Here is a 115,343-nt window from a genome sequence, read left to right as displayed (position 1 = left end):
TCCCCAGCTTATGGAGCTCCGGTCGCATAGGCGCCAGTTTGAGGCGCGCCAATTCCTGTCGGCCGATGCCGCCGCAAACGCGCATGAAGCGATCGGCGCGGTTGAACGCAACAAGATGGTCCGCGTCATGCTCTATCCAATCGAGCGCAGAACGGATCGCCTCTCCGTCTGCCTCACGATCGTGCAGGGTGAGAATATGCTGCGCAGCCAGCTTGTCGATATAGCTCATTCCCAGCCCTCCAGTTCTTCGAACCGGGCCGCACAATGCGAGACCGCCTTCAGGACATATTTTCGTACCATGCTCTGACTCACGCCCATTTCCTGCGCGATGTCTTCATAGTCGCGATCTTCGAAACGATAGCGGATGAACGCATATCGGCATTTTTGAGGCAGCTCCTCAAGGATGCGGACGACGAGGGCAAGATCGCTCTTTGCGGCGAGAATCCTGTCCGGTCCGGCCTGATCATCATGAACATTGTCGTTGCTCTCGTCCGATGAGGCCGTGTAAAATCCTGATCGACCGGCACGATTGGTCTTCCGGAGCATATCGATGGCGACGTTGCGGGCCGTCACGAACAGGAGAGCGGGGATATTGTCGGCATGAAGCTGGCCGCCGCATTTCCAAAGCCTGACGAATGTTTCCTGTGCCGCATCCCGGGCTTCGGCATCGGATCCGAGCCGGAGCCGGAGGAAGCGAAGCAGGCGCGCCTCATGTTCCCGATAAATGATCTCGATCTTCGTACGGCGAGCCGTCGATAGATCAATGATCGTGCCACCCTGCCTCAATGATTCCACCCAAGCTGAAGGGCCGTATGCGGTGAGAACGTTCGACGTCCCGTTTTTGTGAATGCCTCATTGCCGTTGCGCCACCGGAGCGATGCATGCGCGCGGCCTCCCGTCTTCCGTCGGCTCACGCTGATGGAAGAGCCCGATCAGCCTATCTGTCGCGCCTGTCCCTCCCAGAACGCCGCGCGCAGATCGCGTTTCAGGATCTTACCGCTCGCGTTGCGGGGCAGAGCGGTCACGAAGCTGTAGCGACGCGGCAGCTTGAACCCGCCCAAATGGGCGCGGCAATAGCTATCCAGTTCGGCTTCGTTCAACTCACATCCCACCTCGGGCACGATGACCGCCATCACCGTTTCGCCCCATTTGTCGTCGGGCACACCGATCACCGAGACTTCCGCGACCTGGGGATGCTGGTGCAGCACCGCTTCCACCTCGGCGGGATAGACATTCTCCCCACCGCTGACGATCATGTCCTTGATACGGTCGCGGATGAACAGATAGCCTTCCTCGTCGAGTGATCCCGCATCGCCGCTATGTAGCCAACCGTCGCGCAATGCCGCCTCGGTGGCTTCCCGCAACCCCCAGTAACCCAGGAAGACCTGCGGTCCCCGGATCAGGATTTCGCCAATCTCGCCAGGCGGGCAGTCCGCGCCATGGCCGTCGACGATACGCAGCTCCGTGCCCGGCAGCGCGCGCCCGGCCGACGAGAGAAGGTCGGGACGGTCGACGAGCGCGCGCGCATGGTCGTCTTCGCTCAGGAAAGTGCCGGCGCAGCTCAATTCGGTCATGCCGAAGCCCTGGAGAAAATCGCATCCGAATATCTTCATCGCCTTGACGAGGACGTGTTCGGCAATCGGGGACGCGCCGTAGAGGATCTGACGCAGATGGGGGAATCGCAGATCCTCGATACCCGGCTCCTTCAGGAGCATCTGGATGATCGTCGGGACGATGAAGGTCCAGGCGATTTCCTCGTCGACCAGCGTTTTCAGCAAAACGGCCGGATCGACGCTCTTGAGGATGACCAGGGTTTCGCCGCCGGAAACGGCACGCAGCGCAAATCCCACGCCCGCGACGTGGAAGAAGGGCAGCAGATGAAGCGAGCGCTGCCCCGGAAAACAATTCCCTATCGCGAAAGAGATCAGGCTGATGTCTGAAAGGATCGAGCGATGGCTGATCATCGCGCCTTTTGGCTTGCCGGTCGTGCCGCTCGTGTACAGTTGCAGGACGGGCGCCTCGTCCGAAAGCGAGGTCCGCGGAATATCGCGCGAGGCGACAGCGAGCAGTTCGTCCAGGGCGAGCCAGCCCGGTCGCGTGGATTGGGAGCAGATCGCGATCGGCGGCTTGCCGCCGGCATTGTCCAGAGCTTCGCCAAAGGCGGGATCGGCGATGACAACCCGCGCCTGCGCGTCGTCGATCATTCCCATCCATTCGCGCGGCGCCAACCGGCAATTGAGCGGCACGCAAACGATTCCGGTTCTGGCGGCCGCATAGATGAGCAGCAATGCATCGATCGCATTGTTCATGATGGTGGCAACGCGCTCGCCAGGCTTGAGGCCAAGGCCGATCAGCATCGACGCCATGCGAAGCGACCTTTCCCTGCCCTGGCCGTAGGTCAGCGCCGTCCCATCGGATTTGGAAAGCACATAGCCGGCACGGCTGCGGGCATGAAAATCAAACGGCTCGTGAAGGAGCATGATATCGCTTCCTGTTCATGGCGCCACGGGGCGCCCACTGCGAAATTATCCAAATTGCGCGCCAAGGCCGCGGCAGGGATCGACCGAGCGAGAGTTACCGATGCGTCAGGCCGGCGCGAACATGGTCCTGTCGGACAATGCGTCACCCCCGCGGATCGAACCAATAGCAAGGCCCGATTGCCGCAATCTCTCCTGGGCATGACCCGACAGCGGACCACGCAGCCGTCTTGCACAGGCAGCATCGTCCGTCCCAGTCCGGCATGCGGCAGGTCGGACAGTGAGGGCGTCGCTGACCTCAGGCCGCCAGCGGCCATCCCTCGAAAAACTCGGGCGGCGCGGCGCCGATGTCCAGCGAGGGAATGCGACGCGCCATCTTGTGCAGCGAAACCCGCCAGCCTTTGGACGTTCGCCGCAGAATGTGGAGATATTCTCCGTTGACCATTCGGCCATCACCGAAATGGGTGATGTAGCGGCTGCGCACCCGTACATGTCCGTCCTTATCCATGCAAACGATCGAGCCCAGGATATGATGATCCGCGACGATGCCATTATCCACGGCGTCCTGGAGCAAGGCGCGATAGACGTCGATCCCGTTCAACCCCTTCGGACCACCAACATAGGTCCAGTCGAACTGCACGTCCTCGGTAAACACATCGTCGAACAAGTCGAACCGCTTGTTGTCGTTGATGAATGCCCAAAGATGAAGCACTTCATTGATTTTGACGATATCGTCGGCCTGCAGAATATCCACCTGGTATCTCCTTGATAGGTCATCCAATGTCATCGATATCGCGTGCATCATCGAAGAACCGGGCAGCTTTGGATTCAGCCCGGATCCACACGATCGCGGTGAAGATTGGAAAGCGCGTCATGGCTCTCCATGTCGAACAGCGACCGGTCGGCGTCGCGCAGCACCCGGCATCCCGTCAGGGTCATGGCCACACGCAGCTCGGCCTTGAGAGCCTGGAGCATGGCGGCGACGCCGCGTTCGCCGCCGGCTGCGAGCGCGAATGCCCAGGCCCGTCCGAGCAGACATCCGTCGGCGCCGGCCGCAAGCGCCTTCACGATATCCAGGCCCGACCGCAGCCCGCCATCGATCAGCACCGGCCCTCGGCCGCCGACCGCTTCCACCACCGCAGGCAATGCCGCGATGCTTGAGGCCACGCCGTCCAGCTGACGCCCTCCATGGTTGGAAACGACCACGCCGTCGGCCCCGGCTTCGAAGGCCGCGACGGCATCTTCCGGGCACAGCACGCCCTTGATCAGGATGCGGCCCGGCCAGCGGGAGCGCACCCAGCTCAAATCGTCCCAATTGGTGCTGCAGTCGAAATTCTCACGGATCCAGCTCCAATAATCGCCAAGACCCTTCTTGCCGGGAATGGCCGCGGCGAAGTTTCCGAAGCCATGCGGGCGGCCGCGCAGATATACGTCCCACAGCCACGCGGGATGCGCCATGCCCTGCCAGGTCTGCCGCGCCAGACCCCGCAGACCCGTATCGTAGAGTCCCGATCGCCCATCGCGATAGCGGATGCCCGGCAGCGGCATATCGACCGTGAATACCAACGTCTGCGCGCCCGCCGCCAGAACGCGATCGATCAGATCCCCCATATAGGCGCGGTCCCGGATCATGTAGAGCTGGAACCAGGGCGTAGTGCCGCTATCGCGCCGAACCTCCTCATAATCGCAGACCGAGACGGCAGACAGGCAGAACGGCACGCCTTCCGCCGCCGCCGCGCGCGCCGCCTGGACCTCTCCCCGCCGCGCATACATGCCCGCAAAGCCGACCGGACCCAGGGCGACGGGAATCGATGCGGGGGTACCAGCGATATCCGCGCACATATCCAGATCGGACATGTCGCGCATGACACGCTGCTTGAGCCGAAGCCGGGCAAGGTCGGCGTGGTTCGCCTGCAAGGTGCGCTCGTCGAAGGCGCCGCTGTCTATATATTCAAAGAGCATGTGCGGCAGCCGCCGACGGGCGGCTGCGCGCTGTTCGTCATATGTTGGCAAGGCCAATCACCGCACTCCCGATATGTCGATCACATTGACCGTCCGCATCGATGCGCAACACGGCGGGATCAGGTCTGCCATAATGCTCCGCCCTCATCCACCTTCTAAGCGAATGATACGGCATTTCGCCCCTTGAGTCCCAGCATGCTGCGGGTTTCGTCCGGCGTCGCGGGCTTGAGGCCAAGCTCGTCGAGAATGGTGACGATCTTGCGCACCTGATCGGCATTGCTTTCCGCCAGCTTGCCGGCCCCGATCCAGAGGGAATCCTCGATACCGACGCGCACGTTTCCGCCCATCGTCGCGGCCATCGTCGCGATCGGCATCTGATTGCGCCCCGCACCCAGGACCGACCAGTAATAATCCTCACCGAACAACCGGTCGGCCGTCCGCTTCATATGATGCACGTCCTCCGGGTGCGGGCCGATACCGCCGAGCAGGCCGAACACGGACTGAATGAGCAGCGGCCCCTTCAAAATCCCGCGATCGAGGAAATGAGCGGCGGTGTAGAGGTGGCCGATATCGTAACATTCGATTTCGAACTTGGTGTCATTGCTGCTGCAGGATTCCAGGATGTACCGGATATCCTTGAACGTGTTTCTGAAGACGCGATCCTCCGAACCTTCCAGATAGGGCCGTTCCCAGTCGTGCTTGAACGTCTTGAAGCGATCCAGCATCGGGTAAAGTCCGAAATTCATCGACCCCATGTTCAGCGACGCCACTTCGGGCTTCAGCTTCAAGACGGGCTGCAATCGCTCTTCGACCAGCATCGTGGGTGCTCCGCCCGTGGTGATGTTCACCACGATGTCGGATTCCCGCTGGATACGGGGCAGGAACTGGCGAAAGAGATCGACATCCTGGATCGGCTGGCCAGTTTCCGGATTGCGCACGTGAAGATGCACGACCGATGCGCCAGCCGCTGCCGCCCCCAAGGCTTCGTTGCAGATCTGGTCGGGCGTCACCGGCAAATAGGGCGACATGGAAGGCGTATGGATCGATCCGGTCACCGCGCAGGTGACGATGACATTTTTTTGCTTGGCAGCCATGTTTATCTGTCCGTTACTTGATGGCGAGGGGATTGATCGGGGATCCGACCGCACCGGTTATGGGCAGCGCGGGCGCGCAGAACATGAATTCATAAACGCCGTCCTCCGAACAATCCTGGGAAAGCTCGCGAAGGTTGAATATCTCGCCCATGCTGATCCCGATCATCGGGATGACGATCCAGTGCCAGGGCTGGTTGATCGCCTTGCTGTCCGCGCTTTCGTTCGGGCGGACCTCGCAGCCCCAGGTATCGGTGCAGATCGCCGCGATTTCGTTGCGATGAATCCATTCGGCGGTTTCGAACCGCAAACCGGGGGCGTCGCCGCCGGCATAGCCGCCCCAATCGCCGCGGTCGACACAGCGCTCCATATGGCCCGTCCGGACCACGACATAATCTCCGCGCCGGATTTCCACTCCTTGCGCGGCAGCGCATTCGTCGAGTTCCGCGGCGCTGATGCCATAGCCGTCGTCCAGATATCCACCCTTCATCCGGGCGACGTCGAGCAGCACGCCGCGTCCGACCATGCGGTCGCGCGTCTTGTCGATGCCGTTTTTCTTGGCGCCGGTGGAATCCACCAGCCTGGCATCATAGCCGTTCCACATCTTTTCGTCGAAGAAGACGTGGCCGAGCGCGTCCCATTGCGTTCCGCATTGAAGCGGCATCGTCACCATGTCGTCGGCATAGCGGATCCCGTTCCAGTCCTGATTGCCGGCCACCGCGTCCGTGCCGGTCTGTAACATCGTGTGGATGGGATTGAACCGGTTGCCCCAGCCCTTTTGCGGTCCCTGGAAATTGAAATCCATGCCCATGGAAATCACGCGGCCTTTGCGAACCAACGCCGCGGCAGCGCGAACCTCTTCCTCACCGACGAAATTGAGCGTGCCGATTTCGTCATCGGACCCCCAACGATCCCAATTGCGAACCTTGTCGGCCATGATATCGAGATCCGCACGGGTCAAAGTGCGTTCCAGCTTGGGCGCCGGTATGATCTGTATCTGAGCGCCCGTACTCGCCATATCCATCCTACTTCCTCTTCCTTAACCCATCGCGCTTCCCGCCGACGCCCAATGGCATCGGCGCGGGCGCACAATCCTCAAGAATGATCCAGCGCCACATTGGACAGTCGGATCGGGCCGTGGGCGGCGTGCATGTCAGCAGCACGCACGCGCTCTGGTTTGATCCACCCGGTCCTGCGCAAGGATTTTCTTCTCAGCACTTATCTCTCGCCCTCCCCCGCAGGGCCAATCTCAATCCGAGATGGGGAAAATCGCGAGATTGGAAGCTGACGTGCCCCCTCCCGGGATGCGAGGTAGGGTCGAAGATCAGGAGAGGCAGATGGCACAGACTCGGGATTCGTTCTTCATCAACAACCAGTGGGTTCCGCCTGCCAGCGACCGGCGCTTCGCCCTTATCAATGCATCCACGTCGGAGGAGATCGGAACGGTTCCCGAAGGGACAGAGGCCGACATGGACGCCGCGGTCGCCGCGGCGCGCAAGGCGTTTGCCACGTCCGGATGGTCGGACGCGGCACCCGCCGACCGAGCGGTCGTCATGGAACGGTTCATGGGAGCGCTGGCAAAGCGAAGCGAAGAAATCGCCAGGACGGTGAGCATTCAAAACGGCATGCCGCTGTCGACCAGCCGACCGCTCGAGGGCGGCTTCTCCGTCGGGCTCGTACAATATTATGCCGAACTTGCGCGGTCGATGGGGCAGCCCGATGTGCGCCCGTCCCAGATGGGGAAGGAAACATTGGTCGAGCGCACCCCAATAGGCGTGGTTGCCGCGATCATCCCATGGAACTTCCCCGTGACGCTGGCGCTCAGCAAGATCGCGCCTGCCATGGCTGCAGGCTGCACGATGGTTATCAAACCGTCGCCAGGGACTGTGCTCGACAGCTACGTCCTTGCCGAAGCTGCGCTGGAGGCGGGCGTGCCGGCCGGCGTGCTCAACTGGGTCGCCGCCGAGCGCGATGCGGGCGCCTATCTGATCGGCCATCCCGGGATCGACAAGGTCGCCTTCACAGGATCGACCGCCGCCGGGCGCAGCATAGCCAGAAGCTGCGGCGAATTGCTGCGCCCGGTCACGCTCGAACTGGGAGGAAAATCGGCCGCCATCGTGCTCGACGACGCGGATGTCGGCGCATTCATCGAGGGCGTGCCCTTCGCCTCTATGCTCAATAACGGCCAGACCTGCTTCAATGGAACGCGCGTGCTTGCTCCCAAGAGCCGGTACGCCGAGGTGGTCGACGCGCTGGCCGACTTCGCCGCTTCGCTGGTGGTCGGCGATGCCCTCGATCCCGCCACGCAGTTGGGTCCGATGGCGTCCTCCGACCATCGCGATCGGGTGGAGAGCTACATCGCCATCGGCAAGGACGAGGCACGCCTGATTTCGGGAGGAGGCCGCCCGAAGGACACAAATCGCGGCTGGTTCGTCGAACCGACGATCTTTGCCGACGTCGAGAATTCGGCACATATTGCCCGGGAGGAGATTTTCGGCCCGGTCCTTGCCGTGATTTCCTATGACGGCGAAGACGAGGCCATCCGCATCGCCAACGACAGTCCATTCGGACTGGGCGGCTCCGTGTGGAGTTCGGACAGCGCGCATGCCACGGACGTGGCACGCAAGGTTGCGACCGGCACCGTCGGCGTCAACGGATATCTGCCGTCGATCGGATCACCTTTCGGCGGCATCAAGGCGAGCGGCATGGGGCGCGAATTCGGCCCCGAAGCTATCAACGCCTATCAGAACACCAAATCCATTTACGTCATGGGATGATGTTGATCTATAATATCTTTTGCAAAGGAAGTAATAATGAAGATTGCTAGGATCAGTTGGTCGGGACGGGAATTGTGGGCCGAGTTTGCCGACGGCGTCGCCTACGAAACCGGGGGGCCAAATGGCAGCCAAGCGCGCGGCGCCGAACTCGGTCCGATCGACCAGGCCAAGCTGCTCGCGCCCATGGAACCCCACAACAAGATCGTCGCTCTGATGGGCAACTGGTCGGGCCGCAACGGGCGAGAGGGATCCGGCCTGTGGATCAAGCCGAACAATTGCGTCATTCCCACCGGGGCGAATATTCGCTGGCCCAAGGCGCTAAAGGAAGAACATGCACCTTCATTCGAGGCGGAACTGGCGGTCATCATCGGCAAGACGGCCAAGGACGTGTCAGTGGAAGATGCGAAGAACTATATTTTCGGCTTCACCATCACCAATGACGTGACCGCTTTTGGCGTGCTGAAGGAAGACACCGTCGCGGCGCAAACCTTCCGCTTCAAAATCTATGACGACTTCATGCCAATGGGTCCCTGGATCGAGACCGATTTCGACCCCAAGGGCCGGGAAATTCGCGGAATCGTGAATGGCGAGACCAAGCAGAAGGCGAACTTCGACAACATGGCGTTCGATATCTACGAAACGCTTTCCTGGGCCAGTAGCGTCATGACGCTGAACGTGGGCGACGTCATCAGCATGGGCACGCCGCCCGGATTTGTCGAGATGGCGCGCGGCGATGTCGTCCGCTGTGAGATCGACGGCATCGGAGCGATCGAGAACCGGCTGGTTTGATCACCGGGTCGAGGCCCGCAGACGAGCATCCGAAGGGCGGGGCCGCGGTGATCCGTCGTCCCGCCGGATGTTGAACTCGGTAGGATCGATAGGGGATGGGAGGAACGCGCTCGACATCTTGCTGAGTTGTTTTCAGGCAACATGCTTCATATAAGCAACCTGCTCCCTTGGCCCACCGCCGACGGAGCAACGCCCCGATTGGCAGGCTCAAGATCCGTTCTGACCGATACGGAGTTAGCAAAAGGTGCAGTGATGTCGGAAGTTGAAGCGGACCAACCATCGATGAGAGCAGACGCTCAGCGGAACCGGGAGTCCATCCTCAAGGCCGCGCGTACGATGGTGGGGAAGCATGGAACCGAAGCGTCATTGCGCGGCATAGCTCGGGACGCGGGCGTCGGGCTTGGCACACTCTATCGCCATTTCCCGAACAGGGACGAACTTCTCCAGGAAATCCTGCGAAGCAATTTCGACGAATTGGCGGAGAAAGCCCGGATCTTGGTTTCCAGCGAAAATCCGCTGGAGGCTCTGGAAAACTGGATGGACGAAGTGGCGGCGAGCACGTCCGAATTTCAGGGGCTTGCCGCATCCATGATCGAGAAAAGAATGGACCCCCAATCGCCTCTTCACGCTTCCTGTTCATCGCTGAAACAATCCGGCGACGCGCTGGTGCGGCGCGCTCAACAGGCGAAACGACTACGCGCCGATATCGACGGAGCGGACATCATTTCACTAGTCTCCGCCATTGCCTGGCTCGCCGACCTGGAAGGGCTGAAGCCCACTCGGCGAAAGCGCTTGCTGAACTTGCTCATGGAGGGTCTGAAAGAATAACAGCCCAGGACAGGGCGAAGATCAATTTCCTGGATCGCACCGAATGCGGCGCTGCGCTTATCGTGCGAGAGGGATGCGGTTTCTTCGCATGGAAGACATGAACGCCCCGCCAGATGCCGAATGCGCATCATGTTTCGCGCGCGGTAACCACGAGGCACCACCACCCCTTGCCTGAACGTTCCGATCTCTTGGGAAACCGTTTAGATATGCACGATTTTATCGCTGTCCCGGATGGCCTGATCGATCGCCTGCGCGCGATTGTCGGCGCGCGCGCGGTTCTGACCGGCAATGCCCGCACGCGGCGCTTTGCGACAGGCTACCGCGTCGGCGGGGGCAAGGTGCTCGCGGTCGTGAGGCCACGCACCCTGGTGGAGTTGTGGCAAACGCTTAAGGCGTGCGTCGAAGCGGGCGTCATCGTCATCATGCAGTCGGCGAATACCGGCCTGACAGGAGGATCGACACCGAACGGCTCCTATGATCGCAGCGTCGTTCTCATCAACAGCCTGCGGATCAAGGGCGTCCATCCGATCGATGCCGGACGACAGGTGGTGTGCCTGCCGGGGACGACTCTCTACCAGTTGGAGGCCATCCTCGAGCCGCTCGGCCGCGAGCCGCATTCCGTGATCGGCTCGTCCTGTATCGGCGCCTCGGTGTTCGGCGGCATCTGCAACAATAGTGGCGGATCGCTCATTCAGCGTGGCCCTGCCTATACCGAGTTCGCGCTCTATGCCCGGCTCGACGAGCGCGGGGAACTTCAACTGGTCAATCATCTCGGCATCGCTCTTGGCGACGACCCGGAAGAGGTTCTTCGCCGTGTCGAAAACGGGACATTCGACGAAAAAGATATCGAGCATGATGCAGCGCGGCGTGCATCGGACCATGCCTATTGCGACCATGTCCGCAAAGTCGACGAAGCGACGCCCGCCCGCTTCAATGCCGATCCGAGCCGGCTCTACGAAGCGTCGGGCAGCGCCGGCAAGATCGCATTGCTCGCAGTCCGGCTCGACACATTCGCCAGGCAGACCGCGACCACCACATTCTACATTGGCACGAACAGCATCGCAGATCTCGCCGGTCTAAGACGGGACATTTTGCGGGACTTCAGCGCCCTTCCCATCGCCGGCGAATATATGCATCGCGAAGCGTTCGACATCGCCGCCCGTTACGGCAAGGACACGGTCATCGCGATCGAGCGACTGGGAACCGACCGGCTGCCATCGCTGTTCGCACTCAAGGCGTGGATCGACGAGGTCGCACGAAAGGCGCCGCTGTTGCCACGCCACCTTGCCGATCATCTGATGCAGGCGTGCGGAGCGCTGTTCGGCAACCACCTTCCTGAACGAATGTGGGATTATCGCGACCGTTACGCGCATCATCTGATCCTGAAGATGGGCGCCGAAGGAAACGCGGAGGCCCGCGCCTATCTCACGGATCGCTACCCGAACGCCGATGGCGACTTTTTCGAATGTTCGCAAACCGAGGCGGCGAAAGCCTTCCTGCATCGTTTCGCTGTGGCCGGGGCAGCAGTCCGCTACCGCGCAGTTCATCATCGGGAAGTTGAGGACATCGTCGCCATCGATGTGGCGCTGCGCCGCAACGATAGCGACTGGTTCGAAACGCTCCCCGAAGCAATAGACCAGCACATGATCAAGAAGCTCTATTACGGACATTTCTTCTGCCATGTCTTCCACCAGGACTATATCGTGGCAAAAGGCGTCGATCCGGTCGCTCTGGAGCATCGAATGCTCGAAATCCTAGATGCGCGCGGGGCGGAATATCCCGCCGAGCATAATGTTGGCCATCTTTACAGAGCGAAGACGTCGCTGGTGGAACATTATCGGGCACTCGACCCATGCAACAGCTTCAATCCGGGGATCGGTGGCACGGCGCGCGGCGCACATTGGCACGACGGAGACGCCCATGATGCCATGCAGGAATCCGCGCACGCGCCTCTCACTGCGGTATGAGACGGCGACCAATAGAGATCCCTATCAGGGCATCCAATCGGACGGGATCATCGAACTCGCGCGCGTCCCGCGGCGCGCCGCCCCAGATCGCGGATTTCACCAACTGTTGTGCAAAATGCCGCGCATCCATCGGGCCGCCGATGCCAGCCATGGCTTATCAATATCGGCAGCCATCAGCAGCACCGTGGCATGGCTTGCGCCATCCACTTCCAGCATTTCCACGCCGACGCCCTTCGAGCGCGCCACCATCGCGAACTTTTCCGCCTGCACCATCAGATGCGGCAGATCCTGCGACCCGTAGGTGATGAAGAACGGCGGCACATGGTCGCCGATCTGGAAGACGGGACTGGCATGCACTTCGGCGAAAGCGCCCGGCGGCCCAAGGAAGCGCGGCCGCACCGAAGATCCTGACCCCGGCGTGAAATCGTAGGTGCACGATATCGGCAGGCAACCCTTGATGACGTCTTCGGGCAGCCCTCGGGACGTTTGCCAATCGGCCCGTGCGGCCAGGAGGCTCGCCAGGTGGCCGCCCGCCGAATGTCCCCCGATGAACAAAGCGTCGCGATCGTAACCATGCGTTTCCGCAAGGTTCCAGACCAATGTCACGGCGTCGGCGACGTCGTCGAAATTGGCAGGGAAGACATGCTTCGGCGCCAGCCTGTAGCTGCTGCTGACCAATGTGAAGCCTGCGGCGTTGAGCGGCGGGGCGAGGAAAGCCATCTCTTCCTTGTAACCGTTGGTCCAGCCGCCGCCGTGCAGGAAAAGAAGGACGGGACCGCCCCGCCGCGCGCAAGGATAGACAGTAAGTGACTGGCTCGGATCGTCGCCATATATATGCTCATGACCTTCGATGCCTTGTGCAAGCGTCATCAGCCGCTCATGCAGAGCCCTCGCCACGTCGGGGACCGGCTCTTGCGGCGGATAGGCATCTATGCGCATCGTTTCGGGCGTTCTTTTCCGGATATTCGCTTGTCCGGGCCGTCTGGCTCGGCGGCAAGCATGTGGCGCGATCAGAGCGTGCGGTCGACGATCGGATCATGCACGGTGCCCAGCCAGTCGCCCAGTTGCGATGGGTCACCCTGCACCCGCATCTCGCCGCTGCCCAGATAGGTGCCGATCGCCTCGTGATAGGCCGGGTCGGCACTATAGAGGGTATTCAGCCGGTGCGCGGCGGACGACGTGATCTCGATGAGGATGTCGGCTTGTTCGTCCAGTCCCACCCCGGCCCGGAATGTCGGCTTGCCGCTCACGATATCGAAGCGGAGACCCTGAACCAGCCCGTCCGCCAGTGCGACGCCATCGATGTAGCGCTCCACCACCGAAATCGTCAGATCCGGCGGCAGGCCGGCGCCAGCGGCCGCTTCGCGCATGTGGCCGCCCACCATCTCGAACCAGGCGGGTGTCCCGTGGGGCAGCTTTACCAGTGTCGTCATAATGTCGTCCTCTTGTCCGATGCCCGTACGGCGATCATCCGGCCGGATCAGCCCGCCGCGTATTTCTTGTCGAGTTGCTGGATACGCTCGAAATATTCGACCAGGTTCGGCGGGGACGCATCCTGGTCGATCTCGCGGAAAATGGTGCCGACCGTGACCGCCAGCTTGCCCTGGTCCGGCCATCGGGCAAATTCTCCCAGCGCAATGTCCTGCGCCGTGGCCCATGCATCCATGCCCGCTGCGTGGCGCTTACGCGCCTCTTGATCGACGAATGTCAGATAATCGCGCATCTTCCGGACGCCCGCCTTGTCCGTCAACGGGCCGTGACCCGGAACGATCGTGTCAACGTCCAGAGCCATGATGCGATCGCACGCCTTGATCCAGCCGCTTACCGGCCCGGTCCAGGTGATCGGCGTGACGCCCACCGATATCACATCGCCGGCAAATACAACCCGGTCGACGGGCGAATGCACGATGATGTCTCCCGGGGTACTCGCCGGGCCGACCGGAATCAAATGAACGTCCTTCTTGCCGACCTTGAGCGTGATCTCGCTGGAAAATGTCCGGTCGGGCCCGCTTGGCGTCAAACCTTCGAAATCGAATGCCGCAAATTTGTCGATGAACCATTGCCCTAGCTCGCCCATGCCGGGCGCGGCGCCCAGAAGCTTGCCGATCTGCTGCGGGCCGTTATCGGTCGCCATTTCCTGCGCCGCTGCCGCCGACGCATAGCTGGTAGCCGCCTTCAAAAGGCCATTACCCCACGTGTGGTTGCTGGTTTCGTTGGTGTTGACGAGCGTTGCGATCCGGTCGGCGCCAAAGCCCGTCGCGGTCCGCATCGCGTCCAGCATCTCGCCGGTAAGGCGCTCGTCCACCAGCGTATCGACAAGCAACGCCTCATCGCCATCGGTGATGAGACCAGCATTGCTATAGTTCCACGTCCCCGGGGGCGCTATCCAGGCCCAGGTCCCACCGCCAAGGTCGCGCAGGCTCTTGGAAAACAGCGTTGTCGGCATCTCATACTCCCATCGGGACCAGGGCATTGCGGGGTGAGCGGGCTTGCGCGACTTCGGCCTGCGCCCGTCCGAAGCCCGCTCCACCGGTTCAGAACGCTTCGTCGAAGGCGTTCATCATCGCCTTCCAGGACCGCGCATCCGCCTTTTTATCGTAGGCGATGCCTGGATGGCCCATGTCACCGGCGTTCGGATTGGTGAAGCTGTGCTTGGCGCCGCCATAGACGAACGACTGCCAGTCCACCTCCGCCGCGCGCATTTCCTCCTCGAAGGCCGCGCGTTGCGCTGCGTCGACGATGGGATCGTCGGCACCGGTCAAGGCCAGGATCTTCGCCTTCACCGCACCCTTTGCGGCGGGCATCCCGGTCACGAGATTGGCGTGAAGGCCGACGGCGAGCTTCAGGTCGATACCCTCGCGCGCCAGTTCAAATGCCAATGCCCCGCCCATGCAATAGCCGATGACGGCGACATTGGCGCTATCCACCTCCGGTTGTGCCAGCAGGACGTCCAGCCCGGCCTTGCCGATCGCGCGGAAGCGGGGCGAGTCTCCGAACAATTCGCCGGCCCGCGACATCAACTGATCCATCGGCAGGGGCTTCCCGCCGCCATGGAAATCCAGCGCAAAAGCGGCATAGCCCAGGCCCGCGAGCCGTTTCGCGACATCGCGTGTCGTGTCGCTCAGGCCCGTCCCTTCGTGGCAAACCAGAACGGCCTTGTGCCGACCGCCCCCTTCAGGCGCGTAAAAGCTCCCAATCATCTCCCGGCCATCGGCCTGGTAGGAAAGTTCGCGCGTAGTCATAGCCATCAAATCCTCTCTTTGCGCCACATCATTGAACTGCTGCGGTGATATCTTCGAAAAGGCCGGCGTCCTGACCTACCAAAGCCAATGCCGTCAGCGGAACGTCGGACACAGCCGGCGCCTCCGCTGATGGATATGCCGCGATTATTTTCTGATTTCTATTCCTTCCAGACGGCCCGCCGCTCGCCAATCTTCCAGGATTTTATTGAAAGCATTGGAGCCGGGCGCATAATAATCGCCCGAGAAGGTTGCGATCGACTCTTTAAACTGACCTTCATTATTATAATATCCGGGCGTGCAACTCTCCAGGAACTTGTCGTTGTAACCGGCGTGGGAGCGAATTTCCCTGACCCACGCATCTTCGCCTTCTTCGGTAGCTTCGACAACGGCCTCGGGCCCGGCTTTTTGGGTTTCGGCAAGAATGTAGGAAACCTGCTTCGCCACCTCATCGACGATGGCGCAATAGTTCCACGATCCGCCCACTTGCGTAAGCCCGACAACAAAGAAATTCGGGAAATTATGCACGGAATGGCCATGAAGGGTTCGTATGCCCTTGCCCCAATGGTCGTACAGATCCAGGCCGTTCTTGCCATAGGCTTCGAACCCGTACCGCCTGCGGTACGTGCCGCTTACCTCGAAGCCGGTAGCGTAGATGATGCAATCGACCTCATATTCCTTACCGTTGGCGATCAAGGCATTTTTCGTGATGCGCTCGACGCCGCGTGAGGCGCTGACGTCCACGAGCGTGACGTTGGGCCGGTTGAAAGTCGGGAGATAATTGTCGTTGAAGCATGGCCGCTTGCAGAATTGAGCGTACCAGGGCTTCAACGCCTCGGCCGTCTCGGGATCGTGGACGAGTTCGTCCACACGCGCCCGGATTTCGTTCATCTTCTCGAAGTCCGCGATCTCAAGCCGGTCCTGACGCTCCCCCAGATCATCCTTGCTGGCCTGTTCGACCGCGCCGACTGCATGAACGATAGGAACCCGGCGGAATATGTCGGTCCAACCGTCATTGACGAGATCGACCTCGAAGGGTTCCCCCCGAACAACGGTATTGAAATTATCGCTGCGTTCCCGCTTCCAGCCCGGCTTCAATGATTTCACCCATTCGGGGTCCGTCGGCTTATTGCCGCGCACATCGACCGACGATGGCGTGCGCTGAAACACATAGAGATGCTTGGCCCATTCACCCAGATAGGGAACGGCCTGGACCGCCGTCGCCCCTGTGCCGATGATGGCCACCTTCTTGTCGGCCAGCTTGGTCAGGTTGCCGCTATGATCGCCGCCGGTATAGTCGAAATCCCAGCGGCTGGTGTGGAAACTGTGGCCCTCGAAATCGTCGAATCCCGGGATATTGGGCAGCCTCAGCCGCGAAAATGGACCGATGGCGCAGATGAAGAAGCGCGCCTTAATCTTGTCTCCGCGATTGGTGCTGACGATCCAGCGCTTGCTCGGTTCATCCCAGCGGACTTCCGTGACCCGCGTCTGGAAGACCGCCTTGTCATAAAGATCATATTGCTTGGCGATACGCTGAGCATGCTCGTACATCTCGGGCGCGTAGGAATATTTCTCCTTGGGCATGTAACCGGTTTCTTCAAGCAGCGGAATGTAGACATAGCTTTCGATGTCGCACTGCGCGCCGGGATAGCGATTCCAATACCAAGTGCCACCGAAGTCAGACCCGTCTTCGATGATGCGGATGTCCTTAACACCCGCCTCCGTCAACCGTACCGATGTCAGCAGACCGGTCCAGCCACCACCTAGAACGACGACTTCCACCTCATCGGTAAGCGGCGCGCGCTCCTTGGTTTCCGGCGCAAAGGGATCAAGCGTGATGTATCGATCATGATCGCCCACCGGCGCCATATATTGCGCTTCGCCATCTTTACGCATGCGCTTGTCGCGCTCGGCGTTATATTTGGCGCGAAGGGCGACCGTGTCTATGGTGCCCACCTTATCATCAGACATATTCCCAGATCTCCGTCTCTAAGCTTGAGCTTGAATGTCGCGTCACTTGTGGAAGCCGTCCCTCGCTGAGAGCCAGCGGGCCTAGGCGACCGCGATGCTCGGCCGAACCATTTTCATTGTCCCAGCCCGCATCGCGCTGCGCTCCCGTGGGTGACGGCATGGGGCAACCAAGCTGTGTCTCGACAATACGGAGCAGTGCTCCGTTTGTCAAGCTGCATATATGTCTCCGGGTGCGTTGGCATGCATGCGACGGCGCTTGTGCCGAACCTGTTTCGGCGGGTCAGTGGCGTCGCAAACCGCTTCGTGGTTGCGCTGTTGCGCAACCACGACCGCGGATCGTACAAAGATATTTCTCCCCAGGTCATCAGACCTAGAACTTATACCCGATGGTGAAATCGACCGTTCGCGGCGCTTCCAGATATCCCGAGATTGCGCCACCCGCGAGCGGCGACCCCGCATAGCCGTTGATCACTTTCACCTTGTTGCCAAGATTCTTGGCATTGAGGCTCGCATAGAGATGCCCGTCACCAGCGTCGAAATTGAGCGACAGGTTGAAGCGCGTGCGCGCCTTAACCGCGCCGACCGGATCGGTATTATATTGCGTGATGTAAAGCTTGCTTGTGTACACCGCCTCGCCGCGCAAGGTGAAGTCGCCCATGCCTGAAGACAGGGTGTAAGCCGCCCCCAGACGACCGGACAGACGCGGCGCCTGCGGCAACGAATTACCCTTCAGATTGAAGGCGGGCTGCCCATCCGCATCGGTCGTGACGCCGTCGCCGCCCGGCCGCAACTGATCGAAGGCGACGTATTTCGAATATTCCGTATGCAACCAGGACCCGTTCAGATCGAACTGCAATGCCTGCGTCGGCTTGGCGATGACTTCCGCTTCCAGGCCGTAGATTTTCGCAGCCGCCGCATTTTCGAGAACGGTCTGCGTCGGCCTGGTATTATAGACCTGCACATCCTTGTAATTATAATAGAAGCCGGCCAGATTGGCGCGCAGACGCCCGTCCAGCAACGTGCTCTTGATGCCGACTTCGAAGTCGTCGAGCTTCTCGGGCTTCACGGCATCCTGCACGACGCCGAAATTATAGGTGCCGCTCTTGAAGCCCTTCGTGTACGACGCATAGAACAGCGTCTGCGGCGTGATCTGGAAATCGATGCCCACTTTCGGCGTGAAAGCCTTCCATGTATGCTTCGGGTCGCACGGGACACCGCTGCCCGCATAACCGATCGTCGGAAGACCGGCTCCGCATTGAATGGCGAGCGTGGCGGGCAAGGTTCCCATGGAAGAAAGATCAAACGGCGAGAACAAATCGACCACATTCTGGTTGATCGTCGATTTTGTCTCTATGCTGTAGCGACCGCCCAGCGTGACGCTCAATTGATCGGTGAACTTGCGCGTATATTGCCCGAAAATCGCGTAGGCGTCCGTCTTGATCTGGGAGCCGGTATAGAGACCCTGCGTGTTGTAGATGGTGGCCGGGGTCGGGGCGCCGAACAGCGGAAGGAAGACGTTGCTGAAACCGCTCGTCAACGATCCGTCATCCTTTTCATGGAAATAATAGCCGCCGACGATCCAGTGCGCGCTGTCTCCCTCGCCGATGATCTGCAATTCCTGGCTGAACTGGGTGGCATCGTCGGCAACCTTGGACGGTGAGATCAGCGATGCACTTGTCAGGTCGACATCGCCCAAGGATGCCGACTTCGAACTCCGGTAGCCGGTAATCGAGCGCAGGCTAATGGACCCCAGATCCAGATTGATAGTGGAACTCAGACCCCAGAAGGTGCTGTCGCTGGTGGGATCATATTCCTGGGAAATATTGCGAAGCTTGGTCGGAGCCGCGCCGGGAACGAAACCGGCGAGGAAAGCGGGAGGAACGGCGCCCCACAGCGGGCCGCCTGAGATGGTGCCCTGAAAATGGATCCCGGGATGCGTCTTCGACCGATAATAATCGGCAGCCAGGAGAATGGTGAGATCCTCCGTCGGCAGGATCTTCACCTTGCCGCGGATCGCCCGTTCCCGGTTGTCGTCGATCTTCCTGCCGGTCGCCTCATTCACGCCATAACCGTCGTGATAGTCCCAGCGCCCCGCGATGCGGACCTGAACCTTCTCTGAGAGCGGTCCACCGACGGCCCCCTCAACGGCGAGATGGTCATAGTTGCCGTAATTTAGCTGAGCATAGCCCGAAAGATGGGCGGTCGGATCGGCCGTGATGATGTTGATCGAGCCGCCGGTGGCATTGCGCCCGTAAAGCGTGCCCTGCGCACCGCGAAGCACTTCGACCCGCTCGATGTCGTAAAAGCCGCTGAGCGCCGTCGCGGGGCGGCCATAATAGATGCCGTCCGTATGGAACGCGATCGGGTTTTCCACGCCGAAATTGAGCGCATTGAGGGTGATGCCGCGTAGCGTCACGCCAGGCACGCCGAAGAATTTACCCAGTTGGAGACCCGGCACGCTCTGGGTGAGAGCCGCCACACTCGAGATGCCCGCGCTGCGCAAATTCTCGCCGCCAATGGCGGTGATCGCGATCGGCGTCCTTTGCACGGACTCAGAGCGCTTCTGCGCCGTAACGATGATATCGCCGATAGCCAGATCGGCGGCTTGCTGGCCCTCCGACGCCACAGAGGCGCTGCCCTGCTCGGCAGGGATGGCGTTCTGGGCATGAGCCTGCGGCGCCAGGAGCGCCCCTACCGCGATACCGTACATCCATGGCGCGACACGCTGCGCGATCTGCCGGGACGGATATCTATTGTCCTTGTTGCTCATCATTCCTCCACCTCCCCTATTTGCCCCCGCCTGCTTTGGCTCGCGGGTTTCGACCTATCCTTTCTAAGCCGCACGGGTTGCGGATTCCAATCTCACCTTAGCATCACCCTCATCTTGAGGGCGTGGCGAAGGGCGAGGATAATCGCCCAGAAGTCGCCGACATCGGGGGGCTTGGAGCGCTGCAGCGCACCTCGTTCCGAAGGATGCGCAGATTCTGCCGCCATCGCTCTCGTCGCCTGGTGGACCAAATGAGTCCCCACCCTAAAGTCAGTCACCCTCAAAATCATCGGTAACAGGCGTCAACAGACGCCGGTTCGCAAAGAAGGCGTCCACATTTTCGATGAGTTGGTTGCTCATCGCATGGCGAGCACTCGCCGTCGCGCTGCCTTGATGCGGCTGCAGCACGACATTGTCGAGCGCGGTCAACGCCTCCGGGACATGCGGTTCATTTTCGAACACGTCGAGCGCGGCAGCGCCAAGCCGACCGGTTTCGAGCAGTTCGATCATTGCCTGCTCATCGACGATGTTGCCCCGCGCCACGTTGACGAAGGTGCCCTGCGGTCCAAGCGCACTCAGCACCTCACGCGAAATCAGGCCGTGCGTAGATTCGCCGCCGGGGCAGCAAGCGATCAATATCGTGCAGGCGTCAGCCATGCTCAGCAGATCCGGCCAGAACCGATAGTTCGCGTCAGCTTTGCGGTTACGTCCATGATAGGACACTTCCATTTCGCATGCGACGCAACGACGGGCGAGCGCCGATCCGATCCTGCCGAGCCCCAAAATGCCGACCCGAGCCCCGCGAAGCGATCCCGTGAGCGGCATGCGTCTGTTCGACCATTGCCCGCTGCGGACGAAATCATGACCTACGCAAATTCGGCGTACTGCGGCGATCAACAGGCCAAGCGCGAGATCGGCGACATCTTCCGCCAGGACACCCGGCGTGTTGGTCACCTGGATACCGCGCGCGCGGCAAGCATCCAGGGCGACGGTATCAGCACTGCTGCCAAGGCTTGCGATGAGCTTCAGTGCCGGCAGTCGATCGAGCTCGCTTTCGGTTACACCTTCAACACCGTTGGTCACAAGTACCTGGCATGCCGCCAATCCTCGATGGATGCCGTCGCAGGCCGGCGGCATACGCAGCACGCCGTACCGATCATCAAGCACGGCGAAGGTGCGCGCATCGATCTCGCCCAGCAATGCTACCCGCGCAAGCATATGGCACCGTGATCGATCGACCCGGAAAAATCGTCGCGGGATGCCGCGCTGCGACCTGTTCCGGCAAGAACGTCACATCCGATGAGCAGGGCGTCGTCCGTTCCGATCGTTTGCCAGAAATCGGATTTGGAATGGATCGCCATCTGAGCCCCACTGTCTGCTCGCCAGAACGCGCCATTGCTGCGCGCCGCGACTTTTATAGCGCCCTCGATCGGATCGGGATCAATGCGGATTCCAGATCAGGCCAATCCCCGTTGGCGATTGGACATCATGGGCGATGCCGTCTGCGAACAGCACGGGGGCCGCTGATTCGCTTGTGCAACCGGCGTAAACTGCTGACAAAAACAGCACGCCGACCCACTCGGTTATATGACAGGCCGATCTTCCAAGGCGTGCACGATGTCGCGATCACCTGCAAGATCGAGCACCATGCTGCGGAACCGCCGGCCGGCGGCGGAGAGAGGACGCTCGCGAGAATTGCTGACCGTCCAGCTATAGGAAGTTTGCTTCAGCGGCGAACAGGTAAAGGCTTCACTTTGCTGGATTTCCTGGATCGCGCTGGATGGAAGGGCCGTATAGCCCAGCCCGTTACGCACGAGATCGATCAGCAGCGGAATGGAGTTCACGTCCATGACGACATCAAGCGACAGATTAAGACGTTGCGCCGCATTGTCGATCAAAAGGCGCATGCTGTTCGGACGGCTTGTCAGGATGAGCGGTAGCTTGGCGAAGGTACGCATATCGATGGCCTGCCCGTTCAGCTCTGATCCCGCGGCTCCAAGCGCGTAGACCTGGTCCCGCTGGAATGGATAGGATTCCAGGACCGTTTCCGGTTCCAGAATGCCGAATATCGCCACATCGACATGGCCACTGAGCAACCATTCGCGCAGTTCGATGCTGGTGCTGACCCAGATCGTGAGTGCAACGTCGGGATGGGCCTTGCGATATTCGGCAAGCAAACGCGTCGCGATAGCCCGCATGGACGGAGGCAGACCGATGGCCAGTTCGCCCCTGGGGAGGTCGGCTTTCGCAACCAGTTCCTCACGGGTCTGTCGAAACTGCCGCAGGAGCGAATCCACGCGCTGAGCTAGAATTTCGCCGGCCGGAGTAAGTTGTACGCCGCGACCGCTACGCTCGAACAAGGCAACGCCAAGGTCCGCTTCGAGTTGCTGAACATGGCGGCTAAGCGCCGACTGGGCGATGTGCAGATGTGCTGCAGCCCGGTTGAAGCCACCATGGTGGGTCACTTGCTGGAATATCTCCAGATGGCGCATGCTCAGGCCAACTCTCATCTCGAATCCCATACAACGACAAGAACCGTTCCGTTTTTAGCATGATGCAACTTTCCCGTCATGCTCCTTCAGGATCGCTCCAATCCATCTTTTCGGATTTGTTCCAATACTAGGGCTCCGCCAGAGTCATCATCAAAATCGACTTGTGACATGGGTCAGCATAAGGGCAGCGAAATGCGGATGGATCGCATCAACATCGTTCCTTTCCGGGGGAAGACGCCGAGGATCGACCCTACCGCGTGGATCGCTCCGGGCTGCCATATCATCGGGGATGTCGAGATCGGCCCGGACGCCAGCATCTGGTATAATTGCGTCCTGCGAGGGGACTCCAATTGCATCCGGGTCGGCGCGCGATCGAACATCCAGGATGGCAGCGTCATCCATTGCGACGCGGCCGATGGCGCCAATCCGGGCTATCCCACGGACATCGGCGAAGACGTGCTCGTCGGCCATATGGCGATGGTCCACGGATCCACATTGATGTCCGGGAGCTTCGTCGGGATCGGGGCGATCGTCATGGACGGCAGCGTGATCGAACCGGGCGGCATGCTCGCCGCAGGCGCGATGCTGACCCCCAGCAAGCGCATTGGATCAAACGAGCTGTGGGTCGGACGCCCGGCCAAGCTTCTGCGTGAGATGTCGCAGGCCGAGCTGATCCGCAACCAGTCCGGTGTGCATCACTATGCGCAACTGGCGCGCGAATTTCGTCTTGCCGCCAGCTGATATTACGCGCGTGCGCTGAAGCGTGCGCTATAATGACAGAATAGGCTGCGGTCGGCAAACACGCGCAAATGCAGTGCCGACCACAGCCGAAAACAAAAGCACGACGGGATGGGATTTTACGGATGACGACGGATCGGAAGGAAGGCGACTTTCACAACGGCGGTTCCGGCAGAAGCGCGCGTTGGGTCACGCTGGCGGGATGCTTCCTGTGCTACGGTTTCGATGCCGTCGATTTCATGATCCTCGCGCTCGCTCTCCCGGCGATTGTGGGCGACTTCGGCCTGGGTCTCGGCGAAGCGGGACTGATCGGCACGGCCGGCATGATCGGCGTGGGCCTCAGCAGCCTTCTGCTCGGCTGGTATGCCGACAATTACGGTCGCCGGCCCGCCTTGATCGTCAGTGTCCTGATCTTCGCATTGTTCACCATGGCAATCGCGTTCGCGCGCGGCTGGTGGGACATGATGGTCCTGCGATTGCTGGCCGGCCTGGGTCTGGGCGGGGTGTGGGGGATTGTCTCTGCCTTGGTCAACGAAAGCTGGCCACGGCATTTGCGCGGTCGCGCCAGTGCCTTCGTCCTCAGCGCCTGGCCCGTTGGCTTCATCCTCGCGGCTCTCTTGGCGCACATCCTGCTGCCCGGACATGGATGGAGGGGGCTGTTCCTTTCGGGCGGCCTGGCGCTGGTCGCGGTCGTCTTTGTTGCGGCCGCCGTTCCTGAATCCAGGGTTTGGCAGGAGGAAAGGACGCGACGCCACATCGCCGTCGGCAACCAGGCTGTTTCCTTGAGCGAGATATTTTCTCAGGGCCGGTGGCGCCGCACGTTACTGGCTACATCGATCGCCGCATGCGCTCTGACCGGCTATTGGGGAACGAACACCTGGCTGCCGACCTATCTCGTCAGGGAACGCGGGCTGGATCCGGCCGCAATGACGACATTCCTTATCGTCATGAACATCGGCATGTTCGTCGGCTATCAGTTTTTCGGGTTCGTCGCCGACCGGATGGGCGCCAAGAAGACGATTCTGTTCTGCTTCGCTGCAACAGCCATATTATTGCCGATCTATGCCCAGATCAGGGATTTGACGCTGCTCCTCTGGTTCGGCCCGATCGTTGCCCTCTTCTTTGCCTATTTCGGGATTTTCGGGACGTATTTTTCCGCCCTTTTTCCCGCGCATATCCGATCGACGGGCGCGGGATTCTGCTTCAATGTCGGACGGGGCGTTTCCGCTTTCGCGCCTTTCGTCCTGGGAGAGATCGCCACGTCTTTCAGCCTGTCGACCAGCATCGGGCTGTGCGGCATCTTCTTCCTGCTTGCCGGCCTTCTGATGGCCTTGATGCCTGATCTCGACATGGACGCGCATGAGGCGGCATCGCAGCAGCACACGCCTGTCCTTGCCGAATAAGTGCTTCAGCGCCCCTCGACGACCACACGGCAGCGCTCAGCCGATCTCTGGGCTCGCCTGCGACCTTATTGCAGGGGGCCGGCCGATGGAGGCGCAGGCTTTGCCGACGATGCCCGCGCGCGTTGCGCCTCGGAATCGACGAATATCCGGATGGCTTCCGCCTGTTCCGCTGACAGATATTTCCCCCATCCGATCATGCCGTTGTTCTTCAAAATGCCATCGATCACCACCGCTTTCCATGTCGCGGGGTCCTGCAGCGTCCCGGAGCGGCGCAGATCGGGAATGACATTGCCGGCCATCGCCGGCGGCAGATGGCACCGGCTGCAATAGCGCGCATATATCGCGCTTCCTTCAGCGATCCGCGCGGCCGGCCAGGAAACCGACGACGCGTTGAACGGACCGGCAAGCGGGGGATCGGCCGGAAGCCGCGCCTTGCCGCCCAATTTGAAGGCGACGACGCGGCCGACATGCGGCACATAGCCCGTGGGCGTGAAGAGTTGCGCGCGCGCACCCGAAGAAACGGCGACAAACTGCTCACCGTTCACGGCATAGCTGACCGGCACCGCCATGACGCCGTTGGGCAAATGGTATCGCCAGACCTCGGCGCCGTTATCGGCCCGGACTGCCCGCAAATAACCGATGCCGACTCCTCCCCCCAGGAAGATCAGGCCACCGCGCGTTCCGAGCACGCCGGCGGCATCGCTGACCGGCACGCGCCACGCCGCCTTCTGCGAGCGCGGATCCCAAGCCAGCAATTCATAGGGCGGATTGGGCAATTTTGGCAGCCGCAGCCTGTCGCCGTGCGGAGCGAGATAATCCACCCCGGTATTGGGCACGCCGCCCGCCTCATGTTTGTAACCCGCCTGGCGGCTGAAGATCATGGCATTGTGGTTCACCGTCAGATAAACCAAGCCCTTCGCCGGATCAAACGCCATCGGATGCCAGGTGTGAGCACCAAAGGCAGCCGGCTTCACAACCGATGGTCCGTCAAGATAACGGGCGCCGGGATTTTCGACCGGACGGCCGGTAGCAGTGTCGATCCTGCTCGCCCAGCTGATCCCGTCAACCAGCGCGTCAGCCGAGATCAGTTTCCCGGTGGTGCGGTCGATGGCGTAGAAGAACCCGTTTTTATGCGCCTGGAGCAGCGCCTTGCGGGTCACGCCTTTGAAGGCCAGGTCGGTAAGGATCATCGGCTGAGTCGAATTATAGTCCCAGCTCTCGCCGGGGTTCGCCTGATAATGCCAGATATAACGCCCCGTATCGGGATCCAGCGCCAGGATCGATGCAAGGAACAGATTGTCCCCCCGCCCTTCCGAGCGACGCACATGATCCCACGGGTTGCCGTTGCCCGTCCCCACATAGAGCCGATTGAGTTCGGGATCGTAGGATATTGCGTTCCAGGCCGTCCCGCCCCCGCCATATTGCCAATATTTGTTGCCGAACCAGGTCGGCCTGGCCAACTTCTCCAGGACGGCATCGGACGCGGCACCGTCACGCTTTCCCGTCTGCCCCGGCACGGTATAGAAGCGCCACACCAGCTTGCCCGTCTGCGCGTCATAGGCCGTGACGAAGCCGCGCGCGCTGAACTCCGCGCCGCCATTGCCGATGATGACCTTGCCCCGCACCACCCTTGGCGCTCCCGTGATCGTGTAGCTTTTCGCGTTGTCCGCGGTCTGCACGCTCCAGACGGGCTTTCCGGTCTTCGCGTCGAGCGCAATCAGCCGCGCATCGATCGTGCCGACATAGACCTTGCCGTCATAGACGGCAGCGCCGCGATTGACGACGTCGCAACAGGCATAGACGCCCGCCTCGCCAGGCACCTTGGGATCATAAGACCATATCAGCCGGCCCGTCGCCGCATCCAGCGCGAACACCTTGCTCCACGCGCTGGTGACATACATCACGCCATCGACCACCAGCGGTTCGGATTCCTGTCCGCGCGTCGTGTCGAAGTCGAAGGACCAGGCAGGCTTGAGATCCTTGACGCTGTTCAAATTGATCTTGTCGAGTTCCGACCAGTAGCGTCCCGCATATCCGCCCCCGTTCACCAGCCAATTCTGTGGTTCCTTGGCGGCGTCGAGCAGGCGCCGATCGCCAGCCGCAACCTCGTTCCGCGGCGTGCACGCGACGATCATGCCCGCAACCGCGCATAAGGGCATCGCCGCGAGCACCCGTTTCGAAAGGCTTTGACGTACGGTTTTGGAACGGGTGCTCAGCATCTGATGGTCTCCTGGCCCTCTTCCATGACAGGCAAGATCGAGCCTCGATTGAATGCAGCGACGGCAGGCATCACAGCGCGGTATAGCCGCCGTCCACGGCGATGCAGGCGCCAGTCACGAACGAGGCCGCGTCGGACATGAGCCATGCGGCGGTCTCGGCAATCTCTTCGGGCTTGGCGATCCTGTTGATCGGATGTCCGGCTTCGACCATTTCGCGCAGGCCGGGTTGTCCCTTCACGGCCTCCAGAAACAGCGGCGTTTCGGTGGCGCCGGGAGCGATCGCATTCACGCGGATGCCCTTCCCGCTCACTTCGGACGCGGCAGCCCTCGTCACCCCCAGGACGCCATGCTTCGTCGCGACATAGTCGACCGACATCACGACGCCGACAAGGGCGGAAACCGACGCGTTATTGACGATCACGCCGCCGCCATGCGCCAGCATGTAACGAAGCTGATGTTTCACGCACAGGAATATGCCGGTCAGATTGACCGCGAGAGCTCTTTGCCATCGTTCGAGCGCAACGTCGCTCAAGGCGGCAGGCCCCTGGTTGATGCCGGCATTGTTGAAGGCGCCGTGAAGCCCGCCGAAGGTCGATACCGCAAAACCGATCATCGCCTGCACGTCCTCCTCGCAGGTGACGTCGGTCCGTATGAATGCCGCGCGACCGCCTGCAGCTTGGATCTCGGCTACCGCCTTGGCTCCGGCATCCTCACCCAGGTCAGCGATCACCACGCTGGCGCCACGAGCCGCGAACAGTCGCGCGGCCGCCTTGCCGATGCCTGCGGCGCCCCCCGTGACAGTTATCACCCGGTCGTCCAGTCCGGCCCTGTCGAACGCCGCTATCGTCGTCATGCTCCCGCTCTCCGCTCACTTTAATAATGCCCAACGGTCGAAGCGAGCGGTGGCGGGCGCCCCATTTTAGGATGCCCGCCTACAGGCTCCGCTCGCCGATCCTAGAGCAGAATCCGACCCGATTGCATCGGATCGGCTGCTCTAGACCTTTGTTTTGCCGCGTTTTCCGAGTCAGCAGATGATTCTATCTGCTTAGAAAACGCTCTAGAAGTTGAAGCGGCCCTCGATCACGATTTCCCTTGGACGCTCCGGCGTGCCCGCATGGTTGCCGGGTGCCGCCCCGGCGATGTCGTTGGAATATCTGGCGACCAGCTCGTCGGTGAGATTGCGGCCGATGAGCGACAATTTCCACTTGCCGTCTTCCGGGCCTACCGAAACGCCGGCATTCAGCTTCCAATAGGAACTCTGCACGGCAAAGGGGTCGAGATTGTCCTGCAGGAAAAAGCGGGACGAATAAAAGGCGTCGCCATTGAATTCGACCTTGAAGCCATCGGCGACCGGAGCCTCGTAAGTGAACCCCGCATTGCCCTGCCACTTCGGCGCGCGCGGTAATTGACGGCCGCTCAGATTCTGGAAACCGCCCACACAGCCTTGCGCCGGACCAAAGCCCGCGGGGCAGCCGCCCCGAGGGTAGGAGAGGTAATGCGCGTCATTATAGCCGATGCTCCCCCGCAGTTGCAGACCGTCGACGGGGGTCGCGGTCGCCTGGAGTTCGATGCCCTTGACCCGCGATTTGGCGGCATTGCCGACGATGTAGCTGACGGTCGCCTGATCGAACGTACTGACCTGCATGTCCTGGTACAGGGTCGTATAGGCAGCCGCCTGTATCGTGAGACGCCTGTTCAGCAACTGCGCCTTGTAGCCCACTTCGAACCCTTTGGATCGTTCGGGTTTGAAGACGGTATTGGCCAGGGTGAAGACCTTGGTGAGTACCGTGGGATAGGAAAATCCGCCCGACTTGTATCCGGTCTTGTAGGCACCATAGAGCGTCTGATTGGGAGACGGATGCCAGGTCAGCGTCGCTTCCGGCGACCAGTTGGAATTGGTCAGCGAGCGACCGAAGAGATCGCCGGCCGGCCGCAAAGTCGCCGGACCATTGGGATTGACATAGATATTGCCGTCAACGGAATCTCGGGTTTCGCGCGTATAGCGAGCGCCCGCCGCCAGTTCCAGATTGTCGAGAATATTCCACCGAAGCTGACCGAATGCGGAGCGTGACTTTGCGATGAACTTGCTGAAACGGTCGAAGGTATAGTAGCGTCCGGTAGCCGGATCCACCGCACTGCGCGCGAACACGACCGAGCTATTGTTGAACTGGGAAATGCGGTCGGCAAAGCCACCGATGACGAAGTTGACCGGCCCGTCATAGTTACTCGAAAGCCGAAGCTCCTGCGAAATCCCCTTGGAGCGCTCAAAAGCGATAAGATAAAATGCGGGGATGGCGCTGAGGTTCAGCACGAAGGAATTGGCGCTGTCCAGCTTATAATATCCTGTGATCGACGACAGCGACAAGCTGTCGTTGATGTTCCAGTCCATATTGAGCGACGCGACATGGGTCTTGACGTCGGTATAGGGAACACCGCCATTGGCGCCCTTCATGTTGGCGGTGATGAGCGACGGCAGAGCGCTTACGGCCATCTGCCGGTCGAACTTGCAGTCGCTTTGAAGGTCGGTGAAGCCGAGCGCGGTCAGATGGGTCAACCCCCTTCCGCAGAAGGGATCATAATAGGTGGCGACCTGATTGTCGCCGTAGCTATATTTGAGCTTAGCCGTGAAATCGCTTGTTGGCGACCAGACGGCGGTGATGCGTCCGCCCCAATCGCTTCCGTGCGGCAGCCGCTTGTGATCCGCTCCGGGGATAGTGGCGCCGGCGGCGACCCAGGGCGCAAATGCGCAACCAGCGCCCGCGCAAGGGAAGGCTCCGGGCTGCGCGATATTCCTGAGATAGCCCTTCATGAAGCTGTACCGCCCGGCTACCCTTATGCCCAGCGTATCCGTCACCGGTCCCCCGATCGCGCCTTCCACATAGCGTTCATCCGCCACGAATTCATAACCCGCGCGGACGAAGCCGGACAAGGTTTTACCTGGATCGGCGGTGGTCACGGAAATGACCCCCGCGGGCGAATTCTTGCCAAAGAACAGGGCCTGCGGCCCCTTGAGCACTTCGATCTGGGCGAGGTCGAACAACCCCGCCTGGGCGGCGCGGCCGCGGCCGATCATCACATTGTCGACATTCACGAGCACGCTCTGTTGAATGCCTGGATCGGCTGGAGGCGAACCGATGCCGCGGATGGCGAAAAGCCCACCCGCACCGGCCGGCACGGGCTGCAACGTCACGAAGGGCACGATCTCCGCGACGCGTGCGAGACTGGTGATGTTGTTCCGGGTCAGGGTTTCGGGCGACAGGGCCGACACCGCGACCGGCACGTCGATCAGCCTTTCCGCCTTGCGTCGCGCAGTGACCACGATGTCACCACCTCCCAGCTGTTCCGCCTCCGGCAGCGCCCGCTCTTGATCGCCGGCTGGGTCCGCCGCATGCATTTCATCGACCGCAGATGCATGCGCAACCATCGGGCTCGTCAGCAACAGCGCAAAGGCGCTGACCGACGAGGCTAAAATACCGTGCCTGGTCTTCATTGGGTCGTCCCCCTCCTGATGCTCGTCCCACATCTTGCGCGGGGCTGTAGCTGAACAGATGGATAGACGGCTCATTTCGCGCTCACCAATCTCACCTCGGCATAGCCCTCATCTTGGCTGCGGGCGGGCAGGATCGGACAAAAGCTGGTATAGATGCCGCCAGCATTCAGATGTTCGGATCGCTCTTATGATTAGGCCATGCCAATGGCCGGCTCCGCCGGACGCGCGCTGGCAAACAGGGCTTTCTTGACAATCGGAGCACTGCTCCACATGATTCGGATCATCGTTCCGATCAGAAACGCGACATAGGATGAAGGGATATTAATTGATGCCGGAAAATAGGATGAAGGCGGTTCGTCAACATGAATTCGGCGGCCCCGAAGTGCTGCGCTACGAGGACGCTCCAATCCCCGAATTGAAATCGGGCGAGGTGCGCGTCCGCGTCAAGGCCGCCGGGATCAATCCCCCCGACTGGTATCTGCGTGACGGCTACAAAATGCTTCCGCCCGAATGGCGGCCGCCCGTGCCATTTCCCGTCATCCTCGGAACGGACATTTCAGGCGTCGTCGAAGCCGTCGCTTCCGACGTGAAGGACTTCTCCATCGGTGATGAAGTATTCAGCATGGTTCGCTTCCCAAGCTTCGGCGACAGCGCCGCCTATGCGGAATATGTCACGGTGCCGGCAGCGGAAGTTGCCCTCAAGCCTGCGAGTGTCGATCATATCCATGCCGCGGCGGCGCCGATGGCATTGATGACGGCGTGGCAATTTCTGGTCGAACTGGGGCACGATCATCCCAACCCGCTGCAACCCGAAATGCATCGTTCGGTGCCGCTCGATGGCAAGACCGTGCTGGTCAACGGCGCTGCGGGCGGCGTCGGGCATTTCGCTGTCCAGGTTGCGAAACTGAAAGGCGCTCGCGTCATCGCGGTGGCATCGGGCAAACATGAGTCGTTTCTTCGTGCGCTCGGTGCCGACGAGTTCATCGACTACACTAAGACTCCGCCGGAAGATGTTACGCATGATATCGATCTCGTGGTCGATGCCGTCGGCGGCCCTGCCACCGCCCGGTTCCTGCCCACATTGAAGCGCGGCGGTGCCCTGTTCCCAATATTCCCCCTGGGATTTTCAGGTGCCGACGAAGCAGAGAAGCTTGGCGTCACGGTTTCGGCAACGCAGGTGCGCTCGAACGGCCCGCAGCTAGCGGAACTGGGGAAACTGATCGAGGCGGGCACGATTCGCGTCGGCATAGACAGCATCTATCCGCTGGCGGACGCGCAAAAGGCCCATGAGCGCGCCGCTGCCGGACATATCCAGGGCAAGATCGTGCTCACGGTCGGGTAGAAACGGATGCTCGAACGCCGCGCCCATCCCGTGGAAGCGCGATCTCCCGGGTTGGCGCGGCCAACCAGTCGTGGACATATTTTTTCGCGGCGATAGCGCGAAACCGAACGCGACATGGAACGGCAAAGACATATCAGATGCAGGAGTAAGTCAGGATGACAAAGACAGCCGCGTTCGACAAGGTCGGGCTGACGGGGCGAACCGTGGTGATTACCGGTGCCGCCGGGGGCATCGGCAAAGCCACCGCCCGCCTATGCGCCGCGCGTGGCGCCAGCGTGGTGATCGCTGACCTGGACGAGGGTCAGGGCACGGATCTGGTGGCGGAAATCCGAAACGCGGGCGGCGACGCGGCGTTCAAGCGAACAAACGTCACGCATGAGGATGATGTGTTGGCGCTGATCGATTTCGCGGTTTCGACCTTCGGCGGGCTTCATGCCGCCTTCAACAATGCCGGGACGGAAACGGGCCTCACGCCGTTCAACGACTTTCCGCTCGAACAGTGGGAACGCGGGGTCGCGGTCAATCAGACCGGCGTGTTCCTCTGCGTAAAGCATCAGATCGGGCACATGCTGGCGCATGGCGGAGGGGCCATCCTCAACACGTCGTCGGTCTCCGGCGTGGCAGGTTTTCCGATGTCGGTAGACTATGTCGCCGCCAAACATGGCGTCATCGGCATCACCCGCGCGGCCGCCGCCGAGGTGAGCGACAAGGGGATCCGCGTGAATGCGATCGTCCCGGGTGCCACGGAAACGCCGATGTTCCTCAAGCTGGTGGACGGCAATGAGGATATTCGTGCCTTCATCGCGGCGAAACATCCTATCGGCAGGGTCGGACAACCGGCCGAGATCGCGGAAGCTGCCGCATGGCTCTTGTCCGACGCAGCCTCCTTCGTGACGGGCGCTTGCATCACGGTCGACGGCGGTTACACCGCGTTGTGATAACGAAATAAAAGGCTGAGCAAGCAGCAGCCAATTGGAAGAGGAGAGACGCGTCATGATCAAGACGAAGATCGCTATCGCCATAGGTGCTGCGCTGATGGCGGCAACGCCTGCTCTGGCAGAGTATGACGGCGTAATTGCACACATTATCGCCAAGCCCGGCCAGCGTGATGCGCTGATCGAAGCCATGCGTCCGCTGGCCGGAATGAAAGGCTGTATCGACCTCGTCGTCGCCAAGGATCCGAAAAACGCGGATGCGATCTGGTTGACTGAGATATGGCAGTCGAAGCAACTCCACGTCGAGGCAACCAGCGGCGACATCTTCACTGCGGCGATGGTCAAGATACGGCCGATGATGATGAGCATCGACCAGAATTACGAGACGGCGCCGGCGTTCGGCACTGACCTCAAAGAAGCAACCGAGCCGACCCATTAGAGCATAATGCTCGCTATATCACCCCACGCCCCCCTCAATCGTCAGTTGGGCTTCGTGAAATAATCGACGATGACAGCGTTCATCTCGTGAGCCATCGGCATGGTCGTCAGGCGATTGCCGCCGCTGACCGGAAGAACGACGCCAGTAATATAGGTAGGGGCCGACAGAAACACGACTGTGTCGGCAGCCGCTCAGGCGAGGGCGAAGGCCTTGCTCCGCCCGCGATTGATCAACAGCACCAGTCCCGCGCCGATCAGGCACAATATGCCCGCCGCCACGAAGGCGGGCATATAGCTGTGCCAGACCGTGCGGGAAAGGCCGCCCGCCAGCGCCGCACTCGCCGCGCCAAGCTGATGCCCGGCGAAGATCCAGCCGAACACGACATTGGTCCGCTCCGGCCCGAAACGCTGGGCCGTCAGCTTGACCGTCGGCGGCACCGTGGCGACCCAGTCAAGGCCATAGAACATCGCGAAGACCGACAGGCTGTAGAGCGAGAAATCGCTGAACGGCAGATAAAGCAGCGACAGCCCGCGCAGCCCATAATACCAGAACAGCAGCCAGCGATTGTCGAACCTGTCCGACAGCCAGCCCGACGCGAGCGTACCCGCGAAATCGAACAGGCCCATCATCGCCAGCATCGACGCCGCGCCCACCGCCGCCAGCCCATAATCGCCGCAGAGCGCGATGAAATGCGTCTGGACCAGCCCGTTGGTGCTGGCGCCGCAAATGTAGAAGGAGAAGAACAATATCCAGAAGCTCGGCACCCGCGCGGCATCGGCCAATATGTGGAGCGGGCTCATCAGCAGGGCGCCGAAGCTGGCGGGCTGCGGCGGCGCGGGATGAACCTCCCTCTCGCCATAGGGCGGCAGGCCGAGGTCGGCGGGGCGGTCGCGCATCAACAGCAGCACGACCATGACGGCCAGCAGAATTGCGCCGCACACCAGCAAGACCGAAGCGCGCCAGCCGAAATGCTCCGTCAGCCCGGCAAGCAGCGGCAGGAAGGCCAATTGGCCGGTGGCCGTGCTGGCGGACAACAGCCCCATGACCAGACCCCGCCTGTGCGTGAACCAACGCGTGGCGACGGTGGCGCCCAGCACGATCGCGGTCAGGCCGGTGCCGATACCGATGACGACGCCCCAGAGCAGCACGAGCTGCCACAGCTCGGTCATGCCCATCGACAGCAACAGGCCGACGATGATGATGGACAGCGAAATCAGCATCATCCGCCGCACGCCGAAACGGTTCATGAAGGCGGCGGCGAACGGCCCCATACTGCCGAAGAGGAGGAAACGGATGGCCAGCGCGCCTGAAATATCCGCCGCGCTCCAGCCATATTCCTTTTGCAAGGGAATGATGAACACGCCGGGCGCGCCCACGGCCCCCGCGACGACCAGCATCGTGAGAAAGGTGGCGGCCAGCACTGCCCAGCCATAATGAATATGTCTCGCGCCCATATGGCGGGCGAGGGTCGCTGACAGCATGAAGGCCTCTGTTCCGGAACGATCGACCGGCGTTAGATGATGTTCATCATGGCAAGGTCAAGGGGCCAGTTAGCGCAATCTGGACATGCAGGCCAGCCAGCGCGCTGGTTAGGCGCTATCGCGGATCAGGCGCGGGGCGCGGCAGGACCAGGGCATCCTCCCGCTTTTCCGGACGGATGTAGATGGAGGTGAGTTCGGGAATCGCCCGCTTCATCTCGCTCTCCATCTCCTCGATCAGACTTTCCGCCCGGCCCATGCGCTGGTCGTCGGCAAAATCAGCGCTGATGCCCCAGTGCATGCCGATCGCGGCCTTCGCTTCGAGATCACACAGAATCTGGATGGCTTCTTCAAGGTTCACATGCTGGGCCGCCATGAACCAGCGCGGATCATGAAGCCACCCCATAGCGCCATCCGGCGGTCGCCGGAGCCTCGAGACGACCAGTGGTTGGCCGGAACGAGTGAACCTCGCAGGTCGGACCGACAGGAATGACGTCCCCCAGTCGCGGTTCTTATGCGGCTCTCCGACACATGCCGGCAAATGCTGGCATCGTTTCCCAGTGGGGTGATGCCCAACGGCGCATGCCCCGCCTCCAAGGCCCGGAGCGTCCGTATATCGAGATGGCCATAATGGTTGTGAGACAAAAGCACCGCATCGGGACTGCCGCCGGACACGACGATTTCGGTGATCTCCACCGCCAGAGGAGCAGGTCGAGCAGGCTCCTGTCGGTGTCGGGTTCCCCCCGGGTTGAAGAAACGGACGCCATCGAAATGATCGCTCGCCGGGCCATGAAAATAGATGTTCGCATGCGACACTTCAGATCGGCTCTGGCGCGGCGGCACCCTCAACATGCACGCCGCCTGCGTAGCGGATGCCCGCCTCGAAGGCGCGCGCCAGTGTGGCTATGGTCGCGCGCAGCATCTCCTCGATTGGCGCTCCGGCGGCCACAAGCTGCGCAACGAACGCGGGGTGGACATATATCATCCCGGCATCCCGAACGACGCCCGCCGCGAGATCCACATCGTCAACCTTCCATTCGCCGCGCTGGACCGCCTTTTCGATCAGGCGGGCGATCAACGCCGTGATGCGGTCCGCATAGGCGGCGATCATGTCAGGCCGTTCCACGACGATGCGGCGATACAGGTTGTGAATTTCCTGGTCGCCCTCGAACCGCTCGCGTTTGCGACGATGCAGGTCGAGCAGCATCGCCGTCAGCTTTTCGGCGGCGGGACCGTCCGTCTCCACATGTTTGGCGGCCAGCCTGGCTTCGTCTTCCATCGCTTCCTGAACGATGGCGTCCATGATCGCGCTCTTCGAAGGATAGAAGCGATACAGCGCGGCGTGGCTGACGCCCATTGCGCGGGCAATATCGACCACATTGGTCTTGCTTTCGCCGAAACGGCGGACCTGCCGCTTCGCGGTTTCCAGCACCGTGAGGGCAGAGAGAGGCCGGTCGGATTGCACGGACATCGGAGCGATATGCACCACAACCCGAGCGTCAGCAATAAGGAATTTACATATAACTAATATTGTAAGTTGTATGATGCGTGGCTATTTCCGGCTGAGTTAGTGGAGATCGGAGATATGAAAACCGCATTCGTGACCGGGGCCACCGGACTGCTGGGGCGCCACCTTGTCCGGAATCTGGTCGAGCAGGGCTGGAGCGTGCGAGCGTTGCATCGCTCACCCGGCGATTCGGCGGCGCTGCGGGAGATCGGCGCCCAGCCGGTCGCCGGCGATCTTAACGATCTCGCCAGCCTTCGCGATGGGATGGCGGGCGCCGCCTTCGTCTTTCATGCGGCTGCCCTGTTTACCATGTGGGCCGCGCTTACCGACTTCGAGCGCGTCAATATCGAAGGGACTTCCAATATGCTGGCCGCCGCCCAGGCTGAAGGCGTAGAGTGTTTCGTGTATATCAGCGCGGCTGGCGTCGTAATGGGCGAAGGAAAGCCGATGCGCGACGTAACCGAGGACACGCCACTCGCTTATCCGTCCTGGGCGCCCTATCTTTCGACCAAAGCGCGCGCGCAAGAACTTGTCTTGGAAGCGAACAAGATCTCCGGCATTCGCACGGCCGTCATCATGCCGCCCATGATCTGGGGCCGGGGCATGCATATGCTCGACAATATCGTCAAAAATGTTGCGGAGGGGCGGTTCAGATGGCCGGCCGGCGGCGAACAGATGATGTCGACAGCGCATGTCGACAATGTTTGCGCATGCGCCATTCTGGCCGCCGAAAAATCGCCGGGAGGCCGCGCCTATTTCGTTTCAGACGGCAAGAACCAGTCGATGCGCGCAGTGCTGTCCGATCTACTCTCCACCCGTGGCGTTGTAGTGAAGGCCGCCAACGCTCCTCTCGACATGGCATGGCGAATGGCGACGGTTATGGAATTCATATGGCGGACCTTCCGGCGATCGGGTGAACCGCCGCTGACCCGGCAAATGCTTCGACTGGTAGGCTATGATTTCACCGTATCGAACCAGAGGGCACGTGATGAACTGGGTTATCAGCCTGTGACGAACTGGGCCGGAGGCTTGGCGAAAATGCGCGCCTCGGGCTGATCATCGAGTACCCGTTGCCATTGAAAGCGCCGTCAATTTAACGCGAAGTCCTCTCCACCCAATGCATTTCGGGCTTTGGAGGCGCCTTCTCCGTTTGCAATGCTCTGCCGCTATATAGGGCGGCCGGTGTTGTAATGGCGCCGCTAAGCTTCGATCAGCACCCCGGCCTCGCGAGGCTGTAAAAGATTTCGCCGCCGAGCAGTTCCTCATATTTGAACTGCGCGCCACGACGAACGCCAGGCACTCCCTGCTAGCCTCGTCGATGACTGATTTTCCATTCACGCTCGTGCGAGAAATTATCACCCCCGCTTTGCAAATAACCATCATTCCAGAGGAATGCGGAGACGCATTAAAAGATGGAGACACCAATGAATGAGGAGGGGAAATTGCGTCATCGATTGATTGTTGCCATCTGCGGAACATGTGCGTCGCACGCCGCGCTGGCTCAAGCGGACGTGTCGCCGGTACAACCGGCGGCCAGTGCGGCGCGACCCGCGCAAGACGCATCGTCGCAAAGCCTCGGCGACATCATTGTCACTGCATCGCGCCGAAGCGACACGGTTCGGAAGACCCCCATCGCTGTGTCTGCCTATGCCGGACAAAAGCTTGAGGCCGCCCAGACGAAGAGCCTCAATGATCTGGTCGGGCCAAGCCCGAACATCCAGATCGGCAACAGCTATAATTCGTCGAACATCACGATTCGCGGCATCGGCAATCAGCAGATCAACGCGGGCCAGGATTCGGGCGTCGCGATCCATTCCGATGGTGTCTATATCGGTCAGCCTTCGCTGACCCTTGCCACCTTCCTCGATCTCGCCCGGGTGGAGATTCTTCGCGGACCGCAGGGCACCCTGTTCGGGCGCAATGCCACCGGAGGTGTCATCAACGTGGTTCCGAACGAACCGACGGCAGAGACGCATTACGGCTTTGACCTGACGGCGGGCGTCAGCCCCGCCCTGTTCCAGCTATCCGGCTTCGTCAACGGCGCGCTCAACGAGTCGGGGACGCTCAGCGGTCGCGTAGCCGCGCAGCAGACATATAATAGCGGGTTCACGCGCAATCTGCTTCCCAATGGCCCCAACCGGCTGGACGACGCGAAGAACCAGTCCATCCGCGGTCAAATCAAGTGGGTACCTTCCGACACGTTCAATGCGCGGGTTCTGGTCGAATATGCCAACGACGATTCCAACGGGCCGGCGAGCTTCCTGGAAGGAACGCCCGATTCGACCATCCCGCTGCCTTCGATCCTCGTCGGGCAGTCGCGTGGTGATGTCGGCAAGCGGGAAGTGTTCGCGAACATCAACTATCGCAAGGTTCACGCTTTCAATGCCAACCTGACCTTGAACTGGGCGCTGGGTGGCGGAAACCTGAAGGCTCTCCTCTCCTATGCCGACTCCAAGCTGCTGAATGTATCGGACGGCGACGGCACCGCGGCGGAGGATACATATGCGTCCTTCAAGAATACGGCGCGCCAGACCTACAACGAACTGATCTACACCTCGGACAATGCGAAGCCATTCACCTATCTGCTCGGCGTCAATTATTTCCGGGAGCATCTTGAACAGGCAATCGAGGTTCCCATCGCCGAAGCCCCGTTAGGGGGCGGCGTCGTGCTCAACGACATCACAGTGTTCGGCGGAGCCGTTCCGCTCATCACGACCTCTTACGCGGCGTTCGGGCGTGCCCAATATGCCTTCACGCCCGATTTCAAGCTGTTCGCCGGGCTGCGCTACACTCGCGACAAGAAATCGATCGTTCAGTATAATAATTTCATCAATGGCGGCGCGCTCCAGTCGTCATCCTCGAATTGGGACCGGCTGACCTACGAAATTGGCGCTTCATATGCGTTCAGCCAGACGCTCGACGGCTATCTCAAATATTCGACCGGCTTCAAGGGCGGCGGATATTCGGCGGGCACCCTGGCTCCGTCTTTCCGGCCGGAAACCAATGCCAACTATGAAGCAGGGCTGAAGGGCAACTTCTTCAACCGGGCACTGCAAGCCAATCTTGCCGCCTTCTACATGAAGTATGACGACTTGCAGGTGAACCAGATCGTCGGCGTCTCCTCCTCCGTGACCAACGCGGCCAAGGCGACGGTCTATGGTGTCGAGCTGGAAACCTCCTTGCGTCTGACTGATGCGTTCCGCATCGACTGGTCCGGCGCCTATCTGAATGCGACGTTCGACCAGTTCCAGACGGCGGACTCGTCCCGGCCCAACACGTGCGATCCGGGCACCGGCGTTGGCACGGTTCCCTGCTCGCTCGACCTGTCGGGCAACGCGTTGCCGCAGTCGCCCAAATATACGAGCAGTCTTGGCGGCTATTACGACTTCGCGACCTCATCGGGCAAAGTCACCTTCGGCGCCCGCTACGACTGGAAGTCCCGCGTCTATTTCACCGAGTTCAACCTGCCGATCTCTTCCCAGAAATCGGTGGGCAAGCTCAACCTGTTCCTGAACTATGAGAGCGAGGACGGGCGCTTGACGGGCAGCCTGTTCGTCAAGAACGTGACGGACGAACAGGTGAAGGGCAATGTCATTGTCGTGTCCTCCATCATCGGCTCACTCGCGCTCGGTCAATATCAGCCGGGACGCCAGGTGGGCATGTCTGTGGGCTATCATTTCTAGTCGGATCTGCGGATCCGATTGAAATAATGAACAGGAAATTCTGGCCGGCCAAACATGTTTTGCCGGCCAGAATGCCTCTTTTTGGAGGCGCTGGTGTGACCAAGCAGTTTCTGGAGTTTGCGTGACTATGTCGTCCTTTGATCAGGATACCGCTCCGAAGGACGTGGTGATCCACTATGACGTTCCGTGCACCCTGAGCGACGGGACGGTGCTCCGGGCCGATGTGGCGCGGCCGGCGGGAGAAGGGCGATGGCCGGTCATTCTCGCACGCACGCCCTATGGCAAAGCGGTAGCGCCAGGGTTCACGACCGACCTGACGCACGGTGCCCGGCATGGATATGTCACCATCATCCAGGATGTGCGGGGACGCGGAACGTCGGACGGCAAGGCCGATTTCCAGCCATGGGTAGACGAAGGACAGGACGGCGCGGAGGCGGTCGAATGGGCCGCCGCCCTCCCCTATTCCGACGGCAAGGTCTATATGAGCGGCCCTTCCTATCTGGGGTTCGTGCAATGGGCGGCAGCGGCCGAGCAACCGCCCTCACTTCTGGGAATCAATCCCATCGTTCCGGTGGGTTGGTTCAACCGCTCGTTCATCTATTGCGGCGGCGTCTTCGAGCTTGAACTCAATGGCTATTGGTGGACCATGATCGGCGTGGAAGCGCTCATGCGCCGCGACTGGGATTCCCCCGAAGCCAAGGGCGCGGCGGTCGGACGCGCAGGGGGCGCCCTCGAAACCTTGGCGCGGGACGGCGGTTACGACCATCTCCCCCTCGGTCGCTTCGAACCGGCAGCGAGCAGCGTGCAGGGCGCTCAGCTTTTTGATCTGCTGGAGAAACGCGCCGATGATCCTTCCATGAAGGCGAGCACGCGGGCGAACGAGTATGAGAACATCACCGTGCCCGCGCTGATCGTCGCGGGCTGGTATGACATATTCATCCGGGGCTCGATCGACCAGTTCGTCGGCATGCGTGCGAGAGGCGGCAGCGAAGCCGCGCGACAAAAAAGCCGGTTGATCGTCGGCTCCTGGGCGCATCATCCGCAGAGCAAGATGACGGGCGAACAGATTTCGCCCGGTTCCGCCGCTATCCAGGCGCTCAACCCCTTTGGCCATATGGGGCTTGCCGCCCGCTATTTTTCCGAGCTGGACGACGCGGATAACGCAGAAGCGCCCGTCAAGATCTGGGTCATGGGCGCGAACAGGTGGCGTGACGAACAGGAATGGCCGATCGCGCGGACCATTGTAACGCCCTGTTATTTATCGAGCGGCGGCAAGGCCAATAGCGGTCAGGGGGACGGCGTCCTGTTGCTGCGGCAGGGCGGCGGCGGCCCGCCCGACGCCTTCGTCTACGATCCCGCTAATCCTGTGCCCACGCGCGGTGGCGCCGTGTTCGGCGTAAGCTGCGTCCCAGGCGGCAGCGACCAGAATGTGATCGAGAAACGCGATGACATATTGGTCTATAAATCCGACATTCTAGAACAGGATCTCGAAGTTACGGGGACGCCGATTGTCGAACTGTGGGTGACGACCGATATGGTCGACACCGATTTCGTGGCCCGGCTGGTCGATGTTCATCCGGATGGCACGGCACGCCTCATCACTGATGGCATCATTCGCGCCCGCTACCGCGACAATCCCGACGACCTAACCCATCAGGCAGCGCCGCTGGAACCCGGCAAGCCCTATTTGCTGCGCATCGAACTTTTGCCGACGAGCAACCTGTTCAAGGCGGGCCATCGATTGCAGCTTGATGTCACCAGCAGTTGCTTCCCGCGCTGGGCGAGAAATCTCAACATCTGGGATGAGTGGGGCGGCACGTTGGCCGACGCCAAGGTTGCGCATCAGCAGGTGCTTCATGATGAAGCACATCCCTCCCGCGTCTTGCTGCCCATCATCCCGGCGGCAAGCTGAACCGCGCGCCTGTTTGAGCGCCCCTGCCGGGGGCGCTCATGATGCCGATCAGAAGACCGCCGCCAGCCGCTCTTTGGTGATGGACTTCGCCTCCGCGACGATGCGGTCGATAAGTTGCTTGACGGTCGGGATGTCGTCGATCAGTCCGGCGACCATGCCGCAACTCCAGGCTCCGGCATCGACATCGCCATCGACCATGATCCGGTAGTAGACACCGGCCACTTGCTCGGCAATGTCCTCGAACCGGATGCGGTCGCCCAGCGCCCGTTCCTTGTCGACGATCTGATCCACGGCCGGGTTGCGCAGCACGCGTTCAGTGTTCCTGAGCGGGCGCATGATGAGGCGCGTGTCCCGCTCGCCAGCCTGCACGATCGCCTGCTTGACGCGATCATGCACCGGCGCCTCCTGCGTCGCCACGAAGCGTGTGCCCAAATTCATGCCATCCGCGCCCAGCGCGAGCGCGGCGACGAGGGACTTGCCGTCCGCCATTCCGCCTGACGCGATGAAGGGCACAGAAAGCGCTTTTGCCGCCAGCGGCAGCAAGATCAGGCCCGGAACGTCATCCTCGCCGGGATGGCCGCCGCATTCGAAACCATCGACGCTGACGGCGTCGCATCCGATGTCCTGCGCCTTTAGCGCATGGCGGATCGAGGTGCATTTATGGATGACCTTGACGCCCGCCGCCTTCAGCGTCGGCAGATGCTCCACGGGATTATTTCCCGCAGTTTCCACGACCGGGATGCCCTTCTCGCAGATAACCTTTACATAGCCCGGATAGTCGGGCGCGTTCACCACCGGCAAGAAAGTCAGATTGACCCCGAACGGCTTGTCGGTCATCGCGCGGCATCGGTCGATTTCCGCCGCCAGATCGGCAGGCGTCCGCTGCGTCAGCGCTGTCAATATGCCAAGGCCGCCAGCTTGCGAAACAGCCGCCGCCAATTCGGCCTTGCCGACAAAATGCATGCCGCCTTGAACGATGGGATACCGAATGCCGAATAATTGAGTAATGCGTGTCTGCATGGGGATTTCCTGAAACCTCGTGACGTGTGATAATAGGGCGTGCACCCCACCGCCATGACCCTATCGCGCAACGGCCTGGTCGCAATTTGGGCAGAATCGCATGAGCGCGAGGGGCGGACGAGGCCCATCCTCCGGTTATTCAATGGCATTGTCCCGCTCGACCGCCATGGCCCGCCGATAGCCTGGGCGTGCTTCGAGCCTGCGGAAATATTGGATCGCCGCCGGAGCGAGATCATCGCCCAGACCCAATGCCTCTGCGAATTTGATGGCATAGCCGACCGATATATCGGCTGCCGTGAAATGATCGCCGCACGCATAATCCCGCCCGCTCATCATGCCCATCGCCACGTCCAGACGCTTGAGGAACCAGCGTCGATAATCCTCCGCCACTTGCGGGTTGCGGCGCTCCTGCGGTTCCAGCATGGCGTAGCGAAAATACAGCGTCTGCGGGAAAGTGAGCGTCGCTTCCCCCATGTGCAGAAAATTGAGATAATCGGGATAGGCGCGATCGGACGGGGCAACGGACAGCCCCGCGCCGGGATGAGTGTCCGCCAGATATTGCAAGATGGCAGAGGATTCGCTCATTGCTGCTCCATCCACGATCATAAAAGGAATCGTGCCCAGCGGATTGATTTCCAGATAGGCGGGCGCGCGAAAACGGGGCGGAAACGGCAGCATGTGCAACCTGTATTCCGCGCCCAATTCTTCCAGCATCCAGAGCGCGCGAAACGATCGTGCGCCATCGCAATGATATAGTTCGATCACAGCCCTTCCCTCATGCTGCAGAATGGCGCTTTAGCCGTCGATCAGGCCAAGGCGTCCGCCGTCGCCAAGGCGTCGAGACGGTCCTTGCCGTAACCCAGAATCCCACGCAGCACGCGATCATTGTCCCGGCCATAGGGCGGCGCACAAAGCTCATAGCGCGCAGGCGTGCGCGACAGGCGGAATGGCGCTGCCTCGATCATCGCCGTGCCGGAAAGGGGATGGTCGACCCGAACCAGATGTTCCCGCTCGCGCATTTGTGGATCGGCGCCCATGCCATAGATGGACTGGACGCGATGGGCAGGAATGCCGCACCGGCGCAAGCTTTGCTCCAGCCATTGCACATCCCGCGCTGCCGTCCAGTCCTCGACGATTGCCTCCAGTTCGTCGACATGCGCCCGGCGCATTTGCGCGGTGGCGAAGCGCTCGTCCCGTTCCAGACTTGCGCCGCCCATCAGCAGGGCCAGATCGCGCCACTGCCCGTCATTCTCGACGGCGATGGCGATCCATTGATCCTCGCCAGCCGCCCGGAATACGCCATGGGGCGCCATCAGCGCGTCGCGATTGCCCACCGCCCCCTGTATCTCGCCTGTCACCGAACAGGCCGCGATTTGCGGCGCCAGAAACTGCACGCCCGCCTCGACCTGGGATATGTCGAGATGGCATCCCTTGCCTATCCGCCGCCGGTAATCCAGCGCGGCGAGCAGCGCCGCCAGACCAAAGCGCGGCGCCACAAAGTCTGTATAGGGCCCATAAGGACCGGCTAGACGCCCATCCGGTCCACCAACGATATATTGAAACCCGGAAAGGGCCGCGCCGTGGTTCCCATATCCCGAATAGCGTGCGTTGGGACCATCCTGCCCGGACAGGGATGTGCTCACCATCACCAGTTCGGGATTGATGGCACGCAGTTCTTCATAGGAAAGATTCCATTTGGCCATCTGGCCGGGCGTGAAGGATTCGACAAGGACATCGGCCCACCGGACGAGATCGCGAACGACGTCGCGCGCCGGTTCCTTAGACAGGTCGAGCGACAGTCCCAACTTGCCGGCGTTGCAGGTCTCGAACAGCGCGGATTGCTGCACGTCATATTGGCCGTGCGGGAACGGCCCCATGACGCGCGCGGTCTCGACCCGACGCGAGGATTCAACGCGCACGACCGCCGCGCCAAAGTCTGCCAGGGTGCGTCCCATCAACGGACCCGCGACAACCCAGGCAAGGTCGAGCACTTTCAGTCCCTCCAGCGGCCTGTCACTCATGTTGTGGGCGACGGCAGGAGCGGGCAGCGACCGCCTTCCGGCCAACCACTCGTCCCGGACTTCGGCGTCATGTTCGCCCAGCCGGGGAGCAGGACGGGGTTGCACAAATCCGTCAGGGCAGCCGCGGGCGAAAGCCCCCGGCATCCTGTAGGGTCCGAAGGGACCATCTATGGTGTCGATGAAGTCACGCGCTGCGAACTGGGGGCTTTCGGCCAGATCGGCAACCGTCAGGATCGGCGCTATGCGGACGCCGCGCTGGATCGCGACCCCGACCAGTTCGTCCTTGTGCCGCGTGGCGAGAAAGGATTGCACCCAGACCCGAACCGCGTCGAGATCGGCCTCGCTGACATCCCCGGCAAGGATATTCTCGTGAAGCGTGCTCCAGTCCCAGTTGCTGAATGTCGGGTGGAACCAGCCCTCATCGCGCATCCATGTCATGAGCTTGTTGGATGCGGGACCGGCGGCTAGCCCGATGCCCAGATGCATCTCCGCCAGACCGTCCGACACTGTCCATTTGGACTTGCGCGTGATGGACCCGCTGCCGCTCAGGTCCACCACATGGTCGTCCCCCGGCTTCCTGCGCGGGACGAAATCCGCATGCGCTACCCCTTCGGCAAGGACCGCTCCGAGCGTGCACTGGGGCAGGGTCTGCACGATCGCCAGATCGACATGCTGGCCCAGGCCCGTGCGCGTGCGGTCGGCCAGCGCGATCAGAGCCGCGCTGGCGGCCGTCGCTCCGGCATGCAGATAGGCTTGCGGCACGCTGATCCGCAATGGGCGGTCGTCATGCCCGCGCGTCAGCCAGAGAGGGCCGCCCGCTGCCCACAAGGTGATCTCACTGTCCGGCCAGTCGTGTTTGGAGCCTTCCAGTCCGAACGGCGTGATCGAAACATGGATAAGGTGCGGATGGCGTTCGGCCAACACGCGCGGATCGAGCCAGGACGGCCGCCCTTGCGCGGGCGTAAAGGACTCGATCAGCAGATCGGCCGATTGCAGCAAACGCTCCCATAGCGCCTCGTCCCGGCCGGGATCCACGACGATGGACCGCTTGCCTGCGGCGTAAGTGGCCCAGAACAAGGATTGATCCCCGTCGGGCCAATCCTGTGCGAACGGCGCGAGCTGCCGGGCAGGATTTCCCCGTTCGGGTTCCACCTGCACGACGTCCGCGCCCATCTGCGCCAGCATATGGCCGGCCAGCAGCCCGCGGTGATCGCACAGATCGAGAACCCTGTAGGGTCTCAAAAAGCCTTCGCCATATCCCCTCATATTCGGTAGCGGCGTTACCGGACGAGCTCTTGCAGCCCGGCCACTTCCATGCGGTGCTGTTCCGGGCCGGACGCCGGCACATGCTCGCCCGCACGGTCGCCGATCCTGTCCATCTGCGACAGGATAGCCGCCGCCATATCTTCTTCCTCGATCAGATAGGCGCCTCTGGTCATCGTCACATGCGCCCGTGCGAACCGGCCCGCGCCAGCGAGCATGATGGCACGGGTCGGCGCTTCTTCGGCGCATAGGGCGACGATCGCGGGAGCGACCATATCGCTGCCCAGACGCGCAAGGTCGCCGCTGTCGTAGAGGCCGCTGGTCATGCCCGTCGCCGCGCTGGGCGCAAGGCAATTGACATGGATGCCGTAGCGCTCCCCCTCGATCGCGAGCGTCTGCATCAGGCCGACCAGCGCCATCTTGGCCGCGCTGTAATTCGCCTGGCCGAAATTCCCGTATAGTCCCGACGATGAGGTGGTGAAGACCACCCGGCCATATCCCTGTTCGCGCATCAGGTTCCAGACGGCGTGCGTGCAATGGACCGACCCCATCAGGTTCACGTCGATCACGGCCCGGAAATCTTCGATGGTCGACTTTGCGAAGGTGCGATCGCGCAAGATGCCGGCATTGTTGACGAGGATGTCGACTTGTCCCCATCGCGCCACAATCTCGTCGACCATCCCGGTTACGCTGCCGGGATCGGCGACGTTGGCCGAACAGGCGATGGCCTGTCCGCCCGCGGCGACAATTTCCTGCGCGACCGCCTCGGCATCCTTTTGGGACAGGTCATTCACCGCGACCATGGCGCCATGCCGGGCCAGCGCGAGGGCGTGTGCACGACCCAGACCCTGGCCGGCGCCGGTCACAAGAGCAACGCGCCCGGAAAGCGAGATAAGGGGAGCTATCATGAAGTCGTCCTTTCGATGGCTGCCTCCGCTGCCTGCGGAGGGCGAATGAACCGCGCCGGTCAAGGGCGCGCGTCCTCGATGTTGAGGCGAATGAGGGGCTTGCCCGCGAAACCACCGGCGAAAAGATCCTGAATGGCTTGCGGAACACTCTCCAGCCCGTCACGGATTTCCTGCCATGGACGAACGGTTCCGTCCGCGATCCATGCGGACATCTGCTCGCGAAAGGCACCCAGCAGGTCCGCGCGGTCGGAATAGGGCAGATAGCCCTGGATATGGATACGCTGCGTCACGATGCGGTTGAGGTTGTGCATCGTTTCGGAGGCGCGCTCCTGATTATAGCTGCCGATCATTCCGCTGATCGCAAACCGCGCATTCGGGTTCGCGCTGGAGAGCGCGGCGTCGAGATGCTCGCCCCCCACATTGTCGAGGTAGATGTCGATGCCCTGCGGAGCCGCCGCCGCCAGCTTTCTCTCCAGCGAACCGGGGGATTTGTAATCGATCACCGCGTCGGCGCCGATCTCTTTCAACCGCTCACCCTTGGCGCTGCCTCCCGCGGAGCCGACGACCTTCAGGCCGATGGCCTTGCCGATCTGCACCGCAGTGCTGCCGACCGCACCCGCCGCGGCCGACACGAACAGCGTCTCCCCGGCTTTGGCCTTCGCAATTTCGAACAGGCCGAAATAGGCGACAAAGCCGGTAGAGCCCATAGCGTTCAGATAATGTTCGGGCGCGCCGGACGAGGGCAGCTTTTCGAAGCTCGATGCTGGCCCCTGCCCGTAATCGCGCATGCCGAACTGGTGAAGAACCCGGTCGCCGGGTTTGAGATCGGCGGAGCGTGACGCGATCACTTCGCCCACGGCCCAGCCCGGAATGGGATCGCCCAGAACATAGGGCGCAAGATAGCCGCGCGTCTCTGCCGACATCCGCACCCGCATGGCTGGCCCGACCGTGAGCCAGTCGTTCCGCACCCGAACCTCGCCTTCGGCAAGCGGCGCATCGTCAAAGTCGCGCAATTCGAACAGATCGCTGCTGGGGAGGCCTTCGGCCCTCCTCACGAGCGTCCAAACACGGGATTTGGTTGTCATGAAACGGGATTCTCCAGAATTTCAGGGGCCGAACGCGATCCGCGCTCGGCATAGAGGGTCAAGGCAGCGGCAATGCCAAAGCACATGAACGAGCCGTAGAAGGGCAGATCGGCGGATGACGGCAACAGGCCGGCGGCGATGATCGGCCCGGTGGCGAGGCCAGCAAACTGCATCGTGACCCACAGGACCGAGAGGCGTCCGCTGGGATCGAGCGTGGCGACCAGCCCGGCGCAATAGGGCAGGATCAGCACCCAGCAGAACATGAAGACAAAGGCCGCCGCCGCGAAACTCGTCCGGCCGCTGTCGAACTCAAAGATCAACACGGCGATGCACAGGCCCGCCGCGCCAGCCGATATGGGCAGCAGCCGCCCCGCCCTGTCCCCTACGGCGGACACCAGAAGGCTCGCAGCGATGCCACCTATGGTTGCTAAGGACAGGGCGCTGGCAACCGCTTCGCCCGACATGTCGCGATCCAGCCCCAGCACGCCCACCAGCGGCCATGTAAGACCGACGCCGACCAGCAGAATGAAAGTCCCGAGCAGCGCGGACAGGCCATATCCATGGCCGGGCTTCGTAATCTTCTCCGCCTTGGGTTGAAGAGCCGCGACGCCTGTGGGCAGCCAGCGAAGCAACAAAATGGCGAGCGTCGCCAGAGTGACGACCGACATGAAAAGCCATTGCGGATGTCCTATGGCACTAAGCCGGCTCAGTAGGGCCAGCATGACGGTCGTCGCGGTCAGATTTGCGGTGAGATAGATCGCAAAGATACGATCTGGTATCGGAGTGACCGCGATGCTGGCGGACAATATTCCCTGAAGCGCGCCAGCCGCCAGACCCGCGATGAAGCGGGCGACGATGAGCGTCAGGAAGGTCGTGGCATAAGCGGAAAGCAGATTTGCCCATATGATCAGAACCAGCCCGACAAGGGCCGCCTTGCGCCGGTCGAGCCTGCTCAGCCATGCTGCCACGAAAAGGGTCGTTACCGTCGTCCCGCCCATCTCCGAAGAGGTGATGAGCGCGATCTCGCTGTCGGTCAGGCCGATATTCGAGGACATGCCGGCGAGCAGCCCGGGCATCGCAACGATGATGGCGGCGCTTGCCAGCCCTGTCAGGACGATGGACATCACCGGCAGAACCCCGATCGCTCGGGGCGCGGACATGCCCAGGGCGGTTCCGCTGTCCATCATGCGTCCATCGTGACGATGACTTTCCCGACCGCCGACCGGCTTGCGAGCCGGGCAATGGCCTCGCCGCCTCGGGCGAGAGGAAAAATCTGATCGATTTTGGGCGCGATGCGGCCCGCCGTCCACCAGTCGATCAATTGCAGGATATTGCGCCGGTTATGGTCTGGCGCGCGCTTGGCGAAGCCGCCCCAGAAGATGCCGCGAATATCGCAGGATTTGAGGAGCGGCAGATTGAGCGGTATCTTCGGTATCCCGGCCGGAAAACCGACGACCAGATAGCGGCCTTCCCAGGCAATGCAGCGGAGGGCCGGCTCGGCATAGTCGCCACCCACGGGATCGTAGATGACATGCGCGCCCTCCGGTCCCACCCGTTCCTTGAACGCCAGCCCCAGAGCGCGCGCCTGCTCCTTGTCGAACGGCGCGCGGCCATAGACCATGACGTCGTCAGCCCCGGCGGCAAGGACCACCTTCGCCTTTTCCTCGCTGGATACGGCAGCGACGACGCGCGCGCCCATGACCTTGCCGATTTCGATGGCCGCCAGCCCGACGCCGCCCGCCGCCCCCAGCACCAGAAGCGTCTCACCCGCTGTCAGATTTCCCCGATCGACGAGCGCATGGATCGTGGTGGCATAGGTGAGTAAAAGCCCGGCAGCCGCGACGGGATCTTGCCCTTCGGGAATCTTGAACGCGTCAGCCGCATCGAACACGGCATATTCGGCAAGGCCGCCGCTCGATTGAGCCAGGGTCGCGATCAGACTGTCGCCCTGTCGCCAGCCCGTCACGCCCTCGCCCACCGCATCCACGATGCCCGAAACCTCGACACCCGGCGCGAAAGGCCGTGGCGGCTTGAACTGATATTTGTCCTCGATGACCAGAACGTCGGGGTAGTTGATGCCGCAGGCCAGCACGCGCACGCGCAACTGGCCAGGGCCAAGGTCCGGCACCGGAATATCGGACAGCCTCAGAGATTTCGGGCCGCCCGGTTCGATGGAAAGCAAGGCTTTCATCACAGAACCTCGAACAGGCCGGCAGCGCCCATGCCGCCCCCGACGCACATCGTCACCACGACATAGCGCGCGCCGCGCCGACGTCCCTCGATCAAAGCATGGGCAACCAGACGTGCGCCCGACATGCCGTAGGGATGGCCGATGGAAATCGCCCCGCCGTTCACGTTCAGCCGGTCTTCCGGGATGCCCAGCCTGTCCTGGCAATAGATCACCTGGACGGCAAAGGCTTCGTTGAGTTCCCAAAGGCCGATGTCGTCCATGGTGAGGCCGAAGCGCTGGAGCAGCTTGGGAATGGCGAACACCGGGCCGATGCCCATTTCGTCAGGTTCCGTGCCCGCAACCGCCATGCCGACATAACGGCCCAGAGGACGCAGCCCGCGTTCGGCGGCCAGACCGGCATCCATGATGACGACAGCCGCCGCACCGTCGGACAACTGGCTCGCATTGCCCGCCGTTATCGTGCCGCCTTCGACCACGGTCTTGAGCGCGGCCAGTCCTTCGGCGGTCGTTTCGGGCCGTGCGCCCTCATCCTTGGTCAGCGTGACGATCTGGGACGACACCGCGCCGGTGGCCTTGTCGCGCACCGTCATGGTCGCTTCGACGGGCACGATCTCGTCATCGAACGCGCCATTCTGCTGCGCGGCCGCCGTGCGCTGCTGCGACCGCAGCGCATAGGCGTCCTGCCGCTCGCGACCGATGCCATAACGCCGCGCGACGGTTTCGGCGGTTTGCAACATGGGCATGAACATATCGGGCACCATCGCCACCAGTTCGGGATCCTCATCGATCCTGAGCGCCTCGGTCTGAACCAGCGAAATGGATTCGACGCCGCCCGCCACGATCACCTTCATCCGGTCGACCATGATCTGCTTGGCAGCCGTGGCGATTGTCATGAGACCGGAAGCGCATTGCCGGTCGAGCGACATGCCCGCGACGGTGACAGGCAGTCCGGCACGCATCGCGGCGGTTCGGCCGATGGTGGACTGATAGCCCTGCTGCAACGATGCGCCCAACAGCACATCGTCGATTTCGGCCGGATCTATGCCGGCGCGGGACACCGCCGCCCGGATCGCATGAGCAGCAAGGGTCGGCGACGGTGTCGCGTTGAACGCACCGCGATAGGCGCGCCCGATGGGAGTCCGCGCGGCTGACACGATAACGGCGTCCTGCATTATAAATCTCCTAGGCAGACCCTTATGGTCACACAAAAAACTGGGTTACCCACGTCGCCACGACAGCGGGCTTTTCCTGCCCCTCGACTTCCACGCAGATGTGCTGCGTCTGCTCGAAGTGGCCGGGGTTCTTCTCTTTCACGCTCCTGAGCGTCGAAGCCGAACGGATGCGGCTGCCGGCCTTTACCGGCGACACGAACCGCACGCGGTCAAAGCCGTAATTCACGCCGACCTTGATGTCCGGCAATCGCGCCGCCGTGGTCTTTTCCTCAAGATAGGAAAGCAACGACAGGACCAGAAAGCCGTGCGCAATGGTGCCCCCGAAACGGGTCTCGCGCGCCCGCTCCGGATCGACATGGATATGCTGCCAGTCCATCGTCGCATCGGCGAAGCGGTCGATCATCGCCTGATCAACCGTCAGCCAATCCGAATGGTGCGTGACCCCGGTATCGGCCTGCAAGCGCACCAGCATGTCGCTCATCCGGCGTTCGCTTCGTCGAGCGACCGGCCACTGCGCGCAGCATCGACCAGAAGCGGTGACAGCGAGAAGTCGTCGCCCAGCCGATCCGCATAGCGCTCAAGGTCGGCAACGACGGTGGCGAGGCCGACCTGCTCCGCCCAGAACATCGGTCCGCCGGTATGTCGCGGCCAGCCATAACCGTAGATCCAGACGACATCGATGTCCGATGCACGCTGGGCGATGCCCTCGCTCAGAATCTTGGCTCCTTCATTGACCATGACGTGCATGGTGCGAACCATGATTTCCTCGTCGGAAATGGCGCGCGGCGTCACGCCGGCCTTCGCCCGGAACGCGTCGATGATCCCGCTCGCGACCGGGGAGGGAAGATGACGGCGCTTCTCGTCATAGTCGTAGAAGCCGCCACCGGCCTTCTGCCCCCAGCGGCCCACGGCATTGAGCGCGTCGCGCAGGCTTTCGATACGGGTGGGGTCGCGATGCCAGCCGATGTCGACGCCGGCGAGGTCGATCATCTGTAACGGCCCCATCGGCATGCCGAAGGCGACCGAGACACGGTCGATCTGATCGGGCGTCGCGCCTTCCAGCAGCATCTCCATCGCACCCTCCAGTCGAGGGTCCAGCATCCGGTTGCCGATGAAGCCGAAGCACACGCCCGATACCACCGGCACCTTGCCGATCTTGCGCGCGATCGCCATGCCCGTGGCCAGCACGTCCGGCGCAGTCTTGTCGCCGCGCACCACCTCGACCAGCTTCATGATATTGGCAGGCGAGAAGAAATGCAGGCCGACAACGTCCTGCGGCCGCTTCGTCGCCTGCGCGATCTCGTCGACCGAGAGATAGGATGTGTTGGAGGCGAGGATCGCGCCCTGCTTGGCGATGCCGTCGAGCCGCGCGAAAATCTCCTTCTTCACGTCCATATTCTCGTAAACGGCCTCGATGATGAGATCGCAGTCCGAAAGGGCGTTGAAATCCAGCGTGGGCGTGAGCAGCGCCAGCGCGCCCTCAACCTGCGCGCTGGTCATGCGCCCCTTGGCTGCGGTGGCCTCATAATTTTTGCGCATCAGGCTTGTGCCGCGGTCGAGCGCTTCCTGGGCCATCTCTACGATCGTGACCGGAATGCCGGCAGACAGGAAATTCATGGAAATTCCGCCGCCCATCGTGCCCGCGCCGATCACACCGACCTTTGCGATGGACCGCAACGGCACATCCTTGGGCTGGCCGTCGATCTTGGCGGCGGCGCGCTCGGCAAAGAACGCATGGCGCAACGCCTTCGATTGCGCGCCGTCCATCAACCGATGAAAAAGGCTCCGCTCCTTCTCCTGCCCCTCGGCAAGCGACAAGGTGGTCGCCGCCCGGACGGCCTCGATACAGGCCTGAGGCGCGTCGAGACCCTTGATCTTGCGCGCATTCTGTTCCGCGAACCGGTCGAACTCGTCCCCCTCGAAGGAAACGGCACGCGCGCCGGTGGGACGCGGCCGGTCGAGCGTCGCGGCGTAAGCGATGGCGTCTTCCACCAGGCTTGCCTCCGGCGCGATCTTGTCCAGCAGACCGATTTCCAGCGCCTTGGTCCCTGAAATGGGGCTGCCCGAAACGATCATGTCAAGCGCAGCAGGGATGCCGACGAGGCGGGGAAGGCGCTGGGTGCCGCCGGCACCGGGTAACAGACCCAGCGCGACTTCGGGTAGCCCGAGCTTCGCGCTCGCGGTCGCCACGCGATAGTGCGCGCCCAGCGCGACCTCCAACCCGCCGCCCAGCGCGGAACCATGGATGGCTGCGACGACAGGCTTGGCACTGGCTTCGATCGCGTCGATCACCGCCGCAAGTCCCGGCTCGGCGAGCGGATTGCCGAACTCGGTGATGTCGGCGCCCGCGCTGAACATCCGCCCCGCCCCGTGGATCACCACGGCGGAAACGCCATCGTCGGTCTGGGCGGCCTGCACCGCCTGATAGATTCCGCGCCGGACATCCTCGGACAGCGCATTGACGGGCGGATTGCCGATCTGGATTTCCAGAACAGTGCCGTGGCGATGCGTTTCGATCATAATATCTCTCTCAAAAAATGGTTTCGCCCAGAGCGCTCGGTCGGGCGAAGGGGTGAGAAGTCGAAAGCCCTGCATCCACGACCAGGGCGTGCCCGTTGACGTAGCTGGCCTCGTCCGATGCGAGAAAGGCGATAGCCTGAGCGATTTCGGCCGGATGTCCGCCGCGCCGGAGCGGGTTGAGCTTGCCGATCGACCCCTCCCGACCCTTGGCGTGCGCCTTGTCATACAGGTCTTTGGTCATGCCGCTTTCGATGAGGCCGGGGCAGACCGCGTTGACGCGAATGCCCGATCCGGCAAGCTGCTGGGCTGCGATCTGGACGAGGTTCATGACGCCCGCCTTCGACGCCGAATAGGCCGGACCGCCCGCCCCCGCGCGCAGCGCCGCGACCGAAGCGGTGCAGACGATGGAGCCGATCCTGCCGGTATCCAACATGGTCCTGGCGCCAAGCCGGACGGCCAGAAACGGACCGATCAGGTTGATGCGCAACACCTGTTCCCAGCTTTCGACACTCTGGTCGAACAATCCGGCTTCGCCGCCCGTCACGCCCGCGTTCGCGCAGACGATGTCGACGCCGCCGAAGCGGCTTGTCGCCAGCGAATACATCGCCAGCACATCCTCCTCGCGTCCGGCGTCGCCCTGCATCGTGACGATGGCGTCATCCCCAGCAAAGCTGTCCGCCAATGTCGGGCTTGTATCGAACGCGATCACCTGCGCGCCTTCATTTGCGAACAGATGCGTTGTCGCGGCGCGGATGCCTGAGGCCGCGCCAGTAACCGCCACAACTTTATTCGTGAAGCGCGCCATGATTTTGATCCTGTATTCACGCCACCGGGGCAATGGTCATGCCGCCGTCCACGACGATGGCCTGACCGGTCACATAGGAAGAGGCGTCGGATGCAAGGAAAAGGGCGGTTCCCGCCATTTCTCCCGGCTCCCCGATGCGGCGCAGCGGGATTTGGCGACTGAACGCCTTCTCCTTTGCGGGATCTTCCCATAGCGCTTTGGCGAAATCAGTCCGTGTCACGCCCGGCGAGATGGCGTTGACCCGCACCTTATGGGGTCCAAATTCGACAGCCAGATTGCGGACCATTGCCAGATCCGCCGCTTTCGACAGATGATAGGTGCCGATGGTGTCCGAACCGATATAGGCGCCGATCGACGAAACGATGACGATCGATCCCGATTTGCGCTCGATCATGGACGGCGCGACCGTCTGCGCCAGCCAGTGGTTCGACAGGATGTTGTTTTCCAGAATTTTGCGGAACTGGTCGTCGTTGATACCCAGAGTGGGGCCGTAATAGGGGTTGGACGCCGCGTTGCAGATCAGGATATCGATCGGGCCGAGTCCCTCCTGGGCGTTCTTGACCAGCGCCTCAAGCGCCGCCTTGTTCGAAATGCTGGCTTCGATGGCGATTGCGCGCCCTTCGCCGCAACGCGCGTTGATGGCAGCCGCAACCTCGTCGCAGGAAGCCTGTTTGCGGCTGGAAATGACAACGCGAGCGCCCGCGTCGGCCAATGCCTCAGCGATGGCGCGGCCAATGCCCCGCGACGATCCCGTCACGATTGCGACCTTGCCGCTCAGGTCAAACAATTTGCTCATATTTCATTCCTTACTTCCTGTTGCGGCGTGCCGCATTCCATCTGCCGCCGATCCGCGTCGACCGGTATCAAAGCCTCGCCGGGCCTATCGCCATGCCGCCGTCGATGAGCAGCGACTGACCCGTCATGAAGGCGCTGGCCTCGGCCGCCAGATAGACAGCCGCACCTGCCATTTCGCCCGGCACGCCAATGCGGCACAGGGGCGTGCGCTTGGTTACCTGCTCGACACCAGCCGGGTCTTCCCAAAGCCGCTTCGCGAAATCCGTCTTCGTGATGCCGGGCGAGATCGCGTTCACCCGAATGCTGTGCTTGCCGAGTTCGACCGCAAGGTTGCGAACCATCTGGAGGTCGGCGGCCTTTGACACATGGTAGGTGCCGATCATGCCGGACCCGAGATAGGCGCCGAGCGAAGCGACAATGATGATCGAACCGGCCTGCCGCTCGATCATTCCAGGCGCGACAAGCTGGACGAGCCACTGGTTGGAGAGAATGTTGCCGTTGATGATCTTGTGGAATTCATCGTCCGGAATTTCGAGCGTCGGTCCATAATGCGAACTGACCGCCGCATTGCAGACCAGAACGTCCACCGGCCCCAGCCGCTTTTCCGTCTCCGCGACCAGCGCCCGCAGATCGTCCTTCACCGCAATGTCCGCCGCGATCGCCACCGCGCATGTTTCACCCAGATCCGCGTTGATCGCCGCGGCAGCCTCCTCGCACGCATCCAGATTGCGGCTGGATATGACGACTTGTGCACCCGCATTGGCCAGCGCTTCCGCGATCGCGCGCCCGATACCGCGCGACGACCCTGTCACGATGGCGACCTTGCCACTGAGGTCGAACAGATTTTTCATATCACTCTCCAATCTTTACGGTTCGAGGGCACCAGCCAGCCGGGCCTGTTCCCAGCCGAGCCGAGCCATCGGCACGAGCTTCGCTGCGGCCGTTTCCGCCTCGAGGCTTGAGGCTGTGCCGTCGATAATGCGTTTGCGGATCCCCTGGATGATCCCGACGATCCGGAAGAGGTTGAATGCGAAATACCAGTGGGGATTCGCGATGCGCGGCCGCCCGCTTATCGCGCAATAAAGGTCGGTAATTTCTTCGAGCGAGGGAATGCCCGCCGCCTCCAGATCGACATTGCCAAGAGCCGCAAGACCATCGGCAGGCATCAACCAGTGCGCCGCGAAATAGCTGAAATCCGCCAACGGATCACCGATCGTGCTCAATTCCCAGTCGATGACCGCCAGCACCTTCGGCCCTGACGGCTCGAAAATCAGGTTGTCCAGCCGATAGTCGCCATGAATGATCGTCGACGCCGTCTGCTCGGGCACGGTCCGGGCAAGCCATTCCATCAGCTTTTCGACTTCCGGCACATCCTCGGTTTGCGAGGCGCGATATTGGCGGCTCCAGCGCGCCACCTGCCGCTCGAAATAATTGCCGGGTCGGCCGTAATCCGTCAGGCCGACCTGCGCCGGATCGAACCGATGCAGCCGCGCCAGCGTTTCCACCATCTGCTCATAGATCGCCCGGCGCGCCGCTGGCGTTTCATCGGGCAGCGCACCGTCCCACAGTGTCCGCCCCTTGATCCGCTCCATGACGTAAAATGCCGATCCGATCACCGCTTCGTCCTCGCACAGGGCGATGGGACGAGGCACGGGAAAGCCTTCGGGATACAGCGCGCTCAGCAGCCGATATTCGCGGTCGACGGCATGGGCGGAGGCCAGCAACGCGCCCGCAGGCTTGCGACGCAGCACATAATGCTGCGTTGCCGTGTCGAGCGCGAAGGTCGGGTTCGATTGACCGCCCGAGAACTTGTCGAGCTTGATCGGGCCTTCGAACTCCGGGACATGAACGTCCATCCACGCCGACAATTTGCCGACGTCGACGCTATTGTCGACCGCTGCCGTTTCAGACATCGCGGTCATCCCCCACCTGCCCTGGGACGAAGAAGGGCGAGCACTCCCGGCATCAGCGCGCAGCCCCGACATCGCCGCTCGACAGGCTGTCACCCGTCACATCCTTGTATTTTTTGAACTCCGCCCGCGCGATGGCGCGCGCATGCACTTCGTCGGGACCGTCCGCCAGCCGCAGCGTGCGGGTGTTGGCCCAGTCGAAGGCAAGGTCGAAATCGTCGCACACCCCCGCGCCGCCATGCGCCTGAATGGCGTCGTCGAGGATCTGGCACGCCATCATCGGCGCCTGGACCTTCAGCATCGCGATCTCGACCTGCGCGCTCTTGTTGCCGGCCTGGTCCATCATGTCCGCCGCCTTGAGGCAGAGCAGCCGCGTCATTTCGATGTCGATGCGCGCGCGCGCAATCCGTTGCTCCCACACCGACTGGCTGGCGATCGGCTTGCCGAATGCCTGACGCGAGAGCAGGCGGCTCGCCATCGCTTCAAGCGCGTTCTCAGCCACGCCGATGGTCCGCATGCAGTGATGGATGCGGCCCGGCCCGAGCCGTCCCTGCGCGATTTCGAAACCGCGCCCTTCGCCCAGCAGCATGTTGCTCGCCGGAACCCGCACATTGTCCAGCACGACTTCGCCGTGCCCATGCGGCGCATGGTCGTAGCCATAGACGTTGAGCATGCGCTTGATCTGCACGCCCGGCGCATCCATCGGCACCAGGATCACGCTTTGCTGACGATATTTGTCGGCATTGGGATCGGTCTTGCCCATGACCACCGCGATCTTGCAGCGCGGATCGCCGGTGCCGGTCGACCACCATTTGCGGCCGTTGACGACATAATGATCGCCATCACGCCGGATCGACGTCTGGATGTTGGTGGCATCCGAACTAGCAACGTCGGGTTCGGTCATCAGGAAGGCGGAACGGATTTCCCCGTTCATCAGCGGACGCAGCCACCGTTCCTTCTGCTCCAGCGTGCCGTATCGGTGGAGTACTTCCATGTTGCCGGTATCGGGCGCGGAGCAGTTAAATATCTCCGAACCCCAGAATACCCGACCCATCTCTTCGGCGCACAGCGCATATTCAAGGTTGGTCAGTTGCTCACCCTCGAACACAAAGCTGTTATCGACATGTTCCTGACCCGAATGCGGGGGCATGAAGAGGTTCCACAAGCCCGCCTCGCGGGCCAGCGGCTTCAGCTCCTCGATGACCTGCATCACCTTCCAGCGGGGTTCGGCCGCGACTTCGGCTTCGTAATCGGCAAGGCGGGGCTTGACGTTGGTCTGGATGAACGCGCGCACGCGATCACGAAAGGAAGTCTGGCGGGCGGTAAGTGCGAAATCCATTGTTTATTCCTTAAATAATGCCGTGTCGTACCGCGATGTCAGTCCTGCATCGCATCGGAGAGAAGCAGCGTGCGCACTTCATTTTTCATGACCTTGCCATTGGCGTTGCGCGGCAACGGCTCGGCGTGGAAGCGGATCACCACCGGGATTTTGAACGCGGCCAGCCGTTCGCGCAGCCAGAGCTTCAGCTCATCCTCGCTGACTTCATGGCCTTCCGCGATCAGGCACATCGCGCCGGGTTCTTCGCCCAGCCGGTCATGCGGCAGAGCGACCACCGCCGCATCCGTGACGGCGGGATGGCTGAACAGGGCGTTTTCAACCTCGACCGCGTAGATATTCTCGCCGCCGCGGATGATGACGTCCTTGCTGCGGCCGACGATCGTGCAAAAGCCTTCCTCGTCCAGCCGGGCCAGATCGCCCGTATGCAGCCAGCCATCCCCGAAGGTCGCTTCGGTGGCTTCGGGATTCTGCCAATATCCCATCACGATCTGCGGTCCCCGAACGCATAATTCCCCGATCTCGCCAATGGGCAGTGCCTCGCCCGCCTCGTTGACGACGCGCAGGTCGTCGACTGGAAGCGGCGGCCCGCAGCTGTCGGGCCGGTTCAGATAGTCTTCCGCACTATGCCCGGTGATCGTGCCGGACGTTTCCGTCATGCCCCAGCCATTATAGGGCACGGCCGACAGTTCCCGTTCGATCAGGAAAGGCAGATCCGGCGCTGCCGGTGCACCGCCATAGGGGACATAATTGAGCGAACTGAGATCGAACCGGCTCCTCTCAGGAGAATCGATCAACTGCCACGCGATGGTCGGAACGCCGCCCGCCGATGTGATCCGCTCACGCTCGATGAGCGCCATTGCTTCGACCGCATTCCATTTGTGCATGAGCACGACCTTGCCGCCGCATGCGAAGGCTGACATCAACAGCGCGGCACAGCCGGTCACGTGGAACAACGGGATGGTCATCAATGTGACCGATGGGCCAGGCTCGCTGGCCGGCTCGCCCCGGCGCAACGCGCCGCGCTGGGCGATGAAATCGATCGCCACCAGGCCCGAAAGCATGTTGCGGTGCGTGCCCAGTGCGCCTTTCGGCCGACCCGTCGTCCCGCTGGTGTAGAAGATCGTCAGCGGGTCGTCGGGGTTCATCTTCACGTCCGGCAGCGGCAGTTCGGGCAGCAGACCATAGTCCGCGACCGCGCCGATGATGGATTCAAGCGAGACGATGCCGGGACGGGACGAACGAGAGACGATCATTTTCAGGCGATCCGCAAGCGCCGAACCGCCGCTTGTCACGCGCTCAAAGCGTTCGTCATCGCAGATGAGGACGGTGGAGCCGGACTGTTCGAGCGCATAGCCAAGTTCCTCTCCCGTCCACCACGCGTTGAGCGGCACGGCGATCGCACCGCAAACCGTCGCCGCGAACAGCACCACCGGCCATTCGGGAAGGTTGCGCATCGCGATGGCGACGCGATCCCCCGGCTTGACGCCCTCACGGACGAGATGGTCCGCCAGCGTCGCAACGGCGCGGAACCAGCCATCATAAGTGACGCGCTCATCGTTGAGGACCAGGAATTCCCGCTCGCCATGTCTGGCCCGCACCTGCTTTGCCAGTTCAGCGACGTTGGCAGGCAGGCTCGCCCATGTCCGCAATTCGCGGCCGTTGATGATGGCCGTGCGGATTTCGAAGCGCGAACCCGGAACGCAGAGTTGCGCTTCTGCCTCCTTCAGCGACATGGCCGGCCAGGATTTAGTCATTCTGCGCTCCTACGCTTGCAAGTTTATCGACCGGAGCCGCCTCGACATCTCCCAGAAACGCGGCGATTTCATCCACTGCGCGACCCGCTGCCGACAGTTCCTGCGGAAAGAGGTGGAAGGCATGCGGCAGGTGCGGCCAGATGCTGAGATGAACCGTCACCGCCAGCCGCCAGAGCGCGGCGGCAAAGGCGACATCCTGATCCCGCAGATATTCGTCGGATGACGCCTGAATGATGGTCGGCGGGAATCTCTCAAGGACATCCAAAGGGGCTGCGGCAGGCGAAACCAGTGGATCGTCCACTGTCGTAACGCCCTGAAGATACAGCTCAGCGATCCTGGTCTGCGTCGTCGGCTCGCATGTCGGATCGTCGGAACCCGGCGGCATCCGGTCAGGCGGACGGAAATCGACGACGCCCGACAGGAGGGCCAGCGCATCGGGCAGCCGGGCGTTGCGGGACAAAAGGTCGATCACGAGCGCGGCGGAGAGATTGCCGCCCGCGCTATCGCCCATCAGGGCGACGGTGGCGGCCTCCAGCGGGCCCGCCGGCCCGTTGGAGCATGCATGGGCGTAAGCCCGCCCGGCATCCTGAAGACCCGCCGGAAACGGATGATCGGGCGCAAGGCGATAGTTGACCGCAAACACCGCGCGCCCGGTCTTTCGCGCGATAAGATCGATCAGATGGCGGTGCGTGTCTATCGACCCGGCGAACCAGCCGCCGCCATGGATGTAGACGATATGGTGGCCGGACTTCGCCTGCGGCGGGACGAACCATTCGGCCGAACAGGTGCCGAGATCGACGAGCGTCGTGGAGCATCCGAAGTCGCGCTCGGCACCTGTCAGACAGTAATTGTCCATCACATAGCGCATCGCGACCGCAAGATCATCCATGTCATCCGAGCGCGCGATCAGGCCTGCTATATGGTCTTTGACTATTCGGGCCTGCGCCACGCTCGGATGTTCGGTCGGCATCGGTTTGCTGTCGTTTCTCTCTAGAAGTGGTAGCCGAACGACGCGCCGATCTGCCGCGGCGGCTGATACTGGCTGAGCGCGAGCGATCCGATCAGCGCCGACACCACGATCACATTCGATTTGACCTGTTTGTTGGTGATGTTCTTCGCAAACAGGCTCGCCGTGATTCGCCGGTCTTCGCTTTCATAGTTCAGGGACAGGTTGAGCTTGCCCACCGCTGACTGCGACGAGACCGGGATGTTGAACTCGCTGAAATACAGCCGTGACTTCCAGTCGTAACGGGCACCCAGCGTGACCTTGCCCGATGAGAGCGGCACGTCGTAATAGCCGCCGGCGCTAAAGCTGTAACGAGGCGCCTGGGGCAAGCTGTTGCCATCAAGATCGAACCTGCGCGTGCCATCGGGATCAATCGTTCCCAGATCGGGGCGGGCCGGATCACCGGTGCGGAAGCGATCGAAGGTCGCATGGAGATAGGCGCCCGACACCTCGAACCGCAGCGCCTCGACGGGCCGGATGACGGTTTCGGCCTCGACGCCGTAGATGGTTGCCTTCGCGGCGTTGACGACCTGTGTCGACGCGCCATTGATCTGGTTCACCTGAAGATTATCATACTTCATGTGAAACGCAGCGATGTTGGCCTGCAATCCGTGATCGAAGAACCAGCCTTTCAGGCCAGCTTCAAGGTTGGTGTTCTTTTCCGGATCGAAGGCGGGAGCAAGACCGCCGGCCGAAAAGCCGCCCCCCTTGTAGCCAGTGGCATATTTCACATAGGCGTCGAGCCTCGTGCTGAAGGCATAGGATGCGCCCACTTCATAGGTGACCTGACTGGACGAGGTGCTCTGCCTCGGCAGGATACCGACGTAGCTATTATAATCGTCGAGATCGACCTTCTTGTCGTGCGTGTATCGCAGGCCGGCAAAAACCTTTGCCTCGGGCGTCAGCGCATATTGGGCATGCCCGAAGAAGGCGTAGGAAGTGGTGTTAATCTTCGCACCCAGATCGACTGGCATGGGCAGCAGGCTGATCGGAACCGAAATATCCTGCTTCAGCTTTTCATGAAAATAGTTGGTGCCGATGATATAGGTGAACGGCTTGGACGCGTCGGACGTGTAAAGCAGTTCCCCATAATATTGATGGGTCTTGTTGTTGAAGTCGGAATAGGTGTGGAGCGCATCGGTTCCGTCGCCGTCCTGAATATTGTGGATCTTGGTGTCCGCATAGGAGCCAAGCGCCTTGAGATCGCCGCTCCCCAGCGCCCAGTTCAGCGTCAGGTTGACATTCTTACCCTCGACCCGCCTCATCGCTTCATTGTTGTACACTTCGCGCTTGCTGACACTTCCAAGCGGTTGCCCGACGAGAATTGCGGGAAGGGGCTGGTCGGGGTCGGGCGTGCCTTCGAGGAAGGTTGCCGGGCCGTTGGAGTGATCGCGCTGATATTCGACAAGCAGCCGGGCGTTGAAGCTGTCGGAAGGTTCCCATTTGATCTGGCCGCGAACCGACTGGTTGTTCGCGTCGTCCAGTCGGCCCGGCGCGTTGGACGTGACAAGATTGTTCGAATAGCCGGGGCTGTAGGTCTTCGGCGTCGACAGGTTCTTCGTATAGCCGCGGTTATAGGTCTGCTGGGCGGACATGCGCGCGGTCCATTTACCCGATGCATCGAGCGCACCGCTGACATAGCCTGACGTGTTGATCCGGCCTGGATCAATGCCCGCCGTGACATCGAAGCCGTAATGCAATTCCCGGGTCGGCTCGTTCGGGATGATGTTCACGGCCCCGCCCGTGGCGTTACGACCAAAGAGCGTGCCTTGGGGACCGCGAAGAACCTCCACACGCGCCACGTCCAGGAACGTCGACAATGTGAGCGCGGGCTGGGCCATGTATACGCCGTCTACCTGGATGGAGACGCCCGCATCGGACCCGGCGTTGATGGACGACCCGTTGCCGATGCCTCTGATCGCGACGTTCGCTGAGTTGTAGCTATTGCCGATCTGGATGTTCGGATTGGGACCGACAAGATCCGTCAGCGCCACCGTCTGAGCGGCACGCAGCTTGTCGCCAGAATAAGCCGAAACCGCGATGGGCGTCTTCAGGATAGTCTCGCTTCGGCGGGATGCGGTAACCACGATGTCCTCTAACTGGTCCTGACCGCTTCGCCCCTGCGCGGGCGCGTCGGGCGTCTGCGCATGAGCAGCCGGAACAACGGCAGCCCCGCAGAGCAACGCAAGCACGCAATAGCCTTTCGTCATGATACCCCTCCATCAGTTTTGTCTTTTTGTGCTGATTCGTGTTGTATTGATTTCGGCTCGATGGAGAATGATGGTTGATCGCACCCGCGATGTCGCAATTTGCCGCAAGGAGGAAATCGCGTTTCGATCAATCGGCTTAGAGCCTGTTTGAGAATGCGCCTATTGGCGCATTGCGGCACCAGCCCTCTCCCCCACCCGGCCACCCAACGGCAGTATTTTATGGGTGGCCGGGTGGGGGAGAGGGTTGGTGCCGCCTCGGAAATCGCTCTTCCGCGATTTCTCAAACGGACTCTTACACCCAGAAACGGCCGGAGGAGATCATGGTCAGATCATGGGCAAACTCCCGGCGCACATGGGCCAGATCCTCCGTCCGCGAACCGCTGGCCACCAGCCGGATCAGTTTTCCGGTGAACAACGCCTGAGACAGTAGCGGATCGAGGGGCCGCAGCGACGAGGAGATCGGTGTCAAAAGACGCCGCCAGGCGCTGTGCTGGTCCGCAATGTCGGCCCAGATCGCCGATTGCAGCGACGGCTGGCGGCTGGCTTCAAGCCAAACCCGGTAGATTGCGAGACTTTCCAGCGCATATTCCGTCGCTTCGCGGAAGAAGATGACGGTCGTTCGATCGATCAGCCTTTCAAGGCTTTCTTCCCCGCGTTCCAGCGAGGCAACGATGCGATAGCGATCCTTCGCATTTTCGAACAGGCGATGCTGGGCGGCTTCGATCAGGCTGGCGGTTGTGGGAAAGTGGTAAAAGGCCCCGGACGGCGAAAGCCCCGCCTTGCTGGCCATGGCCTTGAGGCCGATCGCCGTCTGCCCCTTCGAAACCAGTTCATCCAGGGTCGCCGTCAGGATCGCCTCCCGCGTCACCGCCGACTTGCCGCTCAGCCGCGCAGGCTTGGCGGCGGAGGCCTTCTCGCCATGTCCCCACCTGTCGAGGGGGTCTTCGCCGCCATCGAACACCGCCCTCAGATCGTCCTCGGTAGGACGAAGAACCAGCACGAAAAGAAGAAGTCCGACCGTTATGTCACCATAGGATCGCACAGCCAGCTCGTTGTCGTCACCGCCTGATGAAAAGGCCCATTCGCTCCAGACTTTTGCTGCAGCAGCGAACCAACGGCGGGCCAGCGCAAGAGATTCTGGGTGGCGTGGCGCATCCAGCATGATTTCGGTCCAGCAGGCGCTTCGCACACGTTGCTCTCTGCCCACCTTGATTAGAAATTCCACAAGCCAGGATCGGGGGCACCCCGTCCCTCCCTTCCCGCTCGGCCCGGCAGCGTCATCGCGGGGAAGAAGCAGCGTATCTTCATCCAGCATTTCCTGTGAAGCAGCGGCCAGGATGTCGAACTTGCTGGCGAAATGGTAAGTTGTCGACGCCAGGGAAACGCCTGCGGTGCGAGCGATCTCCCGGTGCGTCATGCCCGCAATCCCGCGATCCGCCAAAACGAGGATCGCCCCTTCGATGATCCGTTTGCGGGTTTCGACTGACCTCGCCTGAGCAGGCGCTCGCTTTGGTCCACGTGTCCTCACGCGCGTACCCGGGATGGTGGAAAGGCGTCGGGTCACAGGCAATTCAGGACTGTCCTCTACTAAGGCATGGGTGGCAGGCATTGCCTTGAACCAGTTTTTGTCCTATAGTACAAATTATTTCAAGGACTGGCCTCGCAACGACGAGCCGCCAACAGAGAGGCTGGATATGAAAGCGAACCTCTGCCGAGTTCAGGATTCAAGCGGCTATCCGTCGATGTTCGGCTCTCAGACATGGCCCAGCGCGATGCAGGATAGCCGGTCGGTCCTGTTTTCAACCGCAGCCCGTAATTTCGGCGCCGAACAACTTTCCAGACATTATGTCGAAACATTTTTCGGCGTGGAACGGGCGCGCGCGCTGATGGCGGGAGCCGGGCTGTGCGATGCGCTGGGCCAACTGCCCGCGAGCATTTCGCGTGTGGATTTCTGGAACCTGTGTGTCGATGGAATTTACAAATATGACGATGAGGGACACGGGTGCACCCCCCGGCCACTACCGAAGGGCAGTTGGACCGTGATCTTCACCGCGGTGAACCACATGGATTCGGTGAGCGAAGGACTGAAGCGCTTCTGCGAGTTCGTTCAGGTCATTCCCTCCGGCATGACGGTATCGGTTGGCTATGGCTCCGACGGCCTTAACATCACCTACGCGATGAATGATCTGTCCGAACGGGGCGAAATCTATGTCGAGCTGATCGCGATGGTGTTTCATTGCGTCCTGGTCTGGGGCACGGGCCAATGGATCGAACCCGTCCGCACGAGGCTGTCGAGCCTGTTGGGCGATCGCGACGAGTCGCTTCTGACCGGACTTGCGACCAGTTGTTGGAGGCACGGAACCGGCGTCTCCATGGTCTATCCCAAGGAAATTCTCGACCTGCCGCTCGGCGTGCGTCGCTACAAGAGCTTCTCCTTCCACGAATCGTCCGTCTTCATGGAAATCGCGCAGAGATCGCCGCGCTCGGTGCGTTCGGATGCGTCCAGTTCGATCGTCGATGAATTGCGCGTGCTGATGCAGGAGGAAATTCCCAATCAGCGTGTCGCGGCCCGCAAGCTCGGGATGAGCGCAGCGACCTTGCAGCGCCGGCTCACGCAGGAAGGAACGAGTTTCCGTGAACTTTCCCGGGAAGTCCGGATGCGGAAGCTCTGCACCCTGCTGGCGACCGACGCCAATCTGGACGACATCGCGTTCGATCTCGGTTTTTCGGATCGCCGCAGTCTCTGGCGCGCCTGCTTCGACTGGCTCGGCATGTCGCCGACAGCCTACCGGCTGCAACGACGCCTGTGTGACAACTAGACCGGAGCGCGCGCTGGTGCGGACAGACCTGCTGGAGCGTTTTCTAAGCAGATAGAATCATCTGCTGACTCGGAAAACGCGGCAAAACAAAGGTCTAGAGCAGCCGATCCGATGCAATCGGGTCGGATTCTGCTCTAGGCAGGACTATCCGCGCCCTGCCTTATATGGTCGAGCAGCAGATTCGACACGATGTCGGGGCATTGATCGACGATGAAATGTCCCGCCCCTTCAACGGTCACGAACCGGAACGGTCCAGTGACATAGTCGGACGTCAGTTCCGCCGCATATCGCCCAACCGTCGCGTCTTCGGTGCCCCAGATGTAGAGGGTCGGCAGGTCGATGGAGGGTGTCTCGGCACCCGTGAAGCCGCTGGCGCGATACCAGTTGATGGCGCCTTCCACGCCGCCCGGCTCGGCAAGCTTGGCGATATGCACCGCCGCGATCTCTGGCGGCACATGCTGGGTTTCCAAAGCCTCCCGCAAGGGGCGAAGCCCGTCAATGCGCATCCGGGCATAGGCGTCCGGATCCTTCAGGAACCGGTGATGGCGTGAGCGCTCCGGCTGCTCCGGGTCTTCCGCCATCGCCCGCGCGAAAGCCGCCGGATGGGGCCGCGACAATATGCTCAGGGTGCGAATCCTGTCCGGATGAGCCGACGCGAGCAACCACGCGATCTGCCCGCCCCAATCATGTCCGACCAGATGGAAGTCAGCAATGCCCAGCGACCGCATGAGGTCCGCCGCATCCTGGACGATGAGTTCCACGCGATAGGAATCCTGCTCTGTGGGGCGCGCGCCCGTGGAATAGCCCCGCTGGTCGGGCGCTATGACGCGAAATCCCGCGGCCGACAGAGCCTCTACCTGAGGATGCCACATATAGCGCGATTCCGGAAAGCCATGTAGCAGCAGAACGGTCTGCTCATTGCCGTGACCCGCAATGTCGACGGTGAATTCAAGGCCATTCAGGCTGACGCAACGCGTTTCGATCATGTCTGTCTGCTATCGGCCGATTATTCTGCGGTCGGGCTTTTGTAGAACGAATATCGCATCGTCGAGAAAAGCCGGTGGACCATCGGTTCGAACGCTTCGAGCGGCATGGTGTCGTAATTGGCGTCGAAGGCGGACTGATCGTAAAGGTGACAGAAATCCGCCGTATACTCAAAGTGCGGGTGCCCCCTGAACTTGTCCCGCATATGCTGGTCTTCACCGATATGATGGAAGAAATAATAGCCCTGGAAGATGGCGTGCTTTTCCACCATCCAGTGGTTCTTTTCCGAGACATAGGGCTTCAGGATCGCCGCGGCGAGATCCGCATGATTGCCTGAACCCAGCGTGTCGCCAATGTCGTGCAGCAGAGCGCACACGACATATTCCTCGTCCATTCCCGCCCGATAGGCGCGCGTGGCGGTCTGGACGCTATGTTCCAGCCGATCCACGGGATAGCCGCCGAAATCACCGTCCAGCAGCTTCAGATGCGTCAGGATCCGGTTGGACAGTCCCGCGTGGAAGGGCTTGTAATGGCTATCGATGATCGCCCAGTCCTCTTTGGTGGAATCGGCCATTTGCGTGAAATGGGTGGTGGCGCCTTCGATTTCCTTGGGGTCGGACATTATCAGACTTTCTTGTATCAGACGGGATGCGCAATGGCGCGATAACGCCATCGCGCATGTATTCGGTCAGGCATCGAAACCCGGCAGTTCGCGATGGAGGCGACGCAGGCAACCGGGCCAGATCAACTCGTAAGCGGATTGACCGCCCTCCAGTCGAAGCGGGCCGCGCGCAGCCATCTGGGCGGCCACCGTCTCCTGCGCCTTTTCGGGTGCGATCAGCACCTTGTCGCGCCCCGCTGTCAGCGCCATGACCTGAATCTTGCAGGCCCGTTCCAGGATGAACATGGTGCGCCAGCAATCGCCAGCGTCCAGGCCAACGGCCAACGTGCCGTGATTGCGCAGCAGCATCGCTGCGTTGTTGCCAAGGTCGGCGACCAGCCGCTCGCGCTCGTCCCAATCGAGCGCGATGCCTTCATAGTCGTGATAGGCAAGTTCCGGGAGCACGGCCAGCGCAGTCTGGCTGAGCGGCAGCAACCCTTCCTGCTGCGCCGACACGGCAATGCCCTGGTCGGTATGCAGGTGCATCACGAACTTCACATCTTCGCGCGCGCCATGGATCGCGGAGTGGATGGTGAAGCCCGCCGCATTGACCTTGTAGTGCGTATCCTGGACGACATGGCCGTCCATATCGACCTTCACGAGCGACGACGCCGTCATTTCCTCGAAGAAGATGCCATAGGGATTGATGAGGAAATGATGGTCCGGCCCCGGCAGCCGTGCCGATATATGGGTATAGACCATATCGTCCCAGCCATGCAGAGCCACAAGCCGGTAGAGCGCGGCGAGATCGACGCGCATCTGCCACTCCGCCTCGCTTACCTGGCTCCTTAATGAAGGTGCCGGCGACCAAGAACCGTCAGCCATTTCAATCTCCTTTAGCTATTCCATCGAGAAGCGGGCCATCGACATCGGCGGCGAGCAGATTTCCTGTCACTTTCCCGTCCTTGCAAGATAGGCGATGTCGTTGGCGGTGTTGGCGCTAATGTCCGGCGCGCATCTCGGCAAAATCTCGACCGCATGCACCGTCCCGATCAGGGAACGACACCGCGCGGGCACCCCGGCCGCCAGCAGCTTGCGATAGAAAGCGACGCCTTCGTCATGAAGGGGATCGCATTCGTTCACGCTGATGACCGTTTGCGGCAAGCCCTTGAGATCGGCTTCGGACGCGAAGATGGGCCATGCCAGCGGATCCTGACGCTCGAACGCCTCGATACCATAGGCCAAGGTAAGACGGTTGTTCCCGATGCTGATGAAGATGCCCTCATTATTGTGGGATGAGGGATGGTCGGGATGCGGCCACTGACCGGCGATAAACGGGCAAAGCGAATAAACGCCGTTTATAAGGCCGATGTCGCCATCGCGATTGAGCTTCAGCGCGGTCGCCAGGGAGAGATTGCCGCCGCCGCTTTCGCCGGCGAGAGTGATCCTGGCAGGATCGATCTTCAATTCCTCGGCATGCGCATGGACCCATTTCACGCCCGCGACGCAGTCGTTCAGGCCGGCGGGAAAGGGAGCCACTTCCGGAGCGGACGAGGGAAGCAGGCTGTTGCGGAAATCGACCATCGCGACCGCCACGCCCTGCGCCGCGATGATGCTGCCCCATCCGCGGTAGTTGGGATCGAAGGCCGACAGATACGCCATACCGCCGCCATGCATATAATAGACACAGGGCAGGACGTCCGTGCCTTCGGGGCGGATATACTGGATTTTGATTTCATTCCCGTCCGGCTGCGAAATGAACGTCTTGGTTTCGTAGACAAGGCCGGCGGATGGAGCGGACTCTTCGCACACGGCCGCCGCGAAGAAGTCGGCATCTGCTGCCACAGCTTCCTGCGCCTCCGGAGTGTGCATGAACGCGATCACCTCTTCGCGCGTGAGCAAGTCGGGCGCAGTCGGCGCCCCATACTCGCCAAATATAGCTTTGATCCGTGGATCGATCCGGTGGTCATTAAAGAGCTTTGTCATTCTGTGCCTCTCCGCTTTTTTCGCATTCCGCCCGATCGCGCGCACGGCTCCATCCATGTGTAGCAGGACAGGAACCGATGGACTCGCCTGGAACCGGGCCGATTATCAGCGCGAACTGCTGTCCCAATCATGCCATCCGCACGCCATGGGGCAATGACCAGCCTTCGCAACCCTCTGGTCGCGATTTACGGCAAAGCGCCTTCAACCGCGTGAAATTCGGCGGGATCATGACAGCTTGGCGAGAGCAAGCACGATCTCCGCAAAGCGTTCCGGTTGTTCCTGCTGCACCCAGTGACCGGCCCCGTCGATAAAGTGAATGGAAACCGGGTCCGCCGCCAGCCCGTCCCGCATGATTTCCATCAACCCCGGCGCCTGATATGGACCCCAGTCAACCTTACCGGCAACGAAGGCCACCGGCATGGTGAGGCGCTGGCCGTGAAACGGCGACATATCCCGGCTGGTCATGCCTTCTGCCAGAGCGCTGCGATACCAGTTGAGCGCGGGCTGGAACCCGGTGCGGGCAAATTCGGCGGCGGCGACCGCCAGATCAGCATCGCTCAGCCATGTGCACGCCGCCACCTGCCTGGCGTCGGGCATGACGGCAGCGGCGATCTCCGCCATTCCGCTTTGTGCCGGCATGCAATAATAATGCGGCAATCGGGCAAGGTCTGCGCCGGTCCAGCTCTTGAGCGGGGATGGCCTGCTCCCGTCCCAGTCGGCGCTTTTCTGATGATAGTAGCCGCGCAGAAACTGGTGAATCCCCTGTGGCGGATGCCACATGTCGTTATTCGCGTCTGGGCCTGAATAATAGGCTTGGTAATGTTTGCGCGGCTGCGGCAGTCGCGCAAGTTCCTCATGGACCGGATGGTCGAGGAAAGGCGCGGCCGGCGCGGCGCCTTTCGGGGGCGCGCCCCCGAAAGGCGATGCTGAAAGCACGAGGCGGCGGATCATGTCCGGCCGCGCGAGCGCGCAGAAGCCCGCGACAATCGAACCCGCATCATGGCCGATCAGCATCTCGATCGAAGAAAGATCGAGTGCTTCGACGAGGTTGAAGATATCCTTCGCCAGATTGCCTGTGGCATAAGGCTCCAGATCCGTGTGATAAGCGTCCGGCTGAGGGGTGGTGCGGCCAACACCCCGCTGGTCGGGCGCGATCACATGATAACCAGCCGCCGCCAGAAGCGGCATCAGCCTGCGCCAGCACCACGCCAGTTCGGGAAAGCCATGCAGAAGAAGAATGGCGGGCCGATACTCCTCTTCAAAACCGGCTTCGAGAATATGCATGTCAAGATCGCCGACCCCGCTGACGATGCGGGACCGGATGCCATCGGGCAAAAGGGACCGGGGAAGCGGCCTGGGATGACTGGTGGAATGCCCGGCCACTCTAATGCCCGCTGAAAAGGGGCGCGCGCTTCTCCGCGAAAGCCCTGACTCCCTCAAGATGGTCCGCCGTTTGCGAACAATCGATATGGCAGCGCACTTCACGATCCATATAGGGGCCAAATTCGGAGGACAGCGCCCTGTTCAGATGCTCCTTCATATAGCCGAGCGCCTGGGGCGGAGCGGACGCAAGGCGCCGGGCGATTACGGCCGCCTGCTTGGGCAGGTCTTCGGCTTCATACACCCAGTTCGTCAGCCCCATGTCCAGCGCCCGGTCGCTCGATATACGTTCGGGCAGGAACATCATCTCTCTGGCCCGCGCCGTCCCGACGAGCCGGGTGAGCAGATATCCGATGCCGAAATCCCCCGACAAAGCGACGCTCGCGAACGCCGTGAGCAGGAAAGCCGGGCGGGCCATGACCCTGAGGTCGCAAGCCAGCGCCAGCGCGAAACCCGCACCCGCAGCCGGGCCGTGGATGATGGCCATGGTGGGCTTGGCCATCGCGACCAGCCTGCCCGACGTCGCGCGCTGAATGGCGCATTGATACTCGACGCGATCGTCTAGTTTGGACGGCGTTATAGGGTTCTCTCCCATAGCCTTGACGTCGCCACCGGCGCAGAAGGCACGGCCACTTCCCTGAAGAACCACGCACCGCACTTCGTTACTGCCTTCGGCAAATGCGAGTTCGCGGTCCATAGCTTCCAGCATCGGATCGCTCATGGCATTGCGCGCTTCCGGCCGGTTGAGCGTCAGCGTCAAAATGCCTTGGTCCAGCGTCGACAGCAGTTCAGGCGTTCCTGTATTCCGGCTTCCCAAGCCATCCTCCTCTTGATTATCTCGCATACCTAACCGAGCCTCGTATCCCTAGGCCGCGCGGATCTGCTCCGGGGTCGTGGTGAGGCAGGTGACGTCCAATGCATTCACCAGCCCCAGGTCGATCTGCGCGCGCGGCAGTTGGTAGCGGAAGAAATAGTCGCAGGTGGCGCGCTTGGCCTCATAAAAAGCCCTGTTGGTGGCACCGCCTTCTTCCATGCGGACGGCGACCATTGCCTGCCACAGCCACAGCCAGCCGATGACGACCGTCCCGGTCGCATCGAGATAGAGCGTCGCGTTGGCAAGGCTGCGCTCCATTTCGGGCTCCGCCAGGGCCGCGGCGGTGGCGTCGGTGACCCAGACGAGAGCTTCTGTCAGCTTGGCCGCATGGCCGGACAGCGCGGGGATGTGCGCTGCTTCGCTGATCGTGGCCTTGATGCGCTCGATCAGGAGGGCAAGGCCGCGCCCCTCCTCCAGACGGACTTTCCGTCCCAGAAGGTCGATGCCCTGAATGCCGAACGTGCCTTCGTAGATATGGTTGAGCCGATTGTCGCGATAGAGGCGCTCTACCGGATGATCGCTGGTATATCCCGCGCCACCCAATATTTGCATCGCCCATTTATTTGCCTCAAGGCAATGTTCAGACGGCCATGACTTGACGATCGGCGTCAACACTTCAAGCAGCAGGGCGACGTCAGCGTGATCCGACTCGCCCCCGCCATTTTGCTCGTCGACCAGCAGCGCGCAATAGGTGCACAGCGCCAGCGCGCCTTCGACCGCCGCCTTTTGCGCCAGCAGCATGCGCCGGATATCGACATGCTCGATCAGCGGAATCTGGGGCGAGCCGGGATTCTTCTGGCCGATGCGGCGGCCCTGAAGGCGCTCGTTCGCATATTCGAGCGAGTAGAGATAGCCCATCAGTCCCGACATTGTCGCGATATGCCCGACACCGATGCGCGCTTCGTTCATCATGTGGAACATCGCGTGCAGGCCCTGGTTGGGCTTGCCGATCAGATAGCCGACCGAAGCACCGTCCTCGCCGAAATTGAGCTGGCAGTTGGTCGTTCCGCGCTGCCCCATCTTGTGCGCCAGACCGACCAGCGTCACATTATTGTCTTCTCCCGGCCGGCCTGCTTCGTCGAGGCGCTTTTGCGGGACGAGGAACAAGGAGATGCCCTTGACGCCGGCGGGCGCGTCGGGAAGCCGGGCAAGAACGAGATGAACGATATTCTCGCTCATGCGGTGGCCGCCGCCGGAGATCCATATCTTGGTGCCGCGCAGATGATGGGAGCCGTCGCCCACGGGATCGGCCCGCGTCGTGATGTCGGACAGCGACGAGCCCGCCTGCGGTTCGGACAGGCACATCGTGCCCATCCAGCGCCCCGCGATCATATGTGACGCGTAGCGGGACTTCTGCTCCTCCGTGCCGAATGCCAGCAAGAGACGTGCCGCCGCCGCGGTCAGCAGGAAGTAATTGGCGATCGCGACATTGGCGGCACTGAACATGCCGTTGACGGTCATGCTGACCGTATGCGACATGCCCAGCCCTCCGACTTCCTCGGGAAAGCTCTGCGCCGAAAGACCTGCCTCGCTATAGGCATTCAGCGCACGAGCGACATAGGCCGGCATGACCGCTTCGCCATTCTCGAAGGTCGGTGGAACGGCGTCGAGCGTGGCGGCCGTAGGCAGATATTCGGCTTCAGCGATGCGCTGCGCCGTATCCAGAAGCTGTGAAATCAACTCCCTGTCCTGCCCTTCGAAGGGGCCGGACGCATGCGCCTTCTCCAAATCGAACATGTCAAACAGCAGAAAGTCGAGATTATGACGGTCGACGATGTAGCTCACGGTAACTCCTGGAAGCCAAGCGGTGCGCGAAAGAGGCGCGATTGGCATGCGCGCGGTTGTACCTTGAGGACTTTTGGGCATGGCGGCTAGGACGGTTTGATGCAGCCGCAACATCGCAATCTCGCTCAAGCCGCGGGGTCCGCGTGAGCGCAGATTGAACAGGCTGATTGCAGGAGAGCGGAATGGGAATTCTAATATTCACACAGAGTTAGACCGATCACATCTGGCAAGGTGAACCTGGTGCTACGTGGGCGGGTGAATATATATGTCACCTTGTCCATGAGGGTATTGGTCATGGTCCCGGTTGGGCCGGACGCATATTGCGGCGGTTAAGAATTGGGCGCTTGCCCGTTCATCATCCCTCCATGTGCTAAAGGAAATCGATTTGTCTGGGAATCTTGGTACAGCGATCGTAACCGGGGCTTCTTCGGGTATCGGCAAGCTTTTCGCCGATCGTCTTGCCTCGCGCGGCTATGATCTCGTGCTCGTCGCGCGGCGGGAAGACCGGCTTCGCGCTATCGCGGCTGATCTGGAAAGCCGGTTTTCGGTTCGCGCTGAAGTTCTGGTCGCCGACCTCTCCGATCCCGCGGGCGTCGGCTCCGTCTCTAAGCGCATTTCGGCCGATCCTTCGGTTTCGTTCCTGGTGAACAATGCCGGCTATTCCACGATCAAGACGCTGGTCGAAACACCGGATGATGTCATCGCCAACATGATCGCCCTCAACGTCACGGCTTTGACGACCTTGTCGAAGGCCGCTCTCGTGCGCTTTACCGAGCGGGGTGCGGGCACGCTCATCAACATCGGCTCCGGCGCGGGTTTCGCGCCCTTCCCCGGCATCGGCATTCCTGTTTATGCGTCGACCAAGGCCTATGTGTATCTCCTGACGAAATATCTTCAGAACGAAGTCGAAGGCACTGGTGTGAATGTGCGGCTGATCCTGCCTGGCGCCGTGGTTTCCGAAGGATGGGACGTGGCGGGCGGCGCCGAGCTGGACCCGCTGCCGGACGCTATCGTCATGACGACCGAAGATTGCGTTGACTCGGTGATGTCGGGTCTGGAGCAGGGCGAGCCTGTCATCGCGCCGTCGCTGGCGGACCTGTCTCTCCTCGAAGCCTATGACAGCGCGAGCGGAACGCTCCTGCAATCCATGTTCAATGCCGAGCCTGCCGCGCGCTACGGCTTGAAGAAGTAAGGCCGCCTTCCACGCGCAAGGCATCACAGGTTGGTCGATGTCTTGCGCGATCGGACGGTCCTCCGGTCCGCGATGATGTTTATCGTCCCCGGAAGCGCAGTCGATACTCTCCGGGAGTAAGACCGACGATGCGCACGAACAGCTTTCGGAACGAAGACGTGTCGGCATAGCCCACATCCCACGCGATACGGTCGATCGGCAGCACGCTCGATCGCCGCAATTCCTGAGCGTTCGCCACACGCAGGCGCTGGCAATAGTTGATACTCGTCAGGCCCGTCACCTTGATGAACCGGCGCAGTAACGTCCGTTCCTCCAGCCCGCTTATCTCGGCCAGCCGCGCCAGCCGGGCATCGGTCGCTCCGGTCGCCTGTAGCCAGTGCTGGACCTTCAGCACGGCCATGTCGCCATGGTCGAGCCTGGGCGAGAAATTGCTGTAATAGCGTTGCTCGTGCCACCAACTGCTCAGGCCGCGCTTGTGCCCGAATTCCCGCACGGCGATGGTCCAGGACGTGCCCTCCAGCAGGAAGGCGATGCCAAAGACGATGTAATTGACGGCCGGATCGCGCAGCGGCTCCGGCTGGCGGATATGGAGCCAGCCTTCATAGATGGACACGCCCGCGCCGACCGCGAATATCAGGATCGCGACGACGAAGGCCCAAAAATACAGCTCCCGCCCATAGCCGAAGGGATGGACCGCGTCGGCGGGCTTCTTCGCCCTCGCCTGGCCGTAGAGCAGCAGCAACTGGTTGCCGCTGTCGACCAGCGAATGCACCCCCTCCGTCAGCATGGAGGACCGGACTCGTCCCGATGAACTCCCCGGCGGGCGATGAGTTCTTCGGGAAAGGAGATTTGCGATGCCCGCGACCGAAGAGATGATCCATGAGGATGGCCTGCCCGGCCATGAAAGCCGGCTGGAGCCCAAGCCCGAATGGGAACCGCGCTATCCCGGCTCCGGCAGGTTGGCGGGCAAGGTGGCGATCGTCACCGGCGGCGACAGCGGGATCGGGCGGGCGGTCGCGGCGCTCTATGCCCGCGAAGGGGCCGATGTTGCGATCTTCTACCTCTGCGAACATGACGACGCGGAAAAGACCGCCCGGATCGTCCGGGCGGAAGGACGGCGGGCGCTCACCATGGCGGGCGACCTGGGCGACCGGGGCTTCTGCCGGCGGGCCGTGGCCCAGGTGGTCGAGCAATTCGGGCGGATCGACATCCTCGTCAACAATGCGGGCGAGCAGCATCCCGACAGCGACATCACCGACATCAGCGAGGAACAGCTACGCCGCACCTTCCAGACCAACATCTTCGCCATGTTCTTCCTGACGCAAGCGGTCCGCCCTCATCTGAAGCGCGGGGCGGCGATCGTCAACTGCACCTCCGTCACCATGTATCAGGGGTCGAAGGAACTGCTCGACTATTCCAGCACCAAGGGCGCGATCACCGCCTTCACCCGGTCGCTGTCCGAAAATCTGGTTGGCGACGGCATCAGGGTGAACGCCGTCGCGCCGGGGCCGATCTGGACCCCGCTCAACCCCAGCGGCGGGGCGCGCCCGGAGAAGCTGGAGCATTTCGGGGAGAATACGCCCATGGGCCGGCCGGGCCAGCCCAATGAGGTCGCCCCCTCCTTCCTCTTCCTGGCGTGCGACGACGCCAGCTACATGTCGGGGCAGGTGCTGCATCCCAATGGCGGGACGATTGTCAATGGATAGGATGCGTGGGGATTAGCCGGACGGATGTCGATGTCGCTTGGCACCCGTCATGCTGAAACAAGTTCAGCATGACGGTGTTTTTAGGGGCGGTTCTCACGCATCGAATCAGGCACACCGGTATAGCGCCTCCTCTCAGGCAGTCAGCGAGTCCGTCCGGCCTTCGCCCCGCGTCCCGCGCAAGGGCCAGGACGCGGCGCGCCGGTTCAGGGTGACGATGGCGCTGTTCTCGTTCCAGGACTGGATCAGCGCGGGGATATTCTCCGAAGGCGCCGGCCTACTGAAATAGAAGCCCTGGGCATAGTCGCAGCCCAGCGCCTTGAGCTTGATCGACTGGTCCGCTTCCTCGACCCCCTCGGCCACGACCTTCATGTTCAACGCGCGTCCCAGCGTGATCAGCGCCGACACGATGGCGGCGTCGCTTTCGCGCGCCGTCACCCCGCTGACGAAGGAGCGGTCGATCTTCAACGTGCTGATCGGCAAGGACCGCAGGTGGGAAAGCGACGCGAAGCCGGTTCCGAAATCGTCCAGCGCCAGGGGGATGTGGCACCGATGCAGCTCATCGATCGACCGGCGCACAGTGTCCGATCCCGCGCCCAGGAAAACGCCTTCCGTGATCTCGATCTCGATCGCATGCGGCTCGATGGAAAACCGGTCCATCGTCTCGATCAGGCGTCCGGCAAAGCGTTCCCGCCGCAGTTCGGCCGAAGACACGTTGATCGCGACATGCCCCACCGGCAGGCCGCGCGCGCGCCAGGCGGCCATGTCGGCAAATACCTGGCTGGTCATCGTCTGGCCGATCATGTCGGCCACGTCATGATCGTCGAACGCCGCATAGATTTCGGCGGGCGAGCGGATGGTGCCGCAACTGTCGCGCCACCGCAGCAGCGCTTCGAACCCGACCAGCTCGCCGGTCTGCAACGACACTTTGGGCTGATAATAGCTGATGATCGTGCCGTCGCGCACGGCGGTCCTGGCCCGGTTGATCATGGCCACGCGTTCCTGCATGTCCTCCAGCAGCGACTGCTCGAACATCTGCATGCGCCCGCGTCCCAGCGACTTGGCGCGATAAAGCGCCAGGTCCGCATGGCGAAGAAGCTCCGTCGCGACGCGCCCATCGTCGGGAAAGGTCGCGACGCCGATGCTAACCCGGCATTCGAGCGACCGGCCCGCAGCGAAAAAGGTCTCGCGAATGGTAAGGACGCGGTTGGCAAGGTCGGCAAGCTGCTGCCGGCTTTCGACATTCTCGATCAATATGGCGAATTCGTCGCCGCCCAGCCGCGCCACCACCGCATCGCCAGCGAAGATATCCCTTAGCCGGGCGGCGAAACTCTTCAACAGCTCGTCACCGGCATGATGACCCATCAGGTCGTTGACGTCCTTGAAATTGTCGATGTCCAGCAGGAACACGCCGACCTTCTTGAAGTCGGTCAGCGCCTTGGCCAGCGCCTTGTCCAGACAGGCGTTGAACATCGCCCGATTGGGCAGTTCCGTCAGCGAATCATGCTCGGCATTCCAGCGTATCTGCTCCTCGATCAGCACGCTTTCATGGATATCCTCGGTATAGCCGTACCAGCGGATGATCCGGCCTGAATCATCGCGCCGGGGATAGGCCTGCGCCCGCATCCAGCGATATTGGTCGTTGACCATCAGGCGCACGCGCACATCAAAGGGTTCGCCGGTGGCGTGGGAATGGGCGACGCGCTGGGTCACCGGCTCGATATCGTCGGGATGGGTAGCCGAAAGCCAGCCGGACCCTTCCGCTTCGTCCCGCTCAAGGCCGGTATTTTCCAGCCAGCGATCGGTGAAGTCGATGATCCGGCCTTCCGCATCGGCAATCCAGGGAAGCTGCGGATTATATTCGACGATGAGACGCAGATTTTCCATGCTGCGCCGAAGCAGTTCGATTTCCGCATGCTCAATCGTAACGTCGACCACCACCAGATCGACGGCCGTCCAACCCAGGGGGGTGCCCCGTGTCCGCGCAATGACCCGAACATTTTTCAGGCCGCCATCATCCCCGTTCAGCGTCAGGGCCGCCTCGGCCTCCTGCCCCTTCCGGACCGCACGGATGAACTGGAAGACCGGCCTGCGCAATATGCCGCGAACGCCGCGAAGCCAGTGAAACAGCGGCTGCGAATCCATAAGGCCGAAACGGTACGCCGCAGCGGGATCCGCGTGAAGCAGGCCATTGCCGTCCACCACGCATCGCAAAACGCCAGCCGACGCCAGAATCTGCTGGTCGCCATCCATCGGGTCTTGCCTGTCTTCCCATTCATCAGGTGACCGCGATGAAATCTGGTCCGCCATCCCACTCCCGCTGTCCCGGCGCCAATCGCGCCACGAATTATTCACCATCTGCTGGCTAAGATTTGATTAATGGCCCGTCCCATGGGCCGCCGCGCAGCATGTTCAAAATGTCGAGGAAAGGCTGACGCCATAGGTGCGGGGCGCGCTATAAGCCGCCGTTCTAAATACACCCAATCCGGATCGATCATCCGCATAGGTCTTGTAGATCTTGTCGGTCAGATTCCTGACCCAGGCGGCGATATCCCATTTGCCGTGGCGCAGGCCGAGGCGCAGATTAACCAGAGTGCGCGGACCGGATTTGAAGCTGTCGGAATTGGTCGGCTCGAAAAAGACGGTCGAGCGATGGTCCACGTCCGCCCGGGCGAAGATCGTTCCGAAGGTTACCGGAACCTCGTAGCTGACGGCGCCATAGCCCGAAAAATGAGGCGCCAGCACCAGGTCGTTGCCCGCGCAGTCCATGCTGCCACCGCCGACCGATGCGGGCACGCCGCAATTGTCGAACTTCTTATAATGCGCGTCCAGAACGGCGGCATTCCCCTCCAGCCGCAGCCGGGAAGAGAGCTGCAGCGACAGTTCGCCCTCCACGCCCTCGATCTGCGCGCGGCCGGCATTGGTCAGCGCCAATCCATTGCCCAGCACCTGCGACACCTGCAACCGGTCATAATCCGTATGGAACGCCGCCAGGTTCAGCCGCAGCCGCTTGTCCAGCGTCAACGCCTTCAGGCCAATCTCATAGCTGGTCGCCTTTTCGGGGCTGGCGGTCAGGCCGCTGAGAGAAGAGGCGATGTCGATATTATAAGCCGCGCTCTTGAACCCTCGGGAGACGCGCGCATAGACATTGGCGTTGGATACGACCTCGTAGGACAGGCTGGCACTCGGGGACATGTCGTTGTCCGTCGAATGCCCGTCGAACGTCAGGTTCGGGAAGCCCAGAAAGGGGAAGATGCCGGTCACGTCGTTCTGCACGAAATGGGCGCGTTTCTTCTCCCGCGTATAGCGCAAGCCCGCCGACAAGGAGAGGCGGTCGGTCAGTTGATAATCGAGCCGCCCGAACAACGCGCCGCTTTCGGTCTTGACGCTGCCCCTGGTGGTCAACACCGGCGACACCGATATGCCAAACGGCGCGAGCAAGTCGAGGCCCAGCCCCAATCCCCGGTCGGTATGCACCATCTGGTCGAAATAATAGGCGCCCAGCAAATAGCGGAGCTTGCCGGCTTCGCCGGCCAGCCGCAGTTCCTGGCTGAAGAAATGCGAATCGTCGCTGAAATTATCCGCCGAAACGAAGTCCACCTGTTCCTGATCGTCGTCCAGCGACGCATCATAGGAGGAATCCCGGTAGGCGGTGATGGAGGTCAGCGAGATCGCATCGGACGTCCATTCGCCGGTCAGCGAAATTCCCTGGCTGTCGCGGTGGAGCCGATTGGGGAGGTTGTTGTTGATATGCAGCGGCTCCCTCGACGGAAAATCCGCCGGATAGCCGGCCAGCGCATCGGCCTGGAAGAAGGCCGGGACGCCACGGTCCCGCAGGCCATCCCAGCGCGCGACGAAGGACAATTGGTCGGTCGGCGCGAATTTGGCGGACAGGCGCCAGGTGAGCAGGTCGGTCGATCCGGCGTCCTGCCCGCCTGAGAGATGCTTGTAGAAGCCGTCCTGCCGGGCATAGGCTATCGCGCCGCGTACCGAAAACCGGTCGTTGAGGCGCGCGCCCAGCACCGCCTCGCCGCGGCGATAATCATAATTGCCTGCATCGAACCGGACAGACAGGCCGGGATCGGCGTCAGGCTGCTTGGTCTGAACATTGATTACGCCGGCAATGGTGTTCTTGCCATATTCGGTTCCCTGCGGACCGCGCGCGATCTCGACCCGGTCGATGTCCAGCAGATGCTGAACAAAATTTTCCGGCCGCCCCACATAGACGCCGTCCACATAGATGCCGACGCCGGTTTCCAGCCCGATATTGCGAACCAGCGTGGAAATGCCGCGAATGGAGATCTGGCCCTGCAACTGGCCGGCAATGCCGCCGCTGATATCGACGTTGGGCGCGACGCGAGTCAAATCGGTGATGCCCTGCAGGCCCGCCGCGACAATCGTGTCGCCAGAAATGCTGGTCACGGACACCGGCGCCTTGAGCAGCGGCTCCGACACCTTGCGCGCCGTCACCATGATGTCCGCATCATTCCGGACCTGCCCCCATGCAGCGCCGGACGACGCCATTCCCACCACTGCCGAGGCCAGAAGCCTCCACTTCCAACGCCGGTTATAACCCCTATTATGCATGACCCATGTTTTCCGTTATATTTTCGAATGCCTCTCCCTTTAGACGGCCTTGGTAAACTGGTGGTTAAACTCTCTCTACGTGCTTCTCCGGATCGGACGGGCCTGGCGGACCGTCAATAAGGGGTCAGTTCAACCTCGATATGCCGGAAGCCGTTTACGAAATTCGCATGGACGCGGCGCACATCGCCCACCACATTCACCTGCAGCCGCCGCTTCATCAATTCTTCGAGCAGGATGCGAAGCTGCAATTCCGCCAGGCGGGCACCGACGCAGCGATGGATGCCATGGCCGAAGGACAGATGACGCCTGGCATTGGCGCGCGACAGGTCCAGCCGGTCGGCATCGGGAAAGACGGCTTCGTCGCGATTGGCGGAAATATACCAGAGCGCCAGCTTGTCACCGGCCGCGATCCTTTGTCCGGCCAGTTCGCAATCGGCGGTCGCCGTACGTCGCATATGGGCGATCGGCGTATGCCAGCGGATGATTTCCTGGACCGCATTGGGCAACAGGCTCTCGTCCGCGATCAGCTTCGCCCGCTCATCGGGAAAGCGGTCCAGCCCCAATATGGCGGCGGACATGCTGGTGCGGGTGGTGTCGTTGCCGCCGACGATCAGCAAAGCGAGATTGCCGATGAATTCCATCGGCCCCATTTCCGACATGCTGTCGCTGCGGATCATCATCCCCAGCAGGTCGACCCCCTCCGGGCTGGCGCGCCGCTCTTCCCAGAGAAGGTGGAAATAGGTCGCCATTTCGGTGAGCACCTCCCGCCGGACCTGAAACAGTTCCGGGATACGCGCCGCCTCCATATGTCCGGCCCAGTCGGACCAGAAGGTCAGCAGATGCCGGTCCTCCCAGGGGAAACCCAATATCGTCGCCAGCATGCTGGTGGCGAGCTCGATCGACACCTTTTCGACCCAGTCGAAACGGCTGCCCATGGGCAGGCTGTCCAGCACCGCCCCTGTATGCGCGCGCAGCTTTACCGCGAGTTCCGCGATATGCGCCGGGGTGAAGGCCGGCGCCACGGTCTTGCGCTGCGCACTATGTTCGGGTTCGTCCATGGCGATGAACATGGGTAGCTGAAATTCCTCGCCCGGCGCGGGGTCGGCGATGGTGATGCCGCCATATTTCCAGGAGGAGGAAAAAAGATCGGGCTTCCCCTCCACCTCGCTCACCAGCGCATGGCTGCAGACATTCCAATAGTCGCCATAGGCGGTTCCCTCCACCCGGTTCAGCGGCGCGGATTCGCGCATCTGCCTGAACAGCGGTTCCCAGCTCGCCCGCGAATAGAGGTTCGGGCGGCTCGTATCGCCCGCTATGACGGGCGCGGCCTGATCCTCACCATGGGAGGCCAGCCATTCATCGACCGCATGATCGGCAGAAGGTTCGGTTCGGTAGGTCGGCCGCATGTTGTCCCCATCGTTAATGTCTCTTCGCTAACCGACCTTTTGCCTTTCCTCTGCCATGTCAAGCACCTGTCGCTCGACAACGCGCTCAGGGCTCGCTCTGCCGCAAAGAGGAAGCGGACCGTCGGAGGGTCCGCTTAACCCGCTTTTAAGACCTGCGCGGCATGGTGGCAGGCAGTTGTCGCGTGAGGAACCATGAGCGAATATATACCCAGCCTCCAGCTTCGCGCCGGAAGTTCGACCACCGCGGCCGATTTCATCGCGGGCGTCGACACCACCCTCACTATCGACAGCCTGGTGACGCGCTTCAGCCAGGCGCTGGGCCTGCAGGCCGCCAGCCATGCCTGTTATGAAGTCGACGGCGAAACCCGGCGCTTCCTGTTCGGTGAAACCGGCTGGTGCGGGCCGATCGCACAGCCAGAGAAGCTGCCGCGGCTCTGCTTTCCCATCACCGGATGGGACGAGAAGCGATATGAGGTCGAAATCCGGCTGCTCAGCACGCTGGAAAGCGGGCAAGAGCGGGCGAACCTGCACGCCATGGCCACGCTGTACCTGTGCCGGGGCATCGCCCTGCTGGACGCGCAGGACGATCTGGCCGCCCCGTCGCTCACCGAAACCGAGCTTTTCTGCCTCCACCAGCGGCAGGCGGGATGGTGCGATCTCGATATTGCGGAGGCTCTGGACCGTTCCGTGCAGGCAGTGAAAGTCCATGTTCAGCGCGCCCAGCGCAAGCAGGCCGCCTAAGCCCCCTTTGCCGATTGGATTTTTTGCCGGGCCGATGAATTGCGGCCTGCAACTTTCCGATGACCTCCCCAGCATAATATGCTAGAGGCGCAGCCGCTGCATGCGGGAGACGAACGGATTTGATTCATCTGATTTCGAAGAACAATTCCGCACTTTACCAGGACGAGATCAGAGATTTGCACCAGGCCCGCGCGGAGGTGTTCGTCAACCAGCTTGGCTGGGATCTCAAGGTCAAGGACGGGTTGGAATATGATGAATATGATGATGCGCGCGCGAGCAACATCATAGGGTTTTCGACCGAGAACCGGGTCGTCATGGGGCTGCGTTTCCGCCCCACGGACGATTGTTCCATGCTGCTCGACCATTTTTCGCACGTCCTGCCGGCCGGAATCCGCCCGATCGATGACGGGCGCACCTGGGAACTGAGCCGGGGATTCTGCATTGAACGGGGCATGCGCCGCCACAATCTGCGACGGAAGGCCGCGTGCATGATCGCGCCGCTGGAACTAGCCTATGAGGCCGGGATCGACCGCTGCGTCGGCTTCACCGATGTCCGCATGCTCAGCTTTTGTTATGGCGTGGGCTGGAAGCTGACCCTGCTCGGATCGGCCATGGACTATGGCCAGGGGGAGGCGGTCGCCTATGAGGTCGAGGTATCTCAGGCCGCGCTGGACGAGATGCGCCAGATGTGGGGTCTGCCCAGGCCGTCGCACATCACCATCGACGACCTCCTTCCAGGGGAGGAGAGCGTGCATGTCGCGGCAGCCCGGCTGGCGCGCGAGAATCCGGAACTGCAAAAGATCGCGGCCCAGCCGGAGATCGGTTCCGTCACACACCCATCCGCCACGACGCAGGCGGATGGTTATTATGGCAGTTTCGGGACAACCCGATTGTCTGCAGGGGGGCATTGATGAATTTCGACCTTATTCGACAAGCGACAGCAGAGGAGATCGAAGCGTGGATCGTGGCGCGCATCGCTGAAATAGTGAATGTGGCGCCCGAGGCCGTGTCGGCGGACGCGCCGTTCGACAGTTTCGGCATCGATTCCGCCAAGGCGATTTCGCTGATGGTGGAACTGGAAAACTGGCTGAACCTGCCCGACGAACTGCCGCTGGAACTGCTGTTCGAAGCGGAGGCGATCCGCGACGCGGCGGCGGGCATCGCCTCGGCGGTCAACGACATGGCGGCGCAACAGGGCTCCGCCGCGCAATGATCCAGGACGAACAGATCGAATATGGCGGCTCGGCCGCCGCCATCCGCCACCATTATGATGTCGGCAACGACTTCTATTCGGCCTGGCTGGACCCCACCATGACCTATTCCAGCGCGATGTGGGACGGATTGCCCAAGGACGCGCCGCTGGAAGAGGCGCAGCAGCGCAAGCTCGCCTATCATGCGGAGTCGGTCGGCGCGGCGGGCGGCATGCGGATATTGGACGTGGGCTGCGGCTGGGGCGGCATGATGCGCAATCTGCGGCGCAACTATGGCGTTGCCGAATGCGTCGGACTGACGCTCAGCGAGGAGCAGCTCGCCTATATAGAAGGGCTGGGCGATCCGGGCATCGGCGCGGTCCTGTCCAACTGGCATGACTATCGCCCCGACAAGCCGTTCGACGCGATCATTTCCGTCGGCGCGTTCGAACATTTCGCCCATCCGCAACAAAGCGTGGACGAGCGCCGGGGGGTGTATCGCGAGTTCTTCCAGGCCTGCCGCGACTGGACGGCGGGCAAGGGACGGCTTTCGCTCCAGACCATCGCCTATGGCAAGATGTCGCCGGAGGATGCCAATCCCTTCATCTCGAACGAGATTTTCCCGGCGGCGGAGCTACCCACGCTGGAGGATATCGTTGTCGCGTCCAAGGGGCTGTTCCGCATCGAAAGGCTGCGCGACGACGGGCTGGACTATGCGCGCACCTGCGAAATGTGGAGCAACAAGCTGCGCGGCGCGGTGAGAAGCGGCGTGGTCGATCCGGACATCCATCCGGTCGAGAAATATTCCCGCTATCTGCGCATGTCGGCCGCCGGTTTCCGCATGCGCAAGATCGGATTGCTTCGGATAGCCTTCGCGGCGGAATAACAAGATCATCGGGTTCGCAAAAAGATGCAGATAGACTTTAGTCGATCGATAATCGACATCGTCCTTGGCCATGAAAATACCGTTCCGGATCGGCCCGCGCTGATATTCGACCTGGGCGAAGGGCCGCAGGACAGCTTGACCTATGCGCAAACTGCGGCTCGGGTCAGGCAGCTTGCCGGCGCCCTGTCGGCGCGGGGACTGGCCGGTCGCCGGATCGCCCTGCTCTTCTCGGCGGGCACCGATTTCGCGCTTGCGCTGCTGGCCTGCCTTGCGGTGGGCGGCGTCGCCATTCCAGTCGCGCCGGTCGGGCGACGGCGGGCAAGGTTGCAGAATATCCTGAGCATGCTGGGCGACATCCGGCCCGATTGCATCATGCTGGACGACAGCATGGCAGGCCTGTTCGGGCAGGAACTGTCCGCCGCGCTTCCCGGCACCATGCGTTATCTGGAATTTTCCGCGCTGGGGCAGGAGGCGCATCCCTTCACGTCTATGCCGCTGAAGCCGGATCAGCTTGCCGTGCTCCAGTTCACCTCCGGCACCACGTCGAACCCCAAGGGGGTGATGATCACCCATGGCAACATCATCGCCAATGAGACGATGATCCAGGCCGCCTTCGGCCACAGCCAAGATTCCCATTTCGTCGGCTGGGTGCCGCATTATCACGACCAGGGGCTGTTCGGTAATATATTGCAGCCGCTGTTCCTGGGCTCGACCTGCGTGATCACCTCGCCCGCGGCGTTCATCAACAAGCCGATGTCGTGGCTGCACCTCATTTCCCGCTATCGCGCCCATACCAGCGGCGGCCCGAATTTCGGCTATGACCTGTGCGTCGACTATGCCACGCGCCGGGGCATGCCGGAACTGGACCTGTCGAGCTGGCGGGTCGCCTTCAACGGCGCGGAGCGGGTCCGGCCCAGCACGCTCGACCGTTTTGCCGAATGCTTTGCCGATGCCGGTTTCGACAAGCGCGCCTTCCTGCCCTGCTATGGGCTGGCGGAATCGACGCTGGTGACGATCGCGGTGCCGCCGCAAAGCGAGCCGGTCGTCAGAACCTATGACAGCCGCGCCTTGGCCGCCGGGCGGGCGGAGGAAAGCGCCGAAGGACTCGACCTCGCCTGCTGCGGCCCAGCCATGGCAGGGGCGGAGGCACGTATCGTCGATCCCAAGACGGGCGAACCGCTGCCCGATGGCGCAGTGGGCGAAATCTGGCTGCGAGGCCCGCATATCGCGGTGGGCTATATCGACAATGAAGCGGCGACGGAGGCGACCTTCGGCGGGCGGCTGGATGAGGGCGGCCCGTTCCTCCGAACGGGCGACCTTGGCTTTTCCACGCCGGAGGGCTTTTTCATCGTCAGCCGTCTCAAGGACACGATCATCGTGCGCGGTCGCAACTATGCGCCCAGCGATGTCGAACATATATGGTCGGAACTGTCCGGAACGGTCGGCCAGGCCAGCGCCGCCGCCGTCGAGATCGAGATCGGTGACATGCAGCACATCGTCCTGATCGCGGAGATGAAGCGGGACGAGGCCCGGTCCCTGTCCGACGAGATGTTGCAGGAAACCGCCGGCAAATTGCGCGCTATCGCCATGGAGCGGCTGGAGCTGAGCATCACCGATCTGGTGATGGTGTCCGCCAGCGCGATTCCCCGCACGACCAGCGGCAAGGTGCAGCGGAAACAGGCCGGCAGGATGCTGATGGACGGGAATCTCACCATCATCGGCATGGCGGGACCGTTGGCGCAGGCCTTTCAGCCATCCCGGCAAAAGGCTTCGGCCGCGGGCTGAGATCGGCCGAGCGAAAAACCATTTGGGGATGCCGGACTCGTTTCTTGATGCCCCGGCTTCAGAAGCGTAAACTTGCGTTCGATTTTGGAGGCCCGACCAACTGCATCAGGTGGAGAGGATGGCCCGATGATTCACGCGTCATTGCCGATGCGCCGGACCAGGAGATGGGCGGCTCTGGCCTCCCTGCTGCTGGCGGCGACCGCTGGTCCGGCCATCGCCCAGTCGACGATCCTTCCCGAAGGCATGGCCATCCAGTTGGAGACGCGTCAGGAGCTTTCCTCCAAATCGGCGCGCGCTGGCGACCCGGTCGAGCTGGCGGTGGCCAAGCCGGTCACGATCGGGGGCGTGACGCTGATCCCTGCGGGCAGCCCGGCGGTCGGTGAGGTCAGCCGGGCCAGGGACAATGGCCTGTTGGGCCGGTCCGGCAAGCTGGACATCAAGGTCAGCACGGTCAAGGCGGGCGGAATCGACGTGCCGGTGCGCGGCGAGCGCAATGCAAAGGGCAAATCCGGCACGCTGGGCGCGGTGGGCGCGGGCATCCTCTTCCTGCCGCTGGCGGTGATCATCCGTGGCAAGGACGTCAAATTACCCTCCGGCACGCTGTTCGAGGTCTATGTCGACAGGGAGGTTAACATCGGATCGAACGCCGCCCCTGCCGCGCCCGGTGTAGCGGCCCCCTATGAAGGCCGGGAGGCGCCCTCCAGCATCAGGACCATCGATCCCAATCAGGCATTGGGTTCCTGATCGCCATCGCCTTCCGGTCCCAGACGAAGCGCGCTGGCGCGATCGAATATCGCATGGGTCACCGGATCATTGTCGGAAATGCGCTTCGCGACATGGAAGTCGATGGGCGCCAGCGCAGGCATTCCCTCCAGCTCGACCAGAGCGCCGCTCATCAGGTCGTCGCGGGCCATGGGCTCGGGGAAAATGCCGATCCCGCCCCCGTCCTTGGCGATGTCGATCATCATCCGCGCATTGTTGCACAGGTTGAGCGATTTATGCGCGATCCGCGAAGCGGCGATCGCATCGCGCATGCGCCCGTAAATGGGTGAATGGCTGGCCAGCGACCATATCGGGATCGTGCGATCCCCCGCATCGCCGTGGAATGACGCAGCGACGGCAGGACTGGCAAGCCAGGCCAGGCGAACCGCCCCGATCGGATGGGACTGGAGCGACGGATGCGCCACAGGCCCGGCCGCGAACGCGATGTCGGTGCGCCCGGTCAGCAATTGCTGGATCAGGTTGGCGGTGAGGTCGATTTCCAGTTCCAGGCTGACATGCGGCATATCCGCCTTCAATTGGGACACGAAGGGAGGAAGGCAGCTTGCGGCGGCGATCTCCCCTGCCCCGATTCGGATCACGCCGGTCGCTTCCTCCAACCCTCCACAGCGCAGGAGCATGCTCTGCAGATCGCTCCAGAGCGGTCCGCAATCCCGCACCAACTGGCGTCCGGCGGGGGTGAAAGACATGGTCCGGCCTTCGCGCCGAAACAGGCGGACGCCCAGATGGCCCTCCAATTCCCGCACGCGCGCCGAAATGGTGGGCTGCGTCGTGTTCAGCCGTTCGGCGGCGGCGGCGAACGTACCGAGCCGGTCGATCCAGAGCAAGGTTTCGAGATGGAAGAGGCCGATGCGATTGATAGACATTGTTTTTGGTTAGAGCAAAAAACAAATCATTAGAAATGATAAATCCTTCCCGCCAGAATGACCATTCGAAGGAGATGCATGCTTATGGTCAAAAAGCTTTATTCGGATGCTGCGAGCGCGTTGGAGGGTCTGCTCTTCGACGGGATGCAGCTATGCGCGGGGGGCTTCGGCCTGTGCGGCATCCCCGAGCGGCTGATCGACGCGATCCGGGATTCGGGCGTCAAGGATCTTACCATCGCCTCCAACAATGCCGGGATCGACGGCGAGGGCTTGGGCAAGCTGCTGCGCACGCGGCAGGTCAAGAAGATGATCTCCTCCTATGTCGGTGAAAACAAGGAGTTCGAGCGGCAATATCTGGCAGGCGAGCTGGAGGTGGAGTTCTGCCCCCAGGGCACGCTGGCCGAGCGCTGCCGGGCCGGCGGCGCGGGCATTCCGGGCTTCTACACCAAGACGGGCGTGGGAACCGCGGTGGCCGAGGGCAAGGAAGTCAAGAGCTTCGACGGCCAGGACTATATTCTTGAGCGTGGGATTTTCGCGGACGTCGCGATCATCAAGGGCTGGAAGGCCGATGAGAGCGGCAATCTGATCTTCCGCAAGACGGCGCGCAACTTCAACCAGCCGATGGCGACGGCGGCGAAGATCTGCGTGGCCGAAGTCGAGGAAGTGGTGCCGACGGGCAGCCTCGATCCCGACGCGATCCATTTGCCGGGCATCTACGTCAAGCGCATGATCGTCGGCGCGCCCTATGACAAGAAGATCGAATTCCGAACCGTTCGCCAGAGGGAGGCTGTCTGATGCCCTGGACGAGAGATGAAATGGCTGCCCGCGCTGCGAAGGAACTGCGGGACGGTTTCTATGTGAATCTGGGCATCGGCATTCCGACGCTGGTGGCCAACCATATTCCGGCGGGCGTGGAAGTGACGCTCCAGTCCGAGAATGGCATGCTGGGCATCGGCCCCTTCCCCTATGAGGGCGAGGAGGATGCCGACCTGATCAATGCCGGCAAGCAGACGATCAGCGAACTGCCCAATTCGGCCTATTTCTCCAGCGCCGACAGTTTCGCGATGATCCGGGGCGGGCATATCGACCTGACCGTGCTGGGCGCGATGGAGGTGTCGGAAAATGGCGACATCGCCAACTGGATGATCCCCGGCAAAATGATCAAGGGCATGGGCGGCGCGATGGACCTGGTCGCGGGCGTCAAAAAGATCATCGTGGTGATGGAACACACGTCCAAGGACGGCAGCCCCAAGTTCATCCCGGCCTGCACCCTGCCGCTGACCGGACGGAATGTGGTCGACATGATCGTCACCGACCTTTGCGTCTTTCAGCGGCCCGACCATGACAGCCCGTTCCGCCTCGTCGAACTCGCTCCGGGCGTGACGGCGGAAGAAGTCGCCGCCAAGACAAGCGCGCATTATACGGTCGACGCTGTTCAACCCGCTTGAAAAATAAGGGATAACCCGTCATGCCGGCCTCGTTCGGCATGACGGGTTATTCCGGCCTGATCCTCCGACTTGAAAATGCCCCCGGTCAGATCGCCTGCGCGCGGGCCGCGGCTATACAGGCCTGCAAATGCTGGTGCCGGAACGGCTTTGACAGGCGGGTGATGTCCGGCGCGATCAGGTCGACCCCCTCATAGCCCGATATGATAAGCAGGGCGATGTGCGGGTGATCGACGCGCAGGCGCAGCGCCAACTCCACCCCCGTCATCCCCGGCATGATATGGTCGGTGATGAGGATGTCAGGCCGATCGCCGGACTCGATCATGCCAAGGGCGCGTTCGGCGCGGTCGGTGTCGATGACCTCATAGCCCATGTCGATCAGCATTTCGCGCGTGCTGTTCCGGACAAGATCATTGTCGTCCACCAGCAGAACCTTCCCCGAACGCTCTTTGGACCCCTCTTCCACGACCGGGAGATCGACCTTCGGGATGGGCGCGCGCTCGATGGGAAGCCAGAGCCGGATGCTGGTGCCCTTGCCGATGGCGCTGTCGATTTCCACCATGCCCCCCAATTGGCCGGCAAGGCCATGGACCATGGACAGGCCGAGCCCCGTGCCATGCCCGGACGGCTTGGTCGTGAAGAAAGGCTCCATCGCCGCCGCCTTGACCGCCGGAGGCATGCCGGTGCCGTTGTCCGTGACGGTGAGGCAGACATATTGGCCGGGCGCAAGCGCGGCGGGCAGCCGGTTGCGCCTGGCTTCCCCCTTGATGCTGAGCATGCCGCCATCGGGCATGGCGTCCCGGCTGTTGACGGCCAGATTGAGCAGCGCGACCTCAAGCTGATGGGCGTCCGCGCGAACCGGCGGCAGCATCGCCTGGAGGTCGATCGACAGCGCGATCCGCGGCCCTAGCGTGCTGGCAAGCAAATCCTGCATGCCGCCTAACAGAGCTGGCAGTTCGACCGCCTTGGCGGCAAGCGGCTGACGGCGGGCGAAGGTCAGGAGCCGCTGGACCAAAGTCTGGGCGCTTTCCGCCGCCTGCATGGCGATGGTGGCATGCCGCTCGATGGACTCCGGCGTCCTCTTCCCCGACAGGATCAGGTCCAGCCCCGCGACGATCGGCATCAGCAGATTGTTGAAATCATGGGCGACATGGCCGGTCAACTGGCCAAGCATGTCCAGCTTCTGGACCTGGCGCAGACTGTCCTGCGACCGTTCCAGTTCGCTGGTGCGTTCCCGGACGCGATGTTCGAGCTGGTCATTCAGCGCTTCGAGCGACGCGAACAGCCGCCCATTTTCCAACGCGGTGGAGGCGGCGCGAGCCAAGCCCTCCAGCAGCGCGATCTCATTGTCGGTGGGCTGGGCGAATTCGGACCAATAGGCGCCGAGCGCGGCGATGGGTTCGATGCGGCCGATCGGCACCATCACCATGGACCGCACGAAAGTGGTGCGATAGGCCTCGACCGGCACGCGATCATCATCGAAAACGTCCGGAATCACCACTGTCTGATGATGCTCCATGGCCCAGCCGGACACGCAGCTTGAGGCGGGAAAGCGCTGCCCCGCCCAGAGCGGCTCCATCGAATCTTCCGCGATATAATGGCACTGGTCCTCATCGCGCAGGACGACCGCAATGCCGTCCGCCCCCACGGCACGGCGCGCGAAGGCCCGCAACACATAGGTCACCGCCTCCATGGACCGCGCCCCAGCCAAAGCCTCCATGGCCTCGGTGGCGATGCCCCACCGCGCCGCCAACGCCTTTTGTTCGGCACCCCGTTCGCTTGCCAATTTCCTATCCATCGACAACCTTTTGCCTCGGAACCGCGTCTCTTCCTATCATTGGACGCGGCCGATCACAAAGCGATTATGATCAATGGTTTAGGAGCAGGGCTTGGCCAGTGGCCGTCAATTCTTCCTTAACCCTGCGCTTTCGGCAAGCAACGCCGGGTGGGAAAGAAGGTCGACTTATCCCGCCCGGCTCCGGATCAATTCCTCCACGATTGCCGGGTCGGCCAGCGTCGATATGTCCCCCAACGCCTGAGCGGACACCTCTCCCTCCGCGATCTTGCGCAGGATGCGGCGCATGATCTTGCCGGAACGCGTCTTGGGCAGGCCCGGCGCGAACTGGATCACATCGGGCGTGGCGATCGGCCCGATTTCCTGCCGTACCCATGTCACCAACGACTTGCGCAGCGCCTCATCGGCAACCTCGCCGCTGTTGAGCGTCACATAAGCGTAGATGCCTTGCCCCTTGATGTCGTGCGGAAAGCCGACCACTGCCGCCTCGGCCACCGCCTCATGCAGCACCAGCGCGCTTTCCACCTCCGCCGTGCCCATGCGGTGGCCCGACACGTTGATCACGTCATCGACGCGCCCGGTGATCCAATAATCCCCATCCGCATCGCGCCGACAGCCATCGCCTGTGAAATACAGCCCCGGATAGGTAGTGAAATAGGTCTGGAAGAAGCGTTCATGATCGCCCCAGACCGTCCGCGCCTGACCCGGCCAGCTCCGCGCAATGCAGAGATTGCCCTCGCCCGCCCCCTCCACGGCCACGCCATTGCCGTCCACCAGCAGAGGCGCAACGCCGAAAAAGGGCTTGGTCGCGGCCCCCGGCTTGAGGTCGGTCGCCCCCGGCAACGGCGTGATCATGTGCCCGCCCGTCTCCGTCTGCCACCAGGTATCGACGATCGGGCAGCGGCCGTCGCCCACCACCTCATGATACCAGCGCCAGGCTTCGGGATTGATCGGCTCGCCCACCGTGCCCATCAGCCGCAGCGAAGCGCGGCTGGTGCGGGTCACGAACGCGTCCCCCTCCTTCATCAGCGAACGCAGCGCGGTCGGCGCCGTATAGAGCGTCGTCACCTGATGCCGGTCGACCACTTCCCAGATGCGGGACGGCGTGGGCCAGTTGGGCACGCCCTCGAACATCAGGGTCGTGCCCCCATTGGCGAGCGGCCCATAGACGATATAGCTGTGCCCCGTGACCCAGCCCACATCGGCGGAGGACCAGAACACCTCGCCGGGCCGATGGTCGAAGGCGAGATCGAAGGTCATCGCCGCCCAGAGCAGATAACCGCCGGTCGAATGCAGCACGCCCTTGGGCTTGCCCGTCGATCCGGAGGTGTAGAGCAGGAACAGCGGGTCTTCCGCTGACATCGCCTCCGCCGGGCAGTCGGCTGAAACGCTTGACGCCAGTTCGTCATAATAAGCGTCGCGGCCCGGCTCCATCGCCACGTCGCCGCCGGTCGCCCGGACGACGATCACGCGTTCCAGCATCGGCGCCAGCGCCGCCGCCGCATCGACATTGCGCTTGAGCGGCACCGTCTTGCCGCCGCGCCGGCCTTCATCCGCGGTGATGACGATCCTGCTGTCGCAATCGGTGATCCGGCCCGCCAGCGCTTCGGGCGAAAAACCGCCGAACACCACCGAATGGATCGCGCCGATCCGCGCGCAGGCTAGCATCGCGAAGGCCGCCTCCGCTATCATCGGCAGATAGAGCGTCACCCGGTCGCCGCGTCCCACGCCCGCGCCCTTCAACACATTGGCGAAGCGGCAGACTTCCTCATGCACCTGCCGATAGGTAAAGCGCCGCGCCGGTTCGCTGGGGTCGTCTGGCTCCCAGATGATCGCCGCCTGGTCCCCGCGCTCGGCCAGATGCCGGTCGAGGCAATTGGCGGACACGTTCAGCATGCCGTCGCTGAACCATTTGATGCCGAAATCGCTTTGCGCAAAGCTGCTTTCATCGGCGCGGGTCGGCTCGCGCAGCCAATTCAGCCGCTTCGCCTGCTCCAGCCAATAGGCGTCGGCATCCTCGATCGAGCGGCGATAGCCGGCGGCATAGCCCGCCGCATCGACCTTCGCCTTTGCCGCCCAGTGGGGCGGCACGGGGTAGAGGTCATCGCTTCTTTGCGTAGGGATGTTCAGCATCGGCCCGTTCACTTCACTTTGGCGAGCGCGGCGGTCATCCGCTTGGCGGCGAAAGGCGGCAACTTGACCGCCTTGGCGGCGGCAAGATCGGCCGGGGCCACCTTGCCCACCTGCACCAGCGCCACCATGCCCATCGAATAATGCGGCATGCACTTGATGCCGTAGAGTCCCGGCTTGGTCACGGTCAGCACCGCTTCCTTGTTCATCATGCCCTTCATCGGCGTGGCGCCCGCGGGCAGCATGCTGGGCATGGTTTCGGCATTATGGCTGGGGCTGCTCGGCTGGAAGCGGATGGTGTCGCCCACCGCCGCCTTCACGAAGGACGGTTCGAACACCATGGCGCCATCAGCGCCCTGGTTTTTCATATGGACGACGATATCCTTGGCCTGCGCCGACAGCGGCGCCAGCGTCAGAAGCGTAGCGGCGGCGATGCCGCCCAGGGTGATGCGAATGTGGATCAAGGCTCTCTCCCAGGAAAATTGGCTTTGGCGCAAGATGACGCAGCGCGGCGGATCACCGCAATGGGCCTTTGGTCCTAGGGCGCCTTCCTCCGCGCACGGCGTTCCTGCAAAGGCGGGAACAGGATAAGCTTCCATGCATCTATGGGACGATGCCGCCCTCCGGCACGGCCGGAACCAAGGGTCGTCCCAACTCCCGCCAGCCGTCTGTCCCTTCCGCCAGCCACCAGACGTTGCGATAGCCCATCCCGCCCAGCCGCCGGGCGGCGTTCCAGCTCATCCAGCAATCGGACCGGCAGAAAACCACCAGCATCCGGTCCCGCCGCCCGCCCGTCAGCCGCCAGACACCGCTTTCGAACCATTTCCCGACGCCGGGCGCCAGCACGCCCCGGCCGGTATCGGGAAACCAGTGGGCGCCGGCAATGCCGTCATGCGGCTGCGCGAGACGCCATCGGCCATCGGCTTCGCGGTGGCCGCCCTCGGCAGCAACGACGTCGAGGAAAACCGCATCCCGGCCCGGCCGCAGCTGCGCCGCTGCGGCGGGCGCGATCCGGCCAACGCCGTCCGGCGGTTGACTGACCGGCGCGCGATAATGCGCGATGCGATAGCCATCCGGCCCGAACAGCGGCTCCGCGCCGACGGGCACCGCGCAAAGCAGCATTGCTCCGGCCCAGATTCCCCTCATCCTTCCCACCCTTCTCATCCGACCCAAGGGCCAATGGTACCGCATCGCGTCCTCCGATAGACCTGCACCAAGGGAGAAGGATGTGAAAAGGCAAAGTCGCGCCGCCATTGGCCTTGTCCTGCTCGCTTTTGCCATGCGGGCACAGGCCGCGACACCCGCCGACCCGCTGGGATCGCCCATGTGGGAAGCCCATGCGAAACTGCTGTTCGGTGATGCGCCGGTGCGTTTCGACCCACGGGTGAAGGTCGACTTCCCGATGATCGCGGAAAATCAGCGCAGCTTTCCGGTGGCGATCGACGCCCGCGCCATCCCCGGCGTCAAGCGCATCGTCCTGATGGCCGATCTCAATCCGATTCCGGTCGCCATCGACTATCGTCCAACCGACAGCGACGCCTATCTCGCCACCCGCATCAAGCTCGACCAGCGCACCCCGGTCCGGGGCGCGGTGCAACTGGCAAGCGGCGAGTGGCTGGTATCGGGCGGCTGGATCGACGCGGCGGGCGGCGGCTGTTCGACGCCGCCGGTCAGCCGGGTGAAGGGCGACTGGGCGGACCATCTGGGCGAGATAAGGGGCGAGGCCTGGCCGCTCTCAACGGGTTCCAGCCGCCTGCGCCTCAACTTTCGCCATCCGATGGACACTGGACTGGTCGACAACATCCCGACCTATCATCTGGAGGAACTGACCGTCAAAGACGCAAATGGACGGGAAATGGCGCAAATGGCAATCTGGGCCTCGGTCGCGGAAGACCCGGCCATTACCCTGATGCCCCACGCAGCGGCGGACGCCGCGCTGACGATCGAGGGACGCGACAGCAATGGACGCGATTATCGCGCGGCGCTCACCGTCGCGCGCCAATCGCCCATGCCGCAATGATATTGACGCGGCGCGGGATGCTGGCGGCAGGCGCGGCGCTGATCGCCCTTCCCGCGCAAGCGCAGGGCAACTATGTCATCGAACCGGTTGCGGTGGGGGACGGCATCTGGATGGTCCATGGCGCGGACGAGCCCATCGCCCCGGCCAATGGGGGCGCCATCGCCAATATCATCATCATCGCCACGCCGGCCGGGACGGTGCTGTGCGACTGCGGACCGTCGCTCGCCTATGCGCGGGCGCTGCGAAAGGTTGCGGAGGAGCTGACGGGGAAGCCGGTGGTCCGTGCCTATGTCACCCACCTGCATCCCGATCATGGGATGGGCATCGCCGCTTTCGATCCCCGGATCGTCGCCGCGCTGCCCGGCACGATAGAAGCGCTTGCGCGAGAAGGGCGCGGCTATTCGGATGCGATGTATCGCCTGCTGAACGACTGGATGCGGGGCACCGAACTGGTGCTACCGGGCCGGACCATCACGGCCGGACGGGAGGATTTCAGCGGCCGCGCCCTGAAATTGCTGGCGCTCTCCGGCCATAGTGGTGCGGATCTGGCGCTGGTGGATGAACGAAGCGGCCTGCTGATCGGCGGCGACCTCGTCTTCCACAATCGCGCGCCCAGCACGCCGACCGCCGATCTGCCGGCATGGCGCGTCAGCCTGGATCGTTTGAGCGCTGAGCCGCATGGCGGGCTGATCCCCGGCCATGGCCCCTATGACCCGGACGGCAGGGCAGCCATCGCCCAGACCCGCGACTGGATCGACTGGCTGGAAGAGACGCTGACGCAGGCCGTGCGGTCGGGCCTCGACATGGTGGAAGCGGGCGAACTGCCGATCCCGAATCGTTTTGCCACCATGGCGGCGGCGCGCTATGAATTGCAGCGCAGCGTTTCCCACCTTTATCCGGGGCTGGAGGCACGGCTACTACCGCGCATCGACCAGCCGGGCTGAACCGCTGCCGGACCAAAAGCCGGATCGATCGTCCGGCGCTGGTCGAAAAGGGGAAGGATGCCATGCGCACGAGCCTCATCAAAACTTCGCCTTCACCCCCGCATACCAGCGGCGCGGCGCACCCGGCCCATAAGCGCGTGGATCGGACGCGTCCGGCGCCTCTTCCATCACCACCTCCCCCACATCGCTGAACGTCCCGAAGGTCGCATATTTCCGGTCCAACGCATTGCGCAGTTCCCCGAACAGCGTCACTCCCGGCACAAGGTCGATCCCGGTGCGCAGATTGACCACGGCATAGCCCGTCAGCCGCGCCTGATCATTCCCCTCGTCGCCAACCAGATATTGCCCCGACCGCGCAATCACATCGCCGCCAATCGACCATCCCCGCCCCGCATAATCCAGCGACAGCGTGGCGCTGTGGCGCGGGATGCCGGGCAAGCGGTCGCCGGGCCGCACGAAGATCACGCCTTCCCCGTCCGCCGCCGGATTGGCGGGGCTGGAAAGCGCCAGATCATGCCGGTAGGTCGCATCGGTGAAGGCATAGCTGAAGCCGCCGGTGAAGCCGCCCCGCTTCGCCTTCAGATTGAACTCCACGCCCTGCCGCCGGGTCGCGCCGATGTTGCGGAACCAGGCCCGCCCACGAATGTCCGACGCCACATATTGAATGTCGTCGCGGTTGCGCGCGCGATAGGCCGACAGCAGCCATTCGAGCTGAAACCCACCCAGACGCCCCTGCCCGCTCGCGCCCGCCTCCCAGCTTTTGGCGACGACCTGTCTCAGCGGCGGATCAGCGATGAAGAAATTGGCGAGGCTGCACGGCGCATTCTCATCCGCGCAGGACAGTTCAGCGGGCGTCGGCGCGCGATTGCTCTCCGCATAACCCGCCCGAAGGCTCAGCCCCGCCGAAAGCTTATAGTCCAGTTCCACGCCGGGGTTCAGCCGCTCGAACCGATGGTCGCCGTTGAGCGCCGTGCCGATCCGGTCGCGCATGGCGATCGCGGCATGATTGTAGCGCAGCCCGATCTCCGCCGAGAGCCGCTCCGTCAAGGGCAGCCGGTTCTGCGCGAACACGCCCCAATAGCTGGCGCGGGCCACCAGCCCGACCGGCCCGATAGCGCCATCCTCCTGCACGATGGCCGGTCCCAGCGCCTCGACGCCGCGATCCTCGGTCAGCGCCCCCAATATGGTCGAGGCGCCGAAACGGCTGCGGCTCGTGTCATAGCTCATGCCGATGGCGAGATGATTGCTTCCTCCCAGCAAGGGCCGCTCATCGATGATCTGCGCCAGGGCACCCATCGCCCGGCTGTCGAGCCGCCCCCGATTGAGCACGCCATAGCCTTCGCCGCCCAGCACATCGGCAATCGCATGGCCGTTCGCGTCCGTCAGCAGCGCCTCTTCCCCGCCATCCACGGTTTCCAGACAGAGCAATCCATCCCCGCACCCCTCGATATCGGCGGCATCGCCGTTCACCGCGCGCAGCTTCAACCGCTGGGCATAAAGCGTGCCCTCGATCCGCGTCCGCTCGCTCAGCGCCACCCAGGGGTGCAGGCTGACCCGGCCATAGCGCGCCCTGGCATTGTCCGGCCAGGTGAAGACCGCGCGCCGGTCCACCGCCAGTAACTCCACCGGCGCGACGCCATTGCCGGTCAGGTCCGTATCCGCGCCGACCCATTTCAGATGCAACCCGCCCGTCGCTGTATCGAAGCCCAGATCGGCATAGCCATTATACAGCGTCGACGGCGAATGGTCGCGCCAGCCATCCTCATGGCGGTACTGGAACGCGCCGAATGCGCTGAAGTCACCCTTGCCGAAACCGCCGGCCACGCTCGCCTCCCGCGCGCCGAAGCGGCCGCCGGTCAGGCTTGCCTCCAGTCCCGGATCGCTGAGTCCTGTCCTGGTGTCGATCACCATCGCTCCGCCCAGCGCGTTGAGACCATAGACGGCGCTGCTGTCGAACAGGGTGAAGCTGCGGATGGCAGCTTCAGGCAGCAGGTCGAAGGCGACCGTATCGCCAAAGGGCTGGTTGAAGCGCGCGCCGTCAAGATAGACCGCCAGCCCCTGCGCCTGCCCCTGAAGCGGCGAGGCGGTGAAACCGCGATAGACGAGATTGGGTTGCCAGGGATTGCCCTGCGCATCCTGCAAGGTGACGCCAGCGATGGAGCGGGTGATCGCGCCCAGCAGATCGGGCGTTCCTGCGCGGTTGATGTCGGCGCCGGTCAGGCGAAGCGCATCATCGGCATCGACCGCGCCCCCCGGCGCGGTGACGATGATCGCCTGCCGCTCCGCATCGGCCTCGGCAGTCCCGGCCTCTGCCCGTCCAGCCAGAAGCGCCCATGCCGTGCCGGCCAGCCACAGGCCTTTCCTCATCCCCGATCCTTTTTATCTGCCCATGAAAAGGGCCGCACCCTTGGTAGGATGCGGCCCCGTCCCGTGACATTGGTCCTTGGGTCGGATCAGAAGAACAGGATCGCCCCCGCCGCGATCGCGTCGGAACTCGCCTGATTGCCGTTATGCGCTTCCGACTTGGTGTGGACATATTCGCTGAGCAGCGTGACCCAGCTCGTCAGGCCATAGCGGACCTGCCCGACCCAGCTCGAATTCTTGTCCACCAGCGTCGGATTGGCGAGCGCGTCGGCGGCATTGGCATAGTCGAGATTGCTCTCACCATAGCTGCCGCCCACAGAGAATTTCCCGAAGCTCGCCAGCCCTTGAAGATAGAAGCCATGGCTGTCGCGCTTATTGCCCAGGCCATCGGTGTCGAACAGGTTGAGCGCCGTCGTGCCAAGGCCCGATGCGTCATAATAGGTGCCAACCAGCGTCAGCGGCCCCACCGTCACCTTCGCGCCCGCATCCCAGCCCCAGCCGGTATAATCGGGGCCAGCGATCACATTATGCTTCTGCCGGATGCCCGCGGCCCAGAGGCGCGTCGCCACGCCGCCGAACTTGCCGTCATAGACCAGCTTGCCCTGGAAGCCCGGCTCCTTATTGGACTCATCCGGCCCCGTCAGCGAGGAGAGCGGCTCAAAAATGCCGATGCTGGCGGTGAAGCCGCTAAGATTGGGCGTGGTATAGGTGATCTGAGGCTGGAAGTCGGTATAGATATAACCGACGCCGATCCGTCCCAGCGTCGTGTTCGACGGCGCGACATTGCCCGCCGGCGTGCCCGACGACAGTAGGGTGATGTCGTTCAATATCTGCTCCGAAGCGAACAGGCCGATGTCGCGGCCGATCTTCACTTCGCCAAAGCCGGGGCGGCCAAAGGTCAGATAGGTCTGGCGGAAATCGATGCCCGCCGTCTGAAGCCCGCGCGGATTGCCGGGGCTGTTCGCGCCGCCGCCCGAATAGCTGACGGAGTTGATGCCCGGATACATGCCAAAATGCGCGCCCACGTCCCAGCCGCCCTGGTTGGTCGTGACCTCCACCTTCAGGAAGCCGGGGAGCAAGCCGTTGCGGATGGCCGAACTGTTGCTGCCCACGGTCGCCACGCCGCCCGCGACGCTGTTGGTGGCGCTGGGCGCCTCGCCATTGTCATGGACGTAGAAGCCGTTGACCGAGCCGGAGAATTTGAGCGTGATGTCGCCCATTTCAAAGCCCACGCCACTATCGGTCATGCGAACGGTCCGCCCGCCGCCTGACGCATCGGGCGTTACCGGAGGCGCCGCAGGGGCTGCCGCCGCCTCCGCGCTCTCATTCTTCAGCAGTTCCTGATATTCATCGTCGGAGAGAATACCCTTTTCATGCAGCCGCTTCAGCAGATCGGCCGTCGTTCCCGCCATGGCTGGCGTAGCAGTCGCGCAAAGCAGCCCCATGGCCGCGCTCGCGAGGAGCAGCGTCCTTTTCATAACATCCTCCCTCTTATGTGCCGGTCAAAGCCCCCGGCGAAGGGAAGAGTGGGGCGGACGGGACGCAACGGAAATTGGACTTAGGGCTTCCTCCCTTGGAACAATAGCCTCCCCTCCCGCTTGCGGGAGGGGTCGGGGGAGGGCGCGCCGCGTCAGCGGCGCTCTTCGGCGGTAAGGACAGAAGCTCGCTCGGCTCGCCCCTCCCCTAACCCCTCCCGCAAGGGGAGGGGGATAAGGCGTACTCAAGGAACTACCACGATCCCCCAGGGCGCGGCGCCGACCGGGATCGTTCCCGTCACCCTGGCATTGGCCAGATCGATCACGCTTACATTGTCCGAAAGGCCATTGGCGGCATAGGCATGTCCGCCATCGCCACTCACCGCGACGTGCCACACCCGCTTGCCCACCGGCACAAAGGCCCGCACCTTGCGCGATGCCACGTCGACCAGCGCGACATGATCCGCCCGTCCCAACGCGATCACCGCCGTCCTGCCGTCGGGTGTGAAGCGGATGCCGCAGGGCAGGATGCGATGCTCCGCCACGCCCGGAATGGCGAAGTGCAACGTCTCCGCCACCTTGCGCGAGGCGGTGTCGATGATCTGCACCGTGCCGCCCACCTCCGCCGCGACCCAAAGCTGTTTCCCGTCCGCTGTGAATTCTACATGGCGGGGGCGCAGGTCGACGGGCGTCGCATCGACCATTTCCCTTTTCGCCACGTCGATCCAGTTGACGACATTGTCTTCCTCGGACGTCACCGCCACCCATTGGCTGTCCGGACTTTGCGCCACGCCCTCCGGCTCGCCGCCGACATCGACCTGGAAGGCGACGCTCCTGCTCGCCAGATCGATCGCGGTCAGCGCGGCATTATCCTCATTGGCGACGAACAGGGTCTTGCCGTCACGCGAGAGGAAAAATTGCTCGGGATCTTCGCCGGAAGGCAGTTCCGCCACCACCTTGCCCGTCGCCCGCTCGATCACCTGCACCGCATGATCGGTAGACGCGCAGAGATAGATATATTTGCCGTCCTTCGACACGGTGATGCCGCGCGGCCGTCCGCCCACCGGCCAGGTCGCCACCAGCTTCGCGCTGGCCGCGTCGATCACCGAAACGCTGTTGCCGCGCTCGTTGGAGACATAAAGCGTCTCAGCCTGCGCGCTCATCGGGACCAGCATCAGCCCCGCCCATAGGATGCGCTTCATGTTCCTCTCCATCCTGCTCTCCTCCCAAGGGTCTATCGGGCGGGCTGCGGCAGCGGGATTGTACCAACGGCCAATAGGGGAGCAAAGCCCGTCGGCCTACACTCGCAGCCAATCAGGGGAATTACGGGTGAGGATTTCGAAGATGAATCTGGGACGCATTTCGCTGCTGGGCGCCATGGCTATCTTAGGCGCGACCACGGCAACCGGCCTGATGGCGCATGGCAATGTGACGCCGCAGGCCGTCGACACCTCCGCCCTGCCGGATATCGGCGAGGAATGGCTTCAAAAAAACCCCTATAGCGGCAATGCCAAGGCGATCGAGATCGGCCAGTCGGCCTATGGCCAGAATTGCGCCCGCTGCCATGGGCTGGATGCGGAAAGCGGCGGCATCGCGCCCGATCTGCGCTATCTTGAGCAAGGCGAGTCGGGCGATCAGTGGTTTGTCGAACGCTTCCGCCACGGCTCCAGCCATGATGGGAAGGTCTATATGCCGCCGTTCGGGGATGTTCTGGGCCAGAAGGCCGGCTGGGCGATCCGCGCCTGGCTCGAAACCAAGTTCCAGAGCTGACGACATGATCAGCCGGCGAAGCCTTTTGGGCGGAGCGGGCGCGGCGGCGGCGCTCGGGCTTTTGCCGGGGATGATCCATGCTGCGCCGCTGGGCAAGGTCAAGGAACTCGGCGTGCTGCGGGTGGTGGTCTATAAGGACAACCGCCCATGGTCGTGGGAGGAAGGCGGCAAGCTCGTCGGCCTTGACGTCGATCTGGCCCATGCCCTCGCCGCGAAGCTGGGCGTGCGTGCCGATATCGCTGAACTGGTGGCCGACGAAAGCGTGGACGACGATCTGCGCCATGGCGTGTGGAAAGGCGGATTGCTCGGCTTCGCGCCCGGCGATCTGATGCTGCACATTCCCTTCGACCGGACCTTCGCCGCGCGCAACGATCAGGTGGCGATCATCGCGCCTTATTATCGCGAAAGCTTTCGTTTTGCGGGTACGCAAAATGCCATCGACCTGGAAGCGCCGCCGACCGGATGGCGCGGCCATCGCCTCGCCGCGGAGCTGGATTCCATTCCCGATTTCTACCTGATCGGCTCCTTCGGCGGGATATTGGCGAAGGATGTGGCGCACTATCCCAGCGGCTCCGACGCGGTGGCGGCAGTGGCTGCGGGCAAGGCCGATGCGGTGCTCGCCAGCCGGGCGCAGATCGAGGAAGGACTGCACCGGGGGGCTGCGGGCTTGACGGTGCGCAAAGGCCCGCTGCCTGCCTTCACCTCACCCGGCTGGGACATCGGCATGGCGGTCAAGGAGAATAGCCGCACTTTGGGCGATGCGGTGGAGGAGATCGTCTCCGCCATGGCCCTGAGCGGCGAGATGAAGGCGCTGTTCGCGCCTTATGGGGTTGAGTGGATGCCCGCGCTGGCGGCTGGGTGATGCCTTAAATCCTCCCTATGCAAAGCGTAGGGAGGATTTAAGGCCCGACCCAAGGTCCAATTGCTGCGCACAATGGGTGCAATAATCTGAAGATGTCGGGGGCGTGTCCAACGCTCCTCAACAGAGGGAGGATGGAATGAGAGGACATATGATGCGTGGCCTGTCCGGCGCCGCAATATTGACGCTGGCGATCGCCGCCGCGCCGCTTCTGGCCGAGGGGCCGACCGATGCGGACCTGATGAACGACGCGGCAACGCCCGGCGATGTCCTGACCTATGGCATGGGTCCGCAGGCGCAGCGCTTCAGCCCCTTGAAGGCCATCAACGCCTCCAACGTATCCAAGCTCGTCCCCGCCTTCGCTTCCTCGCTGGGCGGCGAAAAGCAGCGCGGGCAGGAAGCGCAGCCCATCGTCTATGACGGCACCATCTACGTCACCGGCAGCTATTCGCGCGTCTTCGCCTTCGATGCGCGCACCGGCGAGGAAAAGTGGCAATATGACGCCCGCCTGCCCGAAGCGATCATGCCCTGCTGCGACGTGGTGAACCGCGGCGCGGCGATCTATGGCGACAAGATCATCTTCGCCACGCTCGACGCGCATATGGTGGCATTGAACCGCCACACCGGCAAGGTCATCTGGAACAAGCAGACCGCCGATTATCAGGCCGGCTATTCCGCCACCGCCGCGCCGATGGTGGTGAAGGGCAAGGTGATCTACGGCAACTCCGGCGGCGAGTTCGGCATCGTCGGCGCGGTGGAAGCCCGCGACGTCAACACCGGCGAACTGGTCTGGCGGCGCCCGACGATCGAGGGTCATATGGGCACGCTCGGCGGCAAGGATAACGGCATCACCGGCAAGACCAACGCAAGCTGGACCGGCGACCTGTGGAAGACCGGCGGCGGCGCGACCTGGCTGGGCGGCACATACGACCCGGAAACCAACCTGCTCTTCTTCGGCACCGGCAACCCGGCGCCCTGGAACAGCCATTTGCGCCCCGGCAACAATCTCTACACCAGTTCGACCCTTGCCATCGATCCCGACACCGGCGTCATCAAATGGCATTATCAGACCACGCCGCATGACGGCTGGGACTTCGATGGCGTGAACGAGTTCATTCCCTTCGACGCCACGATCAACGGCAAGCCGATGAAGCTGGGCGCAAAGGCCGACCGCAACGGCTATTTCTTCGTGCTCGACCGCACCAATGGCAAGTTCATCAGCGCCAACAGGTTCGTGATGCAGACGACATGGGCCAATGGCTACGACAAGAGCGGCAAGCCCAACACGATCGAGGCTGGCCGCCCCGGCGCGCCGACCACGGAAAAGGGCAAGCCGGTCTTCGCGTCCCCCAGCTTCCTGGGCGGCAAGAACTGGATGCCCATGGCATACAGCCAGGACACCGGCCTGTTCTACGTGCCCAGCAACGACTGGGGCATGGACATCTGGAACGAGCCCATCGCCTACAAAAAGGGCGCGGCCTATCTGGGCGCGGGCTTCACCATCAAGCCGATTGCGCAGGATCATATCGGCGCGCTGCGCGCCATGGATCCCAAGACCGGCAAGATCGTCTGGGAATATAAGAACAAGGCGCCGCTCTGGGGCGGGGTGCTGTCGACGGCGGGCAATCTCGTCTTCACCGGCACGCCGGAGGGCTATCTGAAGGCCTTCGACGCCAAGACCGGGCAGGAATTGTGGAAGTTCCAGACCGGCTCCGGCGTGGTCGGGTCGCCCGTGACCTGGGAACAGGATGGCGAGCAATATGTCGCCGTCATGTCCGGCTGGGGCGGCGCGGTGCCGCTCTGGGGCGGCGAGGTCGCGAAAAGCTTCAAGGACATCAACCAGGGCGGCGCGCTCTGGGTGTTCAAGCTGCCCAAGTAAAGGATAGTAAGATGATCGTCATGGGACGCGGCAACCACATGCACTCCATTCCGGCCATTCCGCCGGGCACGATGCAGCTTGCCACGTCCCATGACTTGTCCGATTATCCGGGGCGAGGGGTGGGCCTATATATGGGTGGCGAGGCAATCATGGAGCGGGTGCTGATCGTCGACGATCACCCCCTTGTACGCGACGGCCTTCGCAGCGTGATCGCGATCAGCTTCGACAATATCGAGATTTTCGAGGCGGCGACGCTCGACGAAGCCGTCGCCACGCTGGAAAAGCAGGATAATTTCGACCTGATCCTGCTCGACCTCAACATTCCCGATGTCCGCCGCCTTGATGGCCTGAAACTGCTGCGGGATCGGTTCCCGATCCTTCCCGTGGTGATGGTTTCAGGCGCCTTCGACCGCGCTATCGTACAGGAGGCGCTGGCCGCGGGCGCGGCGGGCTTCATTCCCAAGTCGTTGAAGCGCAGCGCCATCGTGGATGCGCTGCATCGCGTGGTGTCGGGCGAAATCTACCTGCCCGAAGCCATGGGCGAGAGTGTCGCGCCGACGGCGGAGGAGGATGAGATCAACCGCCGGATCGACAGCCTGACGCCGCAGCAGAAGACGGTGCTGGCGCATCTGGTGCGCGGGCGGCTCAACAAGCAGATCGCGCATGATCTGGGCGTGTCGATGACGACCATCAAGGCGCATGTGTCCGCCATCCTCCAGAAACTGGGCGTGCTCAGCCGGACACAGGCGGTGATCAAGGCCAATCAGGTGCATTTCCGGGCGGATTGACGGGTCCGGGGACAGGTTTCGGCTTGGGATGAAAAGTCCCGTAGCAGGACAGGAAAGTCCGGCCCTCCCGCTTTTACCGGGCCATACCGCATATGGGTGATGTGCGAAAAGCCAAGGCTCTTTAGTCCAACGGCGAGTCTGTTGGGGGAATTTCGCTGTTGGTTTCCGGTCGTTGGTGGCGGGGTCTGTTGCTGGGCGCGTCGATCTTGTCGGCTCCGGCAAGGGCCGAGACGTTCGAGCAGGTGCTTGAGCGTGTCGCCGCCGCGCATCCCAGGATCGTCGCCGCGCAGCAATTGACCCGAGCCGGCCGCGCCGATGTGCGCGCTGCAAAATCCAGCTACCGCCCGCAATTCGGGGTGGAAACCGATCTGGGATGGGATGACGGCAATAGCAGCCGGTCGTCCGGTTTCGCCCTGTTGCCGGAGGCGAAGGTCAGCCAGCTTGTCTATGACGGCGGACGCACTCCGGCGGAAATCCGGCGGCGGCGGTTACGGGTCGACCTGCTGGGAGTGCAGGAGCAGGCGGCGCTGGCCGATCTGTCGCAACAACTCGCCGCCGCCTGGATCGACCATGCGCGGGCAGCGGAACTGATCGACATCGGCACGCAGCAGGTGGCGGCGCTGGAGGCGCTGGACCGGCTGGTGGTGGAGATTGCGAGCTTCGACCGGGGCCGCGCTTCCGATGTGGTGATGGTGGAATCGCGGCTGGAGCAAGCACGCACCGCGCTCCAGACGCGGGAGATCACGCTGGCCGAGGCGCGGGGGCGCATTCGCGAAGTGTCCGCTTTGCCGGTCGAACCGCAGGGAAGCGTGCCGGACATCACCGGAGCCCTGCCTGAAACGGCGGAAAATGGCGAGGCGATGGCGGCAGGCAGTCCCGCCGTGCGCAGCGCCGATATCGAGGTCGCGGAAAATGCCGAGGCGGTAAAGGGCACGCGCAACTGGTGGTTGCCGCAATTGGCGCTGGAGGGCGCGCGCACATCCGAGCGGACGGTGGAAGGCGACACGCGGCTGTTCAACGGCTTTGCGGTACGGTTGCGCGCCTCCGCCCTGCCCTTCGACAGCGGCGGCGGGCGGGCGCGGCATGAAGCGGCCAGGGCGGAACTGGAGTCGGCGGAGTCCAGCGCGACGCTGGCCCGGACTTCTCTGGGCGCGCAGGTGCGGCGGCTCTGGACATTCCAGGCGCAGCGGCGGGCGCGGCTGCCTTCGCTCGCGGGGCTGATCGCGCGGGCGGATGATGCGCGCAATATCGTGTTCGAACAGTTCCGGCTGGGGCGGCGGACCATTCTCGACCTGCTGGGTTATGAGCTGGAGCGGTTCAATGTGCGCGCCCAATTGGTGAACGAACGCTTCGATATTGCGCAGACGCAATATCAACTGATGGGCGTGCTGGGGCGCATCTATCCGGCGGTCGTCGGGGGGCCAATGATCGGGCCGGGGGCAAGGCCATGACGGAGTTGGTGGCCGTGACGTCGCTGTCCGATGCGCTGGCCCGCTGCCTGGACTTGCGCGGGCATGGGGTGAGCGCGGCGGTGCTGCGCGCCGCGATCGGAACGAGCGGCGATCCCGAGGACATGCTGCGCGGCCTTGCCGAACTGGGCATCCGCGCCAGCGCCATCGGGGCGCGGGCGGTGACCGATGACGTGTTGCCGGTGGTTGCGCTGCTGGCCGATGGGCTGGTGCTGGTGGCCGTGCGGCGGGACGGCGACGTGCTGGTCGACGCGGCGGGGGTCGGCATCGGCGTGGATGAGGTGAAGCGGTGCATCGCCTTTGCGCCGCCGACCGCTGTGGACGGGCGCGCCGACGATCTGGTGGCGGCGCAGGGCAGCGGCTGGTTCTGGCCGGTGCTGTGGCGCCATCGCCGCTATTTTTACGAGGCGGCGGCGTTGTCGGCGGTGATCAACCTGCTCTCGCTCGCCGGGATCATCTTCATGATGACGGTCTATGACCGCATCCTGCCAAACCTCGCCTTCGTGACGCTATGGTCGTTGCTGGCGGGGGTCGCGATCGCCTGTCTGTTCGAGTTCGTGTCACGGACTATTCGCAGCCACGCGCTGGACGCGGCGGGCAAGAAGATCGACCTGATATTGGGCGATGCCGTGTTTTCGCGGGTGCTGGCGACGCGGCTGGAGGCGCGGGCGCAGTCCTCCGGCGCCTTCGCCAATGTGCTGAAGGAGTTCGAATCCGTTCGCGGCTTCGTGACCAGCGCGACGTTGACGACCATTGCCGATTTGCCTTTCGCGCTGCTGTTCCTGACCGTTTGCGCGATGATCGGCGGGGCTTTGGTCGCGGTGCCGTTGCTGGCTTTCCTCATCGTGCTCGCCCTGTCGCTGCTGGTGCAGATTCCGATGGCGAAGCTGGCGCGCGAGAATCTGCGCGAGGCGGCGGTGCGGCACGGCACGGTGATCGAGAGTCTGGAGGGGCTGGAGACGCTGAAAGCCTTGCGCGCCGAAGGGCGGATGCGGCGGCGGCATGAGATTTCCAGCGGCTTCATCGCGGACCGGGCGCTGGCCAGCCAGCGCTGGTCCAATCTGGCGCTCAACATCACCATTGCCGTGCAGCAGATCGGCTCGGCGGTCCTGCTCGCCTGGGGCGTCTATCTGGCGAGCATCGGCCAGACCACGGCGGGCGCGCTGGTGGCCTGCGTGCAGCTTTCCAGCCGGTCGCTGGCGCCGCTGGTGACGCTTTCCTCGCTGGCGGTACGGTTTCAACAGGTGCGGTCGGCTTTGGCGAGCCTAAACCAGATCATGGCCCTGCCGCTGGACCGCGATCCCAGCCGCCATTTGCTCTCCAGCGATGCCTGGCGCGGCGATGTGGAACTGCGCCATGTCAGCTTTTCCTATGAGCAGGGCGCGCAACCGGCGTTGAACGACGTGTCGCTGAGCATCAAGCGCGGCGAGAAAGTCGCGATCCTCGGGCGGATCGGCAGCGGCAAGTCGACCCTGCTGCGGATGCTGGCGGCGCTCTACCGGCCGCAGGAGGGTCAGGTCTTTCTCGACGGCGTCGACATGACCGCCATCGAGCCTGCCGATATCCGCTCGACCTTGTTGCTGGTCGGGCAGGACGCGCGGCTGTTTCATGGGACGTTGCGCGACAATCTGCTGGTGGGGGCGCCGCAAGCGAGCGACCAGCGGCTGTTGCAGGTGGCGGAGGCTACCGGGGTGACGGCGCTGGCGGGCGCGCATCCACTGGGGTTCGACCGGGGGGTCGGTGAGCGCGGCGATACGCTGTCGGGCGGGCAACGCCAGACGGTGGCGGTCGCGCGCTCGCTCATGGCGGAGGCGGCCGTCACTTTGTTCGACGAACCGACCTCCGCCATGGATCAGCAATCGGAGGCGGAGGTGCTGCGCAGCATCGCCGCCTTGGGCGAGCGCGGCGCGGGCTATGTGATCGTGACGCACAAAAATTCTATCCTGCCGCTGGTCGACCGCGTGATCATCATGGACGCCGGTCGGGTCATTGCCGACGGACCCCGCGACGCGGTGCTGCAAGCGCTGTCCGAGGGCAAGGTGAGGTCGGCGGCATGACGATGCTCTCTGCCCTGCGTTCGCCGCTGGCCGTGGCCGAGGTGCGGGACCGGCATCCGGGCTGGCTGGTCTTTTCCCTGTTGCTGCTGGCTTTGCTGGCGACGCTGCTGGTCTGGGCGCGCTTTGCGGTGCTGGAGGAAGTGACCACCGGCGCGGCGCAGATCGTGCCGTCGGGCAAGGTGCAGACGATCCAGAGCCTGGAGGGCGGCATCGTCTCCGCGCTCAAGGTGCATGAAGGCGACCTTGTGGAAGCGGGCCAGCCGCTGATCGTGATCGATCCGACGCGGGCGGAATCCTCCTTCAACGAGATGGAACGACGGCGGCGGTCCCTGCTGGCGAGCGCGGCGCGGCTGCGGGCGGAGGCGAGCGGGTTGTCGCTCTCCTTCCCGAAGGAGATATCCGGGGATGCCGACCTGATCCGCTATGAGACGGAGACGTACCGGGTCCGCCGGGCGGCGGTGGATCAGTCGACGGCGGCGCTGTCCGGATCGATCGCGCTGATGCGGCGGGAATTGGGGATTACCGCGCCCATGGCCGCGCGGGGGCTGGTGCCGGAGGTCGACGTGCTGCGCCTGCGCCGCCAGATCAACGATGCGCAGATGCAGATCAGCGATCGCACCAACCGTTACCGCGCCGATGCGGGAACGGAGCTGTCCAAGGTGGAGAGCGAGCTGTCGCAGGTGTCGGAGGTCGTGACCGGGCGGCGCGACGCGCTGAACCGCACGGTACTGCGCGCGCCGGTGCGGGGCACGGTCAAGAATGTGCAGGTGACGACGATCGGCGGCGTGGTGCAACCGGGCGCGGCGATGCTGGAAATCGTGCCGTTCCGCGACGTGCTGCTGGTGGAGGCGAAGATCAGACCGTCCGACGTCGCCTTCATCCGGCCGGGGCAGGATGCGACGGTGAAGCTCGCCGCCTATAATTACCTGGTCTACGGATCGCTGAAGGGCAGGGTCGAGACGATCAGCCCCGACACGCTGCGCGAGGATCGCAAGCCCAATGAGGAAGCCTTTTACCGCGTGCTGATCAGCACCGGGCAATCCTCGCTGGTCCATGACGGCAGGCCGCTGCCGATCATTCCGGGCATGACCGGCACGGTCGAGATCCTGACCGGGCGGCGGACGGTGTGGGACTATTTCCTGCGGCCGGTGCTGAAGATCGAGGAAGCGTTCCGGGAACGCTGAGAACCATTCACGGACAATATGTAACAGGGGAGTTCCGCAATGAAGATCGTAGCGAAGATTTCGACCAAGGGCGGAAAGCTGGTCCGCACGATCGCCCTGGGCAAGGGCGCGAATGTGCTGGCCGCGGACAAGGACGCCCTTGTTGCCATCATCGATGAAGCCACTGGCAAGGCGGTCGACGGCGCCCATTATGTGCGGCACGGCGGCGAAGTGACGGTGCAGGTGCCCGATGCCGCCTTTGCCGAGGCCGGGAACGGGATCAGCGAGGCGGCGGGCGCGGCGCAGGATGCTGCGGCGGCTCCGGCGGAGGCAGCGCCTTCCGCTCCTGCAGCCAGTGAAGGCGCAGGCGGCGGCAACGGGCTGATCTTCGGCGTGCTGGGCGGTCTGGCGGCGGTCGGCGGCATTGCCGCTGCGGCGGGCGGCGGCGGCAAGGCCAAGGACACGACCGCGCCTGTCGCGCCAACCGGCCTGGCGCTGGCGGCGGCGGACGATAGCGGCAGCTCCAGCAGCGACCGGATCACCAAACAGACCAGCGCGCTCACCATCACCGGCACGGCGGAGGCCGGGGCCACGGTGACGCTGCGGGACGGCAGCACGGTGCTCGGCACAGCGACTGCGGGCAGCGGCGGCGCGTTCAGCATCGATGTGTCGCTGGGCGAAGGGGCGCACAGCGTCACCGCGACGGCGACCGATGCGGCGGGGAATGTGGGGACAGCGTCCTCCGCTCTGGTGATCACGGTCGATACGACCGCACCGGCGGTGGCGATCAGTGCCGTACCTGCCGCCTTGGTGGCGGGGCAGACGGCGACGCTGACCTTCAGCTTCAGCGAAACGCCCGCCGGGTTCGACGCGAGCGACATCAGCGTTTCGGGCGGAACACTGAGCAATCTCGCCGTTTCCCCCAGCAACGCCAATGCCTATACGGCGACGCTGACGCCCACGGGCGCGGTCACCATCTCGGTCGTGGGCGGTGCCTTTACCGATGTGGCGGGCAATGCGTCGGGCGCGGCTTCGCTGAACGTCGCTTTCGATCCGGGCGCGAGCGGCTCGGCCATCGACGGCTATATCGCAAACGCGCTGGTGTTCCGCGATGCCGATGGCGACGGCGTCTGGGACCATGAGAGCTTCACCGACGGCAACAATAATGGGGTACGCGACGCGGGCGAGGCCTTTGTCGACGCCAATGGCGACGGCCTGTTCACCGCCGAATATTACACCACGACCGACGCACAGGGCAATTTCAGCGGCCTGTTCGGCACCGGCCAGATCGTGCTGACGCCGCTGATCGCGGGTGACGGCACCAATTTGTCGCGCGATATTTCGACCGGCATCGCCTTTACCGGCCAATTGAGCGCGCCGGACGGGTCGAGCGTCGTCACGCCGCTGACCACCATCGTTGCCGCGCTGGCGGGAGCGGGTGCGAATGCCACGCAGATCGCCAATGCCGAAGCGCAGGTAAAGGCGGCGCTGGGCCTGGACGCCGCGCTGAACCTTGGCAGCTATGATCCGATCGCCGTGGTGGCAGGATCGACCGATGCCGCCGCGCTCGCCAATGCGGTGGCGGTGCAGAAGGCCGCGATCCAGGTCGCCAACATCCTGTCGGTCATGGCCAGCGCCAGCGAGGCGGCGGGCAGCGGCGCGCAGGCGGGACTGGACGCCGCCGTCACCGCCATTGCAGGCCAGGTCGCAGGCGGCAGCGTCGACCTGACGAGCAGCGCGGCCATCGGCCAGATCGTGCAGGCCGTCGCGGCGGCAAGCGGGACCGGCATCACAGCGCAGGCCGCCGCGATCAGCAGTTCGCTCGCGAGCGTCAATCTCAGCATCGCGCAGGCCAGCGGCAGCAGCGCGGTCGACACGCTGACGGCGGTCGCCACTTCGCAAATCGTGGCGCAGGAAACTTTGGCGGGCGAAGTGAGCACGGCGGTCGGCGGCGGCGCTGCTCTCAACAGCACCGCCTATCAGGGCGCAGCGCTGGCGGAGAAGATCGACGACGCCTCGACCCAGGTGCAGGTGATCGTGCCCACCACGCCGACGGCAGGCGCCCTGGGCGCGCCCGACCGGCCGATGGTGGACGACGGCGCGCGCATTTCGGCGGCGGAAGCGGCGGACGGCGTAGTCGTGTCGGTAGGCCTCGGCTCCGGCAGCGGCGTGGCGGCGGGCGATACGCTGCGCCTGATGATCGGCGGCACGGAGGTCAAGGCGGTTACTCTCAGCGCCGGAGACATTGCCAGCGGCACCGTCAGCATTGCGCTGGCGGCGAGCGATCTGGGCGCGGACGGCGCCAAGTCGATCACGGCGGGCTTCGTATCGGCGGCTGGCCTCGCGGGCGCTGTGTCTCTGCCTGCCGCGGTGACGCTCGACACCACGCCCCCCGCAGCGCCAACTACGCTGGCGGCAACGGAAGGACCGCTGCTGACCGGCGGCGAAGCGGCAAACGGCACCAGCATCACCGGCACGGTCGAGGCGGGGAGCAATGTGACGCTGACCCTCACCAACGGCGCGCAGACGCTGGTCAAGCAGGCGGTGGTGACGGGCACGGCCTTTTCCGTGGCGCTGTCCGCTGCGGAGATCGCGCAACTGGGCGAAGGCACGGTGCGCTATTCGGCGGTGGCGACCGATGCGGCGGGCAACAGCAGCGCGCCCTCCCCGACCGGCCATTATTTCTACACGACGGAAACCATCGTCGACCCGAGCACGCGGATCGACGGCGTCGGCGCCCGCATCGAAGCCGATGACGAGGAAAATGCGCTGCGCCTGACCGCGCTGCCGGGCGGCGGCTTTGCGGTCAACTGGACGGTCGATACCAATGGCGACGGCGATGTCGATGGCCTCGCCATCCAGCGCTTCGCCGCCGACGGCAGCAAGGATGGCGGCATCATCCTGTTGCGGGGGATTTCCCAGCAACTGATCGACGGCGAAAGTGACGAACAGGCCTTCGACGTGCAGGCGCTGGCCAATGGCGGCTATGCGCTGACCTATTCGCTGGCACTGGAGGATGTGGGCCGGCCGGCGGCTTTCAACCCGCAATCGACCGGGACCATCCTTGTCGGCGTGCCGACCGATATCTTCATCCAGGCGGCCCCCGCCAACGCGGTTTTCGCGCTGGCCGGGCTGGGCACGGACGGACAGGCCAGGACGGTCACGCTGACCCCGGTCAATGGACGCGTAGAGGTCACGCAGGCGATGCTCGACCAGTTCGCGATCGACAACCGCCTGACCCTGACGGTCGGCGGCCTCACCACCGGGCAGACCGCCAATGTCTTCATCAATGCGCTGGAGGATTGGCATTATGATCCGGCGGCGGCGCTGGAGCAGATCAGCGTCAGCCGCGCGGTGACCAACAGCGTCGGCGTGCTCGCCACGCCCACGGGCCATCCCGAAGGCTTCCATATCGACGCCGTCGTCGGCACGCCAACCTTCGTCAACATGCAGATCACGCCCAATGGCGGATCGCTGATCGACCTGAGCGGCATGACCGGCGCCACCCAATTGCCCAATGGCGCGATCCAGATCAACAACCTCACCGCCGATGCGAACGGCATCTATCATGTGCCGCAGGCGCTGCTCGATCAGCTCGCCGGCCATGATTATCAGGCGATATTGATCGTCGGTGGGCTGACCAACGGGTCCACCATCACCGGCACGATCGACGTGCGCGAGCCGGTTGCCGTGCCCGAAGGCGTGTTCGTCCAGACCTTCGACGCGCAGGGCCAGTCGGTCAACGAAAGCGCGCGGCTGGATGGCGCGGAATCGCGCTTCTACAGCGATGATGAGGATAATGGCGTGCGCGTCACGCCGCTGTCGGGCGGCGGCTTCGTCGTCAACTGGGTGGTCGACGCCGATCATGACGATCAGGGCGACGGCTTTGCGGTGCAGCGCTTCGCCGCCGACGGCAGCAAGGTCGGCGGCGTCGTGCTGTTGCAAGGCATCGCGCAGCAATTGATCGACTATGCCGCGGATGAGGATGTCGCCTTCGACCTGCAGGCGCTGGACGATGGCGGCTATGTGCTGGCCTATTCGCTGGCCCGGCCGGAGGTGGGGCAGTCCGTGACCTTCAGCCCGTCGCTGACCGGCGTGCCGATCATCGGTGAGCC

91 protein-coding genes and 2 pseudogenes (2 of these 93 cut by a window edge) are annotated in these 115,343 nt (G+C 62.8%); 33 read left to right on the top strand and 60 right to left on the bottom strand.

From position 1 onward, the window contains the following. From HHL26_RS00710 to HHL26_RS00680, 7 genes are all read right to left on the bottom strand, one after another. On the bottom strand, positions 1-229 hold the beginning of the coding sequence (locus tag HHL26_RS00710) for a FecR domain-containing protein (protein ID WP_169575694.1). Its footprint begins 617 nt before the window's first position; 229 of the gene's 846 nt are visible here — the first part of the coding sequence; the start codon lies at positions 227-229; the stop codon falls past the left edge of the window. Next, positions 226-795: an RNA polymerase sigma factor gene (locus HHL26_RS00705; protein WP_169575693.1), complete on the bottom strand. Its 570-nt coding sequence runs from the start codon at positions 793-795 to the stop codon at positions 226-228. Before HHL26_RS00705 ends, HHL26_RS00710 begins: the two co-directional genes overlap by 4 nt. Positions 796-932: 137 nt before the next feature. Beyond that, on the bottom strand, positions 933-2,480 hold the full coding sequence (locus HHL26_RS00700; RefSeq protein WP_169575692.1) for a long-chain-fatty-acid--CoA ligase: 1,548 nt from the start codon (positions 2,478-2,480) through the stop codon (positions 933-935). Between the two features lie 295 nt (positions 2,481-2,775). After that, on the bottom strand, positions 2,776-3,231 hold the full coding sequence (locus tag HHL26_RS00695) for a nuclear transport factor 2 family protein (RefSeq protein ID WP_169575691.1): 456 nt from the start codon (positions 3,229-3,231) through the stop codon (positions 2,776-2,778). Positions 3,232-3,305: 74 nt separating this feature from the next. Continuing rightward, positions 3,306-4,496 carry an L-lactate dehydrogenase gene (locus tag HHL26_RS00690; RefSeq protein ID WP_277349330.1) on the bottom strand — a complete coding sequence of 397 codons (1,191 nt, stop codon included), beginning with the start codon at positions 4,494-4,496 and terminating at the stop codon, positions 3,306-3,308. Positions 4,497-4,594: 98 nt separating this feature from the next. Further along, entirely contained in the window at positions 4,595-5,533 is a 939-nt protein-coding gene (locus tag HHL26_RS00685; RefSeq protein WP_087574628.1) for a 3-keto-5-aminohexanoate cleavage protein, read from the bottom strand. 13 nt (positions 5,534-5,546) lie between these two features. Beyond that, positions 5,547-6,554: a cyclase family protein gene (locus HHL26_RS00680; protein ID WP_206377296.1), complete on the bottom strand. Its 1,008-nt coding sequence runs from the start codon at positions 6,552-6,554 to the stop codon at positions 5,547-5,549. Between the two features lie 313 nt (positions 6,555-6,867). Between HHL26_RS00680 and HHL26_RS00675 the strand changes: the two genes are divergently transcribed. The 4 genes from HHL26_RS00675 to dld all read left to right on the top strand — a co-directional run bounded on the left by HHL26_RS00675 (position 6,868) and on the right by dld (position 11,891). Next, positions 6,868-8,307 carry an aldehyde dehydrogenase gene (locus tag HHL26_RS00675; protein ID WP_169575690.1) on the top strand — a complete coding sequence of 480 codons (1,440 nt, stop codon included), beginning with the start codon at positions 6,868-6,870 and terminating at the stop codon, positions 8,305-8,307. Between the two features lie 36 nt (positions 8,308-8,343). Further along, positions 8,344-9,096, top strand: a complete 753-nt coding sequence (locus tag HHL26_RS00670) for a fumarylacetoacetate hydrolase family protein (RefSeq protein WP_087574626.1) — start codon at positions 8,344-8,346, stop codon at positions 9,094-9,096. Positions 9,097-9,348: 252 nt separating this feature from the next. Continuing rightward, on the top strand, positions 9,349-9,924 hold the full coding sequence (locus tag HHL26_RS00665; protein ID WP_169575689.1) for a TetR/AcrR family transcriptional regulator: 576 nt from the start codon (positions 9,349-9,351) through the stop codon (positions 9,922-9,924). A gap of 206 nt (positions 9,925-10,130) precedes the next feature. Then, on the top strand, positions 10,131-11,891 hold the full coding sequence (gene dld / locus HHL26_RS00660) for a D-lactate dehydrogenase (protein WP_169575688.1): 1,761 nt from the start codon (positions 10,131-10,133) through the stop codon (positions 11,889-11,891). 96 nt (positions 11,892-11,987) lie between these two features. Here the strand turns inward: dld and HHL26_RS00655 are convergent, their stop codons facing one another. The 8 genes from HHL26_RS00655 to HHL26_RS00620 form a co-directional block, all read right to left on the bottom strand. After that, positions 11,988-12,830 (bottom strand): alpha/beta hydrolase, encoded by an 843-nt coding sequence (locus HHL26_RS00655; RefSeq protein ID WP_169575687.1) that lies wholly within the window; start codon positions 12,828-12,830, stop codon positions 11,988-11,990. Between the two features lie 71 nt (positions 12,831-12,901). Next, positions 12,902-13,324: a hypothetical protein gene (locus HHL26_RS00650; protein ID WP_169575686.1), complete on the bottom strand. Its 423-nt coding sequence runs from the start codon at positions 13,322-13,324 to the stop codon at positions 12,902-12,904. A gap of 47 nt (positions 13,325-13,371) precedes the next feature. Further along, a complete protein-coding gene (locus HHL26_RS00645; protein WP_206377295.1) occupies positions 13,372-14,337 on the bottom strand; it encodes an MBL fold metallo-hydrolase in 966 nt (321 codons plus the stop codon). Positions 14,338-14,425: 88 nt separating this feature from the next. Beyond that, positions 14,426-15,139: a dienelactone hydrolase family protein gene (locus tag HHL26_RS00640; RefSeq protein WP_206377294.1), complete on the bottom strand. Its 714-nt coding sequence runs from the start codon at positions 15,137-15,139 to the stop codon at positions 14,426-14,428. A gap of 138 nt (positions 15,140-15,277) precedes the next feature. Next, positions 15,278-17,101, bottom strand: coding sequence for an NAD(P)/FAD-dependent oxidoreductase (locus HHL26_RS00635; RefSeq protein ID WP_169575684.1), 1,824 nt, complete (start codon positions 17,099-17,101; stop codon positions 15,278-15,280). 370 nt (positions 17,102-17,471) lie between these two features. After that, positions 17,472-19,874 carry a TonB-dependent receptor gene (locus HHL26_RS00630; RefSeq protein WP_169575683.1) on the bottom strand — a complete coding sequence of 801 codons (2,403 nt, stop codon included), beginning with the start codon at positions 19,872-19,874 and terminating at the stop codon, positions 17,472-17,474. A gap of 264 nt (positions 19,875-20,138) precedes the next feature. Further along, positions 20,139-21,086: a 2-hydroxyacid dehydrogenase gene (locus HHL26_RS00625; RefSeq protein WP_169575682.1), complete on the bottom strand. Its 948-nt coding sequence runs from the start codon at positions 21,084-21,086 to the stop codon at positions 20,139-20,141. A gap of 365 nt (positions 21,087-21,451) precedes the next feature. Next, positions 21,452-22,360: a LysR family transcriptional regulator gene (locus HHL26_RS00620; RefSeq protein ID WP_169575681.1), complete on the bottom strand. Its 909-nt coding sequence runs from the start codon at positions 22,358-22,360 to the stop codon at positions 21,452-21,454. A 168-nt stretch (positions 22,361-22,528) separates the two neighbouring features. On the opposite strand from HHL26_RS00620, the gene HHL26_RS00615 reads away from it, so the two are divergent. Both HHL26_RS00615 and HHL26_RS00610 read left to right on the top strand, forming a co-directional pair. Next, the gene (locus tag HHL26_RS00615; protein ID WP_240962246.1) at positions 22,529-23,101 is read left to right on the top strand and encodes a gamma carbonic anhydrase family protein; all 573 of its coding nucleotides are present in this window, start codon (positions 22,529-22,531) and stop codon (positions 23,099-23,101) included. A 122-nt stretch (positions 23,102-23,223) separates the two neighbouring features. Then, the gene (locus HHL26_RS00610) at positions 23,224-24,501 is read left to right on the top strand and encodes an MFS transporter (RefSeq protein WP_169575680.1); all 1,278 of its coding nucleotides are present in this window, start codon (positions 23,224-23,226) and stop codon (positions 24,499-24,501) included. A 65-nt stretch (positions 24,502-24,566) separates the two neighbouring features. Here the strand turns inward: HHL26_RS00610 and HHL26_RS00605 are convergent, their stop codons facing one another. From HHL26_RS00605 to HHL26_RS00595, 3 genes are all read right to left on the bottom strand, one after another. Next, the gene (locus HHL26_RS00605; protein ID WP_169575679.1) at positions 24,567-26,720 is read right to left on the bottom strand and encodes a PQQ-dependent dehydrogenase, methanol/ethanol family; all 2,154 of its coding nucleotides are present in this window, start codon (positions 26,718-26,720) and stop codon (positions 24,567-24,569) included. Positions 26,721-26,790: 70 nt separating this feature from the next. Next, a complete protein-coding gene (locus HHL26_RS00600; protein WP_169575678.1) occupies positions 26,791-27,573 on the bottom strand; it encodes a glucose 1-dehydrogenase in 783 nt (260 codons plus the stop codon). 204 nt (positions 27,574-27,777) lie between these two features. After that, entirely contained in the window at positions 27,778-30,210 is a 2,433-nt protein-coding gene (locus HHL26_RS00595) for a TonB-dependent receptor (RefSeq protein ID WP_169575677.1), read from the bottom strand. A 343-nt stretch (positions 30,211-30,553) separates the two neighbouring features. Between HHL26_RS00595 and HHL26_RS00590 the strand changes: the two genes are divergently transcribed. The 3 genes from HHL26_RS00590 to HHL26_RS00580 all read left to right on the top strand — a co-directional run bounded on the left by HHL26_RS00590 (position 30,554) and on the right by HHL26_RS00580 (position 32,926). Further along, positions 30,554-31,552, top strand: a complete 999-nt coding sequence (locus HHL26_RS00590) for an NADP-dependent oxidoreductase (RefSeq protein WP_206377293.1) — start codon at positions 30,554-30,556, stop codon at positions 31,550-31,552. Positions 31,553-31,707: 155 nt separating this feature from the next. Continuing rightward, positions 31,708-32,490, top strand: coding sequence for a glucose 1-dehydrogenase (locus tag HHL26_RS00585; protein WP_087575143.1), 783 nt, complete (start codon positions 31,708-31,710; stop codon positions 32,488-32,490). Positions 32,491-32,545: 55 nt separating this feature from the next. After that, on the top strand, positions 32,546-32,926 hold the full coding sequence (locus tag HHL26_RS00580; RefSeq protein ID WP_169575676.1) for an antibiotic biosynthesis monooxygenase family protein: 381 nt from the start codon (positions 32,546-32,548) through the stop codon (positions 32,924-32,926). A gap of 191 nt (positions 32,927-33,117) precedes the next feature. On the opposite strand, the gene HHL26_RS00575 is transcribed toward HHL26_RS00580, so the two are convergent. The 3 genes and pseudogenes from HHL26_RS00575 to HHL26_RS00560 all read right to left on the bottom strand — a co-directional run bounded on the left by HHL26_RS00575 (position 33,118) and on the right by HHL26_RS00560 (position 35,875). Beyond that, positions 33,118-34,407 (bottom strand): MFS transporter, encoded by a 1,290-nt coding sequence (locus HHL26_RS00575; RefSeq protein ID WP_169575675.1) that lies wholly within the window; start codon positions 34,405-34,407, stop codon positions 33,118-33,120. Between the two features lie 115 nt (positions 34,408-34,522). Then, positions 34,523-34,693, bottom strand: a pseudogene (locus HHL26_RS24140) (cation transporter); the annotation flags it as partial. Positions 34,694-35,221: 528 nt separating this feature from the next. Next, entirely contained in the window at positions 35,222-35,875 is a 654-nt protein-coding gene (locus HHL26_RS00560; RefSeq protein ID WP_087575147.1) for a TetR family transcriptional regulator, read from the bottom strand. Between the two features lie 66 nt (positions 35,876-35,941). Between HHL26_RS00560 and HHL26_RS00555 the strand changes: the two genes are divergently transcribed. The 3 genes from HHL26_RS00555 (at position 35,942) to HHL26_RS00545 (ending at position 41,506) form a co-directional block, all read left to right on the top strand. Continuing rightward, complete coding sequence (locus HHL26_RS00555) at positions 35,942-36,967, top strand: NAD-dependent epimerase/dehydratase family protein (protein WP_206377292.1); 1,026 nt, start codon at positions 35,942-35,944, stop codon at positions 36,965-36,967. Between the two features lie 356 nt (positions 36,968-37,323). Next, positions 37,324-39,594 (top strand): TonB-dependent receptor, encoded by a 2,271-nt coding sequence (locus HHL26_RS00550; RefSeq protein ID WP_346765553.1) that lies wholly within the window; start codon positions 37,324-37,326, stop codon positions 39,592-39,594. A gap of 127 nt (positions 39,595-39,721) precedes the next feature. Further along, complete coding sequence (locus HHL26_RS00545; RefSeq protein WP_240962288.1) at positions 39,722-41,506, top strand: CocE/NonD family hydrolase; 1,785 nt, start codon at positions 39,722-39,724, stop codon at positions 41,504-41,506. A 48-nt stretch (positions 41,507-41,554) separates the two neighbouring features. Here HHL26_RS00545 and HHL26_RS00540 read toward each other — a convergent pair whose 3' ends face one another. The 19 genes from HHL26_RS00540 to HHL26_RS00450 all read right to left on the bottom strand — a co-directional run bounded on the left by HHL26_RS00540 (position 41,555) and on the right by HHL26_RS00450 (position 65,114). Continuing rightward, on the bottom strand, positions 41,555-42,526 hold the full coding sequence (locus tag HHL26_RS00540; protein WP_066563473.1) for a nitronate monooxygenase family protein: 972 nt from the start codon (positions 42,524-42,526) through the stop codon (positions 41,555-41,557). 135 nt (positions 42,527-42,661) lie between these two features. Further along, positions 42,662-43,291, bottom strand: a complete 630-nt coding sequence (locus HHL26_RS00535) for a glutathione S-transferase family protein (RefSeq protein WP_087575137.1) — start codon at positions 43,289-43,291, stop codon at positions 42,662-42,664. 41 nt (positions 43,292-43,332) lie between these two features. Next, positions 43,333-45,789, bottom strand: coding sequence for a CoA transferase (locus tag HHL26_RS00530; RefSeq protein ID WP_169575671.1), 2,457 nt, complete (start codon positions 45,787-45,789; stop codon positions 43,333-43,335). Between the two features lie 38 nt (positions 45,790-45,827). Then, positions 45,828-46,718, bottom strand: a complete 891-nt coding sequence (locus tag HHL26_RS00525) for an SDR family NAD(P)-dependent oxidoreductase (RefSeq protein WP_087575145.1) — start codon at positions 46,716-46,718, stop codon at positions 45,828-45,830. 59 nt (positions 46,719-46,777) lie between these two features. Further along, a complete protein-coding gene (locus HHL26_RS00520) occupies positions 46,778-47,803 on the bottom strand; it encodes an NADP-dependent oxidoreductase (protein ID WP_169575670.1) in 1,026 nt (341 codons plus the stop codon). Beyond that, positions 47,800-48,990 carry an MFS transporter gene (locus HHL26_RS00515; protein ID WP_169575669.1) on the bottom strand — a complete coding sequence of 397 codons (1,191 nt, stop codon included), beginning with the start codon at positions 48,988-48,990 and terminating at the stop codon, positions 47,800-47,802. The genes HHL26_RS00520 and HHL26_RS00515 overlap by 4 nt, the downstream gene beginning before the upstream one ends. After that, on the bottom strand, positions 48,987-49,994 hold the full coding sequence (locus HHL26_RS00510; RefSeq protein ID WP_169575668.1) for an NADPH:quinone oxidoreductase family protein: 1,008 nt from the start codon (positions 49,992-49,994) through the stop codon (positions 48,987-48,989). The genes HHL26_RS00515 and HHL26_RS00510 overlap by 4 nt, the downstream gene beginning before the upstream one ends. After that, positions 49,994-51,166 (bottom strand): acetyl-CoA C-acyltransferase, encoded by a 1,173-nt coding sequence (locus tag HHL26_RS00505; RefSeq protein ID WP_169575667.1) that lies wholly within the window; start codon positions 51,164-51,166, stop codon positions 49,994-49,996. Before HHL26_RS00505 ends, HHL26_RS00510 begins: the two co-directional genes overlap by 1 nt. Before the next feature lie 28 nt (positions 51,167-51,194). Then, positions 51,195-51,647: a MaoC family dehydratase gene (locus HHL26_RS00500; RefSeq protein ID WP_066563484.1), complete on the bottom strand. Its 453-nt coding sequence runs from the start codon at positions 51,645-51,647 to the stop codon at positions 51,195-51,197. Continuing rightward, complete coding sequence (locus tag HHL26_RS00495; protein ID WP_169575666.1) at positions 51,644-53,686, bottom strand: 3-hydroxyacyl-CoA dehydrogenase NAD-binding domain-containing protein; 2,043 nt, start codon at positions 53,684-53,686, stop codon at positions 51,644-51,646. The genes HHL26_RS00500 and HHL26_RS00495 overlap by 4 nt, the downstream gene beginning before the upstream one ends. Before the next feature lie 10 nt (positions 53,687-53,696). Then, positions 53,697-54,491, bottom strand: coding sequence for an SDR family NAD(P)-dependent oxidoreductase (locus HHL26_RS00490; protein ID WP_169575665.1), 795 nt, complete (start codon positions 54,489-54,491; stop codon positions 53,697-53,699). 16 nt (positions 54,492-54,507) lie between these two features. After that, a complete protein-coding gene (locus HHL26_RS00485; protein WP_169575664.1) occupies positions 54,508-55,287 on the bottom strand; it encodes an SDR family oxidoreductase in 780 nt (259 codons plus the stop codon). Between the two features lie 67 nt (positions 55,288-55,354). Beyond that, complete coding sequence (locus tag HHL26_RS00480) at positions 55,355-56,137, bottom strand: SDR family oxidoreductase (protein ID WP_087575710.1); 783 nt, start codon at positions 56,135-56,137, stop codon at positions 55,355-55,357. Between the two features lie 15 nt (positions 56,138-56,152). After that, a complete protein-coding gene (locus HHL26_RS00475) occupies positions 56,153-57,208 on the bottom strand; it encodes a phosphotransferase family protein (protein WP_240962244.1) in 1,056 nt (351 codons plus the stop codon). Between the two features lie 43 nt (positions 57,209-57,251). Continuing rightward, positions 57,252-58,535 (bottom strand): acyl-CoA dehydrogenase family protein, encoded by a 1,284-nt coding sequence (locus HHL26_RS00470; protein WP_169575663.1) that lies wholly within the window; start codon positions 58,533-58,535, stop codon positions 57,252-57,254. Positions 58,536-58,573: 38 nt separating this feature from the next. Then, a complete protein-coding gene (locus HHL26_RS00465; protein ID WP_169575662.1) occupies positions 58,574-60,289 on the bottom strand; it encodes an AMP-binding protein in 1,716 nt (571 codons plus the stop codon). Next, a complete protein-coding gene (locus HHL26_RS00460) occupies positions 60,282-61,178 on the bottom strand; it encodes an alpha/beta hydrolase (protein ID WP_169575661.1) in 897 nt (298 codons plus the stop codon). The genes HHL26_RS00465 and HHL26_RS00460 overlap by 8 nt, the downstream gene beginning before the upstream one ends. 101 nt (positions 61,179-61,279) lie before the next feature. Then, a complete protein-coding gene (locus tag HHL26_RS00455; protein ID WP_087575714.1) occupies positions 61,280-63,505 on the bottom strand; it encodes a TonB-dependent receptor in 2,226 nt (741 codons plus the stop codon). Between the two features lie 292 nt (positions 63,506-63,797). Further along, positions 63,798-65,114 carry a TetR family transcriptional regulator gene (locus HHL26_RS00450; RefSeq protein WP_277349329.1) on the bottom strand — a complete coding sequence of 439 codons (1,317 nt, stop codon included), beginning with the start codon at positions 65,112-65,114 and terminating at the stop codon, positions 63,798-63,800. Positions 65,115-65,199: 85 nt separating this feature from the next. On the opposite strand from HHL26_RS00450, the gene HHL26_RS00445 reads away from it, so the two are divergent. Continuing rightward, positions 65,200-66,324 (top strand): helix-turn-helix domain-containing protein, encoded by a 1,125-nt coding sequence (locus tag HHL26_RS00445; RefSeq protein ID WP_169575659.1) that lies wholly within the window; start codon positions 65,200-65,202, stop codon positions 66,322-66,324. A gap of 134 nt (positions 66,325-66,458) precedes the next feature. Here the strand turns inward: HHL26_RS00445 and HHL26_RS00440 are convergent, their stop codons facing one another. The 7 genes from HHL26_RS00440 to HHL26_RS00410 all read right to left on the bottom strand — a co-directional run bounded on the left by HHL26_RS00440 (position 66,459) and on the right by HHL26_RS00410 (position 73,934). Then, positions 66,459-67,310, bottom strand: a complete 852-nt coding sequence (locus tag HHL26_RS00440) for an alpha/beta hydrolase (RefSeq protein ID WP_169575658.1) — start codon at positions 67,308-67,310, stop codon at positions 66,459-66,461. A gap of 20 nt (positions 67,311-67,330) precedes the next feature. After that, positions 67,331-67,930, bottom strand: coding sequence for a phosphohydrolase (locus HHL26_RS00435; RefSeq protein WP_169575657.1), 600 nt, complete (start codon positions 67,928-67,930; stop codon positions 67,331-67,333). Positions 67,931-67,996: 66 nt separating this feature from the next. Then, positions 67,997-68,794: a class II aldolase/adducin family protein gene (locus HHL26_RS00430; RefSeq protein WP_169575656.1), complete on the bottom strand. Its 798-nt coding sequence runs from the start codon at positions 68,792-68,794 to the stop codon at positions 67,997-67,999. A gap of 66 nt (positions 68,795-68,860) precedes the next feature. After that, positions 68,861-69,895 carry an alpha/beta hydrolase gene (locus tag HHL26_RS00425; RefSeq protein WP_169575655.1) on the bottom strand — a complete coding sequence of 345 codons (1,035 nt, stop codon included), beginning with the start codon at positions 69,893-69,895 and terminating at the stop codon, positions 68,861-68,863. A 225-nt stretch (positions 69,896-70,120) separates the two neighbouring features. Then, complete coding sequence (locus HHL26_RS00420) at positions 70,121-71,179, bottom strand: alpha/beta hydrolase (RefSeq protein ID WP_169575654.1); 1,059 nt, start codon at positions 71,177-71,179, stop codon at positions 70,121-70,123. Between the two features lie 100 nt (positions 71,180-71,279). Continuing rightward, a complete protein-coding gene (locus HHL26_RS00415; protein ID WP_240962242.1) occupies positions 71,280-72,092 on the bottom strand; it encodes an enoyl-CoA hydratase-related protein in 813 nt (270 codons plus the stop codon). Between the two features lie 48 nt (positions 72,093-72,140). Beyond that, entirely contained in the window at positions 72,141-73,934 is a 1,794-nt protein-coding gene (locus HHL26_RS00410) for an acyl-CoA dehydrogenase (protein WP_206377291.1), read from the bottom strand. Between the two features lie 385 nt (positions 73,935-74,319). Here HHL26_RS00410 and HHL26_RS00405 point away from each other — a divergent pair, with 385 nt between their 5' ends. Then, positions 74,320-75,126: an SDR family oxidoreductase gene (locus tag HHL26_RS00405; protein WP_169575651.1), complete on the top strand. Its 807-nt coding sequence runs from the start codon at positions 74,320-74,322 to the stop codon at positions 75,124-75,126. Between the two features lie 79 nt (positions 75,127-75,205). On the opposite strand, the gene HHL26_RS24135 is transcribed toward HHL26_RS00405, so the two are convergent. Then, a complete protein-coding gene (locus HHL26_RS24135) occupies positions 75,206-75,526 on the bottom strand; it encodes a helix-turn-helix domain-containing protein (protein WP_240962283.1) in 321 nt (106 codons plus the stop codon). 51 nt (positions 75,527-75,577) lie between these two features. After that, positions 75,578-75,919 (bottom strand): annotated as a pseudogene (locus tag HHL26_RS24130) (cation transporter); the annotation flags it as partial. Between the two features lie 61 nt (positions 75,920-75,980). On the opposite strand from HHL26_RS24130, the gene HHL26_RS00395 reads away from it, so the two are divergent. Next, on the top strand, positions 75,981-76,832 hold the full coding sequence (locus HHL26_RS00395) for an SDR family oxidoreductase (RefSeq protein WP_169575649.1): 852 nt from the start codon (positions 75,981-75,983) through the stop codon (positions 76,830-76,832). 132 nt (positions 76,833-76,964) lie between these two features. Here the strand turns inward: HHL26_RS00395 and HHL26_RS00390 are convergent, their stop codons facing one another. The 3 genes from HHL26_RS00390 to HHL26_RS00380 all read right to left on the bottom strand — a co-directional run bounded on the left by HHL26_RS00390 (position 76,965) and on the right by HHL26_RS00380 (position 82,822). Continuing rightward, positions 76,965-79,139, bottom strand: a complete 2,175-nt coding sequence (locus HHL26_RS00390; protein WP_240962241.1) for an EAL domain-containing protein — start codon at positions 79,137-79,139, stop codon at positions 76,965-76,967. A 102-nt stretch (positions 79,140-79,241) separates the two neighbouring features. Beyond that, the gene (locus HHL26_RS00385) at positions 79,242-81,416 is read right to left on the bottom strand and encodes a TonB-dependent receptor (protein WP_169575648.1); all 2,175 of its coding nucleotides are present in this window, start codon (positions 81,414-81,416) and stop codon (positions 79,242-79,244) included. A gap of 113 nt (positions 81,417-81,529) precedes the next feature. Continuing rightward, positions 81,530-82,822 carry a cytochrome P450 gene (locus tag HHL26_RS00380; RefSeq protein WP_169575647.1) on the bottom strand — a complete coding sequence of 431 codons (1,293 nt, stop codon included), beginning with the start codon at positions 82,820-82,822 and terminating at the stop codon, positions 81,530-81,532. 192 nt (positions 82,823-83,014) lie between these two features. Here HHL26_RS00380 and HHL26_RS00375 point away from each other — a divergent pair, with 192 nt between their 5' ends. The 6 genes from HHL26_RS00375 to HHL26_RS00350 all read left to right on the top strand — a co-directional run bounded on the left by HHL26_RS00375 (position 83,015) and on the right by HHL26_RS00350 (position 88,168). Next, on the top strand, positions 83,015-83,563 hold the full coding sequence (locus tag HHL26_RS00375; protein ID WP_066563557.1) for a hypothetical protein: 549 nt from the start codon (positions 83,015-83,017) through the stop codon (positions 83,561-83,563). A 119-nt stretch (positions 83,564-83,682) separates the two neighbouring features. Next, positions 83,683-84,474, top strand: a complete 792-nt coding sequence (locus tag HHL26_RS00370) for an acyl-homoserine-lactone synthase (RefSeq protein ID WP_169575646.1) — start codon at positions 83,683-83,685, stop codon at positions 84,472-84,474. Further along, positions 84,474-84,776 carry an acyl carrier protein gene (locus HHL26_RS00365; protein WP_169575645.1) on the top strand — a complete coding sequence of 101 codons (303 nt, stop codon included), beginning with the start codon at positions 84,474-84,476 and terminating at the stop codon, positions 84,774-84,776. The genes HHL26_RS00370 and HHL26_RS00365 overlap by 1 nt, the downstream gene beginning before the upstream one ends. Continuing rightward, complete coding sequence (locus tag HHL26_RS00360) at positions 84,773-85,639, top strand: cyclopropane-fatty-acyl-phospholipid synthase family protein (RefSeq protein WP_066563570.1); 867 nt, start codon at positions 84,773-84,775, stop codon at positions 85,637-85,639. Before HHL26_RS00365 ends, HHL26_RS00360 begins: the two co-directional genes overlap by 4 nt. Before the next feature lie 24 nt (positions 85,640-85,663). Next, the gene (locus HHL26_RS00355; protein WP_169575644.1) at positions 85,664-87,424 is read left to right on the top strand and encodes a fatty acyl-AMP ligase; all 1,761 of its coding nucleotides are present in this window, start codon (positions 85,664-85,666) and stop codon (positions 87,422-87,424) included. Between the two features lie 126 nt (positions 87,425-87,550). Beyond that, positions 87,551-88,168: a hypothetical protein gene (locus tag HHL26_RS00350; protein WP_140404646.1), complete on the top strand. Its 618-nt coding sequence runs from the start codon at positions 87,551-87,553 to the stop codon at positions 88,166-88,168. Here HHL26_RS00350 and HHL26_RS00345 read toward each other — a convergent pair. Continuing rightward, entirely contained in the window at positions 88,150-89,070 is a 921-nt protein-coding gene (locus tag HHL26_RS00345; protein WP_066563575.1) for a LysR family transcriptional regulator, read from the bottom strand. The two genes, HHL26_RS00350 and HHL26_RS00345, sit on opposite strands and share 19 nt — an antisense overlap. 84 nt (positions 89,071-89,154) lie before the next feature. On the opposite strand from HHL26_RS00345, the gene HHL26_RS00340 reads away from it, so the two are divergent. Beyond that, on the top strand, positions 89,155-89,865 hold the full coding sequence (locus tag HHL26_RS00340) for a CoA transferase subunit A (protein WP_066563577.1): 711 nt from the start codon (positions 89,155-89,157) through the stop codon (positions 89,863-89,865). Next, complete coding sequence (locus HHL26_RS00335) at positions 89,865-90,518, top strand: CoA transferase subunit B (protein WP_169575643.1); 654 nt, start codon at positions 89,865-89,867, stop codon at positions 90,516-90,518. The genes HHL26_RS00340 and HHL26_RS00335 overlap by 1 nt, the downstream gene beginning before the upstream one ends. 85 nt (positions 90,519-90,603) lie before the next feature. Here the strand turns inward: HHL26_RS00335 and HHL26_RS00330 are convergent, their stop codons facing one another. The 4 genes from HHL26_RS00330 to HHL26_RS00315 form a co-directional block, all read right to left on the bottom strand. Next, on the bottom strand, positions 90,604-92,313 hold the full coding sequence (locus HHL26_RS00330) for an ATP-binding protein (protein ID WP_169575642.1): 1,710 nt from the start codon (positions 92,311-92,313) through the stop codon (positions 90,604-90,606). 165 nt (positions 92,314-92,478) lie between these two features. Further along, positions 92,479-94,443 (bottom strand): acetate--CoA ligase, encoded by a 1,965-nt coding sequence (gene acs, locus HHL26_RS00325; RefSeq protein ID WP_169575641.1) that lies wholly within the window; start codon positions 94,441-94,443, stop codon positions 92,479-92,481. A gap of 8 nt (positions 94,444-94,451) precedes the next feature. Next, entirely contained in the window at positions 94,452-94,904 is a 453-nt protein-coding gene (locus HHL26_RS00320; RefSeq protein ID WP_169575640.1) for a pseudoazurin, read from the bottom strand. A 139-nt stretch (positions 94,905-95,043) separates the two neighbouring features. Next, on the bottom strand, positions 95,044-95,562 hold the full coding sequence (locus tag HHL26_RS00315; RefSeq protein ID WP_087576052.1) for a rhodanese: 519 nt from the start codon (positions 95,560-95,562) through the stop codon (positions 95,044-95,046). Between the two features lie 157 nt (positions 95,563-95,719). Between HHL26_RS00315 and HHL26_RS00310 the strand changes: the two genes are divergently transcribed. Together HHL26_RS00310 and HHL26_RS00305 are read left to right on the top strand one after the other, a co-directional pair. Further along, positions 95,720-96,460 carry a quinoprotein dehydrogenase-associated SoxYZ-like carrier gene (locus tag HHL26_RS00310; RefSeq protein ID WP_169575807.1) on the top strand — a complete coding sequence of 247 codons (741 nt, stop codon included), beginning with the start codon at positions 95,720-95,722 and terminating at the stop codon, positions 96,458-96,460. Then, a complete protein-coding gene (locus HHL26_RS00305) occupies positions 96,457-97,404 on the top strand; it encodes a quinoprotein relay system zinc metallohydrolase 1 (protein WP_169575638.1) in 948 nt (315 codons plus the stop codon). The genes HHL26_RS00310 and HHL26_RS00305 overlap by 4 nt, the downstream gene beginning before the upstream one ends. A 78-nt stretch (positions 97,405-97,482) precedes the next feature. Here the strand turns inward: HHL26_RS00305 and HHL26_RS00300 are convergent, their stop codons facing one another. The 3 genes from HHL26_RS00300 to HHL26_RS00290 all read right to left on the bottom strand — a co-directional run bounded on the left by HHL26_RS00300 (position 97,483) and on the right by HHL26_RS00290 (position 102,445). Beyond that, a complete protein-coding gene (locus HHL26_RS00300; protein WP_169575637.1) occupies positions 97,483-99,771 on the bottom strand; it encodes a TonB-dependent receptor in 2,289 nt (762 codons plus the stop codon). An 86-nt stretch (positions 99,772-99,857) separates the two neighbouring features. Further along, positions 99,858-101,246, bottom strand: a complete 1,389-nt coding sequence (locus HHL26_RS00295; protein WP_169575636.1) for a porin — start codon at positions 101,244-101,246, stop codon at positions 99,858-99,860. Positions 101,247-101,488: 242 nt separating this feature from the next. After that, positions 101,489-102,445 (bottom strand): PQQ-dependent catabolism-associated beta-propeller protein, encoded by a 957-nt coding sequence (locus tag HHL26_RS00290; protein ID WP_169575635.1) that lies wholly within the window; start codon positions 102,443-102,445, stop codon positions 101,489-101,491. Positions 102,446-102,587: 142 nt separating this feature from the next. Between HHL26_RS00290 and pedF the strand changes: the two genes are divergently transcribed. The 8 genes from pedF to HHL26_RS24445 all read left to right on the top strand — a co-directional run. Continuing rightward, complete coding sequence (gene pedF / locus HHL26_RS00285) at positions 102,588-103,013, top strand: cytochrome c-550 PedF (protein ID WP_169575634.1); 426 nt, start codon at positions 102,588-102,590, stop codon at positions 103,011-103,013. Between the two features lie 4 nt (positions 103,014-103,017). Beyond that, a complete protein-coding gene (locus HHL26_RS00280) occupies positions 103,018-103,875 on the top strand; it encodes a transporter substrate-binding domain-containing protein (RefSeq protein WP_169575633.1) in 858 nt (285 codons plus the stop codon). Positions 103,876-104,011: 136 nt separating this feature from the next. After that, on the top strand, positions 104,012-105,751 hold the full coding sequence (locus HHL26_RS00275) for a methanol/ethanol family PQQ-dependent dehydrogenase (protein WP_087575640.1): 1,740 nt from the start codon (positions 104,012-104,014) through the stop codon (positions 105,749-105,751). Between the two features lie 11 nt (positions 105,752-105,762). Next, complete coding sequence (locus HHL26_RS00270) at positions 105,763-106,539, top strand: response regulator transcription factor (protein WP_087575641.1); 777 nt, start codon at positions 105,763-105,765, stop codon at positions 106,537-106,539. 158 nt (positions 106,540-106,697) lie between these two features. After that, a complete protein-coding gene (locus tag HHL26_RS00265) occupies positions 106,698-107,990 on the top strand; it encodes a TolC family protein (protein WP_169575632.1) in 1,293 nt (430 codons plus the stop codon). Continuing rightward, positions 107,987-110,065, top strand: coding sequence for a type I secretion system permease/ATPase (locus HHL26_RS00260; protein WP_169575631.1), 2,079 nt, complete (start codon positions 107,987-107,989; stop codon positions 110,063-110,065). The genes HHL26_RS00265 and HHL26_RS00260 overlap by 4 nt, the downstream gene beginning before the upstream one ends. After that, complete coding sequence (locus HHL26_RS00255) at positions 110,062-111,249, top strand: HlyD family type I secretion periplasmic adaptor subunit (protein WP_169575630.1); 1,188 nt, start codon at positions 110,062-110,064, stop codon at positions 111,247-111,249. Before HHL26_RS00260 ends, HHL26_RS00255 begins: the two co-directional genes overlap by 4 nt. 39 nt (positions 111,250-111,288) lie before the next feature. Continuing rightward, positions 111,289-115,343, top strand: partial view of an Ig-like domain-containing protein gene (locus tag HHL26_RS24445; RefSeq protein ID WP_169575629.1) — the 5' portion only. Its footprint extends 2,110 nt past the window's final position; the window shows 4,055 of its 6,165 coding nt (coding positions 1-4,055); it begins with the start codon at positions 111,289-111,291; its stop codon lies beyond the right edge, outside the window.

It is taken from the genome of Sphingobium sp. TB-6 (genome assembly GCF_012927365.1).
Taxonomy (GTDB): domain Bacteria; phylum Pseudomonadota; class Alphaproteobacteria; order Sphingomonadales; family Sphingomonadaceae; genus Sphingobium.
The sequence above is the reverse complement of the archived record's forward strand: the minus strand, read 5'-3'. Positions and strand labels throughout refer to the sequence as shown.

Excerpts from the sequence above, each read along its gene's own strand:
- HHL26_RS00700 (WP_169575692.1), bottom strand. The coding sequence starts at position 2,480 with ATGCTCCTTCACGAGCCGTTTGATTTTCATGCCCGCAGCCGTGCCGGC.
- HHL26_RS00685 (WP_087574628.1), bottom strand. The coding sequence starts at position 5,533 with ATGGCTGCCAAGCAAAAAAATGTCATCGTCACCTGCGCGGTGACCGGA.
- HHL26_RS00680 (WP_206377296.1), bottom strand. The coding sequence starts at position 6,554 with ATGGATATGGCGAGTACGGGCGCTCAGATACAGATCATACCGGCGCCC.
- HHL26_RS00675 (WP_169575690.1), top strand. The coding sequence starts at position 6,868 with ATGGCACAGACTCGGGATTCGTTCTTCATCAACAACCAGTGGGTTCCG.
- HHL26_RS00670 (WP_087574626.1), top strand. The coding sequence starts at position 8,344 with ATGAAGATTGCTAGGATCAGTTGGTCGGGACGGGAATTGTGGGCCGAG.
- HHL26_RS00665 (WP_169575689.1), top strand. The coding sequence starts at position 9,349 with ATGTCGGAAGTTGAAGCGGACCAACCATCGATGAGAGCAGACGCTCAG.
- dld (WP_169575688.1), top strand. The coding sequence starts at position 10,131 with ATGCACGATTTTATCGCTGTCCCGGATGGCCTGATCGATCGCCTGCGC.
- HHL26_RS00655 (WP_169575687.1), bottom strand. The coding sequence starts at position 12,830 with ATGCGCATAGATGCCTATCCGCCGCAAGAGCCGGTCCCCGACGTGGCG.
- HHL26_RS00650 (WP_169575686.1), bottom strand. The coding sequence starts at position 13,324 with ATGACGACACTGGTAAAGCTGCCCCACGGGACACCCGCCTGGTTCGAG.
- HHL26_RS00645 (WP_206377295.1), bottom strand. The coding sequence starts at position 14,337 with ATGCCGACAACGCTGTTTTCCAAGAGCCTGCGCGACCTTGGCGGTGGG.
- HHL26_RS00640 (WP_206377294.1), bottom strand. The coding sequence starts at position 15,139 with ATGGCTATGACTACGCGCGAACTTTCCTACCAGGCCGATGGCCGGGAG.
- HHL26_RS00635 (WP_169575684.1), bottom strand. The coding sequence starts at position 17,101 with ATGTCTGATGATAAGGTGGGCACCATAGACACGGTCGCCCTTCGCGCC.
- HHL26_RS00630 (WP_169575683.1), bottom strand. The coding sequence starts at position 19,874 with ATGATGAGCAACAAGGACAATAGATATCCGTCCCGGCAGATCGCGCAG.
- HHL26_RS00625 (WP_169575682.1), bottom strand. The coding sequence starts at position 21,086 with ATGCTTGCGCGGGTAGCATTGCTGGGCGAGATCGATGCGCGCACCTTC.
- HHL26_RS00620 (WP_169575681.1), bottom strand. The coding sequence starts at position 22,360 with ATGCGCCATCTGGAGATATTCCAGCAAGTGACCCACCATGGTGGCTTC.
- HHL26_RS00615 (WP_240962246.1), top strand. The coding sequence starts at position 22,529 with ATGGGTCAGCATAAGGGCAGCGAAATGCGGATGGATCGCATCAACATC.
- HHL26_RS00610 (WP_169575680.1), top strand. The coding sequence starts at position 23,224 with ATGACGACGGATCGGAAGGAAGGCGACTTTCACAACGGCGGTTCCGGC.
- HHL26_RS00605 (WP_169575679.1), bottom strand. The coding sequence starts at position 26,720 with ATGCTGAGCACCCGTTCCAAAACCGTACGTCAAAGCCTTTCGAAACGG.
- HHL26_RS00600 (WP_169575678.1), bottom strand. The coding sequence starts at position 27,573 with ATGACGACGATAGCGGCGTTCGACAGGGCCGGACTGGACGACCGGGTG.
- HHL26_RS00595 (WP_169575677.1), bottom strand. The coding sequence starts at position 30,210 with ATGAAGACCAGGCACGGTATTTTAGCCTCGTCGGTCAGCGCCTTTGCG.
- HHL26_RS00590 (WP_206377293.1), top strand. The coding sequence starts at position 30,554 with ATGAAGGCGGTTCGTCAACATGAATTCGGCGGCCCCGAAGTGCTGCGC.
- HHL26_RS00585 (WP_087575143.1), top strand. The coding sequence starts at position 31,708 with ATGACAAAGACAGCCGCGTTCGACAAGGTCGGGCTGACGGGGCGAACC.
- HHL26_RS00580 (WP_169575676.1), top strand. The coding sequence starts at position 32,546 with ATGATCAAGACGAAGATCGCTATCGCCATAGGTGCTGCGCTGATGGCG.
- HHL26_RS00575 (WP_169575675.1), bottom strand. The coding sequence starts at position 34,407 with ATGCTGTCAGCGACCCTCGCCCGCCATATGGGCGCGAGACATATTCAT.
- HHL26_RS00560 (WP_087575147.1), bottom strand. The coding sequence starts at position 35,875 with ATGTCCGTGCAATCCGACCGGCCTCTCTCTGCCCTCACGGTGCTGGAA.
- HHL26_RS00550 (WP_346765553.1), top strand. The coding sequence starts at position 37,324 with ATGGAGACACCAATGAATGAGGAGGGGAAATTGCGTCATCGATTGATT.
- HHL26_RS00545 (WP_240962288.1), top strand. The coding sequence starts at position 39,722 with ATGTCGTCCTTTGATCAGGATACCGCTCCGAAGGACGTGGTGATCCAC.
- HHL26_RS00540 (WP_066563473.1), bottom strand. The coding sequence starts at position 42,526 with ATGCAGACACGCATTACTCAATTATTCGGCATTCGGTATCCCATCGTT.
- HHL26_RS00525 (WP_087575145.1), bottom strand. The coding sequence starts at position 46,718 with ATGATAGCTCCCCTTATCTCGCTTTCCGGGCGCGTTGCTCTTGTGACC.
- HHL26_RS00520 (WP_169575670.1), bottom strand. The coding sequence starts at position 47,803 with ATGACAACCAAATCCCGTGTTTGGACGCTCGTGAGGAGGGCCGAAGGC.
- HHL26_RS00515 (WP_169575669.1), bottom strand. The coding sequence starts at position 48,990 with ATGATGGACAGCGGAACCGCCCTGGGCATGTCCGCGCCCCGAGCGATC.
- HHL26_RS00510 (WP_169575668.1), bottom strand. The coding sequence starts at position 49,994 with ATGAAAGCCTTGCTTTCCATCGAACCGGGCGGCCCGAAATCTCTGAGG.
- HHL26_RS00505 (WP_169575667.1), bottom strand. The coding sequence starts at position 51,166 with ATGCAGGACGCCGTTATCGTGTCAGCCGCGCGGACTCCCATCGGGCGC.
- HHL26_RS00500 (WP_066563484.1), bottom strand. The coding sequence starts at position 51,647 with ATGAGCGACATGCTGGTGCGCTTGCAGGCCGATACCGGGGTCACGCAC.
- HHL26_RS00495 (WP_169575666.1), bottom strand. The coding sequence starts at position 53,686 with ATGATCGAAACGCATCGCCACGGCACTGTTCTGGAAATCCAGATCGGC.
- HHL26_RS00490 (WP_169575665.1), bottom strand. The coding sequence starts at position 54,491 with ATGGCGCGCTTCACGAATAAAGTTGTGGCGGTTACTGGCGCGGCCTCA.
- HHL26_RS00485 (WP_169575664.1), bottom strand. The coding sequence starts at position 55,287 with ATGAGCAAATTGTTTGACCTGAGCGGCAAGGTCGCAATCGTGACGGGA.
- HHL26_RS00480 (WP_087575710.1), bottom strand. The coding sequence starts at position 56,137 with ATGAAAAATCTGTTCGACCTCAGTGGCAAGGTCGCCATCGTGACAGGG.
- HHL26_RS00475 (WP_240962244.1), bottom strand. The coding sequence starts at position 57,208 with ATGACCGCGATGTCTGAAACGGCAGCGGTCGACAATAGCGTCGACGTC.
- HHL26_RS00470 (WP_169575663.1), bottom strand. The coding sequence starts at position 58,535 with ATGGATTTCGCACTTACCGCCCGCCAGACTTCCTTTCGTGATCGCGTG.
- HHL26_RS00465 (WP_169575662.1), bottom strand. The coding sequence starts at position 60,289 with ATGACTAAATCCTGGCCGGCCATGTCGCTGAAGGAGGCAGAAGCGCAA.
- HHL26_RS00460 (WP_169575661.1), bottom strand. The coding sequence starts at position 61,178 with ATGGATGATCTTGCGGTCGCGATGCGCTATGTGATGGACAATTACTGT.
- HHL26_RS00455 (WP_087575714.1), bottom strand. The coding sequence starts at position 63,505 with ATGACGAAAGGCTATTGCGTGCTTGCGTTGCTCTGCGGGGCTGCCGTT.
- HHL26_RS00450 (WP_277349329.1), bottom strand. The coding sequence starts at position 65,114 with ATGCCTGCCACCCATGCCTTAGTAGAGGACAGTCCTGAATTGCCTGTG.
- HHL26_RS00445 (WP_169575659.1), top strand. The coding sequence starts at position 65,200 with ATGAAAGCGAACCTCTGCCGAGTTCAGGATTCAAGCGGCTATCCGTCG.
- HHL26_RS00440 (WP_169575658.1), bottom strand. The coding sequence starts at position 67,310 with ATGATCGAAACGCGTTGCGTCAGCCTGAATGGCCTTGAATTCACCGTC.
- HHL26_RS00435 (WP_169575657.1), bottom strand. The coding sequence starts at position 67,930 with ATGTCCGACCCCAAGGAAATCGAAGGCGCCACCACCCATTTCACGCAA.
- HHL26_RS00430 (WP_169575656.1), bottom strand. The coding sequence starts at position 68,794 with ATGGCTGACGGTTCTTGGTCGCCGGCACCTTCATTAAGGAGCCAGGTA.
- HHL26_RS00425 (WP_169575655.1), bottom strand. The coding sequence starts at position 69,895 with ATGACAAAGCTCTTTAATGACCACCGGATCGATCCACGGATCAAAGCT.
- HHL26_RS00420 (WP_169575654.1), bottom strand. The coding sequence starts at position 71,179 with ATGCATATTCTCGAAGCCGGTTTTGAAGAGGAGTATCGGCCCGCCATT.
- HHL26_RS24135 (WP_240962283.1), bottom strand. The coding sequence starts at position 75,526 with ATGGCCGTGCTGAAGGTCCAGCACTGGCTACAGGCGACCGGAGCGACC.
- HHL26_RS00395 (WP_169575649.1), top strand. The coding sequence starts at position 75,981 with ATGCCCGCGACCGAAGAGATGATCCATGAGGATGGCCTGCCCGGCCAT.
- HHL26_RS00390 (WP_240962241.1), bottom strand. The coding sequence starts at position 79,139 with ATGGCGGACCAGATTTCATCGCGGTCACCTGATGAATGGGAAGACAGG.
- HHL26_RS00385 (WP_169575648.1), bottom strand. The coding sequence starts at position 81,416 with ATGCATAATAGGGGTTATAACCGGCGTTGGAAGTGGAGGCTTCTGGCC.
- HHL26_RS00380 (WP_169575647.1), bottom strand. The coding sequence starts at position 82,822 with ATGCGGCCGACCTACCGAACCGAACCTTCTGCCGATCATGCGGTCGAT.
- HHL26_RS00375 (WP_066563557.1), top strand. The coding sequence starts at position 83,015 with ATGAGCGAATATATACCCAGCCTCCAGCTTCGCGCCGGAAGTTCGACC.
- HHL26_RS00365 (WP_169575645.1), top strand. The coding sequence starts at position 84,474 with ATGAATTTCGACCTTATTCGACAAGCGACAGCAGAGGAGATCGAAGCG.
- HHL26_RS00360 (WP_066563570.1), top strand. The coding sequence starts at position 84,773 with ATGATCCAGGACGAACAGATCGAATATGGCGGCTCGGCCGCCGCCATC.
- HHL26_RS00355 (WP_169575644.1), top strand. The coding sequence starts at position 85,664 with ATGCAGATAGACTTTAGTCGATCGATAATCGACATCGTCCTTGGCCAT.
- HHL26_RS00350 (WP_140404646.1), top strand. The coding sequence starts at position 87,551 with ATGATTCACGCGTCATTGCCGATGCGCCGGACCAGGAGATGGGCGGCT.
- HHL26_RS00345 (WP_066563575.1), bottom strand. The coding sequence starts at position 89,070 with ATGTCTATCAATCGCATCGGCCTCTTCCATCTCGAAACCTTGCTCTGG.
- HHL26_RS00340 (WP_066563577.1), top strand. The coding sequence starts at position 89,155 with ATGGTCAAAAAGCTTTATTCGGATGCTGCGAGCGCGTTGGAGGGTCTG.
- HHL26_RS00335 (WP_169575643.1), top strand. The coding sequence starts at position 89,865 with ATGCCCTGGACGAGAGATGAAATGGCTGCCCGCGCTGCGAAGGAACTG.
- HHL26_RS00330 (WP_169575642.1), bottom strand. The coding sequence starts at position 92,313 with ATGGATAGGAAATTGGCAAGCGAACGGGGTGCCGAACAAAAGGCGTTG.
- acs (WP_169575641.1), bottom strand. The coding sequence starts at position 94,443 with ATGCTGAACATCCCTACGCAAAGAAGCGATGACCTCTACCCCGTGCCG.
- HHL26_RS00315 (WP_087576052.1), bottom strand. The coding sequence starts at position 95,562 with ATGCTGCTTTGCGCGGTGCCCGTCGGCGCGGAGCCGCTGTTCGGGCCG.
- HHL26_RS00310 (WP_169575807.1), top strand. The coding sequence starts at position 95,720 with ATGCGGGCACAGGCCGCGACACCCGCCGACCCGCTGGGATCGCCCATG.
- HHL26_RS00305 (WP_169575638.1), top strand. The coding sequence starts at position 96,457 with ATGATATTGACGCGGCGCGGGATGCTGGCGGCAGGCGCGGCGCTGATC.
- HHL26_RS00300 (WP_169575637.1), bottom strand. The coding sequence starts at position 99,771 with ATGAGGAAAGGCCTGTGGCTGGCCGGCACGGCATGGGCGCTTCTGGCT.
- HHL26_RS00295 (WP_169575636.1), bottom strand. The coding sequence starts at position 101,246 with ATGAAAAGGACGCTGCTCCTCGCGAGCGCGGCCATGGGGCTGCTTTGC.
- HHL26_RS00290 (WP_169575635.1), bottom strand. The coding sequence starts at position 102,445 with ATGAAGCGCATCCTATGGGCGGGGCTGATGCTGGTCCCGATGAGCGCG.
- pedF (WP_169575634.1), top strand. The coding sequence starts at position 102,588 with ATGAATCTGGGACGCATTTCGCTGCTGGGCGCCATGGCTATCTTAGGC.
- HHL26_RS00280 (WP_169575633.1), top strand. The coding sequence starts at position 103,018 with ATGATCAGCCGGCGAAGCCTTTTGGGCGGAGCGGGCGCGGCGGCGGCG.
- HHL26_RS00275 (WP_087575640.1), top strand. The coding sequence starts at position 104,012 with ATGAGAGGACATATGATGCGTGGCCTGTCCGGCGCCGCAATATTGACG.
- HHL26_RS00270 (WP_087575641.1), top strand. The coding sequence starts at position 105,763 with ATGATCGTCATGGGACGCGGCAACCACATGCACTCCATTCCGGCCATT.
- HHL26_RS00260 (WP_169575631.1), top strand. The coding sequence starts at position 107,987 with ATGACGGAGTTGGTGGCCGTGACGTCGCTGTCCGATGCGCTGGCCCGC.
- HHL26_RS00255 (WP_169575630.1), top strand. The coding sequence starts at position 110,062 with ATGACGATGCTCTCTGCCCTGCGTTCGCCGCTGGCCGTGGCCGAGGTG.